Source organism: Neobacillus sp. K501, assembly GCF_053749995.1.
Window position 1 is genome coordinate 114,488 of sequence record NZ_JBSLYA010000010.1, and the last position, 81,105, is coordinate 195,592.

General features: G+C 40.6%; 81 protein-coding genes, 1 pseudogene and 1 riboswitch (1 of these 83 running past the window's edge). Of the genes and pseudogenes, 57 read left to right on the forward strand and 25 right to left on the reverse strand.

The genetic code is table 11. From position 1 onward, the window contains the following. Nucleotides 1-777 carry the 3' portion of an NADH-quinone oxidoreductase subunit NuoN gene (gene nuoN / locus ACWM35_RS20255; RefSeq protein WP_454820691.1) on the forward strand. It extends 738 nt beyond the left edge of the window, so only the last 777 of its 1,515 coding nucleotides appear in the window; its start codon lies off the left edge, out of view; its stop codon occupies nucleotides 775-777. A gap of 157 nt (nucleotides 778-934) precedes the next feature. On the opposite strand, the gene ACWM35_RS20260 is transcribed toward nuoN, so the two are convergent. Both ACWM35_RS20260 and ACWM35_RS20265 read right to left on the reverse strand, forming a co-directional pair. Further along, nucleotides 935-1,105: a CsbD family protein gene (locus ACWM35_RS20260; protein WP_454820692.1), complete on the reverse strand. Its 171-nt coding sequence runs from the start codon at nucleotides 1,103-1,105 to the stop codon at nucleotides 935-937. Between the two features lie 13 nt (nucleotides 1,106-1,118). After that, nucleotides 1,119-1,424: a hypothetical protein gene (locus ACWM35_RS20265; protein ID WP_454820693.1), complete on the reverse strand. Its 306-nt coding sequence runs from the start codon at nucleotides 1,422-1,424 to the stop codon at nucleotides 1,119-1,121. Between the two features lie 147 nt (nucleotides 1,425-1,571). Here ACWM35_RS20265 and ACWM35_RS20270 point away from each other — a divergent pair, with 147 nt between their 5' ends. Both ACWM35_RS20270 and ACWM35_RS20275 read left to right on the forward strand, forming a co-directional pair. After that, nucleotides 1,572-3,083 (forward strand): mechanosensitive ion channel, encoded by a 1,512-nt coding sequence (locus ACWM35_RS20270; protein WP_454820694.1) that lies wholly within the window; start codon nucleotides 1,572-1,574, stop codon nucleotides 3,081-3,083. Nucleotides 3,084-3,156: 73 nt separating this feature from the next. After that, nucleotides 3,157-4,437, forward strand: coding sequence for a hemolysin family protein (locus tag ACWM35_RS20275; RefSeq protein WP_454820695.1), 1,281 nt, complete (start codon nucleotides 3,157-3,159; stop codon nucleotides 4,435-4,437). A gap of 66 nt (nucleotides 4,438-4,503) precedes the next feature. Here the strand turns inward: ACWM35_RS20275 and ACWM35_RS20280 are convergent, their stop codons facing one another. Both ACWM35_RS20280 and ACWM35_RS20285 read right to left on the reverse strand, forming a co-directional pair. Next, nucleotides 4,504-5,220 (reverse strand): TrkA C-terminal domain-containing protein, encoded by a 717-nt coding sequence (locus ACWM35_RS20280; protein WP_454820696.1) that lies wholly within the window; start codon nucleotides 5,218-5,220, stop codon nucleotides 4,504-4,506. Nucleotides 5,221-5,271: 51 nt separating this feature from the next. Next, nucleotides 5,272-5,538: a hypothetical protein gene (locus tag ACWM35_RS20285; RefSeq protein ID WP_454820697.1), complete on the reverse strand. Its 267-nt coding sequence runs from the start codon at nucleotides 5,536-5,538 to the stop codon at nucleotides 5,272-5,274. A gap of 121 nt (nucleotides 5,539-5,659) precedes the next feature. On the opposite strand from ACWM35_RS20285, the gene ACWM35_RS20290 reads away from it, so the two are divergent. Further along, nucleotides 5,660-6,586 (forward strand): magnesium transporter CorA family protein, encoded by a 927-nt coding sequence (locus tag ACWM35_RS20290; RefSeq protein ID WP_454820698.1) that lies wholly within the window; start codon nucleotides 5,660-5,662, stop codon nucleotides 6,584-6,586. Nucleotides 6,587-6,763: 177 nt separating this feature from the next. Continuing rightward, nucleotides 6,764-7,123, forward strand: coding sequence for a hypothetical protein (locus tag ACWM35_RS20295; protein ID WP_454820699.1), 360 nt, complete (start codon nucleotides 6,764-6,766; stop codon nucleotides 7,121-7,123). 236 nt (nucleotides 7,124-7,359) lie between these two features. On the opposite strand, the gene ACWM35_RS20300 is transcribed toward ACWM35_RS20295, so the two are convergent. Further along, complete coding sequence (locus tag ACWM35_RS20300; protein ID WP_454820700.1) at nucleotides 7,360-7,518, reverse strand: hypothetical protein; 159 nt, start codon at nucleotides 7,516-7,518, stop codon at nucleotides 7,360-7,362. A gap of 156 nt (nucleotides 7,519-7,674) precedes the next feature. On the opposite strand from ACWM35_RS20300, the gene ACWM35_RS20305 reads away from it, so the two are divergent. The 4 genes from ACWM35_RS20305 to ACWM35_RS20320 all read left to right on the forward strand — a co-directional run bounded on the left by ACWM35_RS20305 (nucleotide 7,675) and on the right by ACWM35_RS20320 (nucleotide 10,451). Further along, entirely contained in the window at nucleotides 7,675-8,007 is a 333-nt protein-coding gene (locus ACWM35_RS20305; protein WP_454820701.1) for an anti-sigma factor antagonist, read from the forward strand. Further along, complete coding sequence (gene rsbW, locus ACWM35_RS20310; protein WP_454820702.1) at nucleotides 8,004-8,486, forward strand: anti-sigma B factor RsbW; 483 nt, start codon at nucleotides 8,004-8,006, stop codon at nucleotides 8,484-8,486. The genes ACWM35_RS20305 and rsbW overlap by 4 nt, the downstream gene beginning before the upstream one ends. Then, nucleotides 8,452-9,243 (forward strand): RNA polymerase sigma factor SigB, encoded by a 792-nt coding sequence (gene sigB, locus ACWM35_RS20315; RefSeq protein ID WP_454820703.1) that lies wholly within the window; start codon nucleotides 8,452-8,454, stop codon nucleotides 9,241-9,243. The genes rsbW and sigB overlap by 35 nt, the downstream gene beginning before the upstream one ends. 62 nt (nucleotides 9,244-9,305) lie before the next feature. Continuing rightward, the gene (locus tag ACWM35_RS20320; protein WP_454820772.1) at nucleotides 9,306-10,451 is read left to right on the forward strand and encodes a PP2C family protein-serine/threonine phosphatase; all 1,146 of its coding nucleotides are present in this window, start codon (nucleotides 9,306-9,308) and stop codon (nucleotides 10,449-10,451) included. Between the two features lie 47 nt (nucleotides 10,452-10,498). Here the strand turns inward: ACWM35_RS20320 and ACWM35_RS20325 are convergent, their stop codons facing one another. After that, complete coding sequence (locus ACWM35_RS20325; protein ID WP_454820704.1) at nucleotides 10,499-10,969, reverse strand: Dps family protein; 471 nt, start codon at nucleotides 10,967-10,969, stop codon at nucleotides 10,499-10,501. Nucleotides 10,970-11,145: 176 nt separating this feature from the next. Here ACWM35_RS20325 and ACWM35_RS20330 point away from each other — a divergent pair, with 176 nt between their 5' ends. Together ACWM35_RS20330 and ACWM35_RS20335 are read left to right on the forward strand one after the other, a co-directional pair. Then, nucleotides 11,146-13,911, forward strand: a complete 2,766-nt coding sequence (locus tag ACWM35_RS20330; protein WP_454820705.1) for a CHASE3 domain-containing protein — start codon at nucleotides 11,146-11,148, stop codon at nucleotides 13,909-13,911. Further along, nucleotides 13,908-14,780: a CheR family methyltransferase gene (locus ACWM35_RS20335; RefSeq protein ID WP_454820706.1), complete on the forward strand. Its 873-nt coding sequence runs from the start codon at nucleotides 13,908-13,910 to the stop codon at nucleotides 14,778-14,780. Before ACWM35_RS20330 ends, ACWM35_RS20335 begins: the two co-directional genes overlap by 4 nt. Nucleotides 14,781-15,119: 339 nt before the next feature. Here ACWM35_RS20335 and ACWM35_RS20340 read toward each other — a convergent pair whose 3' ends face one another. After that, entirely contained in the window at nucleotides 15,120-15,374 is a 255-nt protein-coding gene (locus tag ACWM35_RS20340; RefSeq protein ID WP_454820707.1) for a GlsB/YeaQ/YmgE family stress response membrane protein, read from the reverse strand. A gap of 68 nt (nucleotides 15,375-15,442) precedes the next feature. Continuing rightward, the gene (locus ACWM35_RS20345) at nucleotides 15,443-15,745 is read right to left on the reverse strand and encodes an IDEAL domain-containing protein (RefSeq protein WP_454820708.1); all 303 of its coding nucleotides are present in this window, start codon (nucleotides 15,743-15,745) and stop codon (nucleotides 15,443-15,445) included. 149 nt (nucleotides 15,746-15,894) lie between these two features. Between ACWM35_RS20345 and ACWM35_RS20350 the strand changes: the two genes are divergently transcribed. From ACWM35_RS20350 to ACWM35_RS20380, 7 genes are all read left to right on the forward strand, one after another. Then, complete coding sequence (locus ACWM35_RS20350) at nucleotides 15,895-16,230, forward strand: general stress protein (RefSeq protein ID WP_454820709.1); 336 nt, start codon at nucleotides 15,895-15,897, stop codon at nucleotides 16,228-16,230. Between the two features lie 47 nt (nucleotides 16,231-16,277). Then, complete coding sequence (locus ACWM35_RS20355) at nucleotides 16,278-16,484, forward strand: hypothetical protein (protein ID WP_454820710.1); 207 nt, start codon at nucleotides 16,278-16,280, stop codon at nucleotides 16,482-16,484. A 150-nt stretch (nucleotides 16,485-16,634) separates the two neighbouring features. Further along, complete coding sequence (locus ACWM35_RS20360; protein ID WP_454820773.1) at nucleotides 16,635-16,886, forward strand: DUF1146 family protein; 252 nt, start codon at nucleotides 16,635-16,637, stop codon at nucleotides 16,884-16,886. Nucleotides 16,887-17,207: 321 nt separating this feature from the next. Next, nucleotides 17,208-17,945, forward strand: coding sequence for a YwmB family TATA-box binding protein (locus tag ACWM35_RS20365; RefSeq protein WP_454820711.1), 738 nt, complete (start codon nucleotides 17,208-17,210; stop codon nucleotides 17,943-17,945). 32 nt (nucleotides 17,946-17,977) lie between these two features. Then, nucleotides 17,978-19,288 carry a UDP-N-acetylglucosamine 1-carboxyvinyltransferase gene (gene murA / locus ACWM35_RS20370; protein ID WP_454820712.1) on the forward strand — a complete coding sequence of 437 codons (1,311 nt, stop codon included), beginning with the start codon at nucleotides 17,978-17,980 and terminating at the stop codon, nucleotides 19,286-19,288. Nucleotides 19,289-19,596: 308 nt separating this feature from the next. Beyond that, on the forward strand, nucleotides 19,597-20,625 hold the full coding sequence (spoIID, locus tag ACWM35_RS20375; protein ID WP_454820713.1) for a stage II sporulation protein D: 1,029 nt from the start codon (nucleotides 19,597-19,599) through the stop codon (nucleotides 20,623-20,625). Between the two features lie 704 nt (nucleotides 20,626-21,329). Next, nucleotides 21,330-22,283: a nuclease-related domain-containing protein gene (locus ACWM35_RS20380; protein ID WP_454820714.1), complete on the forward strand. Its 954-nt coding sequence runs from the start codon at nucleotides 21,330-21,332 to the stop codon at nucleotides 22,281-22,283. Nucleotides 22,284-22,315: 32 nt separating this feature from the next. On the opposite strand, the gene ACWM35_RS20385 is transcribed toward ACWM35_RS20380, so the two are convergent. Further along, nucleotides 22,316-22,741, reverse strand: a complete 426-nt coding sequence (locus ACWM35_RS20385) for a VanZ family protein (protein ID WP_454820715.1) — start codon at nucleotides 22,739-22,741, stop codon at nucleotides 22,316-22,318. A 122-nt stretch (nucleotides 22,742-22,863) separates the two neighbouring features. Here ACWM35_RS20385 and ACWM35_RS20390 point away from each other — a divergent pair, with 122 nt between their 5' ends. From ACWM35_RS20390 to ACWM35_RS20405, 4 genes are all read left to right on the forward strand, one after another. Beyond that, nucleotides 22,864-23,706: a peptidoglycan DD-metalloendopeptidase family protein gene (locus ACWM35_RS20390; RefSeq protein WP_454820774.1), complete on the forward strand. Its 843-nt coding sequence runs from the start codon at nucleotides 22,864-22,866 to the stop codon at nucleotides 23,704-23,706. A gap of 123 nt (nucleotides 23,707-23,829) precedes the next feature. Beyond that, nucleotides 23,830-25,818 carry a penicillin-binding transpeptidase domain-containing protein gene (locus ACWM35_RS20395; RefSeq protein ID WP_454820716.1) on the forward strand — a complete coding sequence of 663 codons (1,989 nt, stop codon included), beginning with the start codon at nucleotides 23,830-23,832 and terminating at the stop codon, nucleotides 25,816-25,818. A 96-nt stretch (nucleotides 25,819-25,914) separates the two neighbouring features. Further along, complete coding sequence (locus ACWM35_RS20400; protein WP_454820717.1) at nucleotides 25,915-26,676, forward strand: hypothetical protein; 762 nt, start codon at nucleotides 25,915-25,917, stop codon at nucleotides 26,674-26,676. Between the two features lie 17 nt (nucleotides 26,677-26,693). Next, nucleotides 26,694-27,140, forward strand: coding sequence for a hypothetical protein (locus tag ACWM35_RS20405; RefSeq protein WP_454820718.1), 447 nt, complete (start codon nucleotides 26,694-26,696; stop codon nucleotides 27,138-27,140). A 10-nt stretch (nucleotides 27,141-27,150) separates the two neighbouring features. Here the strand turns inward: ACWM35_RS20405 and ACWM35_RS20410 are convergent, their stop codons facing one another. Further along, nucleotides 27,151-27,465, reverse strand: coding sequence for an MGMT family protein (locus tag ACWM35_RS20410; RefSeq protein WP_454820719.1), 315 nt, complete (start codon nucleotides 27,463-27,465; stop codon nucleotides 27,151-27,153). Between the two features lie 634 nt (nucleotides 27,466-28,099). Here ACWM35_RS20410 and spoIIID point away from each other — a divergent pair. The 5 genes from spoIIID to ACWM35_RS20435 all read left to right on the forward strand — a co-directional run bounded on the left by spoIIID (nucleotide 28,100) and on the right by ACWM35_RS20435 (nucleotide 31,038). Then, on the forward strand, nucleotides 28,100-28,372 hold the full coding sequence (spoIIID, locus tag ACWM35_RS20415) for a sporulation transcriptional regulator SpoIIID (protein ID WP_007086083.1): 273 nt from the start codon (nucleotides 28,100-28,102) through the stop codon (nucleotides 28,370-28,372). A 227-nt stretch (nucleotides 28,373-28,599) separates the two neighbouring features. Then, the gene (gene mreB / locus ACWM35_RS20420) at nucleotides 28,600-29,601 is read left to right on the forward strand and encodes a rod shape-determining protein MreB (protein ID WP_454820720.1); all 1,002 of its coding nucleotides are present in this window, start codon (nucleotides 28,600-28,602) and stop codon (nucleotides 29,599-29,601) included. A 242-nt stretch (nucleotides 29,602-29,843) separates the two neighbouring features. Continuing rightward, nucleotides 29,844-30,122, forward strand: coding sequence for a DNA-directed RNA polymerase subunit beta (locus tag ACWM35_RS20425; RefSeq protein ID WP_454820721.1), 279 nt, complete (start codon nucleotides 29,844-29,846; stop codon nucleotides 30,120-30,122). An 86-nt stretch (nucleotides 30,123-30,208) separates the two neighbouring features. Then, a complete protein-coding gene (gene fabZ, locus ACWM35_RS20430; RefSeq protein WP_454820722.1) occupies nucleotides 30,209-30,640 on the forward strand; it encodes a 3-hydroxyacyl-ACP dehydratase FabZ in 432 nt (143 codons plus the stop codon). Nucleotides 30,641-30,738: 98 nt separating this feature from the next. After that, nucleotides 30,739-31,038 carry a hypothetical protein gene (locus ACWM35_RS20435; protein ID WP_454820723.1) on the forward strand — a complete coding sequence of 100 codons (300 nt, stop codon included), beginning with the start codon at nucleotides 30,739-30,741 and terminating at the stop codon, nucleotides 31,036-31,038. A 32-nt stretch (nucleotides 31,039-31,070) separates the two neighbouring features. Here the strand turns inward: ACWM35_RS20435 and ACWM35_RS20440 are convergent, their stop codons facing one another. Next, nucleotides 31,071-31,502: a YwpF family protein gene (locus ACWM35_RS20440; RefSeq protein WP_454820724.1), complete on the reverse strand. Its 432-nt coding sequence runs from the start codon at nucleotides 31,500-31,502 to the stop codon at nucleotides 31,071-31,073. Between the two features lie 274 nt (nucleotides 31,503-31,776). Here ACWM35_RS20440 and ssb point away from each other — a divergent pair, with 274 nt between their 5' ends. Both ssb and ACWM35_RS20450 read left to right on the forward strand, forming a co-directional pair. Further along, nucleotides 31,777-32,157, forward strand: a complete 381-nt coding sequence (ssb, locus tag ACWM35_RS20445; protein WP_454820725.1) for a single-stranded DNA-binding protein — start codon at nucleotides 31,777-31,779, stop codon at nucleotides 32,155-32,157. Beyond that, nucleotides 32,150-32,404 (forward strand): hypothetical protein, encoded by a 255-nt coding sequence (locus tag ACWM35_RS20450; protein WP_454820726.1) that lies wholly within the window; start codon nucleotides 32,150-32,152, stop codon nucleotides 32,402-32,404. The genes ssb and ACWM35_RS20450 overlap by 8 nt, the downstream gene beginning before the upstream one ends. A 266-nt stretch (nucleotides 32,405-32,670) precedes the next feature. On the opposite strand, the gene ACWM35_RS20455 is transcribed toward ACWM35_RS20450, so the two are convergent. After that, on the reverse strand, nucleotides 32,671-33,075 hold the full coding sequence (locus ACWM35_RS20455) for a helix-turn-helix domain-containing protein (RefSeq protein ID WP_454820727.1): 405 nt from the start codon (nucleotides 33,073-33,075) through the stop codon (nucleotides 32,671-32,673). Nucleotides 33,076-33,287: 212 nt separating this feature from the next. Between ACWM35_RS20455 and ACWM35_RS20460 the strand changes: the two genes are divergently transcribed. Then, complete coding sequence (locus ACWM35_RS20460; RefSeq protein WP_454820728.1) at nucleotides 33,288-33,680, forward strand: hypothetical protein; 393 nt, start codon at nucleotides 33,288-33,290, stop codon at nucleotides 33,678-33,680. Nucleotides 33,681-33,993: 313 nt separating this feature from the next. After that, nucleotides 33,994-35,055 carry a 3D domain-containing protein gene (locus tag ACWM35_RS20465; RefSeq protein ID WP_454820729.1) on the forward strand — a complete coding sequence of 354 codons (1,062 nt, stop codon included), beginning with the start codon at nucleotides 33,994-33,996 and terminating at the stop codon, nucleotides 35,053-35,055. A gap of 23 nt (nucleotides 35,056-35,078) precedes the next feature. Here the strand turns inward: ACWM35_RS20465 and ACWM35_RS20470 are convergent, their stop codons facing one another. Further along, nucleotides 35,079-35,648, reverse strand: a complete 570-nt coding sequence (locus ACWM35_RS20470) for a CBO0543 family protein (RefSeq protein ID WP_454820730.1) — start codon at nucleotides 35,646-35,648, stop codon at nucleotides 35,079-35,081. Nucleotides 35,649-35,778: 130 nt separating this feature from the next. Further along, the gene (locus ACWM35_RS20475; RefSeq protein ID WP_454820776.1) at nucleotides 35,779-36,141 is read right to left on the reverse strand and encodes a winged helix-turn-helix transcriptional regulator; all 363 of its coding nucleotides are present in this window, start codon (nucleotides 36,139-36,141) and stop codon (nucleotides 35,779-35,781) included. A gap of 172 nt (nucleotides 36,142-36,313) precedes the next feature. Here ACWM35_RS20475 and ACWM35_RS20480 point away from each other — a divergent pair, with 172 nt between their 5' ends. Further along, nucleotides 36,314-37,525, forward strand: coding sequence for an MFS transporter (locus ACWM35_RS20480; protein ID WP_454820731.1), 1,212 nt, complete (start codon nucleotides 36,314-36,316; stop codon nucleotides 37,523-37,525). A gap of 333 nt (nucleotides 37,526-37,858) precedes the next feature. Further along, entirely contained in the window at nucleotides 37,859-38,698 is an 840-nt protein-coding gene (locus ACWM35_RS20485) for an aldo/keto reductase (RefSeq protein WP_454820732.1), read from the forward strand. A gap of 211 nt (nucleotides 38,699-38,909) precedes the next feature. Here ACWM35_RS20485 and ACWM35_RS20490 read toward each other — a convergent pair whose 3' ends face one another. The 3 genes from ACWM35_RS20490 to ACWM35_RS20500 form a co-directional block, all read right to left on the reverse strand. Beyond that, nucleotides 38,910-39,914 (reverse strand): DUF3231 family protein, encoded by a 1,005-nt coding sequence (locus ACWM35_RS20490; RefSeq protein WP_454820733.1) that lies wholly within the window; start codon nucleotides 39,912-39,914, stop codon nucleotides 38,910-38,912. Nucleotides 39,915-40,015: 101 nt separating this feature from the next. Next, entirely contained in the window at nucleotides 40,016-42,952 is a 2,937-nt protein-coding gene (locus tag ACWM35_RS20495) for a DEAD/DEAH box helicase (protein WP_454820734.1), read from the reverse strand. Between the two features lie 205 nt (nucleotides 42,953-43,157). After that, on the reverse strand, nucleotides 43,158-44,789 hold the full coding sequence (locus ACWM35_RS20500; RefSeq protein WP_454820735.1) for an SWIM zinc finger family protein: 1,632 nt from the start codon (nucleotides 44,787-44,789) through the stop codon (nucleotides 43,158-43,160). A gap of 133 nt (nucleotides 44,790-44,922) precedes the next feature. Between ACWM35_RS20500 and ACWM35_RS20505 the strand changes: the two genes are divergently transcribed. The 3 genes from ACWM35_RS20505 to ACWM35_RS20515 all read left to right on the forward strand — a co-directional run bounded on the left by ACWM35_RS20505 (nucleotide 44,923) and on the right by ACWM35_RS20515 (nucleotide 48,360). After that, nucleotides 44,923-45,297, forward strand: coding sequence for a DUF4181 domain-containing protein (locus ACWM35_RS20505; protein ID WP_454820737.1), 375 nt, complete (start codon nucleotides 44,923-44,925; stop codon nucleotides 45,295-45,297). Nucleotides 45,298-45,345: 48 nt separating this feature from the next. Next, on the forward strand, nucleotides 45,346-45,948 hold the full coding sequence (locus tag ACWM35_RS20510) for a TetR/AcrR family transcriptional regulator (RefSeq protein ID WP_454820739.1): 603 nt from the start codon (nucleotides 45,346-45,348) through the stop codon (nucleotides 45,946-45,948). A 294-nt stretch (nucleotides 45,949-46,242) separates the two neighbouring features. Further along, entirely contained in the window at nucleotides 46,243-48,360 is a 2,118-nt protein-coding gene (locus ACWM35_RS20515; protein ID WP_454820740.1) for a YhgE/Pip family protein, read from the forward strand. Nucleotides 48,361-49,203: 843 nt separating this feature from the next. Here the strand turns inward: ACWM35_RS20515 and ACWM35_RS20520 are convergent. The 3 genes from ACWM35_RS20520 to ACWM35_RS20530 all read right to left on the reverse strand — a co-directional run bounded on the left by ACWM35_RS20520 (nucleotide 49,204) and on the right by ACWM35_RS20530 (nucleotide 50,301). Beyond that, entirely contained in the window at nucleotides 49,204-49,743 is a 540-nt protein-coding gene (locus ACWM35_RS20520) for a chloramphenicol phosphotransferase CPT family protein (RefSeq protein WP_454820741.1), read from the reverse strand. A 19-nt stretch (nucleotides 49,744-49,762) separates the two neighbouring features. Then, nucleotides 49,763-50,089, reverse strand: coding sequence for a YnfA family protein (locus ACWM35_RS20525; protein ID WP_454820742.1), 327 nt, complete (start codon nucleotides 50,087-50,089; stop codon nucleotides 49,763-49,765). Between the two features lie 74 nt (nucleotides 50,090-50,163). Further along, nucleotides 50,164-50,301: a hypothetical protein gene (locus ACWM35_RS20530; protein ID WP_454820743.1), complete on the reverse strand. Its 138-nt coding sequence runs from the start codon at nucleotides 50,299-50,301 to the stop codon at nucleotides 50,164-50,166. Nucleotides 50,302-50,721: 420 nt separating this feature from the next. Between ACWM35_RS20530 and ACWM35_RS20535 the strand changes: the two genes are divergently transcribed. Further along, a complete protein-coding gene (locus tag ACWM35_RS20535; protein WP_454820744.1) occupies nucleotides 50,722-51,276 on the forward strand; it encodes a hypothetical protein in 555 nt (184 codons plus the stop codon). Between the two features lie 5 nt (nucleotides 51,277-51,281). On the opposite strand, the gene ACWM35_RS20540 is transcribed toward ACWM35_RS20535, so the two are convergent. Together ACWM35_RS20540 and ACWM35_RS20545 are read right to left on the reverse strand one after the other, a co-directional pair. Continuing rightward, nucleotides 51,282-51,776 carry a hypothetical protein gene (locus ACWM35_RS20540; RefSeq protein ID WP_454820745.1) on the reverse strand — a complete coding sequence of 165 codons (495 nt, stop codon included), beginning with the start codon at nucleotides 51,774-51,776 and terminating at the stop codon, nucleotides 51,282-51,284. 111 nt (nucleotides 51,777-51,887) lie between these two features. Continuing rightward, entirely contained in the window at nucleotides 51,888-53,117 is a 1,230-nt protein-coding gene (locus tag ACWM35_RS20545) for a LysM peptidoglycan-binding domain-containing protein (RefSeq protein WP_454820746.1), read from the reverse strand. 702 nt (nucleotides 53,118-53,819) lie between these two features. On the opposite strand from ACWM35_RS20545, the gene ACWM35_RS20550 reads away from it, so the two are divergent. Then, nucleotides 53,820-53,972: a hypothetical protein gene (locus ACWM35_RS20550; protein WP_454820747.1), complete on the forward strand. Its 153-nt coding sequence runs from the start codon at nucleotides 53,820-53,822 to the stop codon at nucleotides 53,970-53,972. 16 nt (nucleotides 53,973-53,988) lie between these two features. On the opposite strand, the gene ACWM35_RS20555 is transcribed toward ACWM35_RS20550, so the two are convergent. After that, nucleotides 53,989-54,771 carry an SGNH/GDSL hydrolase family protein gene (locus ACWM35_RS20555; protein ID WP_454820748.1) on the reverse strand — a complete coding sequence of 261 codons (783 nt, stop codon included), beginning with the start codon at nucleotides 54,769-54,771 and terminating at the stop codon, nucleotides 53,989-53,991. Nucleotides 54,772-55,072: 301 nt separating this feature from the next. Here ACWM35_RS20555 and ACWM35_RS20560 point away from each other — a divergent pair, with 301 nt between their 5' ends. From ACWM35_RS20560 to ACWM35_RS20640, 17 genes and pseudogenes are all read left to right on the forward strand, one after another. Further along, a complete protein-coding gene (locus tag ACWM35_RS20560; protein WP_454820749.1) occupies nucleotides 55,073-55,822 on the forward strand; it encodes a YveK family protein in 750 nt (249 codons plus the stop codon). After that, nucleotides 55,812-56,510 carry a CpsD/CapB family tyrosine-protein kinase gene (locus tag ACWM35_RS20565; RefSeq protein WP_454820750.1) on the forward strand — a complete coding sequence of 233 codons (699 nt, stop codon included), beginning with the start codon at nucleotides 55,812-55,814 and terminating at the stop codon, nucleotides 56,508-56,510. The genes ACWM35_RS20560 and ACWM35_RS20565 overlap by 11 nt, the downstream gene beginning before the upstream one ends. A 57-nt stretch (nucleotides 56,511-56,567) precedes the next feature. Beyond that, entirely contained in the window at nucleotides 56,568-57,329 is a 762-nt protein-coding gene (locus tag ACWM35_RS20570; RefSeq protein ID WP_454820751.1) for a tyrosine-protein phosphatase, read from the forward strand. A gap of 295 nt (nucleotides 57,330-57,624) precedes the next feature. Beyond that, nucleotides 57,625-58,518: a UTP--glucose-1-phosphate uridylyltransferase GalU gene (gene galU / locus ACWM35_RS20575; protein ID WP_454820752.1), complete on the forward strand. Its 894-nt coding sequence runs from the start codon at nucleotides 57,625-57,627 to the stop codon at nucleotides 58,516-58,518. 43 nt (nucleotides 58,519-58,561) lie between these two features. Beyond that, entirely contained in the window at nucleotides 58,562-59,215 is a 654-nt protein-coding gene (locus tag ACWM35_RS20580; protein ID WP_454820777.1) for a sugar transferase, read from the forward strand. Between the two features lie 283 nt (nucleotides 59,216-59,498). Continuing rightward, on the forward strand, nucleotides 59,499-60,509 hold the full coding sequence (gene gmd, locus ACWM35_RS20585) for a GDP-mannose 4,6-dehydratase (RefSeq protein ID WP_454820753.1): 1,011 nt from the start codon (nucleotides 59,499-59,501) through the stop codon (nucleotides 60,507-60,509). Nucleotides 60,510-60,560: 51 nt separating this feature from the next. Continuing rightward, nucleotides 60,561-61,490, forward strand: a complete 930-nt coding sequence (locus ACWM35_RS20590; protein ID WP_454820754.1) for a GDP-mannose 4,6-dehydratase — start codon at nucleotides 60,561-60,563, stop codon at nucleotides 61,488-61,490. A 10-nt stretch (nucleotides 61,491-61,500) separates the two neighbouring features. Beyond that, entirely contained in the window at nucleotides 61,501-62,631 is a 1,131-nt protein-coding gene (locus ACWM35_RS20595; RefSeq protein ID WP_454820755.1) for a glycosyltransferase, read from the forward strand. Between the two features lie 210 nt (nucleotides 62,632-62,841). Beyond that, nucleotides 62,842-63,969 (forward strand): glycosyltransferase family 4 protein, encoded by a 1,128-nt coding sequence (locus ACWM35_RS20600; RefSeq protein WP_454820756.1) that lies wholly within the window; start codon nucleotides 62,842-62,844, stop codon nucleotides 63,967-63,969. A 54-nt stretch (nucleotides 63,970-64,023) separates the two neighbouring features. Then, nucleotides 64,024-65,241 carry a glycosyltransferase gene (locus ACWM35_RS20605; RefSeq protein WP_454820757.1) on the forward strand — a complete coding sequence of 406 codons (1,218 nt, stop codon included), beginning with the start codon at nucleotides 64,024-64,026 and terminating at the stop codon, nucleotides 65,239-65,241. A gap of 34 nt (nucleotides 65,242-65,275) precedes the next feature. Continuing rightward, nucleotides 65,276-66,541, forward strand: a complete 1,266-nt coding sequence (locus ACWM35_RS20610; protein ID WP_454820758.1) for an O-antigen ligase family protein — start codon at nucleotides 65,276-65,278, stop codon at nucleotides 66,539-66,541. A gap of 1 nt (nucleotide 66,542) precedes the next feature. Further along, complete coding sequence (locus ACWM35_RS20615) at nucleotides 66,543-68,066, forward strand: lipopolysaccharide biosynthesis protein (protein WP_454820759.1); 1,524 nt, start codon at nucleotides 66,543-66,545, stop codon at nucleotides 68,064-68,066. A 608-nt stretch (nucleotides 68,067-68,674) separates the two neighbouring features. Then, nucleotides 68,675-69,748: a glycosyltransferase family 4 protein gene (locus tag ACWM35_RS20620; protein ID WP_454820760.1), complete on the forward strand. Its 1,074-nt coding sequence runs from the start codon at nucleotides 68,675-68,677 to the stop codon at nucleotides 69,746-69,748. Between the two features lie 343 nt (nucleotides 69,749-70,091). After that, the gene (locus ACWM35_RS20625) at nucleotides 70,092-71,462 is read left to right on the forward strand and encodes a UDP-glucose dehydrogenase family protein (RefSeq protein ID WP_454820761.1); all 1,371 of its coding nucleotides are present in this window, start codon (nucleotides 70,092-70,094) and stop codon (nucleotides 71,460-71,462) included. Then, nucleotides 71,443-72,474 (forward strand): SDR family NAD(P)-dependent oxidoreductase, encoded by a 1,032-nt coding sequence (locus tag ACWM35_RS20630; protein ID WP_454820762.1) that lies wholly within the window; start codon nucleotides 71,443-71,445, stop codon nucleotides 72,472-72,474. Before ACWM35_RS20625 ends, ACWM35_RS20630 begins: the two co-directional genes overlap by 20 nt. Before the next feature lie 195 nt (nucleotides 72,475-72,669). After that, nucleotides 72,670-74,046 (forward strand): sugar phosphate nucleotidyltransferase, encoded by a 1,377-nt coding sequence (locus ACWM35_RS20635; RefSeq protein WP_454820763.1) that lies wholly within the window; start codon nucleotides 72,670-72,672, stop codon nucleotides 74,044-74,046. 93 nt (nucleotides 74,047-74,139) lie between these two features. Next, nucleotides 74,140-75,892: pseudogene (locus tag ACWM35_RS20640) on the forward strand (phospho-sugar mutase). 384 nt (nucleotides 75,893-76,276) lie between these two features. Here the strand turns inward: ACWM35_RS20640 and ACWM35_RS20645 are convergent. Further along, a complete protein-coding gene (locus tag ACWM35_RS20645) occupies nucleotides 76,277-77,284 on the reverse strand; it encodes an LCP family protein (protein WP_454820764.1) in 1,008 nt (335 codons plus the stop codon). Between the two features lie 1,082 nt (nucleotides 77,285-78,366). On the opposite strand from ACWM35_RS20645, the gene ACWM35_RS20650 reads away from it, so the two are divergent. Next, nucleotides 78,367-79,407 carry an acyltransferase family protein gene (locus ACWM35_RS20650; protein ID WP_454820765.1) on the forward strand — a complete coding sequence of 347 codons (1,041 nt, stop codon included), beginning with the start codon at nucleotides 78,367-78,369 and terminating at the stop codon, nucleotides 79,405-79,407. A 1,012-nt stretch (nucleotides 79,408-80,419) separates the two neighbouring features. Beyond that, a riboswitch (cyclic di-GMP riboswitch) is annotated at nucleotides 80,420-80,502 on the forward strand. A gap of 49 nt (nucleotides 80,503-80,551) precedes the next feature. Continuing rightward, complete coding sequence (locus tag ACWM35_RS20655; RefSeq protein ID WP_454820766.1) at nucleotides 80,552-80,686, forward strand: hypothetical protein; 135 nt, start codon at nucleotides 80,552-80,554, stop codon at nucleotides 80,684-80,686. A 337-nt stretch (nucleotides 80,687-81,023) separates the two neighbouring features. Here ACWM35_RS20655 and ACWM35_RS20660 read toward each other — a convergent pair whose 3' ends face one another. Further along, nucleotides 81,024-81,104 (reverse strand): IS3 family transposase, encoded by an 81-nt coding sequence (locus tag ACWM35_RS20660; protein WP_454820779.1) that lies wholly within the window; start codon nucleotides 81,102-81,104, stop codon nucleotides 81,024-81,026. Between the last annotated feature and the right edge of the window lies 1 nt (nucleotide 81,105).

Sequence of the window (81,105 nt, forward strand, 5' to 3'; positions counted from 1 at the left end):
ACACCGGTTACCGCGTTTTTGAGCGTTGTTTCGAAAACGGCTGGTTTCGTGATTGTTGTGCGGATACTGTTATCGGTTTTCGGCTTAGCGGCGACGGAAGGGCCGGGGTCGATCCCGATCCTGTATAATATGCAGGATTACATCGCCTTCGTTGCTGGGGCAACAATGATTATCGGAAACGTGGTTGCCTTGAAGCAAGCGAATATTAAGAGAATGTTTGCATACTCCAGTATCGCTCACGCCGGCTACATTTTAGTGGCGTTGACGACAATGAGTTCAAACTTGTTCTACGCCATATGGTTCTATTTATTGGCATATCTGTTCATGAATTTAGGAGCATTTGCCGTCATTCAGGTAGTGGAGGCGAAGACAGGGGCAACGCGTATTGCCGATTTCGCCGGCCTGTACCGCCGCTCGCCGGTGTTAGCGGTGACGATGGGGATTTTACTAGTGGCCTTAGCAGGGTTCCCAGGAACGGCAGGGTTCATCGGGAAATTGAACATTTTTGTTGGCGCGTTTGTCGGTGGGGAACCGCATTACGTTCTCGCATCCGTGATGATCGCTACAACCGTCGTGTCCTACTTCTACTACTTCGGTGTGATGACACAAATGTTCTTCCGTCCAGCAGCGGACGACAGCAAATTGAGTGTTCCAGTTGGAATCTTGGTTGTCCTGATTGTGACCGTCCTGGCATCTGTCTTGTTCGGAATCATGCCAGACATCGCCACAGACTTCATCAGCAACAACTTCAATGATTTCATGGATTTCTTGCAATAAACAAGGGCTGGGGACTTTGGGGGAAGGAACCAGCTTACGGTCAACTTTAGGGGTAAAATATATAAGATTCAAAAAGAAGAGGCATGGGGGCCTCTTCTTTTTTTGGCTAACAGCTAGGGAATCCGGCTTGAAAATGGGTGAATGCCTAGGTCTATCACTATTCACTTAATTTATTTTTCAGCTTACCAAAGCCTTCTTGGAGCTTTCCTTTTGCCTTATCCATCTGACCTTCCGTTTTTGTTGAAGGGTTATCGGTTAATTTCCCCCACTGCTTTTTCACTTCCCCTTTGACTTGATTTAGACTCCCTTTTACATTGTCTTTATTCATATTAATCTCCTCCTTAAGGGTTAGTAGAATCAGGTGCATCTTTTTTCTCCCCATCAGAGACACCATTATCCTGGTCCACACCATCTCCGACACCATTTTCATTCAATGTTTCTTTCAGTTCCTTTCCCGTATCGGCTAAACGATCTTTCACCTCATGGTAACTTTCCTTGACCTCCTTCGTGGTATTCTGATCTATTGCGTCCTTTTGCTTACCATCATTAATCCCGTTATCCTGATCGACTCCATCTCCGCAGGCGGCTAAACCTCCAAAAGTCAGTAACATAGCCATTCCAACCGTTAAGACTGAATTTTTTCTCATTGTTTTTCCTCCTTTGTTTAAATGAACTTGCGAGTTATATTCCCCTCCGGTGAGGGAGTGAAACATTTATTTTTTGATGTTTGGAAACATACCTATGGGGTATTACAGTTACCAAACCAATAGATTTTTAGAAAAGGAGAGATGAGGATGAACGTAGAAAATATGATGGCTGGTTGGTATACATATACCGATCGAATCCCCCAACTATTATTAGCACTTCTTGTCTTATTAATAGGTTGGCTGGTCGCAAAAGCAATTGGCAGGGCAGTTGAAGCAGGTCTCGAGAAAACCAGTTTGGACGATAAACTGTTTGCAAATGTGAAAAATCGAAAATACTCATCGGAAGTTATTATTGGAAAAATTGTCTATTATACGTTACTTGTTGTCGTCTGGATTATCTTTTTCAATATGCTGCAGCTAGGTTTGATTGCAGAACCGCTTGTCATCATGGTATCAACCTTGACGGCAGCTGTGCCACATCTATTGAAAGCAGCTCTAATTCTATTATTTGCCTGGGTAGTGGCTCTTGGACTGCGCTTTCTTTTTAAAAAAGGAACGGAATGGCTGCAGTTAGAACATAAGCTTGTTAAATGGAAAATGGCGGACACGGTGCGGGAAGCTTCACACCGATTAAATCGTATCGCGATGACCATCTTCTATTTAGTTCTTCTGTTATTTTTACCAGCGGTGCTGGGCGCCTTGGAGCTGGAAGGCATAGCCGAGCCGTTCTCCCACGCTTTGTCGATCATCCTTGCTTTTATTCCGAAACTATTTGCGGCCGCATTAATTGTGCTAATTGGCTGGTTGATCGCTAAAATTGTCCGCGATATTTTAATCAATTTTTTAAAAACGATAGGTACAGACAAGCTTGGCCAGCGGTTTGGCATAATGAAAAATGATAGAGAATTCCACTTGTCCTCATTGGCAGGGAATATAGCGTTTATCTTAATCTTAATTCCTACGATCATTACCGCTTTAGAAAAACTAGAACTAAAGGGAATTTCACAACCAGCAGTAAGAATGCTGGAGGAGGTACTGGCGTTAATTCCAAATATAGTTATTGCAGTGGTTCTGATTATGGCGGGAATTTGGCTGGGAAAATGGGTGGAGATACTGGTTAGCCAAATGCTATGGCGTTTAAGGTTCGACCAAGTGTTTCACCAAATAGGGATTGGCTCATTAACACCCGAGAAGCCAAAATACACCTTATCGCAAATGGTCGGTGTTCTGACGAAGATCATTGTAATTCTGTTATTCACGGTGGAAGCCTTACAAATTGTGCATTTAGACTTCTTAGTGACATTAGCAACAGGGGTAATTGCGTATCTGCCAATGATTTTAACAGCCGTGATTATCCTTGGTATTGGATTGTACGTTGGACAGTTAATGGAGCGGGTGCTGCAAAATCTAGTGAAGCACAACAATTCGCGCACCCTTGCGAAGATCGCGAAATACACCATCTTTTCCATAACCGTGTTCATGGCGCTAGACCAGCTGGGTGTGGCCCATTCAATCGTAAATGCTGCCTTCATCCTCGTCTTAGGCGGGTTATCCCTGGCGTTCGGACTGGCATTCGGCCTTGGAGGAAAAGAGTTCGCTAAGAAATATTTAGGGAAGTTGGATGAGAAATTAGAAGGTGGAAATAAACCAGGTTTATAAATAATCACAGACAATCCGAAATCACTAGTCGATTTCGGATTGTTTTTTAAAAAGAAGGAGGTGCCGTGATTCGATGCTAGTAGTGAATTTAGCAGCATTCGTGGTGTTAATTGCCTTGACGGCTTTCTTTGTGGCGGTTGAATTTGCGATTGTAAAAGTGAGGGTGTCGCGGATTGATCAGTTAGTGGCGGAAGGGCGGAAAAATGCAGCAGCGGCCAAAAAGGTCGTTTCCAATTTAGATGAATATCTATCGGCATGTCAGCTCGGAATTACAGTGACCGCGCTGGGGCTTGGGTGGCTTGGAGAACCGACGGTAGAGCGGCTGTTTCAGCCAATATTGGCCTTGCTTCCGGTGAATGCCGCCATCACCCACCTAGTATCTATTGTTCTAGCTTTTATGTTTGTCACGTTTATTCATGTCGTAATTGGGGAATTAGCACCGAAAACGGTGGCCATTCAAAAGGCCGAGCAGATTACGGTGCTGTTTGCGAAGCCGATTATCTTGTTTTACAAACTCATGTTTCCATTCATCTGGTCTCTCAACCAATCCGCGCGTTTGTTAGTTGGAATCTTTGGATTAAGGTCGGCGTCCGAACATGAAATAGCCCATTCCGAGGAAGAGCTGCGGATCTTATTATCGGAAAGTTTTAAAAATGGGGAGATTAATCAAAATGAATGGAGATACGTAAACAATATTTTTGAATTTGATGAGCGACTGGCAAAAGAAATCATGATACCGCGAACGGAAATGAGCTGTATTCCGATTGACGCTCCTCTTGAGGAAGTGGTTCAAAAAATCAGGATGGAAAGGTATACTCGTTACCCGGTACTTGATGGAGATAAGGATTATATTTTAGGGGTTTTGAATGTAAAAATGTTGCTAACAGCCCTATCGAACGATAAACAGGTCAACGTAAGAGCGATGATCCGCCCGGTGATAAGGGTGTTTGAAACGATCCCGATTCATGACCTGTTAATCCGCATGCAGACGGAGGGTTCCCATATGGCGATCTTAGTGGATGAATATGGCGGAACGGCAGGTCTGGTGACACTTGAAGATTTGATTGAGGAAATTATCGGCGAGGTTAGGGATGAGTTTGATCACGATGAAGTAGCAAAGATCCGTAAACGGAAGCGAAAGCAATATATTATTGATGCTAAAGTATCCATTCGTGAGGTGAATAAGCTACTGGGGATTGATCTTAAGGCGGAGAAAGTGGAAACGATCGGCGGCTGGTTCCTAGCTCAGAAAGCAGATATTAAAACAGCGGTGGAAGAGGAAGGCTGTGTCTTTAAGGTTCATGAAGCCGAGGGCTATCATATTAAGTATTTGGATGTTCGAAAGATTGGGTGACAAAAGAAAAAGTCAGGCCTTGGCCTGGCTTTTTGGTATGCTAATGGAATTAACATTTAGTATGACTCATTTGTCAGTGAAGTCATGCTTTTCGTTTGGTTGTTCATTTTCCATCAACCGTAAATCGTTCTGGAATATTTGGTGTAGTAAGCCTTTCCGACCAAACAGCAAAATTTGATCTCCCTCATGGAGCGTGGTCGAGTCAATATTCTTCCTGATAATCAAATCACCTCGTCTCAGAAACAGAACCACGAAATCAAGCTTATTATGATTCTTAATCGCTGCATTTAAGCTCGAACCCACAAGCCGTGATTCTTGATAGAGATGAATCTCAACGAGAGTATCCTGTTTATTTTTCAAAAAAATATCCCGAATGGGCAGGTCAGCCAGTTCAACATTCTCCTTTAATTCTTTGTTAAATCGCTTGGAGAGCAGCCGCTGAATGCCAGACATTTTTAAGATAATAAAAACCGAAATGACGATACCAGTGGTCGTGATGATTTCAGTGTGGCGGAGATCCTCCGACAGAAACTGGCTAATCGACGAGATGATGACCGCAAGGGAGAAGGCGCCGAACAGAATCAGGAAGGTGGCGAGCTTGCGGCGGATGGGGTGACCGAGGATGAGCTCAGATTCTCCTGTTGTGAAGCCGGTTCCCGTCATCATTGAAATGACCTGAAACCTTGATACTTCTAACTTCAACCCTGTAAGACGAAATAAGATGACAAAGATCTCAATGACTAGCAGAATGATCACAATGTAAAAGAATAAAAAGAATAACATCGCGAAATCTCCCCTCTATCAAAAATAGTTGGGGCCCAAAGACCCCAACCATTACTGAATTTTCTCGTTATAAAATTGTACGGAATACTGGGCACCCTCACTAACCATCTCGTTATCGGCAAAATCCTTCGGGTGCGGATTTCCTCCTTTTTCAATGGGAAGCTGTTCGGCTTTCGCAAAGACGGTTGGTTTCACCTTGCGCTTCCAATCTCGTAACATACTCTCTGCTTTAATGCGGTTTGGTTTATTCGACAGCCACACCGCGGATGCCCCGATTCCTACTGCCAATAATGAGCCCATACTTAAGACTTTTTTCATAATGAACACCCTCCTTAAGATTTGAACTTGTTCTATTACATACCCGGTATCCTTAACTAGTAAACATTGTTTCGATTCCTTTATTGAGGGGAATGAAAGGAAAAGAAGGAGGTTGAGGTCCGTGAAGAGAGAGATTCATTTTGACAAGTGGCAATGGATTCAGTTGAACAGGAGTGATCTTGTTTTAGAAAACGAGAGCATTCCTTCAGACTGGCTGCATTCGATTCGAAAAAGGAAAACAAATTGCTTGCGTGTGTATGGTTTGAATAATCAGGAAAAGATGATCCAAGGTTCACTCCTATTTCGGCAGGATGTCGAGAAGGAAGAGGATCGGCAACTCTTTCATTTCCATTTAACCTGTAAGCGACTGGTTACGGTAGATTTTGAGTTTTCCTTGTTAAAACAGCTGGAGCCTGAAGTTTTGTTGCCGCAGTTAAATAAGACAGCGCATGCGGTGGATGGCTTTTTATTTTTGCTTGGGGAGCTGATGAATGATCTGCTCGTCGATATTGACCAGTTTGAGGAATCCCTCCATAAATTAATTTGGGGGGTGAAGGAGAGAAACGAAACGCGGATATTGGAAGATGTGTTTCAACAGCGGCACGAGCTGTTAGTTTGTAAGAATCTATTCATTCCAATTCAGGAGCTGAAAATGGCAGTGGAGGAAATCGATTTTCCTGGAGTGAATGACGGCGAATATTTCACACGTACCTGTAAACGGATTGACCGGGCAAGGGTGCTGCTCCAGGAGTATGAACAGGAAATCGATTCGATTATTCATTTAGAAGAAGTCATTTCTTCGCATCGCGGGAATGAAATAATGAAAACCTTAACCGTTCTAACAACCGTTTTTACTCCGATCATGGCGTTAGGGGCCTTATGGGGAATGAATTTCAAACATATGCCTGAACTCGAGTGGAAGTTTGGTTATCTTGGTTCGATCATCCTCATTGCAATGTCGACCCTCATTCTCTATGTTTATTTACGAAAAAAGGGTTGGACAGGAGATCTATTAAAAGGAAAAAAGAGAAAATCATTTTTTCAATAAAAGGTTTGAAGCCGTTCGATTCGTGGTACTACACTACTAAGGTTAGAAACTAGCTAACCTGATATCAGAATCCAGCAAGAAGTAGAAAGAGGGTGGTTGAAGTATGTGGTTGCCTGTTCGGTAAACCGAAAGGAATGAAAAACAGCAATCCCAAAAAATTCGAGGAGGAAGATAATCATGGCTAAAAATTTAGAGGATCGTAAAGGTATGGAGTACAAAGAGGAAGAAACGAAGTATCAACACGAGAGGCAATTTCCTGGCGAGGATCGCTTAATGAATGAGCAGCAACAAGGCTTTGAGAACGGCTATCAGGACAAGGAACGTTCAGGCGATCAATTCATAAACGATATCCATGAAACCCCAAATGAGCAAGCGCTAGAGGAAGGAAATCCTGCCTTCCTAGGTGGACAAGAAGAGGGAACTCCTCGGTCTGGATATTCGATTTCCAAGAACACAGATAAGGAATGTCAAAAAGAGGATGAATCCAGATCGGATTGGAATAATGGCCGAGCCTATCAAGTAAATGAAAAAAAATAATCTACCATTTATATATAGGAGGCTTGCACAAGGGGTGCAAGCCTCTTTCCATATAAAGTGAAACTTCAATCAGTGGGGCTTTCTTCATCCCCACTGATTGTTAGTTGAACCTATCGGGCTTTTACGCGCAGTTATCCCCTACCTAAACTTCTTCGCTTTTACTAAAGTTTTTGAGGTGGGGGTCTTACTGCCCGTTAATGACGGGATAAAAAAATGACCCTCAAACAAGGGTCATTTTATTGCTTCGGATCGGGTGTAAGCTTTTCTTCTTCTTTTAATTCTTTATTGGTTTTGGCGTTTTCCATTTCCTTGCCGAGCTTTTTCATTTCTTCAAAATTCTGGGCCATTGAGCCATTGTTGGAAACAGGGAACTTATCTTTTAGTTTTTCATTCATTCAACTTCACTCCTTTTTGAAGATATACCCGTAATCGTAAAGACAAAACCAGTTTTTTGATATAATGCTAGAAAATATAATTTTTTTAAAAAAATAGGTTTAGGTTTTTAATATAGAGGGTATTTAAACAGTAAATATTTCAGAGGTGATGATGGAATGAATTTGAACATCGCAAAACATCAGAATGAGAAGGAAATATTCGTCAATGTTGCGGGAGAAATTGATGCATATACAGCACCAAAGCTAAGAGAGGAATTACTGCCGCTTGCGGAAGGGAAAAATAAAAAGATAACGGTCAATCTGAAGGATGTGTCCTATCTAGATAGTACCGGGCTCGGAGTGTTCGTAGGCTTGTTCAAGCAGCTGAACAAAAATGAAGGGGAACTAGAGCTGGTGGAGTTATCCGATCGATTAAAGCGGCTTTTTGAAATTACGGGATTGAGTAACATAATGAAGATTTCTGTTAAGGTAGAGGATGGGGGACGATGAAACACGTGATGGATTATGTTGAAATGAAGATTCCAGCAAAAGCAGAGTATGTAGGTGTTATTAGATTAACCATTTCGGGAATTGCCAGCCGCATCGGTTTTACATATGAAGAAATTGAGGATATTAAAATTGCTGTCAGTGAAGCGTGCACAAATGCTGTTCAGCATGCTTATCCGAATGGTGAAAAAGGGGAAGTAATCGTTGGCTTTGGGATTTATGAAGACAAGCTAGAAACAATGGTTGCGGACTCTGGACAAAGCTTTGATTTTTTTCAAATGAAAGACGCACTTGGCCCTTATACTGAATCAAGTACGGTTGAAGAACTAACAGAGGGAGGGTTAGGTCTATATCTGATCAGAACGCTCATGGATGAAGTCCGCGTAGTTAATCATTCTGGAGTTAAGGTCTTCATGGTGAAGCAACTAGGTGGGGAGCGTGATTTTCATGATGAAACGATCTCAGACCGCGAGACTATCTAAGGAAGAAGTCCATCGTTTGGTCTTACAATTCCAAGAGACCGAGAGTGAAACAGCGCAAGAAGCCTTAGTGGAAAATTATACAGCACTGGTCGGGAGCATCGTGCGAAAATATTCTAAAGGAAGAGATTTGCATGAGGATATCATGCAAGTGGGGATGATTGGATTATTATCGACCATCCGACGATTTGACCCAAGCGCGGGGACTCCGTTTGAAGCGTATTTAATTCCGAATGTGATTGGCGAAATCAAACGGTTTTTACGGGACAAGACCTGGGATGTCCATGTGCCGAGACGGGTGAAAGACATGTGGCCGAAATTGAATTCGGCAGTAGAAGAGCTGACTACCCGCTTAGAACGGTCACCAAAGATCCACGAAATCGCCGAGCATTTGGAGATTTCCGAAGAGGAAGTACTAGAAACAATGGAAATGGGAAAGAGCTATCAAACCGCATCAGTGGATCAATCGGTTGAGACCGGTTCAGACGGAAGCACGTTGACAACCTTGGATGTAATGGGCTCCGAAGACGAAGGCTTTGAAAAAGTCGACCAAAAACTGTTTCTTGAAAGTGCCCTTCATGTGCTGGATGAAAGGGAGAAGCAGATCATCCAGGCGCTCTTTATTGATTGTAAAAGTCAAAAAGAAACAGGAGAGTCTCTCGGAATATCGCAAATGCATGTTTCGCGTTTGCAACGAAGGGCGTTAGTGAAATTGAGAAAAGTGCTTGCTCGTAGAGTTACGAAAGAAAGTTCCAGCTAGAATAAAAAAGCCTGACCCAAACCGGTCAGGCTATCTGTGGATAAAGAGGTGATACTATGCCAATGAAAATTGTCGTCGTCGACGATAACAATACCAATCTGATGATCATCGAAAAAATTCTGAAAAAAGCAGGTTACAAAAGGTTGGTGAAACTGACCTCTGCAGGAGCGCTTTATGATTATTTGCAGCTGGATCATCCGAATTCACCGGAGGTTTCCGCTGATTTGGTTTTAATGGATCTGATGATGCCAGAAATTGATGGGATCGAGGCCTGCCGCACCGTCCTCGCGGATGAACGATATCTCGATTTGCCGATTATTTTTGTCACAGCAATGGGGGATTCGAATAAGATGGCTGAGGCAATGGATGCTGGTGCCCTGGACTACGTGATGAAGCCGATTAATACCGTCGAGCTATTGGCCAGGATCCGGTCCGTTTTGCGGATCAAGTATGAAAAGGATTTGCGGAAAGAACGGGACCAGCGGATTCAATATGAATTGGATTTGGCCAAGCATGTCCAGAGAAGCATGCTCAGCGCCCCCCTACAGGAGGAAGATGTGACGATTTCGGCAGTGTACAAGCCCACTTTTGAGCTTGCTGGTGACTTTTACGCTTGGTATCCGATTAGTCAGAATCGTTATGGCGTCATCCTTCTCGATATGATGGGGCACGGGATTTCCTCCTCGTTGGTGGGGATGTATATCTATTCCGCCTTAAAGGATACGATTACCGGTGTGTCTGATCCGGAAGCGGTAATGAAGGAACTGAATGATCGAATGAATCAGTTACATACTCTTGATAGTTTACTAAATTACTATTTTACCGCGATTTATTTTGTGCTCGATACAAAAAAGCAGCAAATAGAATATGTGAATGCCGGCCACCCAGCAGGGATTGCGATTGTCGATGGGGAAGTGAAGCTTTTGAGCGAAGGCTCGTGTGCACTCGGCTTTTTTGATGAGGTAGAGGTCACGAAAGGGGTCATTTCCTATCAGGAAGAAGCCCGAATTTTGCTATATACGGACGGACTGTCGGAATGGCTGGAGGAAGAGCATGACGATGCGGAAGCGAGATTAATCCACTGTCTACAGGAGCCAGGAATCGATAATCCGGTGAGCTTCATGGAACAGCTGCAGCCGAATTCAGAGCTGGTGAATTCGGCTAAGGACGATATGTGTCTCGTCATGGTTTCAACTACTGCTCCATGATTGAAGGGTGTCAGCGCTTTGGCTGACACCCCCGTTTCATGTGTAAGTCATTCTGTTAGATAAGCTTCGACCATCCACCGGTGTTTTTCTAAAGAGGTTCGGATGTGGACAAACATATCTGCCGTCGGCTCATCCTCTTGCTCCTCGGCAAGGGTAATGGTTTCGGTTAGTTCCTTGCAAAGGGTATCCAGATCCTCTGCTAAAGTGGACATCATGGTTTCTGCATCTTCCTCCTCAGAGGCTTCTTTGATCACGGAAAGCTCAAGGGCTTCTTGAAGTGTCGATGCCGGTGTCGCTCTTAAGACGAGCATTCTTTCGGCAATCGTATCAAGATGTAACGCTGCCTCTTTATATAATTCTTCAAATTTCATGTGCAGGGTGAAAAAATTCGCCCCTTTTACATACCAGTGGTAATGGTGCAGCTTCATATAAAGGACGGAGAAGTTCGCCACCTGCTGATTCATCCTATCTGTTAATGATTTCGTTTGTGTTTTCGATTTTGTAGAAGTCGTTGACATATTACCTACCTCCATTTTTTGTGATAATAGTTTAATACCCGGGTGGGGCAGAATTGAAACGGTTTTTTGAGATTCTTGAAGGATGGACCAAGCCACTTAGGACCTAATTCCCATTGGGAGAGTCGGTTCCGAAACGATATGATAAAGTTACCGAGTATCCACAAAGGAGGAGCAGAATGAAGGGATTTCATTTCAACATACACGCGAAAATTATGACCGGCTACCTGTTTATATTAGTTTGCTTGATTGTCTCTCTGTTGATTGTCATGAATCGGATGTCAGCTTTGCAGACGGAAGTGGATTTCGTTTCAAAGCATGACATTGAAGTCCAGGATTTGGCGAATCAGATTCAAAAAAACGTATTGGACATGGAAACGGGAATGAGGGGATATGCGATTACGGGAGATGAAGCGTACCTCGAGCCGTATCATGAGGCAAACAGAAGTTGGCTTGACGACTACAACAAACTTCACTCTCTGTTGGCGGATAATGGGAGGCAGCAGCGGAACTTAGAAGAAATTAGGCCGCTGATTATCAACTGGATTGCCAATTCGGGTGAATATGTCATCAATCAAAAAAAAGCCAATAACCAAGCGGCGTTGGATGATCATTTTTCAAAAAATAAAGGAAAAAAGCTGACGGATGAGCTCCGCTCTCACTTTGATTCCTTTCTCGAAAAGGAACGGAATCTCACGACCGAACGGGTAGGAAAACTGAGTCAGGATAATAACAATCTAAAAATGGCACTGTACGCCTTAATTGTATTGGTTACCGTGGTTACAATTGCAACAGCCATGTTCCTGTCAAATTCGATTGTGAAAACGATTAAACAGGTGGGGCGTACGATTCGTAACATTACCGATTCAAAAGAAACCGAGTTTGACCTCACGACTCGAATTGAGGTCAATACGCATGATGAAACGCATGAACTAGCCGAGGCGATGAACGAACTGCTCAGCAGTCTTGAAAAACAAAGCTGGGTTCAAAATAGTATTGCGGAAATTTCGACGATGTATCAGGGAATAACGGATATCACCGAATTGGCGCAGGCTTTTATCACCAATCTTGCCCCTAAGCTGGATGCCGTTTATGGAGTTGTCTACCTCCGTAAAAGTGATGGAGGCAAAATTCAATTTGTGAAAGAGGCCGGCTATGCCAGCACCGGGGAGGATGGTTCCGCGCAATGCTTTGCTCTTGGAGAAGGACTGGTTGGACAAGCGGCTCTTGATAAAAGGCTATTTCTGATCGATATGCTTCCGGAGGATCATGTGAAAATCACTTCCGGACTAGGGAATTCTAGGCCACGAAACTTATTAATTGCCCCGATTTTGGTGGATGGCCGTGTGGAAGCGGTGGTGGAATTCGCTGCCTACCAGTCTTTTCAATCACAGCACTTAAACTTAGTGGATTCACTTCAAGAAAAGTTTGGTTCAGCGATTATCAATGTAGCTGGTCGGATGGAAGTGGAAAGGCTCCTTGGCGAATCGCAGGTAATGACCGAAGAGCTACAAGCCCAATCAGAGGAACTACAGGCCCAATCGGAAGAATTACAAATGCAGCAAGAACAACTGCGGATTACCAATGAATTTTTAGAAGAGCAGAAGCAATTCGCCGAGCAACGGGCTTTCGAGCTGAAAAAGGCGAAGGATGAACTGGAAGACTATTCCCGCAAGCTGCAAATGAGTTCGCAGTACAAAACAGATTTCTTGGCAAATATGTCCCATGAGCTGCGGACGCCATTGAATAGTATTCTGATTCTGTCGCAAATGCTGATGGAAAACGAAGACGAAATGGATCTGGCCGAAGTGCGAGAATCCTCACGGGTCGTTTACACGGCCGGAAGCGACTTGCTGCGGCTGATTGATGATATTTTAGATCTGTCAAAAATCGAAGCAGGAAAAATTGAAATCCTATCTGATGAAGTCAATATCACGGAAATACCACTTATGATGCGAAGTATGTTTGACCCAGTTGCAGCGAAAAAGAATTTGGCATTTGAAGTCCTGACAGATTCAAATCTGCCTCAGGTAATCACAACAGACGGCCAAAGACTGCAGCAAATCTGGAAAAATCTATTGAGCAATGCCTTTAAATTTACGGAACATGGATCTGTAACAGTTAGAATCGAACAGGCTGAACCGTCTGTAGGACAGGAATTACTTGGGACTCCGGACGGAGAAACGATCATCGCCATCTCGGTAACGGATACAGGTATCGGAATTCCCAAGGATAAACAGCAAATCATTTTTGATGCGTTTCAACAGGTCGACGGTACCACGAACCGTCAATTTGGCGGCACGGGGTTAGGGTTATCGATATGCCGCGAATTTACGCGGATGCTCGGCGGTGCGCTTACGGTTCAGAGTGAGCCACAGAAGGGAAGCACGTTTACTTTGTATATTCCGAGTAAATTAGAGGCGGCAGAATATCAGCTAGAACCATCCGCTCTTGATGAAGTAGCGGTTAGTGTTAGCGAAACCGTGGAAGTGCAAGAACGATTGATAGCGGTAGATGTTGAAACCACCGAAGAAGAAATTTCCGATGATCAGTTATTTAAAGGGAAGAAAGTGTTGTTGGTAGAGGATGACGGCCGTAATGTCTTTGCCCTTGTTACCGCTCTAGAAGCAAAAGGGGTGAAGGTGCGAGTGGCGGAAAATGGTAAGGAAGCGATTGGGATTTTACAAGAACAAGCCGATTTTGACCTTGTGTTCATGGATATCATGATGCCGGTAATGGGGGGGTATGAGGCAATGGAAATCATTCGCCACAAATTAGAAATGGAACATCTGCCGATCATTGCCCTGACTGCTAAAACGATGAAAGGGGAACGAGACAAGTGTATGGAGGCAGGAGCGTCTGATTACATCATGAAGCCATTAAATATTAATCAGTTATTCTCGCTGATGCGGGTATGGCTGACGGAGCAGGTGAATCCAGCATGAATGGCACACAGATGGAGTTATTGACAGAGACGGACCCAGTCGTCCCAACCGAGCTTCAGGAAATCGAGATAACCTTGCTGCTTGAGGGCGTGTACCAAATGTACGGATATGATTTTCGAAGTTATGTCCGAGGATCGATTACGAGAAGAATCTTAAATCGGATGAAAGCAGAGAGACTTCCGACGATTACGGCGTTATTGGAAAAAGTACTACATGAAGAAGGATATTTGGAGCGGCTATTGAATGACTTTTCGATCCGAATGACAGAAATGTATCGTGATCCAAGTTTCTTTGCTGCTTTTCGCAAGGAGGTCGTGCCAATGCTTCGCGATCTCCCCGAAATCCGAATCTGGCATGCCGGCTGTGCAACGGGGGAAGAAGTGTATTCGATGGCGATTCTCATGAAGGAAGAGGGACTTGGCGATAAAACCAAAATCTACGCCACCGATATGAACGAAAAGGCGCTGAAAGCCGCACAAAAGGGAGCCTTTCCGCTGAAAAAAATGCAGCAATATACGAAAAATTACTTGAAAGCCGGCGGTAGTATGGCCTTTTCCGAGTACTATACAACCGATCATCAATTTGCCTATTTTTCTCCGGACTTAAATGAAAATTTAACATTCGCCCAGCACAATTTGGTGACCGACAGTTCGTTCAATGAGTTCCATGTGATCCTCTGCCGCAATGTCATGATTTATTTTGATAGTACCCTCCAGCAAAAAGTCCATCGCCTGTTCTATGACAGTTTATCGGACGGCGGGTTTATCGGACTGGGAAGCAAAGAATCGATTTTGGCGATGCCACGAGGAATGGAATATGAAGAATTTAACGCTGGGGAAAAGATCTATCGGAAAAAAGGGGATGCCTGACTTGATTGGGCATCTCTTTTTTTTAGGCTATGTTATAACTGAATGTTGATTTTCCTGTGTTTGAAAAATAAACGGAAAAATTCCGTTTAAATTGGGAATTACTCATATTTCCTTCAAAATAAGGGGAGTTTTTCCGTTTATATTATAAAAATCTTTGGATTTTGGCTTATTTAGAGCAGTTAGCCGGAAATTCTCCGCTTATATCGCTTCTTAAGTTTCCTTTATAAACATTAGCCGGAAATTCTCCGCTTATGAATTCTCCTACCTACTGGAAAATCAACAATGAATAATACCAGAGCTTTTTTTGTAGAAGAAAAAAAGACTGCACGAGGCAGTCTCTTAGGCTCTACGTCTGACCTTTCCAAGGATAAGGCTTACGACAAAGACGAGGGCGATAGCACCAATAAGGGCGGGTAAAATGTAAAAACCTCCAATGACAGGTCCCCAGCCTCCTAATAATAAAGAACCAAGCCATGCCCCGACAAATCCGGCAATGATATTTCCGATGATTCCACCAGGTACATCACGTCCAAGAATAAGTCCGGCTAACCAACCAATCACGCCTCCAATAATTAATGACCAAATAAATCCCATGAAAATCTCTCCTTTCTATTTTTCAATGAGTGATGCTTATTACATACCCGAATCCCGAGGGATGAAACCTATTGACTTAAAAATTGATTTTCGAATCTTCTTTTAGAACGAGAATCTTGCATTCGTTTCTTTAACCGACGCTGATTCACTTTTAATTTCAGAACATATTGATGGAACCCTTGCTGGTCACGTTCATCAAGGCAACGATCGATTTCACGCTTCAGGAGACTGATTTTTGTAATTAACTCCGCCTCGGTCAAGAAAGGTCTTTTATTCTCATTTAATGTTCTTCCGCATTTGCACCGCTTCTCACCCGAACCCATGACAAAAAATTCGGAACTTCCACAGACTTTACAACCGTTTTCTTTCATATAAACACCTCCAAATTTGTAGGTTTATTACCCCAAAGGATGTTTTTCTAAACATGATAAAAAACAGGTTTCAAACGTAGAAAGGGCGGTTATATACAAAGTACAAGGTCAAGCTGCTGGCTGACCAATAACTTTTAGGAGGAATGGAAATGGCAGTAGTAAAGATTGTGGAAAATGGTGTGCAGGCAAGAGAAGGAATACAACTATTTATGACGCAGGGATATACAACAGAAGAAATTTATTTATTAGCACATGATGAAAAACGAACCGATGATTTAACCGAAGCATTAGGCACGAGTGAAGTCGGGTTAGAGGAGCAAGGAATCTTCGGATCGCTTGCCAATGTGTTTCGTTCAAGAGGAAATGAGCTGCGAGCAAAGCTGGAGTCATTAGGACTGACAGAAGCCGAAGCAGATGAGTATGAAAAAGAATTGGATCTTGGAAAGGTAATCCTTGTCGCATCCAAATCGGCCTATGTGATATAGAACAGCTGAAGGTTTTGGATAATGGGAGCCCCGAGGGGTTCCCAAAAATGCATATAACAAATGAGGTGAAAAGAATGAAAATGTCGGAGCAAAGTTTTGAAAAATTACAAGGGATTCGTAAACGAGCGAGAGCAAAGAAAACGGAAAAACATCCATTCGTTCAATATTTTAGAAATCCGATTATTCACAAACAAATCCACGGTGAAAGAGTATATGTTCCGTTAAATATCCAAAGGGTATGGAATGAAATATAATCCTTATTAACTGCCTAAACACTGATTATCCGGTTGCAAACAGTGTTTAGGCAGTTAATATGTAAAAATTCTGTAACAATAATGAAACTTTTCACGATTTCATCCGTCAGTATGATAGAATATTCTTTAGCACTTTTACGGAGGTTTTGGCTGATGGAGGGGTTTGGACAAGTTGCCCTATTGAGTATTCTTTCCCACCTAGTGTTTATAGGTGTGGCTTGGTTTGCCTTGCAGGCTGTGCGCTTAGATAAGGTTTTGAAGCCCAATCATGTTTTCCAGGCACGCCTACTGTATATATTGTTGGCCATTTTCCTTGGATCATCCGTTAGCAATTTCTTCCTAGACTATCTCCAATGGTCCAGGCAGCTTCCAATGATTTTACAATACATACACAATTGGTAAAAATTTAGGTAAAAGTACATGTTCCCATTTTCGCAGAAATTGAGTACAATCAAATTTGTGTGAAAAATGAAAGTGAAACAAGTTAGATAGCCTTGTAAAGTTCAAAATTTCACAAATGGGATCCTTCATTTTAAAACGAATCTTTGGGAGAAGCGGATAAAGAACCGTTCTTGCGTTCGACGCTTCTATAAAAACTGAAACGATTCGAAGAAACAACGAATGGTATTTTTTTGCAATAAAGACTTTGTCAAAAAGTGACGAGATTTCCCAAGTATGCTCTTTCTCTCCTTGGTAACAATGGTAGTAAGGGGGAGAGTAGAGATGAAGAGAAAAGCAAAGCTATTTATTGGTATTAGCATGATGTTGATTATTGGTTTGGGAACAATACTGGGCTTTCGGCAAGCAGCGGAAGCGAGCGGCGACAATGATTTGTTAAAAATCGCCGATGTTTTTCAAACAGAAAATATTTTGCTCGAAGAATGGTCTTTTTATGCAAGGAAACATTTGGTTGACCTGAAAACAGAGAATGAAGTAGAGGAATATGTGAAGGAGCTTCAGGAACGTTTTCCAGATTGGGCTTGGTCTCGCAGTAAGACTAGCGAAAAATGGGAAGTAACAGCAGTATCTCCGACTTCGAAACACCACAAAGAAATGCTTCAAATTATGGCAACCCACACAAAACAACCTATCGACGCGTATATAGTTTATAGGGTCAGCGGTGAAGAGTGGAACAAGGAGATAGAGTCCTTTTTCACAAGGGATCAATTTAAAACTAGGCTATCCGACATATTTCGGGGTAAACCAACAGTTTTTTCTTGTATGAAAGGCAGTGTCAATGATAAGATTGATACGGCTTTAAGCAATTTACTGAATGTTTTTAATGCAAAAGAAATCGAAGCGTTAAAAGAGGATAATTTCATGTCTGTTTCGGCGAATTCGCCAAGACTCAAAGACACCATTGAAAATAACATGAATTTACAAATTGGCTTACGCTCCGAGGGATTGGGCGCAAAGACTACCGTTGTAGTTGGCACACCAATCATTACGATTGAATATTAATATAGAGAAAATGGACGCGGAGGGGAATACTCTTGGAAAAGATCATCGTCCGCGGCGGAAATAGGTTATATGGAACGGTTAAAGTTGAAGGCGCAAAGAATGCCGTTCTGCCTGTACTCGCTGCCACATTATTAGCAAGTGACGGAAAAAGTGTAATTCGTGATGTACCTACACTCTCCGATGTATACACAATTAATGAAGTATTACGCAACTTGAATGCAGAGGTTGCTTTTAAAAATAATACAGTTGTCGTTGATGCATCTAGAGAGTTGAAAGAGGAAGCGCCGTTTGAATATGTTCGCAAAATGCGTGCGTCTGTCCTTGTCATGGGATCATTGTTAGCACGTAACGGTCGTGCTCGCGTTGCCTTACCAGGCGGCTGTGCGATTGGATCGCGCCCGATTGACCAGCATCTTAAAGGGTTTGAAGCGATGGGTGCGAAGGTAAAGGTAGGAAATGGCTTTATTGAGGCGGAGGTTGAAGGCCGCTTAAAGGGAGCAAAAATCTACTTGGATTTCCCAAGTGTTGGGGCAACGGAAAACATTATGATGGCGGCAACCTTAGCAAAAGGAACGACCATCATTGAAAACGTCGCAAAAGAACCAGAAATCGTGGATCTTGCCAACTTCTTGAATAAAATGGGCGCAAATGTCCGCGGCGCAGGTACGGGTACACTTCGTATTGAAGGTGTCGATGTATTGTTTGGTGCTGACCACAATATTATTCCTGACCGGATTGAAGCGGGAACTTTCATGGTTGCTGCAGCCATCACGGGTGGAAATGTATTGGTTCAAGGAGCGGTTCCAGAACACTTATCTTCCTTAATTGCAAAAATGGAAGAAATGGGTGTTACTTGTATTGAGGAAGCAGATGGCGTTCGTGTCATCGGTCCTGAAACATTGAAGGCTGTTGACATTAAAACAATGCCGCATCCTGGTTTCCCAACGGATATGCAATCACAAATGATGGCGTTGTTGCTTCGTGCACAAGGTACATCGATGATTACAGAAACGGTTTTCGAAAACCGCTTCATGCATGTTGAGGAATTCCGCCGGATGAATGCGGATATTAAAATTGAAGGACGTTCTGTGATTTTGAACGGTCCATCAAATCTTCAAGGAGCAGAAGTTTCTGCAACTGACCTTCGTGCAGCCGCAGCGCTGATTTTAACAGGATTGGTGTCTGAAGGAAATACGCGCGTAACGGAGTTAAAGCATTTAGACCGTGGTTATGTGAATTTCCATGGCAAATTAGCTGGACTAGGCGCGGATATTGAACGTGTGAAGGAAACGGAAGAAATCCTTACAGAAGTAGAGAGTTATGTTTCGGATATGAATGCGTAATTTTTTATAAAATATAAAGCGGACCGAAGAGTGCTGAGTGAGTGAAGCATTTTTCGGTTTTTTTTGTTGATGTTGGCGGGTTGGGTTTTGGGTTTGATTGTGGAATTGTATTGTGTGGTTTTGGTGTTGTTATGTGATTTTTATGTGTGGTGTTGGTTGTTGATATTGAAATTGTACGTGTTTTGTTTTCTGAATTTTCGGTTTTTAATTTCTGGTCATAAATGCTTGTCCGCCCCCATAAGATGGAATGAGACGTAACCCGGTTCGGTTCGAGTCGGATCGATCATTTCATAATTGGAGGCTTCGACATGAAAAAATTCAAACCACTCATCGTACTAGCATCATTCTTATTTGCCATCACCTTGATCATTCCCGCCTTGTTAGTATTGCCGTTTGGCGATGGAGAGGCGAGCGGCAAGTTAGGTGAAGACTTGGCCAAGGCCCCAAAAACAGAAGCTGGGGATTCCTCAGCCGATGCTGCTGTTGAAGTTGCCGTTTATCGGACTTCGGCAAAATCAATTGAAAACATTCCGCTGGATGAATACCTTGTCGGCGTTGTGGCCGCAGAAATGCCGGCCGAGTTTCATGAAGAGGCACTGAAAGCTCAGGCGTTAACGGCAAGGACTTATATCGTGAGAAAATTGATTAGCAAAGACAAGACTAGCGTTCCAGAGGGAGCGGAAGTCACGGACCTACCCATTCATCAAGCCTATATAGATGACGCGCAAATGCGGAAAAATTGGGGAATGGATTACGAAGCAAAACGGGCAAAAATTCTCGCCGCGGTCCAAGAGACCAGTGGTCAGATACTAACTTATAACGGTGAAGCGATCGATGCTTCCTTCTTCTCCACCAGTAACGGTTACACGGAAAATTCCGAGGACTACTGGTCCAACGAGCTCCCGTACCTCCGCAGCGTGTCAAGCCCATGGGATAAAGCCTCCCCGAAATTTAATGACCAAAAAGTGGTGTCGGTCGGACAATTTGAATCAGCGCTTGGTGTGAAGCTTGGCTCGGGCGGGGAGATTGGCAAAATTGTCGAACGGACTGCGGGCAAGCGAGTGGCGAAGGTGGATTTTAACGGAAAAGTATTGAGCGGTAAGGAAATCCGTGAAAAGTTGGATTTGAAGTCCTCGGATTTCGTATGGGAGCGGAAAGGTTCGAATATTGTGATCAGCACGGAAGGCTCCGGGCACGGCGTTGGGATGAGCCAATACGGTGCTAACGGCATGGCCGCTGAGGGCAAGAACTATAAGGACATCGTGCAGCACTATTATCAGGGTGTAGAAATTTCGTCTGCGGAGAGCATGTTTGCGACGATTACGGCGCAGAAATAAGGATAGGTTGGAGCCAAGCATTGGGGGTGCTTGGTTTTTTTTTATGTGTGGCAACTCGAAATCCGCAGGTAATGTGGAGAAAAGGGCAGGTAAGCGTAGGAAAAAGGCAGGTAACGATACCAAAACTGCAGGTAGGGAGGATCTCCCCCAAAAAGGTAATTAAAAAAGGAGCCAAATTAGAAGAGGTAATGCTAAATATCAGCGGTGGACCCGATAAAATTACCTAAGCCGGGCTCAGGCCCGGCTATTTGGGAGGTGGGTAGGCAAATCCGCAGGTAAAGTGGGGAAAAGGGCAGGTAAGGGTAGTAAAAAGGCAGGTAACGATACCAAAACTGCAGGTAGGGAGGATCTCCCCCAAAAAGGTAATTAAAAAAGGAGCCAAATTAGAAGAGGTAATTCTAAATATCAGCGGTGGACCCGATAAAATTACCTAAGCTGTGCTCTGGCCCGGCTATCTCGATGGGTGGGAACTCAAATCCGCAGGTAAAGTGGGGAAAAGGGCAGGTAAGCGTAGGAAAAAGGCAGGTAACGATACCAAAACTGCAGGTAGGAGAAAAACATAGGTAAGCGACCGCAAAATGCAGGTAAGGCAAGCAAATCAGCAGGTACACGAAAATAACACAATTCTGTCACAGCATTTTTGCAGGAGTCTTTCAAAAAGAAAAGAAGAAATAAAGAAAAAAGGATAGGAGTGTTGCTAATTGGTGCCTAAGCCATGCGAAATCCCAACAAGTATTTTAAAGTATCAAGCATTAATCAGGAGGTTAGTCGATAATCATTTAGTCAAATACGATGTAGTGACTGACTTTAACTATCGGATGACCGGCTTTCTTGGAGAGCAATCAGTTATGAATTTCCACTTAGACCCCATCTTAAATTCAAACCTCCGCATTTATCATGACCTCCGTCTCCATCACGGAAAATATTACTTCCAAATAGATATCCTAATTCTTTGTGCGTACTATGCGCTAATACTTGAAGTGAAAAACGGCTCCAAAGACTGGCACTTCGATAAAGTTCTCAATCAGACAACCTACGCTCAAAATGGGAAAGCAGGGAGGATGAAAAATCCTATTCTTCAAGCTCAGTTACAGGCATTTAAGCTTAAGGAATGGTTAAAAGGGCATAATATTACTGGTTTACCAATCCAGTATCTATTTGTAAATGCAAATGAAAAAACAAATATTTTTATATCAGAGGACAATAAATACAAGTGGAATGCTTGCAATAGTGAATATTTATTAGAGAAAATTGATCAAACCAATAACTTTTTTAAAATCGAAATGTTTGATGAGAAGGTTTTGCGAAAAATAGACAAACTTCTTTTAACAAACCACACTCCAGAAAATATAGATATACTTCAAAAATACAGTCTATCTCGAAAAGAAATCCTCACAGGTGTTCATTGTCCGAAATGCAACTTTCTACCGATGACTTATCATGCTGGCACATGGAGATGTCCAAAGTGTCGAACTGAATCAAAAACAGCCTTCATCGAAACGATTAAAGACTATGTCCTTCTCATTCAGCCCTCGATTACAAACGCGGAGGCGCGCAGATTTCTACAAATTGACTCTCCGAAAATGGTCCACCAATTTTTAAATACCATGGATCTACATCATAATGGGAAATTCAAAGATCGAATCTATCACCTATGATAAAAAAACCACCGCAAATTCCTTCGCAGTGGCTACAATCTCCTCACCCATCCAAACACCTTCCCAAGCCCCAAAAACTTCTTTTTAAAAAGCGCCCCTCTTACAAAGTAGAAGCACACTGCAATCCCAGTAAAGTCTTTGACGAGGTCAAACCACGACGCGGAGCGGTAGGCGTAGAAGGATTGGTGGATTTCGTCAGTGACCCCGTAGAGTCCCGCAATGACGGTACAGGCAATATTCAGCGCAGGAGTAAACTCCCGGCGGAAGGTTAACAAGGCCAATACTAGTAAAACGTACAAAATCGCGAACTCTATTAAATGTAAGGATTCCTTAATGGTTCGATCAAGCTGCGAGTCGGGGAGCTCGACGAAGTGGTTCGAGGGCAGGCTCGACATAATCCAAATTGCCGCCATATAGGCGATGGGCAAGAGGCGCAGCAGCCATTTTAAGATTTTCATAAAAATTTTCCTCCTTCATGCATAAAAACGGAAGCAGTGTCGAAAAATAAGTAGAAAAAAATTTTTTTACTAGTGTATATAATTCTACTTATCTGTTCAGAATGATTGCTGAGGTGATGAAAATGAGAGAGGAAGAAAACAAACGATCTTCTCAAGGTTCCAGCTTTAAACGCTTTTTCAAGAAGCGTTGGGTATTTCCAGCCATCTATATTGCAAGTGCAGCAATCATTCTGAGCGCCGTTCTTTGGTATCAATCGAGCAACAATGCTACCGACAAATACGATTATGAATCAAGCGATATTGCCGGTAAAAATGATACACCAGCTCTTGAAGTCAACAAACCATTAGAAAACTTCAAGATGCCAGTGGAAAAAGCAACGGATGCTGTCGTCAAAATGGAATTCTATGATTTCAAAGCGAGTGATAAAGATCAGGAAGCGGCATTAGTATTTTACAACAATACTTATGTTCCGAATACTGGAATTGACATCGCGATGAAAGACGGCGAAAGCTTTGATGTTACAGCAGCTCTTAGCGGTAAAGTTACTAGAGTCGAAGAAGATGCCACTCTTGGGAATGTCATCGTAATCGAACACGATAAGGGTATTGTAACACAATATCAATCCGTAAAAGATGTGCAGGTCGAGGTTGGCGATCAAGTGAAACAAGGACAAGTTCTTGCCAAGGCTGGACAAAGCTTGTTTAATGAAGAAGCTGGAGTACATGTGCATTTTGAAATTCGCAAAGATGGCGTAGCGGTGAATCCGTCTGACTACTTTAACAAGTCATTAAGCGATTTACAGGAAGCGAAGCTTGTGGACGAATCCGCGGAAGAAAAGAAACCAGCGGTAGAAGATGAAACTCAAACAGAAGAGGAAGCTCCTGCGGATGATGAAACACCATCTGACGAGCAAACTCCTGATCAAGATGAGTCATCAGAACCAACAAAAAACACAAACTCATAATCGCGTACAAAGGGGAAAGGGGAATTTACCTTCCTCTTTTTTTTTGTCTTTTTGACGGACAAAGCTCATCAGCGAGTTTTCTTTTCCTATATGGTAAACTATAGAAAAAAAGGGGGGAGTTTTTTGAAAAAAATCATAGGATTGCTGCTGTTGGTTGTTCTTTTTGCCGTCGGCTGCAGCAAGGAACCGACACCTGAGGACCGATTCGAAGCATACATAAAGCTCTGGAATCAGCAAAAGTTTGATCAAATGTATGATTACCTTACTGAAGGAAGTAAAGAGGTAATCAGCAAAGAAGACTTTACAAATCGCTATCAAAAAATCTACGACGACCTGCAAATTTCCGACCTCAAGATTACTTTCAAAAAGCCAAAAGAAGATGAACGAGACAAGGAAGAAACGGCAAAAAGTTATACTTTTTCGGCAAAAATGAACAGCGTAGGTGGGGAAATCGAGTTTACCCACAAAGCAAAGTTGAAAAAGGAAGAACGTGACAAAGAGAATAACTGGTATGTCGACTGGAATACGACCTATATTTTTCCAGAGCTAAAGGATGGCGATAAGATTAGCCTGAGCTATGAGGCGCCAAAACGTGGGGAAATTGTCGACCGAAACGATAATGGCCTGGCTGTGAACGGACAGGTGTATGAAGTCGGTGTGGTTCCTGGAAAGATGGAAGGGCAAGAGGAGCTAGTAATCGAACAGCTCTCGAGCCTGTTGCAAATGACACCAGAATCGATTGAAAAAGCGCTTGGTGCGAGCTGGGTGAAGCCTGAATTGTTTGTGCCGCTGAAGAAGGTGGCGATCGACGATACGGAGCGGGTCGCTCAGTTAGTCGCCTTAGAACCGGTGCAAACGAAAAAAGTCGGGGCACGGATTTATCCGTACAAGGAATCGGCGGCACACCTAATCGGCTATGTCGGCTCGATCACCGCCGAGGAATTAGAGAAATTGAAGGATAAAGGCTATGCGAGCACGGATGTGATTGGCAAACGCGGGCTCGAGGAAGTTTATGACGAGCAGCTGAAAGGCAAGAGTGGAACGAAAATCACGATCAAAAAACCGGATGGGAATGCTGTCGTGCTGGCGGAACGACCGGTAGAGGATGGCCAAAATGTCAAATTAACGATCGACGCTAATTTACAGGAGCGGATTTTCACTGAGATGAATGGCGAGGCCGGTGCTTCGGCGGCGATCAACCCGACCACCGGAGAAACGCTGGCCCTGGTCAGCAGCCCTTCGTTTAACCCGAACCAGGCCACTTTAGGCTTCTCAGGCGACGAATGGAAGGCGCTTGAGGAAAACCCGCTGAAGCCGTTAACGACGCGCTTTAACAAGTCCTATGCACCAGGATCGGTGCTAAAACCGATTACCGCGGCGATTGGCTTGGAAAACGGAGCGATCACAACGGATAAAACAATGGAAATCAGCGGACTGAAATGGCAAAAAAGTGCTTCTTGGGGTAACTACTTTGTGACAAGAGTGCACGAGGGAAGCCCCATCAACCTAGAAAAGGCACTGGTTTTCTCCGATAATATTTATTTCGCCCAAGCAGCATTGGCTATCGGAAAAGATGGCTTTTCGGCTGGGTTGAAAAAGTTCGGCTTCGATGCTGAGCTTGAATACCCATTCCCATTGGAAAAATCAACGATTGGGGATTTAGGAAAAGAAATCGGACTGGCTGACTCCGGCTATGGTCAGGGACAAATTCAGATGACCATCGTTCATTTATTGGAGACGTATACGCCGTTTGTCAATGGCGGAAACATGGTCAAGCCAACACTTGTCGAGGGTGCTGAAAAAAGTCAGGAGCAGGTCGTAACCTCGGATATCGCTGGAACCATTTCACCGATTCTGCGGAAGGTCGTCGGTGATGCCAACGGAACCGCGCATGCTGCTGAGATGGGAGATTACCCGCTTTCTGGTAAAACCGGTACAGCGGAAATCAAGCAGAAGCAGGGTGAAAAGGGTATCGAAAATGGCTGGTTTATTGCCTACAATTCGAACCAGCCGGATTTGATGGTCGCGATGATGGTCGAAAACGTCCTCGGCCGCGGCGGCTCATCTGTTCCCGTTAATAAGGTGAAAAACGTCATTAACCAGATTAAATAATACCGAAAGCAGAAACCACGTAAACAGGGTTTCTGCTTTTTTGGTTAAAATGGTAACTTCTTTGGAAAAATAAGAGTAAAAAGGAGTAACATATTGATGCAAAATCCTCCTTCTCGAAGACAAAGAGCCCATTTATCGCAATTTTCAACGACTATTCTCCAAAGTAAAAATCCGTGGGTGGTCGCGTTTTTTTCGTTTTCTTATCCAGGCTTTGGCCATCTCATCCTCCATCGCTATGTGGCCGGCTTCATCTTAATCCTTTGGGAAACCTTTATTAATGGGATGGCAAAGGTGAATTTAGGGATTTTGTACAGCTTAATCGGGGACTTTGATAAGGCCATGGAAGTGATAGACGAGCGCTGGTTGATTCTCTATGTCGGAATCTATATGTTTGGGATTTGGGACGGCTATCGCTCAACAGTCGACTTGAACAAGCAATATTTATTAGCGGATCGGGAGGATGCGGTCATTCCAGCTAATAAGATAGGACCCTTTGATATGAACTTCCTGGACAAACGGAAACCGTGGGTCGCCGTCGCTTGGTCCGCATTATTTCCTGGTCTCGGTCATTTGTATATCCATAAAGTGATCGTCGGATTCTTTATTTTTGGCTATACCGTTGCCATCATGTATTTTGGCAAGATACCTCAGGGGATTCACTTAACGATGATCGGGGAGTTTGCCCTAGCAAAGCAGGTTTTACAAATGCAATGGGTGCTCTACATCCCATCGATTTTCTTTTTTATCCTATACGATGCCTATGCGTCCACGGTTGATTACAATATTTTATTTGAAAAAGAAATGGCGAAGTACTTACGTGATCATTATCAAAACAAAGAGTTTGAATTCCCAATCTAAAGAAGTGAGTGAACAGAATGCTTGTCATTGCCACATTTGAGAATTCGATTTATATCGAGTTAGCGATATCCGAGCTCGAACAACAAGGGATAGCGAAGGAAATGATTTTGGCCGCGCCGTTGGATAAACGAAGGGAACCAAGGAAGCTTTTTGATACGATTCATAAATCAGATGGGTTTAGTCTGTTTGACGGTGCCGCGATTTTGGGGACATGTTTTATGCTTTTAGGGGCGATTTATGGATATGTACTCAAATGGGGGCCGATTATATGGGGAATCATTGGCGCAGTGTCTGGGTTGCTATTGGGGTTTTTCCTCAAAATGGTTTTTATGAAAAAAACTCGCAGAGGATCAAAAAACATCAGCTCCGAAATTGTTCTGATGGTTCGCTGTGAAGAGTCCAAAGGGGAGATGATTGAAAAAATTCTCTGGAATCATCTCGCACTAGGCTTAACGAAAATATAATACCACCCAGCTATTCCACGGCTGGGTGGTATTGATATTTTTCAAGGTCGATCGTTCCCTGTAAGCCGATTTCAATGCCTTCGGCTTCGAGTGAAAAACGCTGTTCTTGATAAGATTCATCATCCTGGAGGGCAATTTGTCCTTTAGAATTGACGACGCGGTGCCAGGGAAGTCGATGTTTGCGGCTCATCGAATGAAGGACGCGGACCACTTGTCTCGCTGCTCGCGGGCTGCCAGCAGCCTTGGCGATCTGGCCATATGTCATCACATTCCCCTCGGGAATATTTTGGATAATCTCCACAACTCTTGCGGTAAACGGCTGCATCAATCAGCGTTCCTTTCCATACAATCTTTCTTAAGTATATAATTTTTCGGGTCAACTCGAAACCAAAATGGAAATATTGGTCGTAGTTTGAGAGGCAATATTATTGTTCAAACGTAGATTTTCTAACAGAATCCACACAAATGACGAAAAAAAACTATTTTCACGAAAATTTTCTTTCGACACTTCCGCTGACAAATTTCTCAGGAAATATTTTAAGTGGGCCGATTATTTCCATTTGGACAATAGATATACCAACGATCACAGCCCTTTCATCAACCTGTCGAAAAAAGTAAGCACTCGCCTTGCGATGTCCGATTTTTCAAAAAATTAACCACACCCCTTGTCCCGATTCCCTAATTCGTGCATAATCCCCTATCCAAGCTAATAAAATGATTACAAACCTTTACAAAGAGAGTGTTTGAGGTGAAGAGTCGTTTGAAGATAATGGGCATTCAGTCGGGGACATGATTAGTCATTGTATAACTGCATAAACGGTGACAGGCACCACAAAAAGACATTTGTCTTTCTGAGGTGGACACCTGTGGATACCGCTGTGCAGAAGCAGTATTTCGTCGAAGTGATAAGCGGGTCTCATTTCACACTTCTCACATCCAATTTAGGGAGGGCGAGTGGTGTGCACGATTACATCAAAGAGAGAACTATCAAGATTGGAAAGTATATCGTGGAGACGAGGAAAACGGTTCGCGTGATTGCGAAGGAGTTTGGCGTATCCAAAAGTACGGTCCATAAAGATTTGACGGAGAGGCTTCCTGAAATTAATCCTGAGCTAGCAAATGAGGTTAAAGAAATTTTAGATTATCATAAATCCATACGGCATCTCCGGGGCGGAGAGGCGACAAAAATGAAGTACCAGAAGGAAGAAAAAGAGGGTGAGGCCGTTAAGTAGGCCGAATTTCTGTGGAACTGTCTCAAATGAAAAGGAACGATGTTTAAAATGGCCATTTTCCATGACTTTTAACTTAAAAGTCGCAGAAAGGGGCCATTTTTAATTTTGTAGAAAAATTTTCCGACAGTCTTCAACAAATTTTTTTATAAAAGATTGGAAATTTTATTGAATATGGTACAATATACAATTAGGAAAGTATGAGCGTTTCAAGGAGGAAAGAAGAGAGAATGTTTGCTAGGGATATTGGGATTGACTTGGGAACGGCTAACGTGTTAATTCACGTAAAAGGCCGTGGAATTGTATTGAATGAGCCGTCTGTGGTTGCGATTGATAAAAATACGAACCGTGTGCTGGCCGTTGGCGAAGAAGCCCGCCGTATGGTCGGACGTACACCTGGAAACATTGTCGCGATTCGCCCGCTGAAGGATGGCGTAATTGCTGACTTTGATGTAACAGAAGCGATGTTAAAACACTTTATTAATAAGCTGAACGTGAAGGGCTTTTTATCGAAGCCGCGGATTTTGATCTGCTGCCCGACGAATATTACCAGCGTTGAGCAAAAAGCGATCAGAGAAGCTGCGGAAAAGAGCGGCGGTAAAAAGGTTTACTTAGAAGAAGAGCCAAAGGTGGCAGCGATCGGAGCAGGGATGGAAATTTTCCAGCCAAGCGGTAATATGGTTGTGGATATCGGTGGCGGAACAACGGATGTTGCCGTGCTTTCAATGGGTGATATCGTTACTTCTTCATCCATTAAAATGGCTGGCGACAAGTTCGACATGGAAATCTTAAGCTACATCAAGCGCGAGTACAAGCTATTGATCGGTGAGCGCACAGCAGAGAATATTAAAATCAACATTGGTACCGTTTTTCCAGGATCACGTTCGGAGGAAATGGAAATTCGCGGCCGTGATATGGTTAGCGGTTTACCACGCACGATCACCGTTCGTTCTGAAGAGATTGAGGGTGCTTTGAGAGAATCAGTCGCTGTCATTGTTCAAGCAGCGAAAAGCGTTCTTGAGCGTACACCACCTGAGCTTTCAGCGGACATCATTGACCGCGGCGTTATTTTAACCGGCGGCGGCGCCTTGCTTCACGGCATCGACATGCTGCTAGCGGACGAGCTAAAGGTTCCTGTATTAGTCGCTGAGAATCCAATGGACTGCGTCGCGATTGGAACAGGCATCATGCTTGATAACATCGACCGCCTTCCAAAAAGAAAACTTAGCTAAAAGAGAGAGAAATCTCATGAATAGACTAGAAAGAGGTAGGACATCATACTCCTACTTCTTTTTTTGGAAGAACCAGCGGAAAGCAAAGCGTCTCGCGGAATTCAGCATTGCGAAAAAAGAAAAACCGCAATATTTGCGTAATTTTTCCATGGAAATACTTTTTCTGCAAAAAATACTCTAATAATTTTTCAAAATAGAGTATAATATTAGGTAAAATGTATTACCTAAGAGGGGAATAAAAGATGTCAGTTAACCATCAACACGTGAGTTCGAGGGAAGACTTTAAAAAAAGTAAAGAAGCCGAGAAGAAAAACGAGGTAGAACATCAGGCGAGCCAGAAGCGTGTTCGAATCCGTCTTATTCCGATTTGGTTACGAATCGTGCTCTTAGCCGTCATGATTGTTGTTTCACTTATTGGGGGAGCAATGGTAGGCTATGGTGTGCTTGGAGATGGAAAGGCATCTGATGTTTTCAAAGAGTCAACGTGGACACATATAATTGATCTTGTTGAAAAAAAATAACCGAGGAAGGCGCCCGTGGCCCTTCCTTTTTGTATACTCTTAATAGTACAATATAATTATCTGTTCTTATGAGGAGGTACTAATTTATGCTAGATGTGACACAAATTAAAGAAATCATTCCCCATCGCTATCCATTTTTACTGGTCGATAGAATTTTAGAGGTAGAAGAAGGAGTTAAAGCGGTCGGAATTAAGAATGTGACAGCCAACGAGGAGTTTTTCAACGGTCATTTCCCGGATTACCCGGTGATGCCTGGAGTATTAATCGTGGAAGCATTGGCCCAGGTAGGGGCTGTAGCCGTTTTGAAAAAAGAAGAAAATCGCGGCCGATTAGCTTTTTTTGCCGGAATTGATGGCTGCCGCTTTAAAAGACAAGTAAAGCCCGGTGATCAATTGCGTTTAGAGGTAGAAATTATCCGCCTCCGCGGCCCAATTGGAAAAGGAAAAGCAGTGGCTACCGTTGACGGTGAAGTGGCTTGTGAAGCTGAAATTACATTTGCATTAGGTGACAAAAAATAATCGGAAGAAATTCCGGTTATTTTTTTTATGGTTTTGGGGAAAATAACTTCAGACCAATGGACTGGTCAATAATTTTAAGTTGAAAGGGGCTTTTTATCTTGAAGAAAAAGCTGTATATGCTGCTAATGGGGGCAGCGCTGTCCGCGGTAATGTTAACGGGTTGTAACAATGATGATGATCAAAATCCACCTCCACCAGTGAACGATGAAGTGGATCTTGATGATGACAATAATTTAGATGGTAATGATGCAAATGATGTAAATGATTTAAAAAATAACAATAATAACGATATCAACACAGATACCGACAAAGATCCAACTACGGATAATAATACGGAAAACGAAGAAATCATCGAAGACGATAGAGATGCCAACGACGCCAACAACAAAGATGAATAAACGAAAAAGCCAGGCCGCCCAAGCCTGGCTTTTTACTTTTCTTTAATTTTCAACTTTGGTTTCCGCTTCATTTTGTCCTTGAATTCAGCGAGGAGTGCCGGACCACTCAACCCCTTTTCGATTAAGCTATCAAGCAGAAGCTCAGAATAATCGCTTTTTTTGCGGCGAAGATAGCCTTCGAACAAAACGCTGATATGCTGCTCAAATTTATTTAGGGAGACAATTTTTGTCTGGAAAAACGCAGGTTCATTTCCATGCTTTGTGATCACGGCTTGCACAATGATCTCGCGCTTTTCATCATGAATTTTTTTGAAGTAGTCGAAGAGAGTTAGGTTGGAATAAGCTTCAAGCAGCCAGGATGAACGTTCATTCTCTTTGTTGATAATCAGGCCATCTTCTAATGGAACCTCAACCGAATTTCCATCCTCCACGACTTCCAACGCCACTAACTTAAAGGTTTTCATTCTCTTACCTCCCTGTTTCGTTCATTTTTTTTCATTATATCATAAGCTTCCCAGATACCAATGTTGAAACCCATTTTGAAAAAAATGTCGAAAACTAATCGCTTGTTTGTGGGTTTTTGTCATTTTAAGCAAAATTGGATTCAATTTTTGATTTTTCGTGGGGGAGAAAAGAAAGTTTTCGAGAGGATTTTTGCATAAAAATCTGTTTTTCGCGGTTTTACAACAAAATTTGGAAGCGCTATGATTAAGCCATCAAAAGGAGAGGAGCATAGATATGATCAATCAAGTTACGCTAGTGGGCAGACTGACGAAAGACCCGGAATTGCGGGTAACCCAAGAGGGGGCGCACGTAGCGCATGTCATTCTTGCGGTGAGCCGGCACTTCCGAAATCATAATGGCGAAATCGATACGGATTTCGTCCAGTGTGCACTTTGGCATAAATCCGCCGATAACACCGTGCAATATTGTCGAAGGGGCTCTGTGGTGGGAATAACCGGCCGGCTGCAAACCCGGAATTATGAAAACAAGGAGGGGAAGCGGGTCTATGTAACCGAGGTCGTGGCAGAATCGATACGATTCCTTAGTCCAAAGCCTGCCGAAACGTCATCAGCGCCGCCGCCAACGGTCAAGAAGGAGGAAGTTCCATTTGCCTAATCACGATGAAGCGTCGAGCCTAGAGCAGCTGCTAGAAAGCCTAATAAAAATGGTGGGCCGTGCCAACCAAAATGACGATAGCTTGCAAACAAGTATTGTTCAAGTGAAGGAAGAACTCGAAAGCCTGCAACTGCGAATCAGCCAACTGGAATGGGTGATGAAAGCACAGCTAGATGCTCAGCCTCAGATGATATTCTCCATGCCCCCTCCAACGAATACCAATTCCAAGATTCCCTTTCATTTGTGAAAAATTTTCCTCGCAGCTATAGAAAATGAAATTCCCCAAATATCCCCTCATTTCCGGCCAATCCGCGCCGGAATTTTTATTTTTCAGAAGAAATCGGAAACTTTGACAAGAATGTTTAGATTTTTCCTGGATGGGTAAACTTATAGCAAAACCCCCCCTGTTTTTATCGTTTGAGGCCGCTGATCAATGAATCAGCGGCCTCTCTTTTTGTCCAGCAACTTCGAAAGTGGTACCTCGCATGTCCATAATCGGGCGCCTGCGCTTTTCTATCTATTCTTTTTATGGGCTTTCAGCTGATAAGTGATTAAATCGATATAAAAGGCCCGACGTTTTGGCGGGAGTAACTGGAGCTCTAAGAGCGCTTTTTTCAGGGCAGGCTCTTGCTTGAACAACTGCAAAATCAGGGTTATATCGTGATCCTCGAGGTTCTCCTTTAGGATGAATCCGGGTACATCGTTTTTCGGCTGCTGTTCGGTTAATTCCCCTACTAAAATTTCCTTATCAACTTGATAGATTTCTGCAAACCGTACCAAGGTTTGATATCTGGGAAGGCTTTTCCCGGTTTCGTATCGACTGACCGTCGAACGGTCCATAATCATCATGTCGGCCAATGTCTGCTGGGACCAGTTTCGGCTGTCGCGCAGCTTCCGCAATTTTTCTGATAAGGACATCCATTTTCACCGCCATAATACAATTGATGTTTTTAACTTAACGGCAAAAGAAAGCGGATTGTTCAAATGTGAGATATATGCACGTTTGATTGTGTGAAAAAATCGCACAAAAAACTACGCTGGAACAAAATGTTAGTAGAAGGAAAAATAAAATTATAGTCGAATAATAAATGTTGGTGTAAATATTTGCTACTTTTGGAGGAATTTTGCGGATGAATATATCATTTATTTTATGTGGACAACGCTCAACAAATAATGAAAAGCTGTGCAATCCTAAGCCTAGTTTTTTTGAAGCTATCCTACTATCAAAAAATTATTCATGTTCTCCAGCTATGAAAGGACATTCGCAACCAATCCGCATTGAACAACCGATTTATTTCATAAAAATGAAAGAAAATATATCGAATTTTAAGAGTGACGAAAGGAAGCTTGAATTATTAGACCAAGGCCGAAACCTTACGGAGGAAGAGGCATATGAAATATTTAGTAAATATGTCTACGTAGAAGACCGCAAAGTATCGTACCTCCTCTTAAACGACAAAAAGAAAATCAGACAAAGAAAAAAGAAAGAGCTTCATCATTTGAAAGAAGAGGTAAAGATATAAAAGAAATGGTCTGTAGGACGTTTTTTAAAACAACAAAATAAGCAAGTTGAAAGATTTCATTGGATAAAAAGAGTTCGATGTAACAATCAGAACTCTATTTTTTGCCATACCTTGCCAAATACTACTCAAATTTTCCAACTGTCCACCCCACGTGTACAAAAACGGCAAAATGTCCACGAATGGTGACAGGCACCGCTCATTCCCAACACTTACCACCCAATTATGACAAAATGTGAAGCCTTTTTAATATGTTTGTAACATAACTGGTACATTTGTCTGTTATAAATAGATTAATAGAAAAGGAGGCTGACCTATGCATAATTTAAGGCGTATGGTTCTCGTGGTTCTAACTTGTGTGCTGGCAGGGACTGGTACGGTGGCCGCACATGCACAATCTAGTGCAGAAATGTTACAAGATGCTCAGCAAGATCTTCAACAGAAGGCATCTGAACAGAAAGCTATTAATGATGAGATGAAACAAATAGAGCAAGAAATGGAAGAATTAAATACTTATATTACAAAAAATCAAGCGGCTATGGCTGTAACACAGCAGAAAATTGCTGAAATGCAGGCGCTGATTGAGCAGAAAAAAGAAGAAATTGTTATATTACAGGATAAAATCCTTGCGCGTAAAAATTTGATGAAAGACCGTCTAGTAGCATTGCAAAAAGATAGTAGTGTGAATGTCGTTATTAGTGTCATCTTAGATTCGAAGGATTTTGCTGACTTTATTCAGCGTGCAAGCGCGGTAACGACGCTGTTCAATGCTGATAAAAATATTATCGATGACCAGGAAAATGATCTTCTCCAAATTGAAGAAGATAAGAAAGAAATCGACCGTCAGGAAAAGCTTTTAGCTGACGAACAAGCAGTGTTAGCCCAGCAACAAGCAGAGCTTGATCAAAATTTACAAAAGCATCAAGAGGCGTTAACATTGGCGCAACAAAAATATAACCAAGTGAATGCAGAAATGGCTGGATTTCAAGCGAAGCTAAATGAAGCTCAAGCGAGAATCCAACAAGAACAAGCATCAGCTCGTGCGGTAGTAGCAGCGAATCAACCAACACAAGCGGCACCAGCACCAGCAGGCGTTGAAATGTATGTGTCTGCAACCGCTTACAGTCCTGAGTCGTCTCCTAATGCTACGACGAAATTGGGCTACAACATTAGACAAAATCCGAACATGAAATTAATTGCCGTTGACCCATCTGTTATCCCATTAGGAAGCAAAGTATGGGTAGAAGGCTACGGCGTGGCCATCGCCGGCGACACAGGTGGCGCAATCAAAGGTCATAAAATCGACGTGTTAATGCCAAACAACGCAGCCGCCATACAATGGGGTAGAAAAACAGTAAAAGTTGTTATATTAAATTAATAGATGAAATGAAGAGAGCTGAGCTAGCTCTCTTTTATTTTTGCAAAACGATTCCGTTGGCAGAGATAATGAGCGCTCATATAGATCGCAATTTGGATCGGGACAGAGTAACTATAGCGCCAGTGAATCGGTTGATAAACCGTCAACCATTCAAAAAAAGGTTCTGCCACATAAGAAGTGATAAGGGCAAAGAAAATCGCCTTATACCAAGGATTAAGTTTAGGTTTAATTTGGATTAAGGTGATAACGCAGACTGGCATTAACGTAGTATCCCATGGAAAATAAGTTGGCAAGGTAGGGATAACATTAAAGCGATAATGCCATAAACCAATTTGGTCACCCATGATGTCCGCTACCACCGAAACAGTCATGACATAAAAAGCTAAATAAAGTAAGCGGTCGGTACTATCCCTTTTCCGAATTAGAAACCAAATAATCCAGGGAACCACCGAAAAGACTACACCTATCCACCATAAATCAGAAAACAAAACATGCTCAAACCAAATGTCTATCTTCCGGTCCACAAGCCCCTCAATCATATCCACATTGCCATCAATCAACTCAATCGTCTTCGCTCTTTCAGCACTGTCCATAGTAAAACCTCAATTAGGAATGAAATGTAAAGTAATAAAGATAGTATCCAACCCCATTCCAATTGTATGCAACCATAAAGAAGTGTACGCCTGAGGTGGACAGTGTCCACGAGCGGTGACAGGCACCGCATCATTGGTTAAGAATACTGTCCTCAAGCACTTTGGATTTATCACCATAAACTTTGGTGATGTGGTTTTCTCCCCAGGTGCAGAGGGCGCTGAGGATACTTTCGAGGCTTCGGCCGTATTCGCTAAGTTCGTATTCGACTTTGGGCGGGACTTGGTTGTAGACGATGCGGTTGATGACGCCGTCTTCCTCGAGCTCGCGCAGTTGCTGGGTGAGCATTTTTTGAGTGATGTTGGGCATCAGCCGCTTCAATTCGCTCGTTCGTTTTTTCCCATGGGTAAGATGGCAAAGGATGACCGTCTTCCATTTCCCCCCGATCACCTCTAGTGTTGCTTCTACCGAAATGTTGTATTTCTTCTTTGGTATCGCCATTGCTTTATAGCCTCCTTATTGATAGGCACTTAAAAGTTCCTATGTTACTTCCTGGTATCTATCCCACTTTAAAGTGCGTACTTCTCATTTTTTTGCGTATATCCCATAATAGCATTTGTTGATGAAATTCATCATACTAAATTTTTTCAAACGGAGGGAAACTAACGTGTCTATAGATAAAAAAAGAAGTACATTGGCACTTCTGGCACTAGCTGTCAGCGCCTTTGCGATCGGAACGACCGAGTTTATCAGTGTCGGCTTGCTGCCGCTGATTTCCGAGGATTTAAATATATCCGTTACCACCGCAGGGTTGACCGTATCACTCTACGCACTCGGAGTTACCTTTGGGGCGCCTGTCCTAACGTCACTAACAGCGCGAATGGGGCGGAAAGCATTACTAATCTGGATCATGATTATTTTCATCATCGGTAATAGTATTGCCGCAAGCGCCACAAGTATTGGTATTTTACTTGGGGCCCGGGTGATTTCCGCTTTAGCCCATGGTGTCTTTATGTCAATCGGCTCGACGATTGCGGCTGACCTAGTGCCGGCTGACCGCAGGGCAAGCGCAATATCGATCATGTTCTCCGGATTAACGATTGCAACCGTCACGGGCGTCCCGTTCGGAACCTTTATTGGTCAGCAATTCGGCTGGCGGGTCGCGTTTATTCTCATTGTCATCGTTGGAATCATTGCGTTGCTGGCAAACTTGGTCCTCGTTCCTGGTGATTTGAAAAAAGGAACTCAGACAAGCCTTCGCGACCAGTTCAAGCTCGTGACCAATGGCCGGCTTTTACTTATTTTCATCATCACTGCCCTTGGGTATGGTGGAACATTCGTGGTCTTCACCTATTTAGCGCCGCTGTTGCAGGACATCACTGGTTTTGGGGAAAGCACCGTTGCCATCATCTTGCTCGCCTATGGAATCGCGATTGCCATTGGGAACATGGTCGGCGGTCGGCTATCAAACCGCAACCCGCTTGGTTCATTGTTTTATATGTTTATCGTGCAAGGTGTTGTCCTATTTGTGTTAATGTTCACCGCGCCATTTAAGGTGGCTGGCCTGATTACAATTGTGTTCATGGGGCTGCTCGCTTTTATGAACGTCCCAGGATTACAGGTCTACGTCGTCATGCTCGCAGAGCGCTTCGTACCAAGCGCCGTCGACGTCGCCTCAGCCATCAACATCGCCGCCTTCAACGCCGGAATCGCCATCGGATCTTATCTAGGCGGGATGATCACCGATAGTATCGGTCTCATCCACACCACATGGATTGGAGCCCTCATGGTCTTAGCGGCTGCTGTCCTAACCGGGTGGAGCAGAGTGCTAGAGCGTAAAGATTTAAAAGGGTCCTTTTTACAAAGTAAAGCTGGATAGGAATTTGATGATCTTTCAGTCTAGGTGTTAGGAATTGTTTTTTAAAATATATGAGGAAATTGGAACTATGAAGCTCTATTGACCAAAAGCTATGGAGCTGGTCGGCAAAGTGGTCAATAGAAAGGTTACATTGACCAAAAACAGTGGAGAAATTGTGTGAAGTGGTCAATAGAAAGGTTTCATTGACCAAAGTTGGTGGAGAAAATGTGCGAAGTGGTCAATAGAAGTCTCCGTTGACCAAAATTGAAGGAGAAAGTGACATTGTGGTCACAAGAAATTTCTAAGTGACCAGCAGGAGAAAAAAGTTAAATAAAATATTGGAGGATAACAAAAATGAAAAACTTACAATCATCAACAACTTTAGCAAACGGTGTAAAAATGCCTTGGTTCGGACTAGGTGTATTTAAAGTCGAGGAGGGGCCGGAGTTAGTGAATGCAGTAAAGGCTGCGATAAAAAATGGCTATCGCAGTATTGATACGGCTGCCATTTATGAAAATGAAACAGGTGTCGGCCAGGGGATCCGCGAAGGACTTGAGGCGGCTGGAATCGCGCGTGAAGATTTATTCGTAACCTCAAAGGTATGGAATGCCGATCTTGGCTACGAATCCACATTGGCCGCGTATGAAACAAGTTTACAGAAACTTGGTTTAGATTATTTAGATTTATATCTCATTCACTGGCCGGTAGAAGGGAAATTTAAGGATGCGTGGAGAGCATTAGAGACTTTGTATAAAGCGGGAAGAGTGAAAGCAATCGGCGTCAGCAACTTCCAAATTCATCATCTCGAAGAACTAATGAAGGACGCGGAAATCAAACCAATGGTCAACCAAGTCGAATTCCACCCGCGCTTAACGCAAAAAGAGCTGAGAGCATTCTGCGTGGAACAAGGAATCCAGGTTGAAGCATGGTCGCCGTTGATGCAGGGGCAATTATTCGATAACGAGGTTCTCCAAGAAATCGCTGCGAATAGCAATAAAACCGTTGCGCAAATCATCCTTCGCTGGGACCTGCAAAACGGAGTTATCACCATCCCGAAATCAACAAAAGAACACCGAATCATCGCAAACTCCGAAGTATTTGACTTCGTTCTAAGCGCAGAAGATATGCAACGAATCGATAACCTAAACCAAAACCATCGAGTAGGCCCAGATCCGGACAACTTTGACTTCTAATTATGGGTAAACGGTATGCAGAATTGAATGCATAAACGCTGAGAAATGAATAAATGGTGACAGGCACCATACAGTGATCCCCGGGAAACCGGGGGTCTTTCTTTAATCCTACTTTAACTGGCGATGGCTATTTCTCAACCCACAACTCATTCCCAACACAACCAACCATAAAGTGCCGAAGAGACTTCTCCTGTATGGCTCTAAAATAGATCTACACTTCTTTGGCAATTTCATGTCTATTCGGAGCAAGGGGGGGTTGTTCAAGCCATCTATTTTGGACCATAATAGTAAACCACTTTTTTGTGACCATTAGATTTTTTAGAATTGTTGCTTCGTAAGCGGCCACAAGGTCTGTTCTCATGGCGGAAGCAAGACCGGCACCATGATAGTTTTGAGCAGCTTGAAATAGGAAACCGATATGATACAGCATTAATTTATCCGAAAAAGGAGAGGCGGTCGAAGTGGTCACTTCCGTTTCCCAGGATTTTGGAACAGGCAAATTGTCTGCTTGCATAATTTTTGAGAAAGATTTGATTTGTTGGTCGGAGGTATTCTCCGAATCGGTTAGAAACTTTCTTACTTCTTTAGAATGCGCGACTTGACTGAAGGCAATCGAAAGGGTTTTAGCCATAATGCTCTTCTTAAGGTTGAAAGAAATGCTAATAATTTCAGTCGCGGCTAGTTTTCTACCCTTACCAAAAAAGCCATCTGTAAAGTCCTTGCTGGAAACATATTCAGGGTTTTCAGCAGGATAAAATAATGGGTCTCTTTGAAAATTTCCTTTTTCGAGCAATAATTCAATAGTTTGATGGTACATTTTTTTCGCATCATTATCACATTGATCATAAAATTCTCTTAAGTCTTTTCTAACAGAAACAGCTAAGCTGGTGCTGTGCCCCAGTAAACCATGTAAGGTCATGACATGTAAATAATTTAGGCAAAATATATCCGTGAACAATCTCGGTTTACCATGAAAGAGGTCAGATTCAGTAAATCCAATGGGAACTGGAAATCCTTCCTTTTCGATAAAAGTGACGATTTGTTTCTTTTGTTTATCGAAAGTATCAATCGCACTTTCGAAAATTGCTTTTATTTTTGAATCCTCAATAATCGTAACCATATATCGATTTACTACATCTGTCATAGTACCATTCACAAACTCTCCCCAAAGAGTTCCGATTTCGGAAGATGTGAGTTTTAATTGATTCTCAACCATATAATCACCTCATAGATAGACTTTGTCAATTCAGTAAGGGGTATGCATGAGATTCTTAACCATATGAAAAAGGCAAGCACCATTATGCTTACCTTTCTCTGTTAACCCAAATACACCAAATCCTTCAATTCATCGGTAGAAAGTTCGGTGATCCAGTTTTCACTCTGGATGATTTGATCATTCAAATGCTGTTTCTTTTCGAGCATGGCGTCGATTTTTTCCTCTAAGGTGCCGGTACAAATCAATTTATGCACGTGGACAAAGCGCGATTGGCCAATCCGGTAGGCACGGTCAGTGGCCTGATTCTCTACAGCCGGATTCCACCAGCGGTCATAGTGGATAACGTGATTGGCGGCGGTCAGATTGAGACCTGTACCTCCGGCTTTCAATGAAAGTAAGAATACCGGAAACTCCTGATTCTGGAACCTTTCAATCATCTCATCACGCTGCGCCTTCGGTACGCTGCCATTCAAGAACGGGACCTCTACGCCAAATTTCTTCTTTACCGTCAAGCGGATCATTTCACCCATTTCGATATACTGGGTAAAAATAATACAGCTTTCGCCAGACTCCAACACCGCATCCACTAACTCAACAAGCTTATCTAGCTTATTGGAACGCTCCAGTAGCACCCGATCAACGGATTGTTCCTTCAAATAGAGGGCAGGGTGGTTGCACAGCTGCTTTAAGCGGCTGAGCATTTGCAAAATTAAACCTTTCCGTTCAAAGCCGGATAACTTTTCAATCTCCGCAAACGTATCGCGAACAAGCTGTTCATAGAGGGAAGCCTGCTCGGTCGTAAGTGGACAATATTCCTTTTGCTCCAGTTTGTCTGGTAGGTTGAGTGCAACCTCTTCGTCCTTTTTCGTCCTTCGCAGTAGAAATGGACGGATCAATGACTGAAGCTCATTAACTTTTTCTTTTTTCTCATCTTTTTCAATCGGGATTACAAACTTTTTCTGAAATTGTCCCAAACTCCCAAGATAACCGTGATTGGTAAAATCAAAGATCGACCACAGCTCAGAGAGGCGATTTTCCATTGGCGTTCCGGTCAGGGCGATGTGGTGCTGCCCACGCAAGCGGCGAACAGCGCGCGATTGCTTCGTCCCGGCATTTTTAATATTCTGCGCCTCATCAATGGCAATTGAACTCCAAATCATGCCCTCGAACTCATCCGAATCCAAATGGCTCAGCCCGTAGGACGTCAACACCACGTCCACATCCTGAGCTTTCTCAGCAAAAACATCTTCCTTCAAACGATTCGAACCGTAATGCAAATAAACCTGCATCTCAGGCGCAAACCGCTCCAGCTCCTTCTGCCAGTTCCCAAGCACAGAAGTCGGGCAAATAATCAACGCCGCCTTCGTCGGAACCTTTTCCTCCTTGGCTTCCTCATCGGAGCCTTTTTGAACCTTACTGTCCGCCTGAGGTGGACAGTGTCCGCGAGTGGTGCCTGTCACCATTTCAGGAATGCTGCCGATTTCGCCCTTCACCTTCAATAAATACGAAATCAACTGAACGGTTTTTCCGAGGCCCATGTCGTCGGCGAGGACGGCGCCGAAGCCGTAATGCCGCAGGAACCAGAGCCAGCTCATGCCGAGTTGCTGGTAAGGGCGGAGTTCGCCTTGAAGTCCCTCGGGCACGGTTTCCAACGGGATTTCCTTGACCTCAGATAGCTGCTTGATCATTTTTTTCCATTGGTTATTTAGCTCGATTTGAATACGAGCGAAGGCCTGCGGATTTTCCAGTTCATCCTCCGTAGGTGGGGTCTCGACCAGCTCCTGTTCCAGCAAATCACGGACCGACAAACCTTGGTGTTCCGCACGTTTCATCATATCTTGAATTTGCCGAATAAATTCGGGGTCAAGCTTCACCCAGCGGCCGCGAATGAATACGAGTTTCCTTTTTTCTTCAACAAGCTGACCGAATTCATCCTCGGACAGGTCGACACCATTCATCGAAAAACGCCAGTTGAAATCTAGCATTGCCTGAAGTCCGACGAACGATGGGCGATGGCTCGATGACCCTTTTAGCGACGCCTTCACCTTCAAGTTGGCGTTTTTCATCGCCTGCCACCAGGAAGGAAGGAGGATCTCCACATCCAAGGCAACCAAGGTTTCACTTGCCTCTGTCAGAAACATCCACGCTTCTTCCTCGGTAAGCTCAGGTTTCAAGCTGAACCCATCGTCACTCAGCCAAGGCATTAACCGCACCCAACGACTTTGTTCAAGGTCGACTTTTTCTAAAAAAGGCTTCCATCTAGCCGGCAGCTTGGCTCCTAATTCATAGACTTCATCAACATTTTTCTTTCCGCGTAAAAATACCCCAAGGCTCCACGGTCCATCACCATCAATCGGCTCTTCCAATCGCAATCCCATCGTAAAAGGTGTATCGCTTTCCTTAATCCCGACCCATTCTAGCCAGCTGTCTTCATCAAAATAACGGGCCAACTCGGCACCGGAGATATTCGACTTTTTCAATAAGGTAAGCTTCGGGCCAAATAAGTCCTTCATCGCAGAATTCCGCGTCAGGTAGGCATCGAGCGCATCATTGTATAAGTCTGAAATAAATTCGTGAACCAAGCCTGATTCCGTAGCACCTGGGTCGACCGCTTGCACCCAAAAGGAAGGGTCAAATTCGTCTTTGACGCGAACCGGAAGCTGCCAGCGGAAATTTCCATCCTCCCAAACCGAGAAATCCGGGAGCCAGTCTTTTTCAAGAATTCCATCTTGGAGGGCGTGGGCGGCGGCGAGAACAATTTCCGATTGTTCGCTCCAGTCCCAATCGATAAATCGGTTGAACGACTCCTTGGCAAAAAGAGAGACGAGATGCCAGCCGCTGACGACGATCCCCTCAACACCATCGACCGTCTCCGGCTCGAGAAGCGTGCCAAAATAGCTCTCCTCATGGAGGCTAAAGAGAACATTCTTCCACTCAGACGGGGGGAGGGAATGACCCTGTTCATCCTCCGCGGCCAACAAATAGCGCCCCTCATCCAATTTGATTGTCAGCAGTTTCATAAACCTCGTTTTAAGCATCGTTCACGATCTCCTTCTACTTGAATACGGGAGGATTGGGAATCCCATATATAAATTCTGGGCTTATTGTTCAAAAAAATAAATTAATCTTCAATGACTGTCCGCCTGAGGTGGACAGTGTCCACGAGCGGTGACAGGCACCGCAGTTGTTGTACCGCAGTAGCCGCACCACCGCAGCGAAAGCGCCGCAACGGCACCCCAACCTCTAATCCTCCACCAACTTACTCCGCCGGCATTCTTCATGAAAGGCCCGCAATCGTTTGGTTTTTTCCATTAGGCTGTCGAGGAAGTATTGCCAGTCGTCGACGCGCTTGAGTTTTTTGTATAGGGTCCGGAGCTTTTTTAGGTGGCGGACGGCGGTTTTGTAGCTGGACCGGTTTTTTTGGTTGATTTCGTGCAAGGCGGATTGGTGGAGCATGCCCAGCAGAATCTCAGGCTTTTCCTTCTCAATGATTTTCACCCGGTCCTTCGGCAGGTCGTAGAAGTTCCAGCCCATGAACGCCTGCAGCTCACCCCATTTGTCGTACATCTTCTGGTCGAACAACATATACTCATATTCCGTGTAGCTATAGGGCAAACAAACCAACAGCGCCCGTTCATAAACATCAAGCCTGCCATTTTCCGAACAATAGGGCGAGATCGCCTTCAAAGCCGTCCGGACAAACCCGGCACAGGTGTGATAAGCTTGGACCGCATCCAAATACGCTTTTATCTTTTGCAAAAATAGATCAATCACCGGTCCAACGCGTTTCCACGCTTTCTGCTGTGACAATAGTTCAATCCAATGTAGCATATAAGGAGCAATCCCCTGACCATTCATCTTGCTTAGCAGCTTAGCGACGGTCTCGTCTTCATGTAATAACAAACACAAATGGATTTCAGCGACCGATAATGGATGGTCGTTCTCCCATTCTTTCAAATCCTTCAGCCCCAGCCGAATGTTCTCCAGCTCTGCCTCTCGCCATTCTTTCTTTTTAAAAAGATTCGTCCACAGCAGCCGGTACAAATAAATCCGTTCATATTCCAGGTTTGAACAAACCGTCAATAACTCAAACACGGCATCCTTTAATTTAAAAATAAATGCATCAAAGTCAAACGGCAGCGACTGAACGCCGATCTTCAAAACGACCTCATCGGCATCTTCAATCAAATTATGAAACAAGTGGAGGTAGGAGCGCTTCACTAAATCCTCAGCAAACTCGGAGTTCTCCGTCAGCACGGCCAGCTTGCGAAACGAAACGATAATTCCGACCAACTCGTACAGCAGCCGCCACTCTTTTTCCACGGGTGCACTGGCTTTGATTCGACGCTCATAAATTCCGTACAACTCAGGAATAATAAACGGGCTTGAGTACTTTTTCGCATTGAGAATCGTATCAAAGCTGACCTCAAACGACTCGACCCAGCGGTCATAATCCGGCTTCAACACACCGTTTGCCTTGACCAAATCCTTGGCCCGCTGCAAGCCCAACTGGGTCAGTGCCGAAACCTCTTTCATCGGCTCGCGCCACTCGGTAACCCAATCGCCAACGCTGCCCACCTTCGCATACGCTGCGAAAAACACCGCCATCTGATGACGGCAGGGAAAATCACCGGGGCAGGAACACTCACTCAATGGCTGAAAGATCAGGTCCAGCTCAACCTTGCACGGAGTAACATCCTGAACCGTGGCCGTAATCTTTTTCTCATCTATATGTAAGTGCGTCACCATGCCCTGCCGGTACAGCATCAAGCCCTTCTGCACGAGCTTCGCGTCCTCGGCAGATTGAGCATTCAAAAGCTCGCCAATCTCCCCGGCAAATTCCAATATATTATCATTAGCAGTCGTCGACTCCACAGCCACGACCCCCTTTATAAAAAAATCCATATTCCACTATTATACCCAAAAACTGATCATTCGAGGAGGGTGGAGCTTGGAAAAAGGAGAATTCTATTTAATTGGAGAATAAAATCTCCAAGAAGTGATGGAAGTGAAATGCATTGAAATTTTAATCGCTTTAGCCATATTCTTTATTTTATCGACGATATCAGAGACCATCCTGCGAAAAAGATATCAGATTGCGAAAAGAAAAGGCTGGATCTATGTGCCGGTGAACCTGGTCCACAAGCGGGCTGAGCGAATCCTTTTTTGGAGTTACCTGATAATTTTTATGGGACTTATCTTTGCTGAATATCGATACGCAAGTATTTTTATATTTGTATTTCTCCTCCTAAACAACGCCTTAAGAGCCTTTATGGAATGGAAATACGAACGGAAAACAAAGGAGTATATGCTTACAGCTAACACGATTTGTTGGTTTCTTGTCTTCACAGCGATCTATTTAACACAACTTCTTGAAAAATAAATCCCCTCGTGTTATAGTACTTTTTGTAGAAATGACCAGATTGGTTTTTTGGTCAGTCCATTAGAGGTGAATGAATTGGCAGTCATTGATCGCAAAAAGTTAATTTTAGAAGCAGCAACGCGGTCGTTTTCCTTGTTTGGTTATAAGGCGACGACGATGGAGCAGGTGGCGAAGCTGGCCAATGTTGGCAAAGGCACAATCTATACCTTTTTTAAAACAAAGGAAGAATTATTTGATGCGATCATCACCACGCTGATCGCCGATATCCGGGAAGCGGTAGAGAGCGTCATGGATGAGTCCACTCCGCTACAAGAGAAGGTCAACCGCGTCCTCGTGAAGGTCCATGAATTCCGCGGCACCCATGCGCTGACGATTAAACTGATTCAGGAAGAGCGGGAGATGGGAACGCAGACGGTCATCGAGGCGATGCAGCGCGTCGAGCACTCGATCATCCAGTATATGAAGGGGATCATTCAAAAATCCATCGATCAAGGGGAAATCAAACCATGTGACCCTGAAATCACAGCGTTTGTGATGCTAAAAATGTACTTTTCGCTGACATTAGATTGGCAAAAAAGTCATCCACCGCTTGAGCAAGGAGAAATTGCGAAGTTGTTCGAACTGTATTTATTAAAGGGTTTGGCGAAATAAATGGCTAGGGATAGTCATTCTATTTTTGTTACAAAATGACCAAATGAGCAAAACGGTCAAAATGCTTGACTAATGGAGAAAAAGGATTATAATTTTTCTTCGTAGTGCGAAAAGCCATTCATTTTTTTGCAGCAAGATGACCAAATGGGTAAATTGGTCAATTGGATGTTCTTAACCATGAATTGACCAAATAGGCTAAATGGTCAACTTATCAATGACTCCATTCGAGTCATCTTATTTTTATCAAAAAATGACCAAATGAATAAATTGGTCAGAAGAGGAGGCAGGTAGTTCATGAAAGCAGAATTAAAAAGTATTTTTTCAAATCGCAAGGTGTTGATTCCGATTATCGCGATTTTGTTCGTTCCCGTGCTATATGCAGGAATGTTCCTGTGGGCATTTTGGGATCCCTATGCGTATTTAGAAGACCTGCCAGTGGCAATTGTCAACCAGGACGCGGGCGCTGAGCTCGAAGGGGAGCAGCTCCATTTAGGTAAGGACCTTTCGGAAAAACTATTGGAAAGTAAGAAATTTAATTTTTCCGTGGTAGATAAATCCGATGGGTACGAAGGGTTGGAGGATCAGGACTATTACATTTTAGTCGAGCTTCCAAAGAATTTTTCTGAAAATGCAACGACGCTTCTAGATGACAAACCAGAGAAGCTCGAAATCAAATATGTGCCGAATGAAGGGGCAAACTTCCTATCGGCGCAAATCGGGGAAACGGCGATCAAGGAAATCAAGGCTGAAATCTCAAAGCAAATTATCGCAACGTACTCTGAAAGTCTTTTTGAAAAAGTAACCGAAATGGCCGGCGGCTTAGAAAAAGCCAGCGACGGCGCGACTCAGCTTAATGATGGCACCGCAGACCTCAACGATGGTGTAGCGAAAATCAAGGAAAACCTTGAACTATTAGCAGGAAAATCGATTGAATTCGAGCAAGGCGTTGAGAAAGCAGCAACGGCTTCCACTCAGTTAGCGCAGGGATCACAAGCCATCAACCAAGGCTTGCAGGAAATCGATTCGAAGCTGCCGCAACTGGTGACAGGCACTGCGCAAGCACAAGCGGGAGCAGTGAAAATTAAAAGTGAGCTTCCAGCGGGAATCGCGGCGGGAGTCACTCAACAATTAAAAGCGAGCTCGAAGCAGTTAAATGCGGGAATCGATCAGTTCGAAGCCCAGCTTGGCCAAGCGATGTCCACACAAATCGCCGGACAGATGGCCGCGCAGCAACAAGCGCTAAAGGATGCGTTAATTGCGAATGGCGCCGATGCCAATATCGTAAATGCGGTTATGGCGCAGGCGGCTCCGACGCAGGAACAGGTCCAACAAGCACTTGCACCAGGAATGCATCAGGGCTTCACCCAGTTTAAAACACAGGTTAATGGACAATTAGCGGGTTCAGCATCAGGACTTGAAGCGCAATTGAAACAGCAAACAGATCCCGTCTTCAACCAACTGATTGGCGGTATTGCCGAAATCAACGCCAACCAGGCGAAGTTACAGGAAGGTGTGCATCAGCTTGCTGTTGGGTCAACAACCCTAACCAGTGGGGCGAACCAATTATCAGCGGGTATGGGCGAACTTAATGTCGGTGCTGGAAAAATCGTTGACGGTACCGGTCAGCTTGCCAATGGTTCAGGCGAACTAAAAGCCGGCACGGAAAAATTAGCCGACGGTACGACTGAACTGAAGGACAAATTAGCGGAAGGAGCGGAACAAGCGAATTCCGTTCATGCCGATGACGACACATATGATATGATGGGCGAACCGGTTAAGGTCGAGAAGTCTGAGATTAATCACGTGCCAAACTATGGTACAGGATTTGCTCCATACTTCATCTCGCTTGGATTATTTGTCGGGGCCCTGCTATTAACGATCGTCTATCAATTACGCGAACCAGCGGCCGAGCCAAAATCGGCGTGGCAATGGTTCACAGGTAAATTGGGTGTTATCGTCGTGGTAGGTGTGATCCAAGCATTAGTCGTGGATATCATCCTATTAGTAGGGTTGAAAATCGAAGTACAAAGCCTACCGTTATTTATCGTCACGTCGATCATCACCAGCTTGGTGTTCATCACCTTGATCCAAATGCTTGTAACGACGCTCGCGGATGTCGGCCGCTTTGTCGCGATTCTAATCTTGATCATGCAATTAACCACAAGTGCGGGCACGTTCCCACTGCAGTTAATTCCAGAAGCGTTGCAAACGTTCAATGCCTACTTCCCAATGACGTACACCGTCCAAGCATTCAAAGCCGTCATCTCAAGCGGAGACTTCAGCTTCATGTGGCAAAACAACTTGATCCTGCTCGCGTACGCAGTCGGATTCATGCTCGTCACATTGGGCTACTTTACAATCAAATTTAAACGCAGCGTTTCTAGTGAGACTTTACTGGAAAAAGCAGCGTAATTAGGGGACAGCGAGTCGATTGGGGCTCGCTGTTTTTTTGTGTTTTTTGGAGGGTGTGTTTTCTGATTTAGAGGGGGGTACCTGCAGTTTTTGGTGTGCTACCTGCGGATTTCAGCAAGTTACCAGCAGAAAATCGCGTTTTACCTGCGAAATCCTCAAGAGCTGCAATCTTTATCTCTGAAAAAGCCAGGCGGTAGCCAGGCAGAGGTTATTTTAATAGCCGAGAGTGGGAGATTATTAGGTAGATTCATAATGTGAGAAGCAGGTACCTGCAGATTATATTGCGATACCTGCGGATTTCAGCAAGTTACCAGCAGAAAATCGCGTTTTACCTGCGAAATCCTCAAGAGCTGAAATCTTTATCTTTGAAAAAGCCGGGCGGTAGCCAGGCAGAGGTTATTTTAATAGCCGAGAGTGGGAGTTTATTAGGTAGATTCATAATGTGAGAAGCAGGTACCTGCAGATTATAGTGCGATACCTGCGGATTTCAGCAAGTTACCAGCAGAAAATCGCGTTTTACCTGCGAAATCCTCAAGAGCTGAAATCTTTATCTTTGAAAAAGCCAGGCGGTAGCCAGGCAGAGGTTATTTTAATAGCCGAGAGTGGGAGTTATTAAGTAGTTTTATAGTGAGACAAGCAGGTACCTGCGGATTATAGTGCGATACCTGCGGATTTCAGCAAGTTACCAGCAGAAAATCGCGTTTTACCTGCGAATTCCTCAAGAACCGACATCTTTATCTCTGAAAAAGCCGGGAGGTAGCCAGGCAGTAATAATTCCTTACGTGCCACTTTAAGAATTTACATGCCAACTCCGAATCCTCCACTTATACCTACTGAAACAAACTACCCTACAAACTCACAAGAAAACCCACGAGGCTCCTCCAACCCCTGGACCCTCTCAACAATCCTCCGCACACACTCCTCAAGCCCATCCCGAAATGTATCCACTTCAACATCATAATTTTCCCCTTGCTGATGAACAAAATCAAGCTGGCCAACAGCCTGGCCAATACGACGGTCGCCTCGCAACTCTTCCCGGCGACAAAGCTCCTCAACCGGACAGTGCACCCCAACAAATAGCACCGGATAATCCCGCAAAATCTCCATACAATCTCTCAACGTTTCTTCATTATGTAAAATCTGATCCACCACCAAATTCACGCCCTGATCTGAAAACATCGCCACTGTCCGATGGAAGAACACCTCCGTATCCACCGGAATCAACCGCTCACCACTCTCCCGGTCCTCCATCCCTTCAATCAACCCATCAAAATCATCAATGCTCAAGCGAAAATACCCGGGCAAACTATGAACAAGCTCCTCGGCCAGCGTCGTCTTCCCTGAGCTTGATACCCCATTTAATAAAATAATCTTCCCCTTCATAAAAACACAAAACCCCCCTTTAATGACGCGGAGCGAACAAAATCACCGCAGCTCCGACTAAACAAATCCCAGCACCAAGCCAATCATAAAAATCAGGTGTTTTCTTATCGACCAACCAGCCCCATAACACCGACAAGATGATAAACACTCCACCATAGGCAGCATACACTCTGCCGAAGGAGGGGAAGGTCTGAAACGCCGCGATCACGCCATACACCGCTAAGGTCACACCGCCAATCAGACCCCAATATGCCGGCCTGCCCTCGCGCAACCACTGCCAGATCAAATAGCCGCCGCCGATTTCCGCCAATCCTGCCATCAGAAAAAGAACGATAGCCTGTACCATAAAAATCACTTCCTCATAACGCCATTATACCGCATCCGCACAACAAAAAAGCCAGGCATCAAAAGCCTGGCGCACTATTTCATGGAATCCTCGTTCGTCTTTTCAGGAGGGACTCCTAGTTTGGCAACATAGTCGAAAAGCTGGGTGAGGTATTGGCTAAGCTCAAATCCATCTTCACTAGTAAACTCGGACAATGATAATTTCTCATTCATGAAACTTCCCTCCCAAATGAATTGTTATCATCATCATTGCCAAACTATCATTCTCTTATACATGCAAAAAAAATTATTGGTCCGCTACCACTCCAGAGACGTGGTCATCACCCTTGGATACGAAGCGATCCAGCCCGCCGGATGCACAAAACAGGACGAGCGCCACAAACAAGGCAATTAATACTTTTTTCATTGGAATGCCCCCAAGTCAAAATCTTTTTCTGTCTACTTAATTAGACGTACATCACGGGCTAGAGGTTTTAGAAATCGTAAGACATAAATCGACAAACTCTAGTAGAATCGACCTGGTTGAATTGTTATACAAATATAACTAATCTACCAAAATGTTTGAATTTTTTGCAGATATCCCCAAACCCGCCAACAATCGAAGTATTATATAGGAAAAGGGAGGCTAGGCAGATGAGACAAAAGCGCGAGTACAAATCCCCCTATGCTGCAATGCTGTGGTCGATGCTTTTACCAGGCTTCGGGCAATTTTACAACAAGGATTATTTGGTTGGGGTTGTGTTAATCGCCTTTGAAATCCTCGTGAATCTAAATTCCAACTTGAACTTAGCTCTCGTTCATTCCTTTCATGGCGACTTTACCCAAGCTCATGATGTGATCGATTATCGCTGGGGCATGTTTTACCCGTCCCTTTACGGTTTTTCCATCTGGCAGGCGTTTAACGCGGCGAGAGCCAACAATGATAGAAAATTCCACGGACAAGCCAGCCGAAGAACCTATCTCTCTGGATTCTTTGCTGGGATGGTCGTCGGCATGGACCTTGGACTATTCTGGCACGACTATACGTTTTTCCAACACTCGCGCCTGTTCTTCTTTTTAGATATGCCGGTGTTCAACGGTCTTTTTTATGGATTGCTGTTCGGTATCCTTGGCTGCACTTTTGAAAGAACTATTTATCGAAAAAGAAGAGCTGCTCAGTTACAAAAGGAAAGCACCCAAGAATCTTGAGTGCATCACGGTGTGATCCGATGGTTGGAATGGTTCAATGTTGCCTTTAGTTCTAAGGTGTTGGCAAGCTTATAATAGCCCACTAAAATGATAAGCAACACCGGATTAACCAGGGCAGAATGCCACAAGGTCCACCAGCCGTAGTGGAAAAAACCTACAGGCTCAGGCATCGTGGCCAAGTATTCATATAGAAGCAGGCAAATCTCCCAACCCGTGATATAAATGATTTTCCGCAACACCGATTGGTGAAAAGGAAACCAATGGAGAAAGAGTAAATTGACCGGAGGGATTAGCATCGTATAAGCAGGGAAGGCCGACCAATCGATTCCTTGTGTGACATACCAATAGCCATGATACTTTAAGTCGATAAATACATCAAAAAGAAGTTGAAACGCACAGGTAAAGACCCAAATATGCAGGATGATATTCCACGAAAACTTTTTCACCTTCAGAAAAGCAAATAAATTAAATAGGATGACAGAGCCGTATAACAGAATCATTTCCACTCCACAGGACGTATGACATATAAATACAGTTTCAACATAAAACGACCCTAATATACATATTTTGGAAAAATAAAAACCAGGCTGCGAAAGCCTGGTTTTACGATTTTAATAGAATCTCTTAAAGCTATCAAAGTGCTTTTGCCAGTAGCTAGTGCCGAGGTTTGAGATCGTAACCCCAGTGTTATCAGTGGCATGGATGAATTGGTTATTGCCAAGATAAAAGCCGATATGAGAGATTCCTTGTTTATATGTATTTTTGAAAAAGACAAGGTCACCTGGCTGTGGCTGGTCAACGTAATAAGCGCGGGCGTGATACCCTTCTGCCGAAGTACGGCCTAATTTTTGTCCAGATTGATTCGTAACATAATAGATAAAGCCGCTGCAGTCAAAGCCGCTCAAGCTGGATCCACCCCATACATATGGGATCCCCATTAAGCTCTTCGCAATATCAATCACACTGGAAGTCGCCGGTGCAGTTGGAGTGGTAGGCGCGACTGTTGCCGTTCCAGTAACCTTCAACTTTTGCCCCACATAAATTAAATCGGAGCTAAGTCCGTTAAGTGATTTCAGCTCTGAAACCGACATCCCGAATTGACTAGCTATTTTGGCAAGGTAATCCCCGCTGACGACGGTATATTCAGAACCCGTAACCGGAGCTGGGGTTGTTGGAGCAGGTGCAGTCGGTGTTGGCGCTGGCGTAACTGGTGCCGTTGCCACCGGAGCTGTTCCCTTTACCTTCAGCTTGTCCCCAACATAAATCATATCGGAAGTCAGGCCATTGAGTGATTTTAATTCAGCAACAGACATGCCGAATTGCTTCGCGATTTTGCCAAGATAATCGCCGCTCTTCACGACATACTCAGCACTTGTGTCTGCAACTGGAGGTGGTGCAATGGTGTTATTCGCTGGTGGTGGAGTAACAACCGTCGATTGTCCAGAAACCTTGAGTCGATCTCCAACATAGATGCGATCGGAAGTTAGCCCATTAAGGGATTTCAACTCCGCTACGGACATCCCGAATTGTTTCGCGATTTTCCCGAGGTAATCGCCGCTAACGACGACGTATTCGCTAGCAGTGGTCACTGGAGTCGTTGGTTGCACAGGTACAGTTGGCGCTTCAGCTTCAGAAATCTTAAGAGTTTGATTCGCATAAATAAGATCTGATGTTAAGCCGTTTAAGCTCTTCAACGCACTCACAGTTGTTTGATGCTTGGAGGCAATTTTCGATAAAGTGTCTCCCTTTTGAACAGTGTATGTATTGGCGTAAGCCGACCCCGCATAAACCGACGAAAGCACAGCGGCTGTCGATACGGCGCGGACCATCGTTTTATTCAACTTCCCATCACCTCTATCTTTCTAGTATATTATTCATATTTTACCATGATTTTCTTCATAATTGGGCAAATGTTTGATAATCATGCCGGAATTGGTAGATTTCTTATCCATATCGACGAATGCTGGCAGATTTCTTCCTTTATAGAACAAGGAAAACCAGAAATCATAGAACCAAAACACAAGAGGTTTTGAGCAAAAGTGGTTCTATAACCGCTTTATAGAACCAAAACACAAGAGGATATCAGAGAAAGTAGTTCTATAACTGCTCTATAGAACCAAAACACAAGAGGTTTTGAGCAAAAGTGGTTCTATGACCGCTTCCTAGAACCAAAATACAAGAGGATCTTCTGATTAAGTGGTTCTATAACCGCTCTATAGAACCAAAACACAAGAGGTTTTGAGCAAAAGTGGTTCTATAACCGCTCTATAGAACCAAAACACAAGAGGATATCAGAGAAAGTGGTTCTATAACTGCTCTATAGAACCAAAACACAAGAGGTTTTGAGCAAAAGTGGTTCTATGACCGCTTCCTAGAACCAAAATACACAAGAATTTCAGAAAAAGTAGTTCTATAGAACTATCCGTACCTGTTGTCCCTTCGAGCTGTCACACAAACGTAAGATTTCAATGATTGACAAATTATTTACAAAAATAGTGAAGTTTAGTAGACTGATGGAAAAGAAGAAAGGAGATTCGTGTCGAATGGGAAAGAAGGAGAATGAAGAAGAACAGCATCGTGAGTTCTCTGAAATAGTAAAAAAAGCCTATGAACGCGGCTTACACGAGGGCGGGATTACTGTCCAGGAATTGATTGAGGATTTGAAATTAGACCTAATGAAACTAACAGCAAATTAATATAGAAGAAAGTGCATCAGCTCGATGCACTTTCATTATGGATAAAATAATTTTCTAAAAATTCAGACCAAACATGAAGTCCTTTTTCACTCGGGCGGCTTTGATCTTCATTAAGGTACTCGATGATTTCTTCACTCTTAGGATCTGGCCAAGCACTCCAGTGATCAAGATAGGTGAGCTGGTTCTCTTCGGCATAAGCTTGAAGCCTGCTGACCTGCACCGGATAAAATTTAGCATTATAAAGCGGATGGGATGGTTGAAGTAAAACGGTAACTTCAGGATTGGCTTCCTTAATCGCTTCTACAAATGCAGTTAGATTGTCCAAGGATTCTTCAATACCCACATCACCGTTATCAATCAATAAAAACGGTTCAATCACGACCATATCGGCTTGCTTAGCGGCAGCTTCCTCGTCCGTTGCACCTTCAATAAATTGAGTCGAGGTTAGATCATTGGTCTGAAGATCCAATTTAATACTCTTCCCGTATGTATCGGTCATTTGCTTCTTTACGTTTTCGTAAGTGTCAGCCATCACTGGCGATCCGACAAAAAGGATATGAAAGGGTTTGTCTCCTTCGACAGCTTGGCTAAAACGATTAACAGCACTTTCTGGCCAATTCTTTGCATAAGCAACCACATCAGTTTGATCCTTCATTTCGTGTTCAGTCGTTGTTTCCTCTGTCATTTCCGTTTTATCCTTCGCAGAGGCAGCGATTTGCTGTTTCCAATAAGACTGGCCGATAAAAAGGACGATCACACAGGCAATTCCGAGTACCACTGTAAAAACTTTTTCCTTCATTATATAGTTTACCCCCATATAGATTTCCACATCCATTATAACAGATAAACTTACTAAATTATTTCCAATTTCGATATATATCTACAAAAATCCACAAATCGGTGTATGATAGTTTATGTGCTAAACAAAATAGCTTCTTAGAGAATAAGAAATAGTAAAAAAGCCTTACGGTTATTCGTTGTTTTCAGGAAACAATTTGGTAAAAAAGTTACAAAGAAATGTAAAAAAACACATTTTTCGTCAAAGTTTTATGGTATAATTCTTTTTATGTTTTAACATGGAAATTTTTTAGGAGGTCATCATGGAGGAAACGATTAGTTTAAAAGAGTTACTTCAAACATTACGCAAACGATTAAGTTTAATCTTGAGCATAACATTTCTAGCGGTACTCGTTAGTGGTATCATTAGTTATTTTTTCATCACACCTATCTACCAAGCTTCGACACAGCTACTTGTCAATCAGACAAAAAGTGATCAGACTACGTATCAATACAATGAAGTACAAACAAATCTTCAATTAATTAACACCTATAATGTAATCATAAAAAGCCCGGCTATCCTTAATAAAGTTATCGAAGAGTTAAAGCTAGATATGACTGTAGGTGAGCTTAATGAAAAAATTACAGTGCAAAATGAAAAAGACTCACAGGTTGTGAATTTATCGGTTCAAGACCCGGATGCAGGATTAGCGGCTAAAATTGCCAATAAAACTGCTGATGTATTTAAAAAAGAAATCGTCAAAATTATGAATGTGGATAACGTAAGTGTTATTGCCAAGGCAGAGGTAGCTGAAAACCTATCGCCAATTAAGCCACAGCCTCTAATTAATATTGCCATTGCGATGGTAGTAGGATTAATGGCGGGGGTCGGAGCATCTTTCTTATTAGAATACTTCGATAATACGGTCAAGAATGAACAAGAAATTGAAAAACTTCTTGGCGTACCAGTACTCGGTGTCATAGCGATTATGGATGAAGCGAAAATTACGGAGAATAATAAGCGCAGAACGGAACGGAAAGTTAGACAAAGAGGTGAGACAGTTGGCTCTTAAAAATGACAAGAAGAAACCGACAAATCGTAGAACATTGGTGGCGTTGTCTGATCCAAAATCACCAATTTCCGAGCAATACCGGACGATTCGAACTAATATCCAATTTTCTTCCATTGATAAAGAAATCAAAACTTTAATGGTATCCTCCTCTGGTCCTGGGGAAGGAAAATCGACCACAACAGCAAACTTAGCTGTCGTATTTGCGCAGCAAGGAAAAAAAGTTCTACTGGTGGATTCTGATATGAGGAAACCAACGGCTCATTACACATTTAATCAGGTGAACACCTATGGTTTAACCAGTGTATTAACAAAAGAAATGACACTGGATAAAGCAGTAAGAGAAACAGATGCTGAAAATCTCTTTATCTTAACAAGTGGGCCGATTCCACCGAACCCAGCAGAGTTACTTGGTTCCCAAGCAATGGAACAGTTCCTTGAAGACGGGAAATCACTATTTGATATTATCCTTTTTGATACACCGCCATTATTAACGGTTGCTGATTCGCAAATTTTAGCAAATAAATGTGATGCGGCGATGCTTGTAGTCTCAAGCGGCCGTACCGAAAGAGAACAAATGGTAAAAGCCAAAGAAATCTTAGACTCTGCACAAAGTAAATTACTAGGTGTCGTGCTCAACAACAAGAAGCTTGAAAACACCGATTATTACTATTATTACGCCACGAAATAGTTCTTTTTGCTTATATGTGAAGCTAGTAACTTATAAAAATAGGAGGAGGTTGGAAGTATGATTGATATCCATTGTCACATTTTGCCGGGAATTGATGACGGCGCGAAAGATATTAAAGACAGTCTAATCATGGCGAGACATGCAGCAAGTGAGGGGATTCATACGATCATTGCCACCCCTCACTTGAATCATAGTTATGATAATCGCAAGCCTTTGATTGAAGCAAAGGTTTTAGAGTTAAACAAAGCACTCAAACAAGAAAAGATTGACGTCGAGATCCTAGTTGGACAAGAACCGAGAATTTACGGTGAAATCTTAGCAGACTATGAAAAAAACGAGATTCAGACATTGAACAATAGTCAATATCTGTTTATTGAATTCCCATCAAGCCAAGTACCGGGTTATAGCGAAAAGCTTTTATTCGATATTCAAATGAAGGGGCTAACCCCGATTATTGTTCACCCGGAAAGAAATGCCGAGCTTATGGAACGTCCGGAAAAGTTGTACCAGCTCGTGCAAAAGGGTGCCTTAACGCAAGTTACAGCATCAAGTCTATGCGGCTATTTTGGTAAAAAAATTAAAACCTTCTCGGAACAGCTTATTGAAGCGAACCTTACTCATTTCATCGCTTCCGATGCTCATAATGTTGGTAATCGCTCATTCAAAATGAGTGAAGCATTTGAAACAATCGATAAAAATTATGGTATCGATTATGTCTATCTATTCAAAGAGAATGCAGAGTTGTTAGTGGAAGGAAAAAATATTATCAAAGAAATACCCGAACCAATCAAAAAGAAAAAGAAATTTTTATTCTTTTAACCAAGTAAAGAGATAAGAAATAACGGGAAGATGATATCAGTTTCAAGCCGAAGAGGCTTGAACGGCGAGGCTAACCTGTCCGTTATCCATGGTGGCACTCGATCTTGCTGTGGGTCTATTAAAAGACCTTAGACGCCGAGTCGTCAATAGCATGGTGTGAGGATGGGTTAGATGCCCGTTTAATAATAATAATAAATATCTAATGAAAGAATAAGTGTGAAAACACTTGCAATTCCATTAGATATTTATTTTTGCATGATTACTTAGACAAACGAAATATTCAGGGGGCAGAACTGTGAAACTAGTAAGAAAAGCCATTATACCGGCTGCGGGATTAGGAACAAGATTCTTGCCTGCAACAAAGGCAATGCCAAAAGAAATGCTACCAATCGTAGACAAACCAACTATTCAATACATAGTTGAAGAAGCAGTAGCCTCGGGTATCGAAGACATAATCATAGTAACAGGTAAAGGCAAACGTGCAATTGAAGATCACTTTGATTTTGCACCAGAGCTTGAACAAAATTTAGTAGAAAAAGAGAAATTTGATTTATTAAATCGTGTTCAATACGCAACGAATCTAGCAGATATTCATTATATTCGGCAGAAAGAGCCAAAAGGATTAGGCCATGCGATTTGGTGTGCGCGTAATTTTATTGGAAATGAACCGTTCGCGGTTCTATTAGGTGATGATATTGTTCAAAGTGACACTCCTTGTTTAAAACAGTTGATTAATCAATATGAAGATACGCACTCCTCTGTCATTGGAGTACAAACGGTTTCGGAATCAGAAACTCACCGATATGGTATTATCGATCCTTCGACACAGGAAGGGCGTCGCTATCAAGTAAATAATTTTGTTGAAAAACCAAAACAAGGAACAGCTCCATCAAATTTAGCGATAATGGGACGTTATGTGTTAACACCAGAAATCTTCATGTTCCTTGAGAGTCAAGAAAAAGGCGCTGGTGGTGAAATTCAGTTAACAGATGCGATTCAAAAGTTGAATCAGATTCAAAGAGTGTTCGCGTATGATTTTGAAGGCAAACGTTATGATGTCGGGGAAAAATTTGGTTTTGTTAAGACAACAATTGAATTTGCTCTACAGCACGAAGACCTTCACGATGAAATGCTAGATTACTTACAAAATCTAGTTTCAACATTCGAAAAAGAACAGGTAATGTTATAGAAAGAAGGAAGGGGTCTACGTGTCTGAGTTAGCGAATCAAGAAGTGGCTTATTTAGAAAAGCAGAATGTACAAATTCAAGTCAACGATGGAAAAGCCTATCTACTAACGAAAAGAATGATTGATATTATTGGTGCATCATGTGGAATTATCCTATTAGGTATTCTGTTTATAATCGTTGCCGTTTTTATCAAATTCGAAGATCCAAAAGGCTCCGTTTTCTTCTCACAAAAACGTGTCGGGTTATATGGAAAGGAATTTAAAATGTACAAATTCCGATCGATGATATCGAATGCAGAAGAAAAGTTGGCAGAATTATTGAAGTACAATGAAATAAATGGTGCTATGTTTAAAATGAAAGAAGATCCGCGAATTACAAAGGTTGGGAAGTTTATCCGGAAAACAAGCATTGACGAACTACCACAACTATTTAATGTCTTAAAAGGAGATATGAGTTTGGTGGGACCACGTCCACCTCTTCCAAGAGAAGTTGAACTTTACACTTTGTATGACAAACAAAGACTAATAGTAACACCAGGATGCACTGGATTATGGCAGGTGAGTGGAAGGAATAGCCTTAGTTTTGAAGATATGGTGGAACTAGATCTTAAATATATTCAAATAAGGTCAATAAGATATGATTTTAAGATTATTATTAAAACGGTTCTTGTATTATTCGGTTCAAAAGATGCATTTTAAAGAAACTTTGAGGTAAAATGTTGATTTTTTAAACATTATAAAAATTGTATTTGAGATTACAGGAGTATTTTTTGTAAAGGTAAGATTCAATTTAAGATATTCCTCTACTCATTTTGAGGGGACCATTCCAAACAACAATTTGGTGATAATATTGGAATAATATAAATTTAAAACAAAAACTGTAGAATATGGTAGACCCAAATTTGTAAACACTAAGGGTTAAATTAATAAGTTTGTAACATTTATTTATAATAGATATTAAAAATTAAGGAGAGAAAATACTATGAAAAAGGCATTAATAACTGGAATTACAGGACAGGATGGATCATACTTAGCCGAACTACTTTTGGATAAGGGCTATGAAGTCTATGGTATTATGAGAAGAAAAAGTACTGTGGATTATGGAAATATTGAGCATTTGAAAGATAAAGTTACTTTGCTTTACGCAGATATGACTGACATTGTATCCTTGGTTTCAGCTATGAAGATTTCTCAAGCTGATGAAGTTTACAATCTAGCTGCACAGTCGTTTGTTGGGACTTCTTGGGATACACCTGTTGGTACTGCGGAGATCGATGCTATAGGTGTAACTAATATACTGGAAGCAATTCGAATCGTTAAACCGGAAGCACGTTTCTATCAAGCATCAACAAGTGAAATGTTTGGACTTGTTCAGGCGATTCCTCAGAAAGAAACCACGCCATTCTATCCAAGAAGCCCTTATGGAGTGGCTAAGCTATATGGCCACTGGATTACAAAGAATTATCGTGAAAGTTATGATATGTATGCGTGTTCGGGTATCCTTTTTAACCACGAGTCTGAGAGGCGTGGGGAAGAATTTGTAACAAGAAAGATCACTATGGGTGTTGCAAAGATTAAGAAGGGCCTTCAGGATTGTTTAGAACTTGGAAATATGTCTGCAAAGCGGGACTGGGGACATGCAATGGACTATGTTAACGCAATGTGGTTAATGCTTCAGCAGGATACTCCAGATGATTATGTTATTTCTACAGGTGAAACCCATGAAGTTAGAGATTTTGTCACTCTTGCTTTTAAAGCTGCAGAAATGGAAATTGAGTGGAAGGGCGAGGGTATTGAAGAAGTAGCCGTTCTCAAAGATTCAGGAAAAGTTGTTGTTAAAGTAAATCCACAATTTTTTAGACCTGCTGAAGTAGAAATATTGATTGGAGATTGCAGCAAAGCACAGGAGAAACTTGGTTGGGTTAGAAATGTCAGTTACGAAGAACTTGTTACAAGAATGGTTAAAAATGACTTGGAACTATTAAATAAATAACTTTCCCTAGATTTATTCAATGCAATAATATTATAGAGGGGGTGTTTATGAGTGAAAAAAGTATTGATATATGGTGTTAGTGGGTTTGTTGGTTCATATTTAGTAAAAGAATTTGCCTCAAATGGTTACAAGGTATATGGTAGTAGTCCGAGAAAAACTGACTCCCTTCCTAAGGATATAGAATTTGAGGAAGTTGACATATTAGATGCAGAGACCGTAAAAAGGCAAATCCTGAGTATTCAACCAACTCATATAGTAAATCTTGCAGCAATCAGTAATGTAGGATTATCTTGGGAAAATCCACAACTGACAGTTTCGGTAAATGTTAATGGAACCTTAAATATTCTGGAGGCTGCCAGACAATGTGAAGTTTTACCAAAAATTCTTTTAATTGGCTCAAGTGAGGAGTATGCTATTTCCAACAAACCAATCGATGAAAGTTATGAGTTAAATGCAAATAATCCATATGGATTATCTAAAATGATGCAAGAAAAGTTTTCAAAAATATATCAATTGCGTTATGGCATGAAAATTTATCATGTTCGACCATTCAACCACACCGGCGTGGGACAGTCTGATACATTTGTTATTCCAAGTTGGTGCAAACAGATAGCAGAAATAGAGAAGAGCGGCAAGCCGGGTACTATATATGTAGGAAACTTATCTGTCGAGCGTGATTTCGGAAATGTGAAAGATGTTGTTCGTGCCTATCGGATGGTGATCGAAAGTAATAATTATGAGAATATCTATAACGTTGGTACAGGTAATGCAGTATCATTGAAAGAAATGTTGAACTATATTATTTCTTTAAGTCATCAGCATGTCTCTGTTGAGATTGACAAAGATAGATTCAGGCCCACTGATAACCCGGTTATTTGTTGTGATAACAGCTTTATTAAAGCAGAAATTGGATGGGTACCACAGAATAGCATTTTTGATACTGTAAGAGAAATATATGAATATTATTTGGAACTTGTGTAGGAGATGCATAATGAAAGTAGCGATTGTACATGATTGGTTGCCATTTATGGGTGGCGCGGAAAACGTTTTAGGAAATCTTCATGAGGTTTTCCCAGATGCACCTATATACACCAGTATATGTAATAAAAATAAGATTGATGGGCCACTGAAAGAAGCAAGGATAATTACCTCTCATCTTCAAAAGAGAGGAAAAGAGATAAAAAATCATAGGCTTCTATTTCCGTTTATGCCTACAGCATTGGAACATTTCAATTTAAATGATTTTGATATTGTTATTAGCAGTAGCTCTGCGGTTGGAAAATCTGTAATTACAAATCCAGATACCCTTCATATCTGTTATTGTAATACACCAATGCGCTACGGATGGGAGTTTATGCACGATTATATTGGGCCCCTTACAGGAAAAGGTGCATTTAAGCACAAGATTATGGCATATCTAATGACATTTATGCGGGTCTGGGATTATTCTAACTCCGCTCGCGTTGATGTTTACGTTGCAAATTCAGTCAATGTTGCAAAGAGGATAAAAAAACATTATCGTAGAGATTCTTATGTTATTCATCCGCCAGTTAGATGCGATATGTTTAATCTATCAACAACAGATGAGGATTATTTTCTATGCGTATCCAGATTGCAAGAGTATAAGCGAATTGATATTGCAGTTGAAGCATGCACAAAGCTTAATCTACCTTTAGTTGTAATCGGTGACGGACCGCAAAGGAAGATGCTAGAAAAAATAGCTGGTCCAACAGTTAAATTCCTTGGAAGAGTATCTGATGAGGTCATTAGGGAACATTACTCGAAATGTAGGGCCTTTCTATTCCCTGGAGAGGAAGATTACGGCATCACGCCACTAGAGGCACAGGCAAGTGGAAGACCTGTTATCGCATTTGCTAAAGGAGGAGCCCTTGAAACAGTAATTGATGGGGAAACAGGGATTTTTTTCCCTGAACAGAATGTTGAATCGCTTATTGATGCCATTCGAAAATTTGAGACGATTGATTTTATCAAAGAGGATCTCCGGGAGCATGCGCATAAATTTGACCAGAGTATTTTCAAGAAAACAATAAAAGAATTTGTGGAAGAACAGTATGAGCTATTCCAAGGACGTAAGACGGATGGAATAATAACATTATTCTGAGTTTACTTTCTTTCGCAATAATCGAAGTATTGCGAGGAAATAATATGAAATGTTTTTTGACTGTCACAGACGATTATATTTTTTATGAAAATAACTGTATTATGTTTATTATGAAGTCACTTTAGAGATCGGACTATAATTATGAATTTTAAAAGTATCCTTGAAATAACATTTAAATCATTTAGAATTTAGTTAAATAGGAGTAATTCTATGAAGATAGGTATAGACGCAAGAGTTTTTACTGGAAAGCATTTTACTGGAGTTTCCAGAAGTGTATATGAAGTTATCAAAGTATGGATTAAAGAGTATCCGCAGCATGATTATTATTTATTTTCGAGATATCCAATTAATTTAGATTTTGATCTACCACCTAATTGGCATATAGTTAATGATCCTTGGATTATAGACAAGGGAAAATTGTGGTCACTTTTTAAACTCCCCGAGTTAATAGACAAATTAGATCTAGATGTCTTTTGGGGAACAAACTATGTCCTACCACGTAAAAATAATAGAACAAAATACTTTGTCACTATATATGATTTGGCACTGTTTAAGTTTAAAGGTATAAGTGCTACAAGCAATACAATACGGCAGAAGCTTTTTACGAAATCTGCATGCAAAAAAGCCGATAAGATTATTGCAATTTCAGAAGCAACTGCAAACGATATTGTTAGTTTATTTAATATTTCTCCTAAAAAGATTTGTGTGAGTTATTGTGGAGGTATGCCATCTGATTTTGCAAAGTGTACTGTTGATATAGATAGCGTGAACCCTATGATAGTGTTTCCGGAGAAATATTTTCTATTTGTTAGCACTATTGAACCGAGAAAAAACATTCCTACAATTATTAAGGCATTTGAAAAATATATAGATGATACTAATTCGGATATGAAGTTGGTTATTGCAGGGAGAATAGGATGGAAATGTGAAGAAACGTTTCAAACAATTGAAAACTGCAAATATAAAAACAGAATTGTTTTGCCTGGATTTATAACAGATATTGAAAAGTCCTATCTGCTGTCAAATGCAAGCGTGTTTTTATATCCATCGTTATATGAGGGATTCGGAATACCAATTTTAGAGGCGATGGAATACAATGTACCAGTTATAACAACTAAAATTTCTTCAATGCCAGAAGTCGGTGGAGATGGTGCGTTTTATATTGATAATCCATTAGACTATGTTTCACTTGCGAACAGAATGAATGAAGTAATGTCGTTGGGAGAAGAAAGAATAGAATGCATTAATCTTATGCAAAGGCAACTTAAAAAATTCTCTTGGAAGAAGAACGCCAGAGAGTTAATGTGCATTTTTGAACATGGAAACTTAGAAAATTAATCTTATATAGAAAAGCTATCCTTTTTGGCATAGAAACAAAGGGGAAAATAATATATGAAAATACTTGTAATAAATCAATTGTATAAAATGGGTGGGTCCGAAGTACAGACCTTAAGAGAAATTGAAGTACTTCGTGCTCACGGCCATGATGTATACCACATTACTTTTGATGCAACTCTTCCGGATGGTAATGCTACTGAAGATCCTCAACATTATAATATAGTACCTAAAGATAATAAATATCAGAACTGGCATGTCAAAAGGATAAAGAGATTTTTTATTAACAAGAACTTATTAAATGTTGTGAATACATTAATTCGACGGATTTCTCCTGAAGCAATACATCTCAATAATATTCATTACGAGCCAATAACTGTATATAAAGCAATAGAACCATATCCTGCGTTACAGACTATTCGGGATTTTGGAGCTATTTGTCCTAATGGATTAGGTGTGAACAAGAGTTATCAGCCGTGTAAAGGATATCTTCATTGTAATTGTATTAAAGAGTGTGCACCAAAAGGTAAACGACAAAGAATGTACTTCTGGATGGATAAGCAGTACCTAATAAGACAAAATAATGTTAGGAAAAAGTCGATAAATCGCTTCATCTCTCCAAGCCAGTCTTTAACAAATTTCTGTACCGCTAATGGAATACCGACGGAATGCTTAAATAATTCATTTGATTTTTCTTTATTAAATAATTTTAAAAAAGAAGAGTACAGTTCACACAAAATTTATCTTTACTATGGACTTGTTGCCAAACATAAAGGTGTAATGCAGCTAATAGAGGCATTTAAAAAATTCTCAGAAGGAAAAGATGTTGAGCTTCAGATAATAGGTAAGATCGAACAAGGATTTGAAGATCAGTTTAAAAATAAAATTATTAATTCTGACAGTATTAAATATCTTGGCGTAATGAAATATGCTGATATAATCAAGCATTTAGAAAAGGTCTATTCTGTAGTTGTACCTTCATTGTGGCTAGAGAACTATCCGAATACAGCATTAGAAGGGTTAGCTACCCAATGTTTAGTGATAGGTGCAAATCGTGGTGGCATCCCCGAATTGATTGCGGATGATCGATTTGTTTTTAATGTACTAGATATAAATGAAATAATTAGTGCCTTTGAAAACACTTATTCCTTAAGTCAGGAAGAATACGAGAGAGTAACCATGGAAAATTATTTAAGAGTAACCAAGCAGAATTCATTAGAAATTTACTATAATCGAATTATATACCAGTTTGATCAGATTTTAAAAGAAGTTTAGATATATCGGACGGATTCGGTTAAGGGGAATATAAATGTCATCAGGATATGATTTCAAAATTAAAAAAAGCTCATTAGTTCGATTAATTATGGAATTTACGATTTTGTTTTATTTAATTGTAAGCTTCTTGTTTTCAACTAATACCAATATTAATAGGATTTCTTTGTGTTTATTAATAATAGGTGTAATGATTGGTGTATTAAGTAATAGAGTGAAAGTTGTACTTAAAGGAAATGTTGTTTGGTATGCAACGTTCGTAGCTATTTCTCTATTATCATCCACATGGGCGATAGATAAATTTTATAGCTTACAGGTGATCCATATTTTAATTCCATTATTAATAAGCCTTTTTTGCTTTAGTCTTTATATTGATTCATTAGATAAATGGTTTCGTTTTTTAAAGATTTATCTCTTGGTTCAGTTTATCGTCGCAATTTATGTACTGGTAACAAACCCCACAAGTAATTATGGAACACAGGACTTTGGCATTAGTACAGGGTTTTATTTTAATAATATTGCTCAAAGCCTAGCATTTGCAGTAATTGGATTAATATTTCTATTTATAAAAGAAGCCAAATTGCTTTATATTATGATGGCTATTCCTATGGTAATGACAATAGCCTTTTCTGGATCACGAAAAGCAATTTTAATTTTAGTAATTGGATCCCTATTATTTATTTTTCTTATGAAAGGGCAAACTCTAAAAAAGCTACTTATGATAGGGGGCGCTTTTTTATTATTTATTTTTTCATATCATTTAATTATGACAAATGATTCTTTGTATGAACTAATAGGAAGTAGATTGTATATTGTATTCTCAATTTTTGATTCATCTATACAGAAGGATACAAGTGCAACTGAACGTTTGTTTTTTATAGATACCGGTTTAAAAATATTTGAAAGTCATCCAATAATTGGGGTTGGAATAAATAATTTTAAAGTATACCTCCTAAATATAGGATATGCAAATGCGGTTTACGCACATAATAATTTTATTGAATTGCTCAGTGATGTTGGAATTGTTGGTTTTTTAATTTATTATTCTTTATATTTAAAAATGCTTTTTACGGGTGTATGTAGATTAATAAAGCCCATTTCTAAGGAATCTGAAAAAAAGAACAATATTAATCTTTATACAGTGTTAATATTAGTTTTTTTAATTGTTTTGGAATATGGAAATGTAACCTACTATTTCATTCAATATCAATATTTATTGTTCATTGTATATAGTTATAATAATATCACAAAAAAAATTAACCGAAATGTAGTTTCAGTTCCTGTTGGTTTAAAACGGAGATAATATGCGATTAAAAAAAAGTATAAAAAATATTATGTTTTCGTTGATCTATTACTTTGTTAACGTCATTAGTACTTTTGTTATTCGTAAAGTGCTAATAATAACTATCGGGATACAAGGCGTAGGTTTGAATAGCCTTTTTAATGAAGTTATTATGATGTTATCCTTGGCCGAGATGGGCGTTGGAACAGCAATTATTTATAGTTTATATAAGCCTTTGGCTGAAAACAATCAACAAAAAGTAAAAGAGCTTATGAACTTATTTCGTAAGGCCTATTTGACTATTGCTGGGATTGTAATAATTATCGGGCTCTCTTTGGTTCCATTTATTCATTTGATTGTAAAAGAGACGGGGTATAATGATAATTACATTAAGTATATATTTATTTTATTTGTTGCTCAATCTGCTATATCATACTGCTTTGCCTATAAACGTTCCTTATTAATTGCAGATCAACGAACCTATATTTCTGCAACAGTAGATGCTGCATTTAAACTAATTAGTGTTGTCTCGAGTATAAGTATACTCTGGCTTTCTAATCGTTTCGATGCTTTTCTATATTCTTTAATTTTCTGGTCACTTTTAAATAATATCTGGGTTGCACGGAAAACTAATACATTATATCCTTACTTGAAAGGAAATAAAGAAATTCTACCTAGAAAAGAAAAAAGGAAGGTTTTTCAAAACGTAAAAGACCTATTTATAAGTAGAGTTTCTGGAACAGTTACTAACTCAACGGATAATGTTTTGATTTCTGTGTTTGTAAATACAATCGAGGTTGGTATTTATTCTAATTATGCGTTAATTATTAATGCCTTTAAACAAGCATTGGTACAATTTGATATTGCTTTACAAGGAAGCGTTGGAAACTTATATGCGGAAGGAAATACAGATCAAACAATAAATGTACTAAAAAAGCTTACTTATATTTATTTTGTACTTGCGACGGTATTTTGCACAAGCTATATCAGTTCAGGCACATCATTTGTTAGTGCAATATTTGGAGATACTTATCAACTCACTATGCCTGTATTATTATTAACTGCGGTGAATCTCTATTTTCATGCAGTTAGGGGTCCAGTATGGCAGGTAATTTCTGTTTCAGGATTATTCAAACAGGATAAATATATTGCTATTCTCGGTACAATTGTTAACTTGATAGTATCAGTTATCATGGGATGGCGCTATGGAGTATTTGGGATTTTCCTTGGAACCACCTGTACGTACATTATACAGTTATGCCTGAAAATATTACTGATTTTTAAGTTTGGGTTTGCCAGAAGTTATATACCATTTTTGCAGTATTGGTTTGGACATTTTACTGGATTCCTTTTGATTTCATCTGTTTCCTATATTTTAGCTTCCAGAATTGAAACCGGAAATTATTTATTGAATTTCTTTTTACAAGGAGTTATAGCTTTTACTTTTTCGTTGATAGCTATCATTATTTTTACATTTAAAACAGATGAATTTAAATATTTTTATTCCCTATTTACAAAAACTTTCATATTAAAGAAGAAGGTCTAAACTTTAGTGTTGAGAAGTCTAGATTTGTTTTTTCCAAAATGTATCAAAGGAAAAAATACCTTAAAGATCACAAAGTTCTTTAGGCACCCCCATAGTTGTTAGACAATATTCATTTGTGAACTATCCAATGGGAGAAAGACCTGCTCTATATTTTTCTGTTGGCTACAAAAAAGGCTGAATTAATATTTCTTGGTGATTACGGGCATTGTGTAAATTCAATACCGTTTTTCCTAAAGTTAATAAAGGGAAAGATTGTCATCCGGAATATATAATTACCCACTATGTAATACTTAGTGGGTAATTATACTTGGTGGTGACATCAAAATCTAAGTGCGAAGAAGGTAGTCTGATAGTAGGAAATCCCTCATGTGTTAAAAGAAACTATAATTTTAAAACTCTTAAGGTTGAGGAAATTATAGTTGAATATAAATTATATAAACCGCGAGCATTTTATTAAATTTCAAAATGTTAAAACCTTTCTACAATCTTTAACTCTGAGAAAGGTATTTATTCCAATGTTAGAAAATTCAAAGTATTTAAATAACTAAGGTTTAATTAATTATTTCAATACTATTACTAAATAATGAATCTGGTAAGGAAAATGTTGAATGTCAAAAATTAAAAAGATATATATTAATGGCCGCTTTCTTTCTCAAAAATTAACTGGAGTCCAACGAGTTGCTATTGAACTAACAAAACAATTAGATTTAATTAATGGCTTAAATGTCACAATTTTACTACCTAAAAATGCTGAAATAAGTATTGGAAACTTCAAAAATATTAAAATAAAAAAAGTTGGATTCTTAAAAGGGCACTTATGGGAGCAAATTGAGTTGCCTTTTTATTGTACAGACGGATTCTTATTAAACTTTTGTAATACTGCACCTATCTTAAAGAAAATGCAAACTGTAATTATTCATGATGCTGCAGTTTTTTCGGTTCCAAATGCTTATTCAATTACTTTTAGAATATGGTATAAATTCCTGTTTTCCATCTTATTCCGTAAATTGAAGATAATCATTACAGACTCTCATTTTTCGAAAAGAGAGCTAGTTAAGCATTTGAAAGTGGAAGATGAGAAAATATCCATTATATCTTTAGGCAAGGATCATTTTAGCCAATTAAATGCAAATAATGAAGTTGTTTCAAAATATAATCTTATTCAGCCATATTTTTTTGCGGTAAGCAGTCTCCACCCTAATAAGAATTTTAAAGTAATTTTACAAGCAATTGAATTATTAGATATTGATACCTTTGAAATTGTAATTGCCGGTGGGGCGAATCCTAAAATCTTTCATAATAGCATTAATATGGACCAAGATAAGGTGAAATATTTAGGCTATGTAAGTGATGAGGATTTAAAGGGGCTTTATAAAAATGCATTTGCCTTTATTTTTCCATCAATTTATGAAGGTTTTGGATTACCCCCTATAGAAGCTATGGATTCAGGGTGCCCAGTTATTGCATCCACTTATGCTTCAATACCAGAGGTTTGCGGCGAGGCTGCAATATATTTCGACCCTAAAGACCCTAGCGATCTAGCCGATAAGATGATTCAATTGCTTTCAAATGAAAATTTGCATAGTGATTTAAAACGAAGAGGTTTGGATCACTCCAATAAATACACTTGGGATTTATCCTTACAAAAATTACTTGAAGTGTTAAATATTAAAACTAGGTGAGTAAATTTGAATATTGTTTTGGGTGAAAATAATTAATGCAGCGAAATTTGTGCATAAGGCTAAAATTTTCACCTTTTTCAGGGGGTGTCTTGGTTAAACTCATTTGAGTTCGTTGCATCTTTAATAGGTCTTGAAAATGTTAAAGAACATCTTTGAATAGAAAAGAATTGACTCGGGATAAATGCAGCAGCGGTGATTTGGGATGTTGAACAGAATATTATATATTTCTTAAAATTTCCTCGAACACTTATTTATAGAGGAGTTTTTTTTCTTTTTTTCTCTTATACTCCTCAAGAATTATATTTTATAATAATCTAATTTAATTATATTTGGGGGCATTTTTATGTATAAAATAGCGGTAGCTGGTACGGGCTATGTCGGCTTAGTAGCGGGTGTTTGTTTTGCTGAAGTTGGGCATCAAGTTACCTGTGTTGATATTGATGAAAGCAAAGTGATTATGATGAGTCAAGGTTTATCTCCAATATATGAAGAAGGTCTTGAGGAATTAATGCAGAAGAATAATGCAGCAGGAAGACTTGATTATACAACTGACTACCATTCAGCTTACAAGGATGCAGACGTAATATTTATAGGTGTCGGTACACCTGAGCAGCCAGATGGTTCTGCCAACCTTACCTATATAGCTACTGTTGCAAGGCAAATTGCCGAATCAATTGAAAAGGATTGCCTTGTAGTTGTAAAATCTACCGTTCCAGTAGGGACAAATGATAAGGTTGAACAGTTTATCAATGACTTTTTGGTAAAGGACGTTAAAGTAGAAGTAGCATCCAACCCGGAATTTTTAGCACAAGGTTCTGCTGTGCATGATACACTTCATGCGGAAAGAATCATTATTGGTTCGGAAAGTAAATGGGCAGAGCAACTTTTGAAAGATATTTATGAGCCATTTCATTTACCTATTGTTTCTGTCAATAGAAGATCAGCTGAAATGATTAAATATGCTTCAAATGATTTTCTTGCACTTAAAATTTCCTATATGAATGATATAGCCAATCTTTGCGAATTGGTTGGAGCAGATATCCAAGATGTCGCAAAAGGGATGAGTTTTGACAAACGTATTGGAGAAAAGTTTTTAAATGCAGGAATCGGTTTTGGTGGTTCATGCTTTCCTAAGGATACAAAAGCACTTGAATATATTGCTAGACAGAATGGTTACGATCTAAAAACAGTTAAAGCTGCTATAGATGTGAATACAGAACAAAAAACTATGTTATATAAGAAGGCTAGCAAAAGGCTTATCACTCTTAATGGACTTAAAGTTGCCATTTTAGGATTGACATTTAAACCAGGTACGGATGATTTAAGGGAAGCTGCCTCCCTTGAGAATGTACCGCTATTACTAGAGCAAGGTGCAGATATCTATGCCTATGATCCGGTAGGAGCTTTTAACTTTGCCAAAGTTTATCCGGAGGGAAAGAATGGAAAAGGCTCAATTACCTACGCAAACAATGCTGAAGAGGCTTTAGAAGGCGCAAATGTTTGTTTTATTTTTACTGAATGGGGAGAAATTAAAGCAATAGCGCCAGAATCTTATAAGAAGTTAATGAGAACTCCTTTAGTATATGACGGAAGAAACATTTACAGGCTAGATGATATGGGATTGGCTGGTGTGGAGTATCATTCAATTGGGAGAAAATCCATCACTAGAGAAGGATCAAAGGAGTCGAGAAGTCTTGAACTACAAACTAATTGATACTGGAAAAACATATCTTGTTACCGGGTCGGCAGGATTTATTGGATTTTATTTATCTAAAAAATTACTGGAGCAGGGCTGTAAGGTAATTGGCATTGATAATATGAATAACTACTATGATGTGAATCTTAAATATGCCCGTTTGGAAAAGCTGAAACCATATGAGAAGTTCACCTTTATCAAGGGCGATATTTCTGACAAGGAAATGGTTTCGAAGACCTTTGAAGAGTTTAAGCCTAATGTGGTTGTAAATTTAGCTGCACAAGCAGGCGTACGTTATTCTATTGAGAATCCAGATGTTTATATTCAAAGCAATGTGATTGGTTTTTATAATATCTTGGAAGCATGCCGTCATAATCCAGTTGATCATCTTGTTTATGCTTCATCCAGTTCCGTGTATGGTGCAAACAAAAAAGTGCCATTTGAAGAAACCGATTCTGTGGATACGCCTGTTTCACTTTATGCTGCCACGAAGAAATCAAATGAACTTATGGCTTATACCTACAGTCATTTATATAAAATACCAGCTACTGGATTACGTTTCTTCACAGTCTACGGACCAATGGGACGCCCAGATATGGCCTATTTTGGATTTACCGATAAGTATTTTTCCCGTGAGCCGATTAGGATTTTCAACAATGGTGATTTTGAAAACGACCTATATCGGGATTTTACTTATATTGATGACATTATTGAAGGAATAGAACGTCTCCTTTCCAATCCATTAGTTGGTGAAAACAAAGTTCCTCATAGAGTATATAACATAGGAAATAACAGTCCTGAGAAATTGATGGTATTTATCGACGCACTTGAGAAGGCATTAAGCAATTCTCTAGGTAAAGAAATACAGTTCGAAAAATTATTTGAGCCAATCAAGCCGGGTGATGTACCTGCCACCTTTGCTTCGACAGAACTTTTAGAACAAGCCATAGGATTTAAACCAAAAACACCTATTAAGGAAGGTTTACAAAAGTTTGCCGATTGGTATGTAGATTATTATAAAAAGAAGTAAAAAGGTTATGGGGATGATTACTTATCACCCCCCATAACCTTTTTAACACTTTAGCTATTACAACTTTTCTCTTAAATTTATAAAACTTTGAAGTTTGAATATCTAATTGATATGTTTATATTTCTTATTAATCAATTAATATACTATTATTGTACAATCTAATCTAATTATATTTGCATTAAGAGGAGGCCCAAGATGAAATTAGTTTTACTATCCGGAGGTTCAGGGAAAAGGCTTTGGCCATTATCAAATGACGCTAGATCTAAGCAGTTTTTGAAAGTATTGCGTAATGAAAAAAATGAATTACAATCTATGGTCCAGAGAGTATGGAGTCAATTAGATAAATTAGGCTTAGCAGAGTCAGCTGTTATTGCTACAAGCAAAACACAAGTAGAAATGATACAAAGTCAAGTTGGAAAAGATGTCTCAATTATAATTGAACCGGAAAGACGAGATACTTTCCCAGCTATTGCATTAGCAGCAACATATCTTTTTTCTCATGAAAATACCGCTCGTGATGAGGTTATTGGAGTATTACCTGTAGATCCATTTGTTGAGGATTCCTTCTTTGCTAGATTACTTGATTTAGAGGAAGTATTAAAATCTAATAATGCAGACTTGGCATTAATGGGTGTTAAACCAACATTTCCTTCAGAAAAGTATGGATATATTGTGCCAAATGTTGATCAATCAACTGTTGAAGTGGTAAAAGTAAGCCACTTCAAAGAGAAACCTAAAATGGAAGAAGCACGGGAGCTGTTAAACCAAAAAGCGCTTTGGAACTGTGGAGTATTTGCGTTTAAATTAGATAGGATAATTACTTTACTTGAGGAAAAAGGATTACCAACAAATTATGATGAACTATTAGCAAATTATTCACTTCTACCTAAAATTAGTTTTGATTATGAAGTTGTAGAGAAAACAAAGGATATTGTCGCAATTCCGTATGGGGGTAGTTGGAAAGACCTAGGTACATGGAATACCCTAACCGAAGAAATGGGAACGAATATAATTGGGAAAGCAAAAGCTAGTTATGATTCAGAGAATACTCATATAGTGAATGAATTAGATATACCTATTGCAGTTCTTGGTTTATCTAATGTTCTAGTAGCTGCTAGTCCTGATGGAATCTTAGTAACAGACAAGGATGCAAGTCCTCGAGTAAAAGAAATAATTGGGGACATAGATCAACGACCAATGTATGAGGACAGACGTTGGGGTTGGTATAGGGTTCTCGAGCATACTAAATATGATGAGGATTATGAGGTTTTAACAAAACGTATCAATGTTTCTGCAGGTAAGAATTTAAGTTATCACTATCATAATCATCGTCGAGAAGTTTGGAGCATTGTCAAAGGTGAAGGTGTCCTTCTTTTAAATGATGAGTTTAGGGTGATTAGACATGGAGATGTGGTAGAAATCCCTGTTGGAACGAAGCACGCTGTTAAAGCAGTAACAGATTTAGAATTTATAGAAGTGCAGACTGGTACTCAGTTAGTTGAAGAGGATAATCATAGGCTTCAATTAGCATGGGATGAAATTGAAGAATCTGCTTACGCTTTGAGTAAATAGAAGTTTTGGGCTACTAATTCAAGTAGTCCTTTTTTATTTTTTAAAAAATTTTAATAAACATAATGTTAGCAACTAGAAGAGGAGAAGGTAAAATTGACATGGCACAAAGTAGTAACAAAGTGGCTTTCTTATGAATCATTAGATTTTGAGTTAAAGGTAAAATTGATTCAGGCAGAGAAAGACAATAAATTATTAGAGGACTATTTCTATAAACACCTTGAATTTGGTACAGGTGGTATTCGCGGAGAGATAGGTCCTTGGTATTAATCGACTTAATATTTATACCATCAGGAGGGCCGCTGAGGGACTTGCATGGTACATTTTAGATCAAGGTGAAGAGGCAAAACAACGAGGTGTTGTTATAGCCTATGATTCCCGTCATAAATCTCCATAGTTTGCATTAGAGGTTGCAAAAACGGTTGGCAAGCATGGAATTAAATCTTACGTATTTGATGAGCTACGGCCAACACCAGTGTTATCTTTTACAGTGCGCTATTTACAAGCATATTCCGGAGTTGCTATTACTGCCAGTCATAATCCCCCTGAATACAATGGCTTTAAAGTGTATGGTGAAGATGGCGGTCAGATTCCTCCTGAAGCTGCAGACAACATTATATATTATGTTAATGCTGTGAAAAACGAGCTAACTGTGGATGTAACAGATGAATAGGAATTAATTTCAAATGGACTACTAACTTATGTTGGTACTGAGATTGATAAGGCTTATATAGAACAACTAAAAACACTTCAATTAAATCCTAAATCGGTGATGGCTGTTGCTAATGAGTTAAAGATTGTCTTCTCTCCATTACATGGTACTGGTAACAAACCTGTACGTGAAGGTCTCAAGGCATTTGGCTTTGAGAATGTCATTGTGGTAAAAGAGCAAGAGATGCCTGATACCAACTTTTCTACTGTAAAATCACCGAATCCAGAAGAGCATGCTGCCTTTGAAATTGCTATTAAATATGGAGAAAAGGTAGATGCTGATCTCTTAATGGCAACTGATCCTGATGCTGATCGCTTAGGTGTTGCCGTGAAAAATTCGGATGGAGAATATGTTGTTTTAACGGGTAATCAAATGGGTGCTTTAATGCTTGAGTATTTATTATTTCAAAAACAAGCAAAAGGAATTCTTCCTTATAATGGGGTAGTAATTAAAACTATTGTTACTTCAGAAATTGGAAGAGTAATTGCTAGGCAGTATGGAGTTAATGCATTAGATACATTAACTGGATTTAAATTCATCGGGGAAAAAATAAAGGAATTTGAGAAGACTGGTGAGAACACCTTCTTATTTGGTTACGAAGAAAGTTATGGTTATTTAATTGGAGACTTTGTTCGTGATAAGGATGCTGTTCAATCAGCGATATTTGCTGCTGAAGTGGCTGCTTATTATAAAACAAATGGTATGACCATGTATGATGGATTATTATCTATTTTTGAAAAGTACGGTTTTTATCAAGAGTCCCTACAGTCAATTACACTAAAGGGTAAAGATGGGGCAGGACAAATTGCAGGTTTAATGGAGGTATTTAGAGGTGAAAGATTAAAAGAATTGTCTGGTATCAAGGTAACTGCAATCGAAGATTATCAAAATTCAACTCGTTATGAAAATGATTTTGAAAGTCTTATAGATTTACCAAAATCTAATGTATTGAAATATCATTTGGCGGATGGTTCTTGGTTTTGTCTCCGTCCATCAGGTACAGAACCAAAAGCTAAATTTTACTTTGGCGTGAAGGGAGTATCAATGGACGATAGTCAAGAAAAGCTTTCTGTACTCCAAAATGCTGTCATGCTTAAGGTAAATGAAATATTAGCTAAAGATAAATTGCACTATTGATACATAGTGTTTGTATTTTGATAATAATAATTGAATCAGGGCTATTATATACAGTCATGGGTAAAAATCAAAAATCTGGTGCCCGTCACTCTCCGATTGCTTAGACTGTGTGGAATGGCAATCTTTATTTTGCCCAACTACCTTATATCACAGGAGAAAACACGGCGTAAGTGATTAAAAGGCTGCTATTTCTATCTAATGTCCTGGAGTCTCCATCGTTTATGCCATCATCGATGGATTGTGTTCGGAAGAGTTGCCGCTTTTTGTGATGTCATGCTTGATTCCTTTGGAGTCATACCGGTTTGTTAATCATGTTATTCATTCATAAGATAAGGAAAGCAAAACAATTTATATTTAAAATCCCCATGGAACCCTCCATGGGGATTAGTTTGTTATTGCCTTTAATGTAAAATAAGTATCCGCCAATTCTTGAATTTGCTGTTCATCTAAAATAATTTGAGAATTGTTAGCCTTTAGAATGTCATCATAGAGCGACTGACCTTTTCCGAGTAATTGATGATAGGTTAATTGTTTATCAGGATTGAAATCTTTCCCAGTAAGGCCGAAACTCAGCATATCAGAAGTAGACATATTTGTAGCCACGATAAACTCAGGAATTGAGTTGATTAAATCTGGTAAACTGCTGATATTTTTAGGAGAGAGAGCTTTTTTCGCAATTCCTTTTAACGCCTCTACCTGCAACTGCTGACGGCCATATTCACCACTAGATAGAGAATAACGTTCATGGACAATCTCCGTAACCATTTTTCCATCAAAGGAATGGGTACCGGCCGTGATGGTTTTATCCTTATTTGCAGGGTACCATGGATGAGTGATTTTGACATCAAATGGGACATTCATTTCGATCCCATCAACGGCATCAACTAATGATTGAAAGCCTGTGTAATTGGTTTCCACATAATAATTTATCGGGACACCCATCAACTCCCCGACGGCTTTTACAGCTGACTCTATTCCTTCTTTTGACCCTTTTTTCGCTTGCGTGATATATTGGACACTCGTTAGTTTCGTATATCCATAGCCGTCTAAATGAACACGGGTATCGCGTGGAATGCTTACAGCATGATATTGATTCTTATTCATATCAACATGAACAAGGATCATTGAGTCAGAATGTCCGGCTTTTTGCCCTTTTCTTTGATCGGAACCAATTAATAATAGATTAAATACAGGTTCCTTCACTTCTATCGCTTTTTCCTCAAGTTTAGATTCGCTACTGTTATTTTTACCTGAGCTTATTATAGGAACTGTTTTAAAATGATTTTTCGGCTGTAATTGGTAGTATTCATATCCAATAAAAGCAGTTAAAATAAGTATAATTCCTAATACACTAAATCCAAAGACTTTCCATTTCTTCTTTTTTTTCTGCATTTCTTCCTCCAGTTAATTTTCAAGGGATTTAACAATGGTGCTATTTTACTATTATTGGATAGAGGTTTCAATAGAAAAATGGTGGGAATATCTAACACCTAGTAGTAAAGGTGGATACATAACGACCGAAGAACGGTGAATCGTTGAATGGAATGAGGATAGCGCTTTGGGGAGTATACCTATTTACTATAATTGCTGTAATAAAGAGTTTACTTGAGGTGAAAAACGAGTAACTGGCCATATTCCAAATACGACTAGTTACTCGATTTATGCTTATTGAAATTATATACTTTAATGATGATTTTTATCCACCCGAAAACTGCCTTCCACAAAGGAACACTAAGAGAAGTACCTCACATTAGACCTGCTAAAAAATTCCCCTGTTCGTCCATCTAAATCCACTCCTTTGATTTAGATGCAGTTGTAAATAGATTTATATATATAATTGAAAGCGATTTCTATTGCAATAAGTTAAATTACTTAATTATCTAGTTATTGGTAGAGTTTGGTTCAGTTTGGAATTTGGTCTATGGCTAACCTATAACTATTATCGAAATAATAAGAATTATATTAATAAAGCTGTATATAGAAAAAATACACAATTCGACAAAATTCTCACGACACTTTCAAATATATACAAATAAAGTTAAGCAAAATTCTCTATTAGAATCTGTATGTGAAACAGAATTTGCTTTTGCTTATTTCAAAGATAAAAGAAATCGCTGTGGAGGTTTCCGAGATTGAGTGGACGGACACCGATTATTCGGGGCTGTTATCGAGTTTTTTCAATCAAATATTCTATACGGAATATAGCTTGAATTCGGAGAACCTTCGGTAAAATGAGGAGTCAAACAAATACTTATTTTATAACTTCATGATATCCTCAACTAAGATATTGTTAAAAACTCCGAATGTCAACATATATAATGTTACCGTAATTGACAGCGGGCAATTAGTTATAGTGGCACAATAACCTTTTTCCCACACCTAATAATTTCCATATTGCTATAGTTTTGCACTTTAAAATATAGTAGAATAATAATGTTGTTACAAGATTACATGTATGGAAAAGGGGAAAATACGTGATTAACACAAAATCAAGGTTGACTGAGCTTGATGTTCTTCGTGGTCTGGCAGCCCTAGCAGTGGTATTGTATCATTATACAACTAGATTTAATGAGCTTTTTCCATCCGTTAGGGAAGCCAATAACTTTGATTTCAAGTTTGGTTTTTTGGGAGTGCAGTTGTTTTTTATTATAAGCGGGTTCGTCATAATTATGACTTTGGAAAGAAGTAAGAATGTTAAGGATTTTGCATTCAAGAGAGCGATAAGGTTGTACCCGGCATATATTACCGGGGTGATTTTAACCTTTATTTTGGTTAGTTTGTACGGATTAGATGGTCGTGAAGTGAGTGTTTCCAATGCGATAATAAATCTCACGATGCTACAAGGAATAATTCCAGGAGTTGTACCTGCTGTTGATGGGGTTTACTGGAGCTTAACAGTTGAATTGATTTTTTATTTGATAATGGGGTTTTTATTTGTAGTTCGTTTTACTGAAATAATTGAAATACCCCTTGTTTTATGGTTAATTATTTCTGCTATCGTGAGAGCACTGGCGATGAATTTTGATATTCCCTTAATTAACATCGTTCAATTTTACGGTTTAATGAGCTATTGTAACTTATTTATAGCAGGAATTATGTTTTATAAACTTACCAGACATAACAAAATACAGTATCACTTGATAATTGTTGCTTGTGTATTATACGACTTTGTCTTCAATGGTTTAATTACTGGATCAGCAGTATTAGTTTTCTTAGTTGTTTTTTATGCATTAATTAATGGAAAGTTGAAATTTATAAACTTTAAACCCCTTATTTTCCTTGGAACAATTTCTTACAGCTTATATTTAGTTCATCAAAATATCGGGTACATTATCTTAGATGTTTTAGGGAGTTTTGGACTAACAAATGAGATTTTCATAATAATCCCGATTGCGATATCAATTGGTTTTGCGTCTTTGATCACTTTTTATGTTGAAAAGCCGATTCAAAATATCATGAAAAGAAACGGAAATAAAAATAAACCTATTAAAACCAAGGAGACCGTAGCATCATAAATGTAATATTCGGAACCAATTTTGACGTAATACCATTGCACTAGCGAGGGTATTAACACATTTTAGAGTAAAATTAAAAATCCTAAAATATCCAATTTATTCTGTTATTACTTGCGGATATTGGATTTCTTTTACATTAATAAAAGATACTACTAGTAACTGCATTTATTAAATTGTGAAACGCAACAGGAGGAAAAAATGAGCAGAAAAAATAGGCGGAAAAATGCACTCAGGAGTAAAGAGGGATACCTGACGGCGAAAGAACGGAAAATTGTTGAATGGTACGAGAATAAGCGCATAGAAGTTAAGTAGAAGGAATTCAGTCTTTATGCAGCTAAATGATGATTATGGGAAGTTCGCTAAAGGCTGTTTATGGGGAATTTTCCTGTCTGTCATCTTATGGGGTTTACTCCTATTTACTGTTTTTGCGTTCAAGAAGTATAAATTGTAAAAAAGAGTAAATGGTCATGATCGAAATTGGCCATTTACTCTTTTAAGTTTATAAGATTATAAAAATATATGTAATACTTTAATGAATATTTTGATCCACCCAAAAACTGCCATCCACAAAGGAACACTAAGAGAAGTACCCCACATTAAACCAGCTAAAAAATTTCCCTGTTCGTCCATCCCATTCACTCCCTTTGTTAAAGATGCAGTTTCAACTAGATTTATATAAATATAAATGAAAGCGTTTCCGATCACAATAAGTTAAATTACTTATTTTTCCTTTTATTTCTAGAAAATCATGCTTATTAGGAGAATGGTAGTATGACTAACCTAACATCATTTTCTAAATAATCCAAACTATAGAAATGATTTTACAATAAAATGCATTAACTGTATACAGAAAATAATACATAATTCGACAAAATTTTCTTTTTGTAATAGAAATATGACATGAGTTTATAGTGATTTGTCGAATGATATAAGTATTTATATGAAATAACCGTAAATAGGTTAATAGCGCTATTTATATTAGTAATTTATGGTATAATATGAACACATAGTTCGTACGAAAGGGCAAATCCATTGAAAGATGGTGGCGCAAAGCTATAGGGGCTAAGGTTTTTACTATGCCAGCCAGATGCCGAATATGATCACCTTCCTACGAATTATGAATGAACCAATAGGAGGGGAACCTATGCTGTTACTATTAACAGGTTTATTTGTCGGTTCATTCGCTTCGCTCATGATCATGAGTCTGATGATCGCCGCGAAAAGAGGGGACGAACTACAGGAGAAGCATATTAAAAATGAAGCCGCTTTCAATCAGTAAGTAAAACTTTTTGAAGGGATTCCTGTGGGAGTCCTTTTTTGATTTGTTGTTCTGGATTCTTTCTGCCTGCCTTGTAAATAGAAGTGAGGAAAAGAAATAGGGAAGTGGATACCGTTTTTTTTCTAGAATGGAAATAGGATATTAAATACAATGAATTAACATGTTTTCACCTTAATATGGGTGCCTGTCACTCCTCGTAGTTTTTCGATTATTGAAGTGTATCTAGATGCTAAAAATATCATCTTTCTAATAATTAAACCAAAGGAAAGCCGGGATACCAGAAAACATGAAATGAAGTGCCCCCCGTCAAGTAGACAGCGGAAATAAATAAAACACACTAAGCGGCATTAGCCCTGTATTCTAAGGGACTAAGGCCGTTTAGTCTTTTTTGTAATCGTTCATGATTATAAAATTGTATG

What these genes read in the sequence shown, in the direction of transcription:
- ACWM35_RS20260 (WP_454820692.1), bottom strand. Translation starts at nt 1,105, where the DNA reads ATGAATAAAGACAATGTAAAAGGGAGTCTAAATCAAGTCAAAGGGGAA.
- ACWM35_RS20265 (WP_454820693.1), bottom strand. Translation starts at nt 1,424, where the DNA reads ATGAGAAAAAATTCAGTCTTAACGGTTGGAATGGCTATGTTACTGACT.
- ACWM35_RS20270 (WP_454820694.1), top strand. Translation starts at nt 1,572, where the DNA reads ATGAACGTAGAAAATATGATGGCTGGTTGGTATACATATACCGATCGA.
- ACWM35_RS20275 (WP_454820695.1), top strand. Translation starts at nt 3,157, where the DNA reads ATGCTAGTAGTGAATTTAGCAGCATTCGTGGTGTTAATTGCCTTGACG.
- ACWM35_RS20280 (WP_454820696.1), bottom strand. Translation starts at nt 5,220, where the DNA reads ATGTTATTCTTTTTATTCTTTTACATTGTGATCATTCTGCTAGTCATT.
- ACWM35_RS20285 (WP_454820697.1), bottom strand. Translation starts at nt 5,538, where the DNA reads ATGAAAAAAGTCTTAAGTATGGGCTCATTATTGGCAGTAGGAATCGGG.
- ACWM35_RS20295 (WP_454820699.1), top strand. Translation starts at nt 6,764, where the DNA reads ATGGCTAAAAATTTAGAGGATCGTAAAGGTATGGAGTACAAAGAGGAA.
- ACWM35_RS20300 (WP_454820700.1), bottom strand. Translation starts at nt 7,518, where the DNA reads ATGAATGAAAAACTAAAAGATAAGTTCCCTGTTTCCAACAATGGCTCA.
- ACWM35_RS20305 (WP_454820701.1), top strand. Translation starts at nt 7,675, where the DNA reads ATGAATTTGAACATCGCAAAACATCAGAATGAGAAGGAAATATTCGTC.
- rsbW (WP_454820702.1), top strand. Translation starts at nt 8,004, where the DNA reads ATGAAACACGTGATGGATTATGTTGAAATGAAGATTCCAGCAAAAGCA.
- sigB (WP_454820703.1), top strand. Translation starts at nt 8,452, where the DNA reads ATGATGAAACGATCTCAGACCGCGAGACTATCTAAGGAAGAAGTCCAT.
- ACWM35_RS20320 (WP_454820772.1), top strand. Translation starts at nt 9,306, where the DNA reads ATGAAAATTGTCGTCGTCGACGATAACAATACCAATCTGATGATCATC.
- ACWM35_RS20325 (WP_454820704.1), bottom strand. Translation starts at nt 10,969, where the DNA reads ATGTCAACGACTTCTACAAAATCGAAAACACAAACGAAATCATTAACA.
- ACWM35_RS20330 (WP_454820705.1), top strand. Translation starts at nt 11,146, where the DNA reads ATGAAGGGATTTCATTTCAACATACACGCGAAAATTATGACCGGCTAC.
- ACWM35_RS20335 (WP_454820706.1), top strand. Translation starts at nt 13,908, where the DNA reads ATGAATGGCACACAGATGGAGTTATTGACAGAGACGGACCCAGTCGTC.
- ACWM35_RS20340 (WP_454820707.1), bottom strand. Translation starts at nt 15,374, where the DNA reads ATGGGATTTATTTGGTCATTAATTATTGGAGGCGTGATTGGTTGGTTA.
- ACWM35_RS20345 (WP_454820708.1), bottom strand. Translation starts at nt 15,745, where the DNA reads ATGAAAGAAAACGGTTGTAAAGTCTGTGGAAGTTCCGAATTTTTTGTC.
- ACWM35_RS20350 (WP_454820709.1), top strand. Translation starts at nt 15,895, where the DNA reads ATGGCAGTAGTAAAGATTGTGGAAAATGGTGTGCAGGCAAGAGAAGGA.
- ACWM35_RS20355 (WP_454820710.1), top strand. Translation starts at nt 16,278, where the DNA reads ATGCATATAACAAATGAGGTGAAAAGAATGAAAATGTCGGAGCAAAGT.
- ACWM35_RS20365 (WP_454820711.1), top strand. Translation starts at nt 17,208, where the DNA reads ATGAAGAGAAAAGCAAAGCTATTTATTGGTATTAGCATGATGTTGATT.
- spoIID (WP_454820713.1), top strand. Translation starts at nt 19,597, where the DNA reads ATGAAAAAATTCAAACCACTCATCGTACTAGCATCATTCTTATTTGCC.
- ACWM35_RS20385 (WP_454820715.1), bottom strand. Translation starts at nt 22,741, where the DNA reads ATGAAAATCTTAAAATGGCTGCTGCGCCTCTTGCCCATCGCCTATATG.
- ACWM35_RS20390 (WP_454820774.1), top strand. Translation starts at nt 22,864, where the DNA reads ATGAGAGAGGAAGAAAACAAACGATCTTCTCAAGGTTCCAGCTTTAAA.
- ACWM35_RS20400 (WP_454820717.1), top strand. Translation starts at nt 25,915, where the DNA reads ATGCAAAATCCTCCTTCTCGAAGACAAAGAGCCCATTTATCGCAATTT.
- ACWM35_RS20405 (WP_454820718.1), top strand. Translation starts at nt 26,694, where the DNA reads ATGCTTGTCATTGCCACATTTGAGAATTCGATTTATATCGAGTTAGCG.
- ACWM35_RS20410 (WP_454820719.1), bottom strand. Translation starts at nt 27,465, where the DNA reads ATGCAGCCGTTTACCGCAAGAGTTGTGGAGATTATCCAAAATATTCCC.
- mreB (WP_454820720.1), top strand. Translation starts at nt 28,600, where the DNA reads ATGTTTGCTAGGGATATTGGGATTGACTTGGGAACGGCTAACGTGTTA.
- ACWM35_RS20425 (WP_454820721.1), top strand. Translation starts at nt 29,844, where the DNA reads ATGTCAGTTAACCATCAACACGTGAGTTCGAGGGAAGACTTTAAAAAA.
- fabZ (WP_454820722.1), top strand. Translation starts at nt 30,209, where the DNA reads ATGCTAGATGTGACACAAATTAAAGAAATCATTCCCCATCGCTATCCA.
- ACWM35_RS20440 (WP_454820724.1), bottom strand. Translation starts at nt 31,502, where the DNA reads ATGAAAACCTTTAAGTTAGTGGCGTTGGAAGTCGTGGAGGATGGAAAT.
- ssb (WP_454820725.1), top strand. Translation starts at nt 31,777, where the DNA reads ATGATCAATCAAGTTACGCTAGTGGGCAGACTGACGAAAGACCCGGAA.
- ACWM35_RS20455 (WP_454820727.1), bottom strand. Translation starts at nt 33,075, where the DNA reads ATGTCCTTATCAGAAAAATTGCGGAAGCTGCGCGACAGCCGAAACTGG.
- ACWM35_RS20460 (WP_454820728.1), top strand. Translation starts at nt 33,288, where the DNA reads ATGAATATATCATTTATTTTATGTGGACAACGCTCAACAAATAATGAA.
- ACWM35_RS20465 (WP_454820729.1), top strand. Translation starts at nt 33,994, where the DNA reads ATGCATAATTTAAGGCGTATGGTTCTCGTGGTTCTAACTTGTGTGCTG.
- ACWM35_RS20470 (WP_454820730.1), bottom strand. Translation starts at nt 35,648, where the DNA reads ATGGACAGTGCTGAAAGAGCGAAGACGATTGAGTTGATTGATGGCAAT.
- ACWM35_RS20485 (WP_454820732.1), top strand. Translation starts at nt 37,859, where the DNA reads ATGAAAAACTTACAATCATCAACAACTTTAGCAAACGGTGTAAAAATG.
- ACWM35_RS20490 (WP_454820733.1), bottom strand. Translation starts at nt 39,914, where the DNA reads ATGGTTGAGAATCAATTAAAACTCACATCTTCCGAAATCGGAACTCTT.
- ACWM35_RS20495 (WP_454820734.1), bottom strand. Translation starts at nt 42,952, where the DNA reads ATGCTTAAAACGAGGTTTATGAAACTGCTGACAATCAAATTGGATGAG.
- ACWM35_RS20515 (WP_454820740.1), top strand. Translation starts at nt 46,243, where the DNA reads ATGAAAGCAGAATTAAAAAGTATTTTTTCAAATCGCAAGGTGTTGATT.
- ACWM35_RS20520 (WP_454820741.1), bottom strand. Translation starts at nt 49,743, where the DNA reads ATGAAGGGGAAGATTATTTTATTAAATGGGGTATCAAGCTCAGGGAAG.
- ACWM35_RS20525 (WP_454820742.1), bottom strand. Translation starts at nt 50,089, where the DNA reads ATGGTACAGGCTATCGTTCTTTTTCTGATGGCAGGATTGGCGGAAATC.
- ACWM35_RS20530 (WP_454820743.1), bottom strand. Translation starts at nt 50,301, where the DNA reads ATGAATGAGAAATTATCATTGTCCGAGTTTACTAGTGAAGATGGATTT.
- ACWM35_RS20535 (WP_454820744.1), top strand. Translation starts at nt 50,722, where the DNA reads ATGAGACAAAAGCGCGAGTACAAATCCCCCTATGCTGCAATGCTGTGG.
- ACWM35_RS20540 (WP_454820745.1), bottom strand. Translation starts at nt 51,776, where the DNA reads ATGATTCTGTTATACGGCTCTGTCATCCTATTTAATTTATTTGCTTTT.
- ACWM35_RS20550 (WP_454820747.1), top strand. Translation starts at nt 53,820, where the DNA reads ATGGGAAAGAAGGAGAATGAAGAAGAACAGCATCGTGAGTTCTCTGAA.
- ACWM35_RS20555 (WP_454820748.1), bottom strand. Translation starts at nt 54,771, where the DNA reads ATGAAGGAAAAAGTTTTTACAGTGGTACTCGGAATTGCCTGTGTGATC.
- ACWM35_RS20560 (WP_454820749.1), top strand. Translation starts at nt 55,073, where the DNA reads ATGGAGGAAACGATTAGTTTAAAAGAGTTACTTCAAACATTACGCAAA.
- ACWM35_RS20570 (WP_454820751.1), top strand. Translation starts at nt 56,568, where the DNA reads ATGATTGATATCCATTGTCACATTTTGCCGGGAATTGATGACGGCGCG.
- gmd (WP_454820753.1), top strand. Translation starts at nt 59,499, where the DNA reads ATGAAAAAGGCATTAATAACTGGAATTACAGGACAGGATGGATCATAC.
- ACWM35_RS20595 (WP_454820755.1), top strand. Translation starts at nt 61,501, where the DNA reads ATGAAAGTAGCGATTGTACATGATTGGTTGCCATTTATGGGTGGCGCG.
- ACWM35_RS20600 (WP_454820756.1), top strand. Translation starts at nt 62,842, where the DNA reads ATGAAGATAGGTATAGACGCAAGAGTTTTTACTGGAAAGCATTTTACT.
- ACWM35_RS20605 (WP_454820757.1), top strand. Translation starts at nt 64,024, where the DNA reads ATGAAAATACTTGTAATAAATCAATTGTATAAAATGGGTGGGTCCGAA.
- ACWM35_RS20610 (WP_454820758.1), top strand. Translation starts at nt 65,276, where the DNA reads ATGTCATCAGGATATGATTTCAAAATTAAAAAAAGCTCATTAGTTCGA.
- ACWM35_RS20615 (WP_454820759.1), top strand. Translation starts at nt 66,543, where the DNA reads ATGCGATTAAAAAAAAGTATAAAAAATATTATGTTTTCGTTGATCTAT.
- ACWM35_RS20620 (WP_454820760.1), top strand. Translation starts at nt 68,675, where the DNA reads ATGTCAAAAATTAAAAAGATATATATTAATGGCCGCTTTCTTTCTCAA.
- ACWM35_RS20625 (WP_454820761.1), top strand. Translation starts at nt 70,092, where the DNA reads ATGTATAAAATAGCGGTAGCTGGTACGGGCTATGTCGGCTTAGTAGCG.
- ACWM35_RS20635 (WP_454820763.1), top strand. Translation starts at nt 72,670, where the DNA reads ATGAAATTAGTTTTACTATCCGGAGGTTCAGGGAAAAGGCTTTGGCCA.
- ACWM35_RS20645 (WP_454820764.1), bottom strand. Translation starts at nt 77,284, where the DNA reads ATGCAGAAAAAAAAGAAGAAATGGAAAGTCTTTGGATTTAGTGTATTA.
- ACWM35_RS20655 (WP_454820766.1), top strand. Translation starts at nt 80,552, where the DNA reads ATGCTGTTACTATTAACAGGTTTATTTGTCGGTTCATTCGCTTCGCTC.